113 protein-coding genes, 2 tRNA genes and 1 pseudogene (2 of these 116 only partly in view) are annotated in these 109,636 nt (G+C 69.2%); 68 read left to right on the top strand and 48 right to left on the bottom strand.

Going from position 1 to position 109,636, the window contains the following annotated elements; all coding sequences use genetic code 11:
• The 4 genes from ABD235_RS30945 to ABD235_RS30930 all read left to right on the top strand — a co-directional run.
• Positions 1–704: the 3' portion of an MBL fold metallo-hydrolase gene (locus ABD235_RS30945; protein WP_344180591.1), read on the top strand. 28 nt of this gene lie to the left of the window's left edge; 704 of the gene's 732 nt are visible here — the last part of the coding sequence; the start codon falls outside the window, past its left edge; it ends in the stop codon at positions 702–704.
• 45 nt (positions 705–749) lie between these two features.
• Complete coding sequence (locus ABD235_RS30940; protein ID WP_344180589.1) at positions 750–1,166, top strand: hypothetical protein; 417 nt, start codon at positions 750–752, stop codon at positions 1,164–1,166.
• A gap of 52 nt (positions 1,167–1,218) precedes the next feature.
• On the top strand, positions 1,219–1,632 hold the full coding sequence (locus ABD235_RS30935; protein ID WP_344180587.1) for a cytidine deaminase family protein: 414 nt from the start codon (positions 1,219–1,221) through the stop codon (positions 1,630–1,632).
• Between the two features lie 184 nt (positions 1,633–1,816).
• A complete protein-coding gene (locus tag ABD235_RS30930; RefSeq protein WP_344180585.1) occupies positions 1,817–2,227 on the top strand; it encodes a hypothetical protein in 411 nt (136 codons plus the stop codon).
• 308 nt (positions 2,228–2,535) lie between these two features.
• Here the strand turns inward: ABD235_RS30930 and ABD235_RS30925 are convergent, their stop codons facing one another.
• Both ABD235_RS30925 and ABD235_RS30920 read right to left on the bottom strand, forming a co-directional pair.
• Positions 2,536–2,961, bottom strand: coding sequence for an ATP-binding protein (locus ABD235_RS30925; protein ID WP_344180583.1), 426 nt, complete (start codon positions 2,959–2,961; stop codon positions 2,536–2,538).
• 439 nt (positions 2,962–3,400) lie between these two features.
• Positions 3,401–3,472, bottom strand: a tRNA-Gln gene (locus ABD235_RS30920).
• A gap of 123 nt (positions 3,473–3,595) precedes the next feature.
• On the opposite strand from ABD235_RS30920, the gene ABD235_RS30915 reads away from it, so the two are divergent.
• From ABD235_RS30915 to ABD235_RS30885, 7 genes are all read left to right on the top strand, one after another.
• A complete protein-coding gene (locus tag ABD235_RS30915; protein WP_344180581.1) occupies positions 3,596–4,633 on the top strand; it encodes an acyl-CoA desaturase in 1,038 nt (345 codons plus the stop codon).
• A gap of 189 nt (positions 4,634–4,822) precedes the next feature.
• A complete protein-coding gene (locus ABD235_RS30910) occupies positions 4,823–5,425 on the top strand; it encodes a TetR/AcrR family transcriptional regulator (protein WP_344180579.1) in 603 nt (200 codons plus the stop codon).
• Positions 5,426–5,602: 177 nt separating this feature from the next.
• Complete coding sequence (locus tag ABD235_RS30905; protein WP_344180577.1) at positions 5,603–6,781, top strand: sensor histidine kinase; 1,179 nt, start codon at positions 5,603–5,605, stop codon at positions 6,779–6,781.
• A 27-nt stretch (positions 6,782–6,808) separates the two neighbouring features.
• Complete coding sequence (locus ABD235_RS30900; protein ID WP_344180576.1) at positions 6,809–7,486, top strand: response regulator; 678 nt, start codon at positions 6,809–6,811, stop codon at positions 7,484–7,486.
• A 601-nt stretch (positions 7,487–8,087) separates the two neighbouring features.
• The gene (locus ABD235_RS30895) at positions 8,088–9,395 is read left to right on the top strand and encodes a hypothetical protein (RefSeq protein WP_344180574.1); all 1,308 of its coding nucleotides are present in this window, start codon (positions 8,088–8,090) and stop codon (positions 9,393–9,395) included.
• 86 nt (positions 9,396–9,481) lie between these two features.
• A complete protein-coding gene (gene glmU, locus ABD235_RS30890) occupies positions 9,482–11,038 on the top strand; it encodes a bifunctional UDP-N-acetylglucosamine diphosphorylase/glucosamine-1-phosphate N-acetyltransferase GlmU (protein WP_344180572.1) in 1,557 nt (518 codons plus the stop codon).
• A gap of 15 nt (positions 11,039–11,053) precedes the next feature.
• Entirely contained in the window at positions 11,054–12,034 is a 981-nt protein-coding gene (locus tag ABD235_RS30885) for a ribose-phosphate diphosphokinase (protein ID WP_344180570.1), read from the top strand.
• 57 nt (positions 12,035–12,091) lie between these two features.
• On the opposite strand, the gene ABD235_RS30880 is transcribed toward ABD235_RS30885, so the two are convergent.
• Entirely contained in the window at positions 12,092–12,766 is a 675-nt protein-coding gene (locus tag ABD235_RS30880) for a hypothetical protein (protein WP_344180568.1), read from the bottom strand.
• Positions 12,767–12,908: 142 nt separating this feature from the next.
• Between ABD235_RS30880 and ABD235_RS30875 the strand changes: the two genes are divergently transcribed.
• The 3 genes from ABD235_RS30875 to ABD235_RS30865 all read left to right on the top strand — a co-directional run bounded on the left by ABD235_RS30875 (position 12,909) and on the right by ABD235_RS30865 (position 16,381).
• Positions 12,909–14,855 (top strand): sensor histidine kinase, encoded by a 1,947-nt coding sequence (locus ABD235_RS30875; protein WP_344180566.1) that lies wholly within the window; start codon positions 12,909–12,911, stop codon positions 14,853–14,855.
• Positions 14,856–14,949: 94 nt separating this feature from the next.
• Entirely contained in the window at positions 14,950–15,591 is a 642-nt protein-coding gene (locus tag ABD235_RS30870) for a response regulator transcription factor (protein WP_344180564.1), read from the top strand.
• A gap of 25 nt (positions 15,592–15,616) precedes the next feature.
• A complete protein-coding gene (locus ABD235_RS30865; protein ID WP_344180563.1) occupies positions 15,617–16,381 on the top strand; it encodes an NAD(P)-binding domain-containing protein in 765 nt (254 codons plus the stop codon).
• On the opposite strand, the gene ABD235_RS30860 is transcribed toward ABD235_RS30865, so the two are convergent.
• Both ABD235_RS30860 and ABD235_RS30855 read right to left on the bottom strand, forming a co-directional pair.
• Positions 16,366–16,995 carry a hypothetical protein gene (locus ABD235_RS30860; RefSeq protein ID WP_344180561.1) on the bottom strand — a complete coding sequence of 210 codons (630 nt, stop codon included), beginning with the start codon at positions 16,993–16,995 and terminating at the stop codon, positions 16,366–16,368. The genes ABD235_RS30865 and ABD235_RS30860 overlap by 16 nt on opposite strands.
• A 10-nt stretch (positions 16,996–17,005) precedes the next feature.
• A complete protein-coding gene (locus ABD235_RS30855; RefSeq protein WP_344180559.1) occupies positions 17,006–18,094 on the bottom strand; it encodes a TroA family protein in 1,089 nt (362 codons plus the stop codon).
• Between the two features lie 351 nt (positions 18,095–18,445).
• On the opposite strand from ABD235_RS30855, the gene ABD235_RS30850 reads away from it, so the two are divergent.
• From ABD235_RS30850 to ABD235_RS30830, 5 genes are read left to right on the top strand one after another with little or no spacing between them, the layout of a single operon-like run.
• Entirely contained in the window at positions 18,446–19,090 is a 645-nt protein-coding gene (locus ABD235_RS30850) for a 50S ribosomal protein L25/general stress protein Ctc (RefSeq protein ID WP_344180557.1), read from the top strand.
• 45 nt (positions 19,091–19,135) lie between these two features.
• Positions 19,136–19,711 carry an aminoacyl-tRNA hydrolase gene (pth, locus tag ABD235_RS30845; protein ID WP_344180555.1) on the top strand — a complete coding sequence of 192 codons (576 nt, stop codon included), beginning with the start codon at positions 19,136–19,138 and terminating at the stop codon, positions 19,709–19,711.
• Positions 19,708–23,346 carry a transcription-repair coupling factor gene (mfd, locus tag ABD235_RS30840; RefSeq protein ID WP_344180553.1) on the top strand — a complete coding sequence of 1,213 codons (3,639 nt, stop codon included), beginning with the start codon at positions 19,708–19,710 and terminating at the stop codon, positions 23,344–23,346. Before pth ends, mfd begins: the two co-directional genes overlap by 4 nt.
• A 25-nt stretch (positions 23,347–23,371) precedes the next feature.
• Positions 23,372–24,007: a SurA N-terminal domain-containing protein gene (locus ABD235_RS30835; protein ID WP_344180551.1), complete on the top strand. Its 636-nt coding sequence runs from the start codon at positions 23,372–23,374 to the stop codon at positions 24,005–24,007.
• A gap of 4 nt (positions 24,008–24,011) precedes the next feature.
• Entirely contained in the window at positions 24,012–24,989 is a 978-nt protein-coding gene (locus ABD235_RS30830) for a nucleoside triphosphate pyrophosphohydrolase (RefSeq protein ID WP_344180549.1), read from the top strand.
• Positions 24,990–25,039: 50 nt separating this feature from the next.
• Here the strand turns inward: ABD235_RS30830 and ABD235_RS30825 are convergent, their stop codons facing one another.
• Complete coding sequence (locus ABD235_RS30825) at positions 25,040–25,645, bottom strand: dihydrofolate reductase family protein (RefSeq protein WP_344180548.1); 606 nt, start codon at positions 25,643–25,645, stop codon at positions 25,040–25,042.
• A gap of 116 nt (positions 25,646–25,761) precedes the next feature.
• On the opposite strand from ABD235_RS30825, the gene ABD235_RS30820 reads away from it, so the two are divergent.
• The 6 genes from ABD235_RS30820 to ABD235_RS30795 all read left to right on the top strand — a co-directional run bounded on the left by ABD235_RS30820 (position 25,762) and on the right by ABD235_RS30795 (position 30,570).
• Complete coding sequence (locus ABD235_RS30820) at positions 25,762–28,587, top strand: helix-turn-helix transcriptional regulator (RefSeq protein WP_344180546.1); 2,826 nt, start codon at positions 25,762–25,764, stop codon at positions 28,585–28,587.
• Positions 28,588–28,670: 83 nt separating this feature from the next.
• The gene (locus ABD235_RS30815; protein ID WP_344180545.1) at positions 28,671–29,087 is read left to right on the top strand and encodes an SRPBCC domain-containing protein; all 417 of its coding nucleotides are present in this window, start codon (positions 28,671–28,673) and stop codon (positions 29,085–29,087) included.
• Entirely contained in the window at positions 29,077–29,406 is a 330-nt protein-coding gene (locus ABD235_RS30810) for an ArsR/SmtB family transcription factor (protein ID WP_344180543.1), read from the top strand. The genes ABD235_RS30815 and ABD235_RS30810 overlap by 11 nt, the downstream gene beginning before the upstream one ends.
• A gap of 12 nt (positions 29,407–29,418) precedes the next feature.
• A complete protein-coding gene (locus ABD235_RS30805; RefSeq protein WP_344180541.1) occupies positions 29,419–29,607 on the top strand; it encodes a hypothetical protein in 189 nt (62 codons plus the stop codon).
• Between the two features lie 64 nt (positions 29,608–29,671).
• Positions 29,672–30,193, top strand: a complete 522-nt coding sequence (locus ABD235_RS30800) for an RNA 2'-phosphotransferase (RefSeq protein WP_344180539.1) — start codon at positions 29,672–29,674, stop codon at positions 30,191–30,193.
• Positions 30,194–30,291: 98 nt separating this feature from the next.
• On the top strand, positions 30,292–30,570 hold the full coding sequence (locus ABD235_RS30795) for a carbohydrate binding domain-containing protein (protein WP_344180537.1): 279 nt from the start codon (positions 30,292–30,294) through the stop codon (positions 30,568–30,570).
• A gap of 8 nt (positions 30,571–30,578) precedes the next feature.
• Here the strand turns inward: ABD235_RS30795 and ABD235_RS30790 are convergent, their stop codons facing one another.
• Positions 30,579–31,712 carry a phosphotransferase enzyme family protein gene (locus tag ABD235_RS30790; protein ID WP_344180535.1) on the bottom strand — a complete coding sequence of 378 codons (1,134 nt, stop codon included), beginning with the start codon at positions 31,710–31,712 and terminating at the stop codon, positions 30,579–30,581.
• A 275-nt stretch (positions 31,713–31,987) separates the two neighbouring features.
• Between ABD235_RS30790 and ABD235_RS30785 the strand changes: the two genes are divergently transcribed.
• On the top strand, positions 31,988–32,467 hold the full coding sequence (locus ABD235_RS30785) for a VOC family protein (RefSeq protein ID WP_344180533.1): 480 nt from the start codon (positions 31,988–31,990) through the stop codon (positions 32,465–32,467).
• A 19-nt stretch (positions 32,468–32,486) separates the two neighbouring features.
• Here ABD235_RS30785 and ABD235_RS30780 read toward each other — a convergent pair whose 3' ends face one another.
• Positions 32,487–32,927, bottom strand: a complete 441-nt coding sequence (locus tag ABD235_RS30780; RefSeq protein ID WP_344180530.1) for a hypothetical protein — start codon at positions 32,925–32,927, stop codon at positions 32,487–32,489.
• Between the two features lie 195 nt (positions 32,928–33,122).
• Between ABD235_RS30780 and ABD235_RS30775 the strand changes: the two genes are divergently transcribed.
• The gene (locus ABD235_RS30775) at positions 33,123–33,638 is read left to right on the top strand and encodes a copper resistance CopC family protein (RefSeq protein ID WP_344180528.1); all 516 of its coding nucleotides are present in this window, start codon (positions 33,123–33,125) and stop codon (positions 33,636–33,638) included.
• Positions 33,631–34,029: a cupin domain-containing protein gene (locus ABD235_RS30770; protein ID WP_344180526.1), complete on the top strand. Its 399-nt coding sequence runs from the start codon at positions 33,631–33,633 to the stop codon at positions 34,027–34,029. The genes ABD235_RS30775 and ABD235_RS30770 overlap by 8 nt, the downstream gene beginning before the upstream one ends.
• Positions 34,030–34,074: 45 nt before the next feature.
• On the opposite strand, the gene ABD235_RS30765 is transcribed toward ABD235_RS30770, so the two are convergent.
• Both ABD235_RS30765 and ABD235_RS30760 read right to left on the bottom strand, forming a co-directional pair.
• The gene (locus ABD235_RS30765; protein WP_344180524.1) at positions 34,075–34,896 is read right to left on the bottom strand and encodes an NAD-dependent epimerase/dehydratase family protein; all 822 of its coding nucleotides are present in this window, start codon (positions 34,894–34,896) and stop codon (positions 34,075–34,077) included.
• 61 nt (positions 34,897–34,957) lie between these two features.
• Positions 34,958–35,704, bottom strand: coding sequence for an SDR family oxidoreductase (locus tag ABD235_RS30760; RefSeq protein ID WP_344180522.1), 747 nt, complete (start codon positions 35,702–35,704; stop codon positions 34,958–34,960).
• A gap of 90 nt (positions 35,705–35,794) precedes the next feature.
• On the opposite strand from ABD235_RS30760, the gene sigJ reads away from it, so the two are divergent.
• The 3 genes from sigJ (at position 35,795) to ABD235_RS30745 (ending at position 39,084) form a co-directional block, all read left to right on the top strand.
• On the top strand, positions 35,795–36,697 hold the full coding sequence (sigJ, locus tag ABD235_RS30755) for an RNA polymerase sigma factor SigJ (protein WP_344180520.1): 903 nt from the start codon (positions 35,795–35,797) through the stop codon (positions 36,695–36,697).
• Between the two features lie 75 nt (positions 36,698–36,772).
• Positions 36,773–37,870 (top strand): hypothetical protein, encoded by a 1,098-nt coding sequence (locus ABD235_RS30750; RefSeq protein ID WP_344180518.1) that lies wholly within the window; start codon positions 36,773–36,775, stop codon positions 37,868–37,870.
• Positions 37,867–39,084 (top strand): alpha/beta hydrolase family protein, encoded by a 1,218-nt coding sequence (locus tag ABD235_RS30745; protein ID WP_344180516.1) that lies wholly within the window; start codon positions 37,867–37,869, stop codon positions 39,082–39,084. The genes ABD235_RS30750 and ABD235_RS30745 overlap by 4 nt, the downstream gene beginning before the upstream one ends.
• 282 nt (positions 39,085–39,366) lie before the next feature.
• Here the strand turns inward: ABD235_RS30745 and ABD235_RS30740 are convergent, their stop codons facing one another.
• Entirely contained in the window at positions 39,367–40,008 is a 642-nt protein-coding gene (locus tag ABD235_RS30740; RefSeq protein WP_344180514.1) for a hypothetical protein, read from the bottom strand.
• 188 nt (positions 40,009–40,196) lie between these two features.
• On the opposite strand from ABD235_RS30740, the gene ABD235_RS30735 reads away from it, so the two are divergent.
• Positions 40,197–40,952 carry a class I SAM-dependent methyltransferase gene (locus ABD235_RS30735; RefSeq protein WP_344180512.1) on the top strand — a complete coding sequence of 252 codons (756 nt, stop codon included), beginning with the start codon at positions 40,197–40,199 and terminating at the stop codon, positions 40,950–40,952.
• Between the two features lie 15 nt (positions 40,953–40,967).
• Here ABD235_RS30735 and ABD235_RS30730 read toward each other — a convergent pair whose 3' ends face one another.
• From ABD235_RS30730 to ABD235_RS30705, 6 genes are all read right to left on the bottom strand, one after another.
• On the bottom strand, positions 40,968–41,672 hold the full coding sequence (locus ABD235_RS30730; RefSeq protein ID WP_344181344.1) for an alpha/beta fold hydrolase: 705 nt from the start codon (positions 41,670–41,672) through the stop codon (positions 40,968–40,970).
• A 135-nt stretch (positions 41,673–41,807) separates the two neighbouring features.
• On the bottom strand, positions 41,808–42,638 hold the full coding sequence (locus ABD235_RS30725) for an alpha/beta fold hydrolase (protein ID WP_344180510.1): 831 nt from the start codon (positions 42,636–42,638) through the stop codon (positions 41,808–41,810).
• Between the two features lie 70 nt (positions 42,639–42,708).
• Positions 42,709–43,578, bottom strand: a complete 870-nt coding sequence (locus ABD235_RS30720; RefSeq protein ID WP_344180508.1) for an alpha/beta fold hydrolase — start codon at positions 43,576–43,578, stop codon at positions 42,709–42,711.
• 225 nt (positions 43,579–43,803) lie between these two features.
• Positions 43,804–46,590 (bottom strand): helix-turn-helix transcriptional regulator, encoded by a 2,787-nt coding sequence (locus tag ABD235_RS30715; protein ID WP_344180506.1) that lies wholly within the window; start codon positions 46,588–46,590, stop codon positions 43,804–43,806.
• 280 nt (positions 46,591–46,870) lie between these two features.
• Positions 46,871–47,443 (bottom strand): TetR/AcrR family transcriptional regulator, encoded by a 573-nt coding sequence (locus ABD235_RS30710; protein ID WP_344180504.1) that lies wholly within the window; start codon positions 47,441–47,443, stop codon positions 46,871–46,873.
• A 41-nt stretch (positions 47,444–47,484) separates the two neighbouring features.
• Positions 47,485–47,712 carry a hypothetical protein gene (locus ABD235_RS30705; RefSeq protein ID WP_344180502.1) on the bottom strand — a complete coding sequence of 76 codons (228 nt, stop codon included), beginning with the start codon at positions 47,710–47,712 and terminating at the stop codon, positions 47,485–47,487.
• A 271-nt stretch (positions 47,713–47,983) separates the two neighbouring features.
• On the opposite strand from ABD235_RS30705, the gene eno reads away from it, so the two are divergent.
• The 5 genes from eno to ABD235_RS30680 are packed head-to-tail and all read left to right on the top strand — an operon-like array spanning position 47,984 to position 52,360.
• Positions 47,984–49,264, top strand: a complete 1,281-nt coding sequence (gene eno, locus ABD235_RS30700; protein WP_344180500.1) for a phosphopyruvate hydratase — start codon at positions 47,984–47,986, stop codon at positions 49,262–49,264.
• A gap of 4 nt (positions 49,265–49,268) precedes the next feature.
• Positions 49,269–49,871 carry an FtsB family cell division protein gene (locus ABD235_RS30695; protein ID WP_344180498.1) on the top strand — a complete coding sequence of 201 codons (603 nt, stop codon included), beginning with the start codon at positions 49,269–49,271 and terminating at the stop codon, positions 49,869–49,871.
• Complete coding sequence (locus tag ABD235_RS30690) at positions 49,868–50,350, top strand: DUF501 domain-containing protein (RefSeq protein ID WP_344180496.1); 483 nt, start codon at positions 49,868–49,870, stop codon at positions 50,348–50,350. Before ABD235_RS30695 ends, ABD235_RS30690 begins: the two co-directional genes overlap by 4 nt.
• Entirely contained in the window at positions 50,343–51,485 is a 1,143-nt protein-coding gene (locus ABD235_RS30685) for a Ppx/GppA phosphatase family protein (protein ID WP_425553200.1), read from the top strand. Before ABD235_RS30690 ends, ABD235_RS30685 begins: the two co-directional genes overlap by 8 nt.
• Positions 51,482–52,360: an NAD(P)-dependent oxidoreductase gene (locus tag ABD235_RS30680; RefSeq protein ID WP_344180494.1), complete on the top strand. Its 879-nt coding sequence runs from the start codon at positions 51,482–51,484 to the stop codon at positions 52,358–52,360. The genes ABD235_RS30685 and ABD235_RS30680 overlap by 4 nt, the downstream gene beginning before the upstream one ends.
• Here ABD235_RS30680 and ABD235_RS30675 read toward each other — a convergent pair whose 3' ends face one another.
• Positions 52,361–53,116, bottom strand: coding sequence for a class I SAM-dependent methyltransferase (locus tag ABD235_RS30675; RefSeq protein WP_344180492.1), 756 nt, complete (start codon positions 53,114–53,116; stop codon positions 52,361–52,363).
• Between the two features lie 65 nt (positions 53,117–53,181).
• Here ABD235_RS30675 and ABD235_RS30670 point away from each other — a divergent pair, with 65 nt between their 5' ends.
• Positions 53,182–53,457: a DUF167 domain-containing protein gene (locus tag ABD235_RS30670; RefSeq protein WP_344180490.1), complete on the top strand. Its 276-nt coding sequence runs from the start codon at positions 53,182–53,184 to the stop codon at positions 53,455–53,457.
• Between the two features lie 7 nt (positions 53,458–53,464).
• On the opposite strand, the gene ABD235_RS30665 is transcribed toward ABD235_RS30670, so the two are convergent.
• Positions 53,465–54,034 carry a TetR/AcrR family transcriptional regulator gene (locus ABD235_RS30665; RefSeq protein WP_344180488.1) on the bottom strand — a complete coding sequence of 190 codons (570 nt, stop codon included), beginning with the start codon at positions 54,032–54,034 and terminating at the stop codon, positions 53,465–53,467.
• Positions 54,035–54,088: 54 nt separating this feature from the next.
• Here ABD235_RS30665 and ABD235_RS30660 point away from each other — a divergent pair, with 54 nt between their 5' ends.
• From ABD235_RS30660 to ABD235_RS30650, 3 genes are all read left to right on the top strand, one after another.
• Entirely contained in the window at positions 54,089–55,522 is a 1,434-nt protein-coding gene (locus ABD235_RS30660; protein WP_344180487.1) for an MFS transporter, read from the top strand.
• 417 nt (positions 55,523–55,939) lie between these two features.
• Positions 55,940–56,770 (top strand): uracil-DNA glycosylase, encoded by an 831-nt coding sequence (locus ABD235_RS30655; protein WP_344180485.1) that lies wholly within the window; start codon positions 55,940–55,942, stop codon positions 56,768–56,770.
• A gap of 188 nt (positions 56,771–56,958) precedes the next feature.
• Positions 56,959–58,266, top strand: a complete 1,308-nt coding sequence (locus ABD235_RS30650) for an NAD(P)/FAD-dependent oxidoreductase (RefSeq protein ID WP_344180483.1) — start codon at positions 56,959–56,961, stop codon at positions 58,264–58,266.
• On the opposite strand, the gene ABD235_RS30645 is transcribed toward ABD235_RS30650, so the two are convergent.
• From ABD235_RS30645 to ABD235_RS30635, 3 genes are all read right to left on the bottom strand, one after another.
• Positions 58,263–60,641, bottom strand: a complete 2,379-nt coding sequence (locus ABD235_RS30645) for a GH92 family glycosyl hydrolase (RefSeq protein ID WP_344180481.1) — start codon at positions 60,639–60,641, stop codon at positions 58,263–58,265. The genes ABD235_RS30650 and ABD235_RS30645 overlap by 4 nt on opposite strands.
• Before the next feature lie 64 nt (positions 60,642–60,705).
• Complete coding sequence (locus tag ABD235_RS30640) at positions 60,706–61,371, bottom strand: response regulator transcription factor (RefSeq protein WP_344180479.1); 666 nt, start codon at positions 61,369–61,371, stop codon at positions 60,706–60,708.
• Complete coding sequence (locus ABD235_RS30635; RefSeq protein ID WP_344180477.1) at positions 61,368–62,495, bottom strand: sensor histidine kinase; 1,128 nt, start codon at positions 62,493–62,495, stop codon at positions 61,368–61,370. The genes ABD235_RS30640 and ABD235_RS30635 overlap by 4 nt, the downstream gene beginning before the upstream one ends.
• Before the next feature lie 103 nt (positions 62,496–62,598).
• Between ABD235_RS30635 and ABD235_RS30630 the strand changes: the two genes are divergently transcribed.
• The 3 genes from ABD235_RS30630 to ABD235_RS30620 are packed head-to-tail and all read left to right on the top strand — an operon-like array spanning position 62,599 to position 64,432.
• On the top strand, positions 62,599–63,105 hold the full coding sequence (locus ABD235_RS30630) for a glycine cleavage system transcriptional repressor (RefSeq protein ID WP_344180475.1): 507 nt from the start codon (positions 62,599–62,601) through the stop codon (positions 63,103–63,105).
• Positions 63,102–63,665, top strand: a complete 564-nt coding sequence (locus ABD235_RS30625) for a peptide deformylase (protein WP_344180473.1) — start codon at positions 63,102–63,104, stop codon at positions 63,663–63,665. The genes ABD235_RS30630 and ABD235_RS30625 overlap by 4 nt, the downstream gene beginning before the upstream one ends.
• A 26-nt stretch (positions 63,666–63,691) precedes the next feature.
• Positions 63,692–64,432, top strand: coding sequence for a DinB family protein (locus ABD235_RS30620; protein ID WP_344180471.1), 741 nt, complete (start codon positions 63,692–63,694; stop codon positions 64,430–64,432).
• A gap of 10 nt (positions 64,433–64,442) precedes the next feature.
• On the opposite strand, the gene ABD235_RS30615 is transcribed toward ABD235_RS30620, so the two are convergent.
• On the bottom strand, positions 64,443–64,676 hold the full coding sequence (locus ABD235_RS30615; protein ID WP_344180469.1) for a hypothetical protein: 234 nt from the start codon (positions 64,674–64,676) through the stop codon (positions 64,443–64,445).
• Between the two features lie 194 nt (positions 64,677–64,870).
• Here ABD235_RS30615 and ABD235_RS30610 point away from each other — a divergent pair, with 194 nt between their 5' ends.
• The 4 genes and pseudogenes from ABD235_RS30610 to ABD235_RS30600 all read left to right on the top strand — a co-directional run bounded on the left by ABD235_RS30610 (position 64,871) and on the right by ABD235_RS30600 (position 69,059).
• The gene (locus ABD235_RS30610; RefSeq protein ID WP_344180467.1) at positions 64,871–65,341 is read left to right on the top strand and encodes an SRPBCC family protein; all 471 of its coding nucleotides are present in this window, start codon (positions 64,871–64,873) and stop codon (positions 65,339–65,341) included.
• Positions 65,342–65,581: 240 nt separating this feature from the next.
• Positions 65,582–65,767 (top strand): annotated as a pseudogene (locus ABD235_RS39955) (AAA family ATPase); the annotation flags it as partial.
• A 303-nt stretch (positions 65,768–66,070) separates the two neighbouring features.
• On the top strand, positions 66,071–67,306 hold the full coding sequence (locus ABD235_RS30605; protein ID WP_344180465.1) for an ATP-dependent nuclease: 1,236 nt from the start codon (positions 66,071–66,073) through the stop codon (positions 67,304–67,306).
• Entirely contained in the window at positions 67,290–69,059 is a 1,770-nt protein-coding gene (locus tag ABD235_RS30600) for a UvrD-helicase domain-containing protein (protein ID WP_344180463.1), read from the top strand. The genes ABD235_RS30605 and ABD235_RS30600 overlap by 17 nt, the downstream gene beginning before the upstream one ends.
• 796 nt (positions 69,060–69,855) lie before the next feature.
• On the opposite strand, the gene ABD235_RS30595 is transcribed toward ABD235_RS30600, so the two are convergent.
• Positions 69,856–69,938: transfer RNA gene (locus ABD235_RS30595), tRNA-Leu, on the bottom strand.
• 62 nt (positions 69,939–70,000) lie between these two features.
• Here ABD235_RS30595 and ABD235_RS30590 point away from each other — a divergent pair.
• The 7 genes from ABD235_RS30590 (at position 70,001) to ABD235_RS30560 (ending at position 74,156) form a co-directional block, all read left to right on the top strand.
• The gene (locus ABD235_RS30590) at positions 70,001–70,261 is read left to right on the top strand and encodes a hypothetical protein (RefSeq protein WP_344180461.1); all 261 of its coding nucleotides are present in this window, start codon (positions 70,001–70,003) and stop codon (positions 70,259–70,261) included.
• Positions 70,262–70,729, top strand: coding sequence for an AAA family ATPase (locus ABD235_RS30585; RefSeq protein ID WP_344180459.1), 468 nt, complete (start codon positions 70,262–70,264; stop codon positions 70,727–70,729).
• A gap of 65 nt (positions 70,730–70,794) precedes the next feature.
• Positions 70,795–71,355 (top strand): dienelactone hydrolase family protein, encoded by a 561-nt coding sequence (locus ABD235_RS30580; RefSeq protein WP_344180457.1) that lies wholly within the window; start codon positions 70,795–70,797, stop codon positions 71,353–71,355.
• Between the two features lie 74 nt (positions 71,356–71,429).
• Complete coding sequence (locus ABD235_RS30575) at positions 71,430–72,230, top strand: SDR family oxidoreductase (RefSeq protein ID WP_344180455.1); 801 nt, start codon at positions 71,430–71,432, stop codon at positions 72,228–72,230.
• A 69-nt stretch (positions 72,231–72,299) separates the two neighbouring features.
• Entirely contained in the window at positions 72,300–72,653 is a 354-nt protein-coding gene (locus ABD235_RS30570; RefSeq protein WP_344180453.1) for a cupin domain-containing protein, read from the top strand.
• A 159-nt stretch (positions 72,654–72,812) separates the two neighbouring features.
• Positions 72,813–73,652 carry a Bax inhibitor-1/YccA family protein gene (locus ABD235_RS30565; RefSeq protein WP_344180451.1) on the top strand — a complete coding sequence of 280 codons (840 nt, stop codon included), beginning with the start codon at positions 72,813–72,815 and terminating at the stop codon, positions 73,650–73,652.
• A gap of 120 nt (positions 73,653–73,772) precedes the next feature.
• Positions 73,773–74,156: an ester cyclase gene (locus tag ABD235_RS30560; RefSeq protein WP_344180450.1), complete on the top strand. Its 384-nt coding sequence runs from the start codon at positions 73,773–73,775 to the stop codon at positions 74,154–74,156.
• Positions 74,157–74,236: 80 nt separating this feature from the next.
• Here ABD235_RS30560 and ABD235_RS30555 read toward each other — a convergent pair whose 3' ends face one another.
• Both ABD235_RS30555 and ABD235_RS30550 read right to left on the bottom strand, forming a co-directional pair.
• The gene (locus ABD235_RS30555; protein WP_184797718.1) at positions 74,237–74,467 is read right to left on the bottom strand and encodes a DUF4287 domain-containing protein; all 231 of its coding nucleotides are present in this window, start codon (positions 74,465–74,467) and stop codon (positions 74,237–74,239) included.
• Positions 74,468–74,645: 178 nt separating this feature from the next.
• On the bottom strand, positions 74,646–75,689 hold the full coding sequence (locus ABD235_RS30550; RefSeq protein WP_344180446.1) for an SGNH/GDSL hydrolase family protein: 1,044 nt from the start codon (positions 75,687–75,689) through the stop codon (positions 74,646–74,648).
• 78 nt (positions 75,690–75,767) lie between these two features.
• On the opposite strand from ABD235_RS30550, the gene ABD235_RS30545 reads away from it, so the two are divergent.
• Entirely contained in the window at positions 75,768–77,138 is a 1,371-nt protein-coding gene (locus ABD235_RS30545) for a cystathionine beta-synthase (RefSeq protein ID WP_344180445.1), read from the top strand.
• Between the two features lie 232 nt (positions 77,139–77,370).
• On the opposite strand, the gene ABD235_RS30540 is transcribed toward ABD235_RS30545, so the two are convergent.
• Entirely contained in the window at positions 77,371–78,825 is a 1,455-nt protein-coding gene (locus tag ABD235_RS30540; protein WP_344180443.1) for a flavin-containing monooxygenase, read from the bottom strand.
• A 255-nt stretch (positions 78,826–79,080) separates the two neighbouring features.
• On the opposite strand from ABD235_RS30540, the gene ABD235_RS30535 reads away from it, so the two are divergent.
• A complete protein-coding gene (locus tag ABD235_RS30535) occupies positions 79,081–79,992 on the top strand; it encodes a GTP-binding protein LepA (RefSeq protein WP_344180441.1) in 912 nt (303 codons plus the stop codon).
• Here the strand turns inward: ABD235_RS30535 and ABD235_RS30530 are convergent.
• Positions 79,989–81,215 (bottom strand): lactate racemase domain-containing protein, encoded by a 1,227-nt coding sequence (locus ABD235_RS30530; RefSeq protein ID WP_344180439.1) that lies wholly within the window; start codon positions 81,213–81,215, stop codon positions 79,989–79,991. The genes ABD235_RS30535 and ABD235_RS30530 overlap by 4 nt on opposite strands.
• 236 nt (positions 81,216–81,451) lie before the next feature.
• Between ABD235_RS30530 and ABD235_RS30525 the strand changes: the two genes are divergently transcribed.
• Positions 81,452–82,819, top strand: coding sequence for an FAD-binding oxidoreductase (locus ABD235_RS30525; protein WP_344180437.1), 1,368 nt, complete (start codon positions 81,452–81,454; stop codon positions 82,817–82,819).
• Here ABD235_RS30525 and ABD235_RS30520 read toward each other — a convergent pair.
• Positions 82,816–83,808, bottom strand: a complete 993-nt coding sequence (locus ABD235_RS30520) for a glycoside hydrolase family protein (protein ID WP_344180435.1) — start codon at positions 83,806–83,808, stop codon at positions 82,816–82,818. The two genes, ABD235_RS30525 and ABD235_RS30520, sit on opposite strands and share 4 nt — an antisense overlap.
• Positions 83,809–83,883: 75 nt before the next feature.
• Positions 83,884–84,627: a hypothetical protein gene (locus ABD235_RS30515; RefSeq protein WP_344180433.1), complete on the bottom strand. Its 744-nt coding sequence runs from the start codon at positions 84,625–84,627 to the stop codon at positions 83,884–83,886.
• 47 nt (positions 84,628–84,674) lie between these two features.
• On the opposite strand from ABD235_RS30515, the gene ABD235_RS30510 reads away from it, so the two are divergent.
• Positions 84,675–86,186 carry a phospholipase D-like domain-containing protein gene (locus tag ABD235_RS30510; RefSeq protein ID WP_344180431.1) on the top strand — a complete coding sequence of 504 codons (1,512 nt, stop codon included), beginning with the start codon at positions 84,675–84,677 and terminating at the stop codon, positions 86,184–86,186.
• Here ABD235_RS30510 and ABD235_RS30505 read toward each other — a convergent pair.
• Positions 86,180–86,758, bottom strand: coding sequence for a chloramphenicol phosphotransferase CPT family protein (locus ABD235_RS30505; protein ID WP_344180429.1), 579 nt, complete (start codon positions 86,756–86,758; stop codon positions 86,180–86,182). The genes ABD235_RS30510 and ABD235_RS30505 overlap by 7 nt on opposite strands.
• A 7-nt stretch (positions 86,759–86,765) precedes the next feature.
• Positions 86,766–87,044: an HIT family protein gene (locus ABD235_RS30500; protein ID WP_344180427.1), complete on the bottom strand. Its 279-nt coding sequence runs from the start codon at positions 87,042–87,044 to the stop codon at positions 86,766–86,768.
• A gap of 54 nt (positions 87,045–87,098) precedes the next feature.
• Between ABD235_RS30500 and ABD235_RS30495 the strand changes: the two genes are divergently transcribed.
• Complete coding sequence (locus tag ABD235_RS30495; protein ID WP_344180425.1) at positions 87,099–88,118, top strand: GNAT family N-acetyltransferase; 1,020 nt, start codon at positions 87,099–87,101, stop codon at positions 88,116–88,118.
• Between the two features lie 172 nt (positions 88,119–88,290).
• On the opposite strand, the gene ABD235_RS30490 is transcribed toward ABD235_RS30495, so the two are convergent.
• The gene (locus ABD235_RS30490; protein WP_344180423.1) at positions 88,291–88,692 is read right to left on the bottom strand and encodes a VOC family protein; all 402 of its coding nucleotides are present in this window, start codon (positions 88,690–88,692) and stop codon (positions 88,291–88,293) included.
• Positions 88,693–88,753: 61 nt separating this feature from the next.
• On the opposite strand from ABD235_RS30490, the gene ABD235_RS30485 reads away from it, so the two are divergent.
• Positions 88,754–89,077 carry a hypothetical protein gene (locus tag ABD235_RS30485; RefSeq protein WP_344180421.1) on the top strand — a complete coding sequence of 108 codons (324 nt, stop codon included), beginning with the start codon at positions 88,754–88,756 and terminating at the stop codon, positions 89,075–89,077.
• A gap of 294 nt (positions 89,078–89,371) precedes the next feature.
• Here ABD235_RS30485 and ABD235_RS30480 read toward each other — a convergent pair whose 3' ends face one another.
• Both ABD235_RS30480 and ABD235_RS30475 read right to left on the bottom strand, forming a co-directional pair.
• On the bottom strand, positions 89,372–89,794 hold the full coding sequence (locus tag ABD235_RS30480; protein WP_344180419.1) for a hypothetical protein: 423 nt from the start codon (positions 89,792–89,794) through the stop codon (positions 89,372–89,374).
• Between the two features lie 474 nt (positions 89,795–90,268).
• Positions 90,269–90,760, bottom strand: a complete 492-nt coding sequence (locus tag ABD235_RS30475; protein WP_344180417.1) for a DinB family protein — start codon at positions 90,758–90,760, stop codon at positions 90,269–90,271.
• Positions 90,761–90,831: 71 nt separating this feature from the next.
• On the opposite strand from ABD235_RS30475, the gene ABD235_RS30470 reads away from it, so the two are divergent.
• The gene (locus ABD235_RS30470) at positions 90,832–91,311 is read left to right on the top strand and encodes a hypothetical protein (protein ID WP_344180415.1); all 480 of its coding nucleotides are present in this window, start codon (positions 90,832–90,834) and stop codon (positions 91,309–91,311) included.
• A gap of 7 nt (positions 91,312–91,318) precedes the next feature.
• Positions 91,319–91,498: a hypothetical protein gene (locus ABD235_RS30465; RefSeq protein ID WP_344180414.1), complete on the top strand. Its 180-nt coding sequence runs from the start codon at positions 91,319–91,321 to the stop codon at positions 91,496–91,498.
• A 64-nt stretch (positions 91,499–91,562) separates the two neighbouring features.
• Here ABD235_RS30465 and ABD235_RS30460 read toward each other — a convergent pair whose 3' ends face one another.
• The 5 genes from ABD235_RS30460 to ABD235_RS30440 form a co-directional block, all read right to left on the bottom strand.
• Entirely contained in the window at positions 91,563–91,877 is a 315-nt protein-coding gene (locus ABD235_RS30460) for a nucleoside triphosphate pyrophosphohydrolase (RefSeq protein ID WP_344180412.1), read from the bottom strand.
• Positions 91,878–91,974: 97 nt separating this feature from the next.
• A complete protein-coding gene (locus ABD235_RS30455; protein WP_344180410.1) occupies positions 91,975–93,144 on the bottom strand; it encodes an amidohydrolase family protein in 1,170 nt (389 codons plus the stop codon).
• Between the two features lie 409 nt (positions 93,145–93,553).
• Complete coding sequence (locus ABD235_RS30450) at positions 93,554–94,729, bottom strand: sensor histidine kinase (protein WP_344180408.1); 1,176 nt, start codon at positions 94,727–94,729, stop codon at positions 93,554–93,556.
• A 3-nt stretch (positions 94,730–94,732) separates the two neighbouring features.
• Positions 94,733–96,778 carry an MMPL family transporter gene (locus ABD235_RS30445; protein ID WP_344180406.1) on the bottom strand — a complete coding sequence of 682 codons (2,046 nt, stop codon included), beginning with the start codon at positions 96,776–96,778 and terminating at the stop codon, positions 94,733–94,735.
• Between the two features lie 205 nt (positions 96,779–96,983).
• Positions 96,984–97,559, bottom strand: coding sequence for a hypothetical protein (locus tag ABD235_RS30440; RefSeq protein WP_344180405.1), 576 nt, complete (start codon positions 97,557–97,559; stop codon positions 96,984–96,986).
• A 73-nt stretch (positions 97,560–97,632) separates the two neighbouring features.
• On the opposite strand from ABD235_RS30440, the gene ABD235_RS30435 reads away from it, so the two are divergent.
• A complete protein-coding gene (locus tag ABD235_RS30435) occupies positions 97,633–98,160 on the top strand; it encodes a DinB family protein (protein ID WP_344180403.1) in 528 nt (175 codons plus the stop codon).
• A 78-nt stretch (positions 98,161–98,238) separates the two neighbouring features.
• Positions 98,239–98,871 (top strand): histidine phosphatase family protein, encoded by a 633-nt coding sequence (locus tag ABD235_RS30430; protein ID WP_344180401.1) that lies wholly within the window; start codon positions 98,239–98,241, stop codon positions 98,869–98,871.
• A 63-nt stretch (positions 98,872–98,934) separates the two neighbouring features.
• Here the strand turns inward: ABD235_RS30430 and ABD235_RS30425 are convergent, their stop codons facing one another.
• From ABD235_RS30425 to ABD235_RS30410, 4 genes are all read right to left on the bottom strand, one after another.
• Positions 98,935–99,570, bottom strand: a complete 636-nt coding sequence (locus tag ABD235_RS30425) for an SMI1/KNR4 family protein (protein ID WP_344180399.1) — start codon at positions 99,568–99,570, stop codon at positions 98,935–98,937.
• A 61-nt stretch (positions 99,571–99,631) separates the two neighbouring features.
• Positions 99,632–99,988 (bottom strand): YciI family protein, encoded by a 357-nt coding sequence (locus ABD235_RS30420; RefSeq protein WP_344180397.1) that lies wholly within the window; start codon positions 99,986–99,988, stop codon positions 99,632–99,634.
• A gap of 1 nt (position 99,989) precedes the next feature.
• Entirely contained in the window at positions 99,990–100,331 is a 342-nt protein-coding gene (locus tag ABD235_RS30415) for a YciI family protein (protein ID WP_344180395.1), read from the bottom strand.
• Positions 100,332–100,529: 198 nt separating this feature from the next.
• The gene (locus ABD235_RS30410) at positions 100,530–101,108 is read right to left on the bottom strand and encodes a hypothetical protein (protein WP_344180393.1); all 579 of its coding nucleotides are present in this window, start codon (positions 101,106–101,108) and stop codon (positions 100,530–100,532) included.
• A gap of 58 nt (positions 101,109–101,166) precedes the next feature.
• Between ABD235_RS30410 and ABD235_RS30405 the strand changes: the two genes are divergently transcribed.
• Both ABD235_RS30405 and ABD235_RS30400 read left to right on the top strand, forming a co-directional pair.
• Positions 101,167–102,729, top strand: coding sequence for an amidase (locus tag ABD235_RS30405; protein WP_344180391.1), 1,563 nt, complete (start codon positions 101,167–101,169; stop codon positions 102,727–102,729).
• A 37-nt stretch (positions 102,730–102,766) separates the two neighbouring features.
• Positions 102,767–103,528, top strand: a complete 762-nt coding sequence (locus tag ABD235_RS30400) for a class I SAM-dependent methyltransferase (RefSeq protein ID WP_344180390.1) — start codon at positions 102,767–102,769, stop codon at positions 103,526–103,528.
• 45 nt (positions 103,529–103,573) lie between these two features.
• Here the strand turns inward: ABD235_RS30400 and msrA are convergent, their stop codons facing one another.
• Both msrA and yczR read right to left on the bottom strand, forming a co-directional pair.
• Positions 103,574–104,218 carry a peptide-methionine (S)-S-oxide reductase MsrA gene (msrA, locus tag ABD235_RS30395; RefSeq protein ID WP_344180388.1) on the bottom strand — a complete coding sequence of 215 codons (645 nt, stop codon included), beginning with the start codon at positions 104,216–104,218 and terminating at the stop codon, positions 103,574–103,576.
• Between the two features lie 87 nt (positions 104,219–104,305).
• A complete protein-coding gene (yczR, locus tag ABD235_RS30390) occupies positions 104,306–105,748 on the bottom strand; it encodes a MocR-like transcription factor YczR (RefSeq protein WP_344180387.1) in 1,443 nt (480 codons plus the stop codon).
• A gap of 62 nt (positions 105,749–105,810) precedes the next feature.
• Here yczR and yczE point away from each other — a divergent pair, with 62 nt between their 5' ends.
• Positions 105,811–106,488: a membrane protein YczE gene (yczE, locus tag ABD235_RS30385; RefSeq protein ID WP_344180385.1), complete on the top strand. Its 678-nt coding sequence runs from the start codon at positions 105,811–105,813 to the stop codon at positions 106,486–106,488.
• Positions 106,489–106,598: 110 nt separating this feature from the next.
• Here the strand turns inward: yczE and ABD235_RS30380 are convergent, their stop codons facing one another.
• Entirely contained in the window at positions 106,599–107,684 is a 1,086-nt protein-coding gene (locus ABD235_RS30380) for an NAD(P)/FAD-dependent oxidoreductase (protein WP_344180383.1), read from the bottom strand.
• 159 nt (positions 107,685–107,843) lie between these two features.
• Positions 107,844–109,636, bottom strand: the 3' portion of a protein-coding gene (locus tag ABD235_RS30375) for an MMPL family transporter (protein WP_344180381.1). 367 nt of this gene lie beyond the right edge of the window; 1,793 of the gene's 2,160 nt are visible here — the last part of the coding sequence; its start codon lies off the right edge, out of view; it ends in the stop codon at positions 107,844–107,846.

Raw genomic sequence — 109,636 nt, 5'->3', positions numbered from 1 at the left:
GGGTCCGTCAGAGCGAGTGGGTGTGGAGCAACGCCGTCGTCGTACGCGGTGACGCTGGGCTGATCCTGGTCGATCCCGGCATCTCCGGCGCCGACCTGACCGAGCTTGCCGATGACATCGACCAGCTCGGCATTCCGGTGATCGCCGGGTTCTCCACGCATCCGCACTGGGACCACCTGCTGTGGCATTCCCGGTACGGCGAGGTGCCGCGCTACGCGACACCCGGCTGCGCCCAGCTTGCCGAGCAAGCCCGCGAGCGCGCGCAGGCGATGGCGGCGGAGAGCGCGCCCGACATCCCGCTCGACCTGATCGCGCTCCTCACGCCGCTGCCCGCTGACGGCGGACCCATCCCCGGCGAACTCATCGAGCACGACGCCCACGCCATCGGCCACGCCGCGATCCTCCTCGCCGACCGCCGCGTCCTGATCGCCGGCGACATGCTGTCCGACGTACTCATCCCACTCCTGGACCCACGCCGCCCCGGCCAGGTCGACGCGTACGAGACGTCGCTCGACCGATTCGCCGAGGCCGTCCAGTACGCCGACGTCCTGATCCCCGGGCACGGTGCCGTTGCCAAAGGCACCGAAATAGCAGCCCGCCTGACCGCCGACCGCGCGTACGTCGAAGCCCTCCGCCAAGGCGAGCCCTCGTCCGACCCGCGCCTCTCCCAGGACTGGCTGGCCGGCCCCACCAGTCGAACCTGAACCAGGTCGGATGAACGTCCGACTACTCGCCGCCTAGCGATGCCAATGACCCAATGGCTCTGGCCCGCCAATCAGGCCGGCATCCTCGTCACCGCCGCGGTGGCGATCGCCCAGCCGATCCTCATCGAGTCCGTCCCAGCCGGTCCCGACGACGACCCCCACGGCTACATCCTGATCTTCAGCCTCGTGTCGACCGTCGGCGTACTGGCGATCGCGGTCGTCGCCCACGCCCTCCTCCTCGAACGCATGAAGGCCGGAATGGCCACCGCCCTCGGCGCCGCAGCCTGCTGCGCGGCGGTCGCGTACCTGGGAGAAGGCCTTCTGCCCGGCTCGTCCCACCTCATCCTCATCGCGATCGAGCTACTCCCCGCCGCGCTCGCCATCCTCGGCCTGTACGTCGCCCAGCCCCCTCCGCCGAAGCCGGCACTCGCCGATCCGCAGTACCCGACCGAATCTCCGTGAGTCACCTGAATCCCGATAGCTCCGAACTGGCCGCCCTGCTACGTTCCCGAGCGTGATCGCTCGAAGTAGTGACGACCTGATCGAATCGGCCGCAGCCGTGCTGCATCCTCACCATGTCGACGGCCGGGTCTTCGGCGACGTGGCGGCGGCTCTCGTCACCGACGCCGGCACCGTGTACGTCGGCGTGTGCATCGACACCCCGTGCGGTACGGGATTCTGTGCCGAGCATTCCGCCATCGCGGCGATGGTGACCGCTCAGGAGTACAAGATCGCGAAGATCGTGGCCGTCTGCGCGGCCGACGACCGCGGCGCCGTGAACGTCGTGCCGCCCTGCGGCCGCTGCCGAGAGTTCATCCGGCAGATCGACCCCGCGAATCTCGACACCGAAGTCATTCTGGCGCGGGACCGAACGTCCAGCCTCCGCGAACTCCTACCGGCCAACGAGTGGCCGGCGCCGCCGAACTGACCGTTGCCGGATCATGTCGACCAGGTGGTCGTAGGTCTCATTGACCCTGGACGGCACCGGCTGCGCGCTCGCGAACCCGCGTACAGCTCGACCGACGCCGGCGATCGCTGATCCGCCGTACCCGGGATAGGTCATTCCGCGACGCTCACACCGTTTGGTCGTTGCGCGCGGGACAATTCGCGGCATGACCCTGTGGATCGTTCTCTTCGCCGCGACGTGGGTGGTGTACGTCGTTCTCGCGGTGCTGAGCGGGCGGGGCAGTGGACGGGAAGCCGGTGAGGTACTCGTCGCCGTGGTGGGGGCGAGCAGCGCCTTCTTCGTGCGGAGCGCTATCCAGGGAACATCCGTCGTCGGTGCTCTTCGCGGTGCGACGCTGGTTTCGCTGTTGATGGTCGTCATCACCGGTGGCCGGCCGGCGCTGGTGTTCGACCCGCCAGGAATGAAGGCTCGCACCTACCGGCGCCTGTCCCGGGAGGACCGTGAGGCCGTCGACCGCCGGGGACGAGCATCCTGCTTGTCGCAGCTCGCGCTGATGGTTTGCATCATCGGGGGAGTTACCGCGTACGTCGTCGCGGGTTGGACGTTCCTGGACTAGCTCCCGACCGCGCAGGCGCGGTTCGCCTGACATCCTCTCGCGCCGTCACCTGTGCTTGTTCCGCGCCCGATCCCACCGTGATCCTCGAGATTCGGAGTCACCGCTGGTATTTAGCCAACCTTCGGACAGTGAAAGGTGCCCTGCTTGGTGGGCGTTGCGCTGCTCGACGATCCAGTGCTCGAGGTCGTCGACGGAATGCTCGACGGATCGGCCCGTGGTGTCGACGATGTGGGTAGCCCAGCGAGGGTCGTCCTTGGTCCACCTCGACCATCGATCCCACGCCATCTCCTGCCAGCTCTCCGCGAGGATCACGTCGGGCCGGTGACGAGGTCCGCTGCGTGGCCGCGATGCCAGGAGCTCCAGCCGACGAAGGCATCGAGAACCGCCGGCGACCACCGGCCGTCGTCGCGCCGTTCGAGGCGGCGGCGTCGCTCGTCGTCGGCGACGTGGATCAGGCACACCGCGATCCCCTTGAGGAGTGGCGCGGATGGTGCGGCCAGAATCTCGCCGAGTGGTGATTGGCCGGTCAGGAGAAGATCCAATCCTCGATCCTGGTAGTCCAGGGCTCGGCCGATCCAGTCTTCCGTGGTCCGGTGTCGCCAGCGCGCATCCGCGTCGTCGGGGACGCCGATCTCGTCGTGGTCGTGGACGGCGAGCCCGTCGAGGCGGTCGCCCAGCGCGTGGGCCAGCGTGGTCTTGCCTGAACCACTCGAACCGGTGAGCACCAGCAACATCCGTCCACAGTGGCACCCCGGGCTGGGCTGGAGCGACCGAATTACACCGCCGGTCTACGTGGGCATGTCGCCTCGGCTTGACGCCAACATCGGTCCGTCGCTGACCGTGCCAGACCAGGACGAGGTTCGGTTGAGCGAAGTCACGCTCGGCACGGCTGGCAACTGGCCACAGCGCGTTCGGCGCCAGGAGGCGCACGGCGGCGCGACGAGTGCAGTCGCGCGGAAGCGGGGACCCGCGCGATAAGCGCGCACCGAGCGCGCCAGCGCCGCACTCGCGCGCCAGCGCGTACTGGAGCGCGGCAGCGCGCACAGGAAGCGGGCGTCAGCACGCGCACCCACACCCAGGGCGGGCGGGAGCGGCGCGTAGCACGCGACGTAGGAGCGGGCGTAGCACCGCGTGGGATGAAACATCCCACCCCACAAGAGCAACAAGTACTTGCTCCCCCGCCAGGTTTCGATCCTGGTCTTCGAGATTCAAAGTCTCGCGGGCTGCCGATTACCCCACGGGGGACCGCTGGTGCGTGCGGACAGTTTGCCATGGGTGGGGCCCACGACACGCGTAGGGGTTCCTTACCTACGGCTCCGTAGGTTACGGTTGCGTAGGTAAGCCGTCCTCCACCTGAGGGAACACGACATGACTCCACCCGCCGTGGCAGCACCGGAGGCGCCCACCCGCGCCGTGCAAGACGACGAGCTCGACGTCGACACCGGAACTCTCGGGGGTGAGCAGAAGCAGGTCTGGGAACAGGTCGCGCTCGCGCTGTTCATCGGGATCCCGTTCCTGGCCGTCCTGGCCGCCGTACCGATCGCGTGGGGCGGGTTCCTGGGGTGGCGTGACATCGTCATCGCGGTCGTGTTCTACACGATCGCGGGGCACGGCATCTCGATCGGTTTCCACCGGCTGTTCACCCACAAGTCGTTCAAGCCGAACCGGCCGATGAAGTACGCCCTGGCGATCGCCGGTTCGCTGGCGATCGAGGGGCCCGTCGTGCGCTGGGTGGCCGACCACCGCAAGCACCACAAGTTCTCCGACCGCGACGGTGACCCGCACAGCCCGTGGAAGTACGGCAACACCCTCGGCGCGCTGACCAAGGGGTTCCTGCACGCGCACATCGGCTGGCTGTTCGACACCGAGCAGACCCCGCAGCGGCAGTACGCGCCGGATCTGCTGAAGGACAAGGACATCGTCAAGGTGTCGCGGCTGTTCCCGTTCCTTGTGCTCGTCTCGCTGCTGCTGCCGGCTGTCATCGGTGGGCTGTGGTCGTGGTCGATCGAGGGTGCGCTGACGGCGTTCTTCTGGGGCAGCCTGGTCCGGATCGCGCTGCTGCACCACGTGACCTGGTCGATCAACTCGATCTGTCACACGATCGGCGACCGGCCGTTCAAGAGCCGCGACAAGTCGGGCAACGTCTGGTGGCTGGCGATCCTCAGCCAGGGCGAGTCGTGGCACAACCTGCACCACTCCGACCCGACCTGCGCGCGGCACGGCGTACTGAAGGGTCAGCTCGACACCTCGGCGCGGTGCATCTGGTTCTTCGAGCAGCGCGGCTGGGTCAGCGACGTGCGCTGGCCGGTGCCGGAGCGGCTCGAGGCGCGCCGGGTGAGCGCGGAGGAGCAGGCGGCCGACAAGGCTGCCGAGAAGGCGGCGCGCCGCACCAAGGTCGCGGCCTGAGCTGGTCCGCAACGCACGCACGGCCGGCGTCCCGTACGCCGGCCGCGAGGCCGGCCGGTACGACGCTCACCCGGTCACAATCCGGTGCGCGCCCGGAAATCTCCGGGCGCGCGGCACCGGCGTACGGCATGATGCAGACGTGATCTCGACGTGACGGAACCCAAACCGCGACGATCCACCCGGGTCCGGATGACGAGTGCGGAACGTCGCGAACAACTCATCACCATCGCCCGGACGCTGTTCGCCCAGAAGGGCTACGAAGGCTCGTCGGTCGAGGAGATCGCGGCGCGGGCCGAGGTCTCCAAGCCGGTCGTGTACGAACACTTCGGCGGCAAGGAAGGCCTGTACGCCGTGGTGGTGGACCGCGAGGTCCGCAGCCTGCTCGACACCGTGACCGCGTCGCTGACCGCGGGCCGGGCGCACGAGCTGGTGGAGCAGGCGGCGCTGGCGCTGCTGGACTACATCGAGGGCTCGTCGGACGGTTTCCGGATCCTGGTCCGGGACTCGCCGGTCGGGTCGTCGAGCGGGTCGTTCGTCTCGATCCTGAGCGACGTCGGGACGCGGGTCGAGCACATCCTGGCCGAGGAGTTCAAGCGGCGCGGGCTCGATCCGAAGAACGCGCCGATGTACGCGCAGATGCTGGTCGGCATGGTCGCGCTGACCGGCCAGTGGTGGCTCGACGCCCGCCGCCCGAAGAAGCAGGACGTCGCCGCGCACCTGGTCAACCTGGCCTGGAACGGCCTGGCCGGCCTCGAGGCCAAGCCGACGCTGTCGACCCGCCCGCACAAGTAGGCGGACCTCCACCACTCACCAACCTCCGCGTCGACCGCCTGTTCGCGTTCGGTTGAGCGTGGACGGCGGAGGGAACGCGAGGTTGGTGAGTGGTGGGCGTCCGTGCTACGCCGGTAGGACGCGACATCCGCCTGTGGCATGACCTTTCCGGTCGCGGGCCGCCGTACCCTGGCCCGCATGACGGGGTTTCTCACGGCTCGGCGGGTCTCGCCGCAGTCCAAGGCGTTCGACCTGCTGCTGGCGGGTGGGCTGACGCTGTTCTTCGGGTTCTTGTCGCTGGCGCAGGCCCAGTTCGCCGGCGTGGTCGGCCTCGCGTTGCTGGTGCCGCTGATCTGGCGGCGCAGCTATCCCGAGCTGGTCTTCTTCGGCGTCTCGGCGATCGCCGTGCTGCAGTGGCTGGCCGGGATCGAGCTGCAGGCCGGCAACGTGGGACTCCTGGTCGCGCTCTACACGATCAGCGTGTACGGCGAAGTGAAGTACAGCCGGATCGCGCTCGGCATCGGCGGCCTCGGCGTCCTGATGGCCACCGCCCGGTACTACGCGAACTCCGACTGGCGCCAGCAGATCACCATGATGGTGGCCTTCGGCGCGGTCGTGTTCGGCGTCTGGGCCTTCGGCGAACGCCGCCGGACCAGAGGCCTGTACGTCGCGCAACTGGAGGAACGCGCGATCCAGGCCGAGCGCGACCGCGATCGCGAGGCCACGCTCGCGGTCACCAACGAGCGGACCCGGATCGCCCGCGAGATCCACGACGTCGTCGCGCACGGGTTGTCGATCATGATCGTCCAGGCCGACGGAGGCCTGTACGCCGCCGACGCGTCGCCCGAGCAGGCGAAGAAGGCGCTGGCCACGATCGGCGACACCGGCCGGGCCTCGCTGACCGAGATGCGCAAGATGCTCGGGCTGCTCAAGCAGGACGAGCAGAACGAGCTCGACCCGAACCAGCCGCGCCCGCAGCCCGGCGTCTCGTCGCTGCCCGAGCTGGTCGAGAACGTCCGCGAGGCGGGGCTGACGGTGGACTACGAGGTCACCGGGACGCCGCGCGACCTGCCCGCGCTGCTCGGCCTGACGGCGTACCGGATCGTGCAGGAAGGCCTGACCAACACGTTGAAACACGCCGGGCCGGGGGCGCGAACGTCCGTCACTCTGGACTTCGGGCGCGAGATGCTGACCGTGGTGGTCACCGACGACGGCCGCGGCGGCGGGGTCGCGCCGACCAGCGACCCGGGGCACGGGCTGGTCGGGATGCGGCAACGCGCCTCGATCTCCGGCGGTACGGTGAACGCCGGGCCCAAGGCGGGTGGCGGGTACGAGGTGGTCGCGAAGCTCCCGTACGCCGGACCGCCTGACCAGTAAGCGATTCCTAGCTGGAGGAACAGCAGCGTGAGCGAGACCGACGACGGCGTGATCCGGGTCTTCCTGGTGGACGATCAGGAGCTGGTCCGGGCCGGGTTCACCATGCTGGTGGACTCGCAGCCCGACATGCGCGTGGTGGGGCAGGCGGGTGACGGCGGTGAGGCGCTGGAGAAGCTGCGCGTCACGGCGTGCGACGTCGTACTGATGGACGTGCGGATGCCGCGGCTGGACGGGGTGGAGGCGACGCGGCAGGTGCAGTCGTTGCCTGCGGCCCCGAGGGTGATCGTGCTGACGACGTTCGACTTGGACGAGTACGCGTTCGCGGCGATCAAGGCGGGGGCGGCGGGGTTCCTGCTGAAGAACACGCCGCCGGCTGATCTGCTGTCGGCGATCCGGCAGGTGCACTCCGGTGATGCTGTTGTGTCGCCGAGTACTACGCGGCGGTTGCTGGAGCATTTTGCTGGGGCGCTGCCGGACGAGGATCGTGAGGTGCCGGATCTGGCGGAGCTGACGGCGCGCGAGCGTGAGGTGCTGGTGGAGGTCGCGCGGGGGTTGTCGAACCAGGAGATCGCTCGGCTGTTCACGTTGTCGGAGGCGACGGTGAAGACGCACATCGGGCGGATCCTGGCGAAGACCGGTCTGCGGGATCGGGTCGCTCTGGTGGTGCTGGGCTACGAGACCGGGTTGGTCAAGGCGCACGGCTGAGTTGTACGGCGCTGAGCTCGGCGGGTATGCGGCCGGTGAGATTGCTGTGGGCTGAGGTCGCGGCGGCCGGAAAAGAGTAGTGGTCGGGAGCGGCATCACCCCGGCCAGCCGGAGCGCGGCGCCCGGCGCCCGCCGCTGCTCCTGCCGTTGCCGGTTGCCGGGCCGGTTGCCGCTGCCAGCAGCCGCGGCCCGCTGCCCGGTGCCGGTGCCGCTGTCGCGGCCCGCGGCCCGCTGCCCGGTGCCGGTGCCGCTGTCGCGGCCCGCGGCCCGCTGCCCGCTGTCGCTGCCTGCTGTCCCTGCCCGCTGCCGCTGTCGCTGCCCGTTGCGGCTGCCCGCTGCCCGCTGCCAGCAGCCGCTGCCAGCAGCCGCTGCCCGCAGCCGTTGCCGCTGCCCGTGCCCCTGCCCCTGCCCGTGCCCCTGCCCCTGCCCCTGCCCTCTGCACCAGTCGCCGGTGGGGAGTTGGTGGGGCGCCGTTGTGCCCGGTGCCCGGTGGGGAGTTGGTGGGGTGCTCCTGCACCCGATCTCAGCTGGGGAGTTGGTGGGTGGCCTTGGGGTGGGTGACCATGGGGGCGCGCGGGGTTGAGGCTGGGAGAGGGTTGGGATGCCGGGGTTGTGGGCGGCGGTGCGGCGGTGGGTCGTGGCCGAGGGGCCTGCGGTGTGGCCGGTGGTGGTGGCGATGGTCGTGGTCGGGGGCGGGCTGTGGGTGGGCGTGCCTTCGGCGGGGCGGGGGGTTTCGCTGACTGCCGAGGCGATGGGTGGGACGACGCTGCAGCAGGTGCGGCCGAGCGCGACGGGGGACGTGGATCCGCGGCTGGGGGCCGCGGTGGACGCGATCCTGGCTCGGCGGGGGATCGCGGTGAAGCAGAACGACCTGCAGCTGTTCCTGCGCGACGTCGCGCCCGAGATCAGGCCCGAGCAGCGGCAGGTGTTCGAGAACATGCGCAGGCTCGGGATGTCGGTGACCTACCGCCGGGCCGAGGTCTGGACCAACTACGAGGCCGTACGACGGTACGGCCTGGCGACCGGCACCTTCCGGGTCAGCATGCGCTACCAGATCTCCGGGAGCCGGCTGGCTCAGGCGGCGACAGACGTGGGCTACACCTACACGGTCCGCGACGGCCGGCTGTTCCTGGTAGACGACAACGACCTGGACCGCGCGATCGGGTCGGGCCGGCAGCCGTGGGACTACGGGCCGATCGACGTCGTGAAGCGGCGCAACGTACTGGTCGTGGTCGACCAGGGCCGCCTGGCGTACGCCGACCGGCAGGCCGACGAGACCGTCGCGATGGCCCGCAAGATCCGCAACCTGTGGAAGGGCCACCTGCAGATCGTCCCGATGGTCGTCGCGATGCGCGAGCCCGGCGTCCTGACCGACCTGCCCCCGACCATCAGGGGCAACGAGCCGGCCAGGGTCCAGCCGATCCCGAGTCCGGCGAAGGACGGCCGCCCGGTCGGCGGCTGGATCGTCGTACGGCCGGAGGCCCAGGCCGGTTTCGACTCGGCCCAGCTGAGCCACGCGCTGATGCACCTGCTCCCGGTCCGGCTCGGCGAGGAGGCCCCGCGCTGGCTCGCCGAGGGCATGGCCCAGTACGCCGAGAGCCTGCAGTTGATCGCGACCGGGCGGGGCAAGCAGGTCTCGGCGGCCCGCGACGACATCCGCCGGCGCGCGCTCGGGGACCTGGTCCGGCTCCCGGCCGACGACGAGTACGACGCTACGGACAGTGACGACATCAGCTGGCTGGCGGTCGAGCAGCTGATCAAGCAGGTCGGCCTCCGGGCGGTCACCGACTTCTACCTCCAGGTCGCCCGACGCGGCTACAACGTCCAGGCGCAGCAGCGGCTGATGCTGGAGTACACCGGCTTCAGCGAGCAGAAGCTTGTGGATGCGCTGCGAAGCCTCGCACAGTGAGGAAGTAGGCTTGCGCGGGCGCTCGGTTCAGGGCGCTCACGCACGAACTCGCCCAGAACTCGTAGGGAACCCGAGGAGAAGACCGCGTGACTTCCCACCGTCCTGCGGCGGTCATCGTGATGGCCGCCGGTCAGGGGACCCGGATGAAATCCGCGACCCCCAAGGTCCTGCACGAGATCGGCGGGCGCAGCCTCGTCGGGCACGCGGTCGTCACCGCGCGTGCACTCGCGCCGGAGCACCTCGTCGTCGTGGTCGGCACCGGCCGTGAGCTGGTCGAGGCGCACCTGGCCGAGGTCGACGCGGAGGTCCGGACCGCCGTCCAGGAGCAGCAGCTCGGGACCGGCGACGCCGTCCGTGCGGGGCTGAGCGCCGTACCGGCCGACTTCGAGGGGACCGTCGTGGTCACCTCCGGGGACGTCCCGCTGCTGGCTGCCGAGACGCTCCTGGAGCTGATCGGGGACCACGACAAGCAGGGCAACGCTGTGACGGTGCTCACCGCGCGCGTCCCGGACCCGACCGGGTACGGGCGGATCCTGCCGGGTCCCGACGGCACGGTCGCGGGCATCGTCGAGCACAAGGACGCCACCCCCGAGCAGCGCCAGATCGACGAGATCAACGCCGGGATCTACGCCTTCGACGCGGCCACGCTGCGCGACGGGCTGAGCCGGCTGACCACGGACAACGCGCAGGGCGAGCTGTACCTGACCGACGTCCTGGCGATCGCCCGCGGCGACGGCAAGCGGGTCGGCGCGTACGTGATCGAGGACGCCATGCAGACCGAGGGCGTGAACGACCGCGTCCAGCTCGCCACGCTGCGCGCCGAGCTGAACCGGCGCACCCTCGACGCGCTGATGCGCTCCGGTGTCACGATCGTCGACCCCAGTACGACGTGGGTCGATCAGACCGTCGCGCTGGAGCAGGACGTCACCCTCCTGCCGAACACGCAGCTCCACGGCGCGACCACCGTCGCGACGGGCGCCGTGATCGGCCCGGACACCACGCTGACCGACGTCCAGGTCGGTGAAGGCGCCTCGATCATCCGGACGCACGGCTCCGGCGCGGTGATCGGCGCGGGCGCCTCGGTCGGCCCGTTCGCGTACCTGCGGCCCGGGACCTCGCTCGGCGTGAAGGGCAAGATCGGCACCTTCGTCGAGACCAAGAACGCGGCGATCGCCGACGGCGCCAAGGTCCCGCACCTGTCGTACGCCGGGGACGCGACGATCGGCGAGGGCGCGAACATCGGCGCCGGCACGATCTTCGCCAACTACGACGGGGTGCACAAGCACCCCACCACCGTCGGGCGCTACTCCTTCATCGGCAGCAACTCGGTCCTGGTCGCGCCGGTCGACATCGCCGACGGGGCGTACATCGCGGCCGGGTCGGCGATCGACCAGCCGGTGCACGCCGGCGAGATCGCGGTCGCCCGCGGGCGGCAGCGCAACATCAAGGGCTGGGTCGCGCGCAAGCGCGCCGGCACGAAGACCGCGAAGGCGGCGCAAGACGCGCTGGCCGGGGCTGCGGCGGCGGACACGCCGGCCGCCGGCCGGCCGGGCGAATCGGCGGGACCGGGCGAACCGGTCGTCGGCACCGCCGAGGCACAGCCGAAGCCGGGCGCAGCGGGCGTCCCCGGCGAGAAGGCGTAACGGGAGGCAGTGGCGATGAGCGGGATGAAGCGAACCACCGAGAAGAACCTGATGGTTTTCTCCGGCCGGGCCCATCCCGGTCTGGCCGAGGAGGTGGCCGAGCAGCTCGGCTCCGGCCTGGTGCCCACCTCGGCGTACGACTTCGCCAACGGCGAGATCTACGTCCGGTTCGAGGAGTCGGTCCGGGGCAGCGACGCGTTCGTGATCCAGAGCCACACCTCGCCGATCAACGAGTGGATCATGGAGCAGCTGATCATGGTCGACGCGCTGAAGCGGGCGTCGGCCAAGCGGATCACCGTGGTGCTGCCGTTCTACGGCTACGCCCGGCAGGACAAGAAGCACCGCGGCCGGGAGCCGATCTCGGCCCGGCTGATGGCCGACCTGTTCAAGACCGCCGGCGCGAACCGGCTGATCTGCGTCGACCTGCACACCTCGCAGATCCAGGGCTTCTTCGACGGGCCGGTCGACCACCTGATGGCGCTGCCGATCCTGTCCGACTACGTCCGGGAGAAGTACGGCGACCAGCAGCTCGCCGTGGTCTCCCCGGACGCCGGCCGGATCAAGGTCGCCGAGCAGTGGTCGGCCCGGCTGAACAACGCGCCGCTGGCCTTCATCCACAAGACCCGCGACATCGACCGGCCGAACGAGACCGTCGCCAACCGGGTCGTCGGTGAGGTGGCCGGCCGGGTCTGCATCCTGGTCGACGACATGATCGACACCGCCGGCACGATCACCAAGGCCGCCGACGCCCTGTACGCCGACGGCGCCGCCGGGGTGGTGATCGCGGCCACCCACGCGATCCTGTCCGGTCCGGCGGTCGACCGGCTGAAGAACTGCCAGGCCAGCGAGGTGATCGTCACCAACACGCTGCCGATCTCGGAGGACCGCAAGTTCGACAAGCTCACCGAGCTGTCGATCGCTCCGCTGATCAGCCGCGCGATCCGCGAGGTGTTCGAGGACGGATCGGTGACCAGCCTGTTCGAGGGCAGGGCCTGACCGAGCTGCCGTGGTCCCAGTGCGCCGGCCAGAACAGGAACGGCCACGGGGCCCACATCATCGGACGGCTCGCCAGGCGTAGTACGCGATGCCGATGGCCGCTGCGGTCATCGGTAGCGCGGTGATCAGGCCGACCACGCCGTTGCCGGGGATCATGAACGTGAGCACGATCGTCGCGGCGCCGAGTGGGATCCAGCGCGGTACGGCGTGCGAGCGCCACAGCCCGACCGTCTGGACGATCGTGCCGATCGCGACCAGTCCCGCGCCGGCGATCATCGGCGCGAACAGGTGCAGCGAATCCTCGGCCATCCGGTCGATGACCGACGCCCCGGCCGCTGGGTCGACTCCCGGCGCGGTCGCGAAGTAGTACGCCGCGGCCCAGCCGGCGCCGCCCACGGCGTACAGGGCTGTGCCGATCCACATCAGTACGCCGCCGGTCGTGGCCCAGGCGGCGCCGCGACGCCGTACGAGCAGGCAGGTGGCGAACGCCTGGGCCGGCACGTTGAGCACGAGCGCGGCGCTGAGGAACACCAGCAGTCCCCACCAGCGGTCGCGCAGGGGCTGGATGTCGGCGTACGTGTAGGTCTCGCCGCCGCCCGAAGGCTCCGGCCACAGCAGGCCGCCCGGTACGGCGGTCAGCGAGGTCACGGTCAGCGCGAGCGCGACGATGCCGACGCGACGCCGGGTGACCGGATCGCCGGCGAGCTCTGTCCTGAGGGTCGTGGTGGACATCGTTGGCCTCCCAAAGCCACGGAAGAATCTGACCCCTTCAGCGAAGCCGTTGCGCCGGGGTCGACGGATCCGGGCTGGTACGGGAACAGATCTCCGTGCTGACTCGGAGCCGCCGGCGGCCTTCGCGACTTACAGTGACGTCATGCGGTGGCCGTGGGCGCTTGCAGTCGGCACCTGCCTGCTCGTGGTGACGATGCTGGTGGGCGGTGGGTGGCTGCTGCTCGTCGCTGATGCGCCGGTGGGGATGGTCGTGCCGCTCGGCGTACTGGCGGCCGGACTCGCTGTGCTGGGTCTGCTGGTCGCTCGACGTGAGCCCGTGGTTGGGGTGCTGCTCTGCGTGATCGGCGGGCTGGTCGCGTTCCTGGGCGTGCGGTCGGCGTACTACGACGTCGTGGTGGCCGAGCCGGGACGGTTGCCGCTGGACAGCCGGGTCGTTGCCTGGCTGGACGAGAGCGGTTGGTGGCTGGCCGTCGCAGTGGCGCTGCTGCTGCTCTACTTCCCGGACGGGCGGCTGATCAGTCCGCGCTGGCGGGTCGTGCCGATCGGGTTGGTGCTGCTCGGTGCTGCGCAGCAGGTGTTCGGGGCGTTCGCGACCTCGCCGTTCTTGGCGCCTTTGGAGGGGTGGGCGCGGCCGTACGCGCCGTTGCCTCGGGTGGTGCGGGTGCTCAGCGAGGTCCTGTTCGTGGTCTTCTTGGCGCTGGTGCTGGTCGCGGCGGCGTCCGTGGTGGTGCGGTTCCGGCGGTCGAGCGGGCGGGCGCGGGCGCAGGTGAAGTGGCTGGCGATCGCGGGGGTCGTCGCGGTCTGCTACCCGTTCGTGTGCCTGGCGGAGATCGCGGTGACGGGGGAGTCGGGCGTGGTCGCGACGGTGACCGGCGTAATGGCGTTGGTGAGTCTGCCGGCGGCGGTCGCGGTGGCGGTGCTGCGGCATGATCTGTACGACGTGGATCGGGCGGTCGCGGACGCGGTCACGTACGCGATCGTGCTGGTGGCGTTGCTGACGACGTACGCCGTGTCGGCGCTCGCGCTCGGCCTGGTGGTTGGGCGCGGATCGGCGGTGGCCGCGGCGACGGCGACGGCTGTCTGCGCGTTGCTACTGGCGCCGCTGCGGTCGTGGTTGCGGCGGGTTGTCGACCGGCGGTTGTATCCGCCGCGGCGAGCCGCGCTGACGGCGATCGAGGAGTTGCAGCATCGGATTCACGCGGGCGAGGGGAGTCCGGAGGAGCTGGAAGCCGTGCTGCGGCAGGCGTTGCGGGATCCGGGGCTGCGGGTGGGGTGTCTGCTGCCGGGGGCTGCTGGGTTTGTCGATGCGGCAGGGGAGCCGGTGGGTGGGGAGGTCGTGCCAGTGATGCTGGGCGGGCTGCAGGTCGGGGTGCTTTCGGGGAGCAGTCCGGCCGTACTGCGGGTAGTCGCGGCCGCGGCGGCGAGTTTGGTGGAGGTCACGCGGTTGCGGGCCGAGCTGGCGGGGGCCTTGCGGGAGGTCGAGGCCAGCCGGGCGCGGCTCGTGCAGGCGGGCGATGCCGAGCGGCGGCGGCTCGAGCGGGATCTGCACGACGGGGCTCAGCAGCGGTTGGTCGCGCTGGGGATGAGTTTGCGGTTGGCCCAGCGGCATCTGGCTGATGGGACGGTCGATGTGGACGGTGTGCTCGACCAGGGGGTTGCTGAGCTGGCGACGGCGGTGGCTGAGCTGCGGCAGATCGCGCATGGGTTGCGGCCGACGAGTTTGGACGACGGCTTGCCCGCTGCGCTGGCGGCGATCACGCGCAACCTGCCGATCCCGGTGCGACTGCAGGTGGTGGGGGACGAGTTGCCGGAGCAGTTGATCACTACGGCGTACTTCGTGGCGGCCGAGGCGGTGGTCAACGCGGCGAAGTACGCCCGGGCGACGCGGATCGGCGTCCAGGTCACGCGGTCGCCGGAGGACGTACGCATCCGCGTCGAGGACGACGGCTGCGGCGGAGCGCGAGCGCGCCCGGGCTCAGGCCTGAGCGGCCTGACCGACCGAGTGGTCGCGCTGGGCGGCTCCCTCACCATGCACAGCCCCGCCGGCGTCGGCACAGCAATAGAGGTGGTGCTGCCATGCGGCAGCTGATCGTCCGGCGGCGAAGCCAGCCGGGGCGGGCGTCCTCTCCTCTTCTTCCTTCCCCGCCGATGCTCGCGGCGCAGCCGCGGGCGAGGAGGTCGTCGTGCGGATCGTGATCGGGGAGGACTCGGCCTTGTTTCGGGCGGGGTTGGCTCGGTTGTTGGTGGATGCGGGGCACGAGATCGTGGGGCTGGCCGGGGATGCGGCGGCGTTGGTGACGACCGTGGCGGAGGCCTCGCCGGAGTTGGTGATCATCGACGTACGGATGCCGCCGGATCTGACCGACGACGGGGCGCGGGCGGCTCGGCGGTTGCGGGTGTTGTACCCGGAGCTGGCGATCGTGCTGCTGTCGCAGCATGTGGAGACGCGGCACTCGACCGAGTTGGTGACCGGTGGGCGGTTCGGGTATCTGCTGAAGGACCGGGTGCTCGCGGTCGACGAGTTCCTCGACGCGCTCGAGCGAGTGGCCGCTGGTGGGTCCGCGCTGGACCCGGAGGTGGTGGAGAGCCTGATCGGGCGGTCGCGGTCCGAGGATCGGCTGGCGGCGTTGACGGCGCGCGAGCGGGAGGTGCTCGCGCTGATGGCCGAGGGCTGTACGAACGTCGGGATCAGCCGGCGGCTGTGGCTGACCGAGCGGACCGTGGAGACCCACATCGGCAGCATCCTCGGCAAGCTCGGGCTGATGGTCAACGACGAGCAGCACCGCCGCGTCCTCGCCGTACTCGCCTATCTTGGGGAGCACTGACCACTCGAGAGAGAGGACGCCGCGGATGCGGGTCGCCGTTTTCCATCCGGGAGCCATGGGGTCGCAGCTCGCCGCGCAGTTGGTCGCGGCGGGGCACGAGGTGCACTGGGTGCCGGAAGGACGCAGTACGGCGTCGGTCGCGCGGGCCGAGGCGGCGGGGCTGATCGGTTCCTCGTACGACGAAGCGGTGGGCGGGGCCGAGGTGGTGCTGTGCTCGTGCGCACCGCAGGGCGCGGTGGAGGTCGCCGAACAGGTCGGTCGGTCGGGGTTCGCGGGCATCTACGTCGAGGCGAACCCGCTGTCGCCGAAATCCCTGCAACGGGCCCGCGAAGCGTTGCCTCAAGCAACCTTTGTCGACGGCGGCGTGATCGGCCCGCCGCCGACCGGTGGCCCGAGCCCGACGCACCTGATGCTGTCCGGAGCGGCGGCCGAGCAGGCGGCGCAGTTGTGGGCGGGGACTCTGGTCACGCCGATGGTCGTCGGCGCCGAGCCAGGCGCCGCGAGCGCGGCGAAGTCGTCGTACGCGCTGTACAACAAGGGGAAAGCGGCGTTGGCCGTGCTGGCGTTCCAGCTGGCGGCGCAGCACGGGGTGACCGAGGCGTTGACGGCGCAGCACACGCGGGCCGACGGCGGGTCGCTGAAGGACCCCGAGTTGCCGGAGCGGTTGCGGGCGGTGGCCTGGCGGTGGGGGCCGGAGTTCGACGAGCTCGCGGAGACGCTGGACGCGGCGGGGCTGGAAGGCGACGCGGCGCGGGCGTTGCGCGAGGTGTGGACTCAGCTGAGCCGGTAGTCGGCCAGCACGAACGGCGGGATCTGCTGGGCGACGGCGGTGAGGTCGTCGAGGGCGGCGCGCACGCTCTCGACGGTCCACCAGTTGAGGCCCCAGGTGACGAGGTACGGCCCGTCGATCCACCACTGCAGGTGGGGGCGCTGGAGCATCCACTCCATGAGCTGCGGGTGGACGACGGCGGAGGCGTAGCGCTGGTTGGGCGACTCGATGGCGAACGTCTCGTTGAAGTCGCCGGACTCGAGTTGCTGGTCGGGGACGCGGAGGGTGCGGGCGACCGGGTTGTCGGTGGTGACGGCGATCGACGGGAGGACGACGGGGAGCAGTACGGCGACGACGTGCAGCTTGGTCGCCGTACTGGTTCTGCTGGTCGCGTGTGAGTGGTCGAAGGCGCGGAAGTCGTACCCGGCGTACTGGCCGGCGATCATCCGGGTGTTGGCGCCGGGGGAGAGGATGCGGTTGGCGACGCCTTCGAGGGCTGGGTCCATCGGTGCTGAGGTCCAGCCGGCTTGCTGAGCTGCCAGGCCGCGTGCCGTGAAGAACCGCTGACGCTTGGTCCGCGCCCAGACGGCGAGCGCGGCCAGGGCGGCGGCAAGAACCAGCAGGGTGATCAGCACGCAGACGAAGCTAACGGATCTGCCGGGCCACCTCGGGGTCAACGGCAGTGCCGCGAAGGATGCCGGCGAGTGCCTCGACCCCGTCCACCAGCCGCGGGCCGGGGCGCGCGAAGTAGCCGTTCGCGTCGGCAGCCCACACCGGTACGTCGGGCAGCAGGCCTTGGTCGATCAGGTCCTTCCCCAGGCGGGCCGAGTCGTCCAGCCCGAAGCCGCACGGCGCCACCACCACGACTTCAGGCCGAGCCGCCGCAACAGCCGGCCAGGTCGTCCGCCCCGACCGCAGCCCGGCCGACCCCAGCACGCTCACGCCGCCGGCCACCTCGACCATTTCCGGAATCCAGTGCCCAGGAGCAAAAGGCGGATCGGTCCACTCCAGAACCAGCACCCGCGGCAGCCCATCGGAGGCGGGCGAAGTGACGGGCGCCGAGCCGGACTGATCGGAGGCGGGCGCAGCGACGGGCGCCGAGCCGGACTGATCGGAGGCGGACGCAGTGACGGGCGTCGAGCCGGACTGATCGGAGGCGGGCGAAGCCACGCCGTGCGGCGCCGCTCCTTCTTCCCCCGCTCCTTCTTCCCCCGCTCCGCCGCGCCCCGCGGAGCGGGGTGCGGCGGAACTCGCTGGTGGGAGGGCGCGGAGGGCGTCAAGCCGTCGGTGCAGGCTTCCGACCAGCGGCTCGGAAGGCCGTCCGACTGCCTGGGCGATCTGCTCGATGGACTCCAGGACCTCGGTGAGGTCGTGCGGATCGGTGGTGACGACCTCGGCCCGGCAGCCGAGGTAGGACAGCGCCTCCTCCACGCCGTCGACGTCGACGGCGCAGACGGCGCACAGGTCCTGGGTGATCACCAGGTCCGGGTCGATCGCGCGGAGGGCGTCGCGGTCGAGCTTGTAGAGGTCCTCGCCGGCGGCCACTCGCGCGCGGACGGCGGCGTCGATCTCGGCGGGCGTGAGGCCCGCGGGGAGATTGGTCGCGGAGACGATCCGGCGCTCGCGCGCCGCCGCGGGGTGGTCGCACTCGAAGGTGACGCCGTGGACCTGGTCCCCGGCGCCGAGCGCGAAGCAGATCTCGGTCGCCGACGGGAGCAGCGAGACGATCTTCATGCCCCGACCTTAAGAGGTCCGGCCCGACGCGTCCTCGAGCACGGCTCAGCCGTTTTCGACGGCTTCTGGTGCCTGACCGGTGCTCAAAGTAGGGGGAGGGGTGGATTTCTCGTCTGGGGGGAGTCGTGGGTAGACTGTTTTGGTTGCCTCGGCGAGGGACGCCCCCCGACTGCGCTTGATGTCGAAGTGCTCGACTCGGTGAGAAGTGCTAGGCGGGCGCGGCTCCGTGATCGACGCGGTGGTTCGTTGCCTGACGCCTTTTCCGGAGTCAAGACGTGCCCGCTGAGGCTCTGCAACCGGTTCCACCACCAGTCAACAGATCACCGCAACAAGCTTGAGGGAGTTCATCTCGTGGCCGAGGTCAAGATCCAAGCCGAGTCGCGCACGGAGTTCGGCAAGGGTGCTGCCCGCCGAATCCGCCGGGACAGCAAGGTCCCCGCCGTTCTGTACGGCCATGGCACGGACCCGGTGCACATCACGCTGCCCGGTCACGACACCATGCTGGCCCTGAAGACCGCCAACGCCCTGCTGCTGATCGAGGTCGAGGGCAGCGAGAGCCTGCTGGCGCTGCCGAAGCAGGTCCAGCGCGACCCGATCAAGGGCTTCATCGAGCACGTCGACCTGGTCATCGTCAAGCGCGGTGAGAAGGTCCAGGTCGACATCGCCGTGCACCTCGAGGGCGAGGCCGTCAGCGAGACCCTGGTCGTGCTGGAGAACGCCAGCATCCTGGTCGAGGCCGAAGCGACCCACATCCCGGACGGCGTCACCGTCTCGATCGAGGGCCTCGACGCCGGCGCCCAGATCCACGCCTCCGACCTGAAGCTGCCCGCGGGCACCACGCTGGCCGTCGAGCCGGACACGCTGATCGTCAACGTGACCGCCGCCGCGACCGCCGAGCAGCTGGACGCGGAGCTGGCCGAGGCCGAGGCCGAGGCGGGCATCGAGAAGGACGAGCCGGAGGCCGCCGAGGCGCCGGTCGCCGCCGCCGCGGAGTAAGCAGTACCCCGTACTGGCAACGAACAGGAGAGGGCCGGGAGATCCGTGGCGGACGACGTGTGGTTGGTCGTCGGGCTGGGGAATCCCGGCCCTTCCTATGCCAAGACGCGGCACAACGTCGGCCAGATGGTGGTCGACGAGCTGGCCGGCCGTGTGGGCGGCGGCTGGAAGCAGCACAAGCAGGCCAAGGCCGAGGTGATCGAGACCCGGCTCAGCGGCTACCGGACGATCCTGGCCAAGCCGCGGTCGTTCATGAACGAGTCCGGTGGGCCGGTGGCCGGCCTGCTCAAGTTCTTCAAGGTCGAGCCGGCCCAGCTGGTGGCTGTGCACGACGAGCTGGACATCGACTTCGCCGCGCTGCGGCTCAAGTTCGGTGGCGGCGACAACGGGCACAACGGGCTGAAGTCGATCCGCAAGTCGGTTGGCACCGGTGACTACCATCGAGTGCGGTTCGGAGTCGGGCGCCCGCCCGGCCGGCAGAGCCCGGCGGACTTCGTGCTGAACGAGTTCTCCAGCACCGAACGCAAGGACCTGCCGTTCGAGCTCGACCGCACGGCCGACGCGATCGAGTCTTTGCTCGCCGACGGCCTCGAAGTCTCTCAAGGGAAGTACAACTCGTGAAGTTAGCCGGTCTGGTCGACACCCTCGTCACCGATCCGGTGGTCGCCGCAGCGATCGGCGACGCCCGCAAGGACATCCGCGCCGACGGCGTCGCCACGCTCGACCTGAGCGCACCGGGCCCGATTCGTCCTGTCCTGCTGGCCGCGCTGGCCTCCGAGCGGCTCGGCGCCGACCGCCCGATCCTCGCGGTCACCGCGACGTTCCGCGAGGCCGAGGAGCTGACCGAGGCGCTGCAGTGCCTGGTCGAGCCCGGCTCGGTCGCCTACTACCCGGCCTGGGAGACGCTGCCGCACGAGCGGCTGTCGCCCCGGTCCGACACAGTCGGCCGTCGTCTCGCCGTACTGCGGCGCCTGGTGCACCCGGACCCCTCCGACGAGACGACCGGACCGATCAAGATCCTGGTCGCGCCGGTCCGGTCCGTGCTGCAGCCGCAGGTCGCCGGTCTGGCCGACCTGCGCCCGGTCCAGCTGCACGTCGGCGACAGCATGGAGCTGGAGGACGTCGTCAGCCGGCTCGCCGGCGCGGCGTACAGCCGGGTCGACCTGGTCGAGCGGCGCGGTGAGTTCGCGGTCCGCGGCGGCATCATCGACGTCTTCCCGCCGACCGAGGAGCACCCGCTGCGGGTCGACTTCTTCGGCGACGACGTCGAGGAGATCCGGTACTTCGCGGTCGCCGACCAGCGGTCGCTGGAGATCGCCGAGCACGGTCTGTGGGCCCCGCCGTGCCGCGAGCTGCTGCTGACCGACGAGGTGCGCTCGCGCGCCGCCGTACTGGCCAAGGAACATCCCGAACTGGCCGAGCTGTTCGAGAAGCTGGCCGAGGGCCACGCGGTCGAGGGGATGGAGTCGCTCGCGCCCGTCCTGGTCGACCACATGGAGCTGCTGGTCGACCTGATGCCGGAAGGCACCCACGTCGTCGTCAGCGACCCCGAGCGGGTCCGCGCCCGGGCGCACGACCTGGTCGCGACCAGCCAGGAGTTCCTGGAGGCGTCCTGGGCGGCCGCCGCCGGGGGCGGCGAGGCGCCGATCGACCTGGGCGCCGCGGCGTACATGTCGCTGGCCGACGTACGGACGCATGCGCTGGACCGCGGGCTGGCCTGGTGGAGCCTGTCGCCGTTCGCGGCCGCGCCGACCGACGAGCCCGAGCTGCGCGACTCGATGGGCGCGCGGGTCTCGTTCGACATCGACACCGACTCCGGCGCGGTCCGCAGCCGCCAGATCGCGGCGCACGAGGTCGACGCGTACCGCGGTGAGACCGCGGCCGCCGTCGAGGACGTGCGCGGCTGGCTGCGCGACGGCTGGCGGGTCGTCTGCGTCACCGAGGGCCACGGCCCGGCCCAGCGGCTGGCCGAGGTGTTCTCCGAGGCGGAGCTGCCGGCCCGGACCGTCGACTCGATCGACGGCATCCCCGAGCCTGGCGTCGTCCTGATCTCGCAGGGCGCGCTCGACCACGGCTTCATTGCCGAGGGCATCAAGTTCGCGGTGCTCACCGAGAACGACCTGGCCGGGCAGCGCTCGGCGGCCGAACGCCGTTCCCAGCAACGGATGCCGAGCCGCCGGAAGAAGACCGTCGACCCGCTGGAGCTCGCGCCCGGCGACTTCGTCGTGCACGAGCAGCACGGCGTCGGCCGGTACGTCGAGATGATGCAGCGCACGGTCGGTACCGGCACCCAGCGGACCACCCGCGAGTACGTCGTGATCGAGTTCGCGCCGAGCAAGCGGGGTCAACCCGGCGACCGGCTGTTCGTGCCGACCGACCAGCTCGACCAGGTCACCCGGTACGTCGGTGGCGAGCAGCCCACGCTGGACAAGATGGGCGGCGGCGACTGGGCCAAGCGCAAGGGCCGCGCCCGCAAGGCGGTCCGCCAGATCGCCGGCGAGCTGATCAAGCTGTACGCCGCGCGCCAGGCGACCAAGGGGCACGCGTTCGCCAAGGACACGCCGTGGCAGCGCGAGCTCGAGGACGCGTTCCCGTTCGTCGAGACGCCGGACCAGCTGGCCACCATCGACGACGTCAAGCACGACATGGAACGCATCACCCCGATGGACCGGATCGTCTGCGGCGACGTCGGCTACGGCAAGACCGAGATCGCGGTCCGGGCCGCGTTCAAGGCAGTCCAGGACGGCAAGCAGGTCGCCGTACTGGTCCCGACCACGCTGCTGGTGCAGCAGCACTACGCGACCTTCGCCGAGCGGTACGCCGCGTTCCCGGTGAACGTCGCGCCGCTGTCGCGCTTCCAGACCGACAAGGAGGCCAAGGCGACGCTGGACGGGCTGGCCGACGGGTCGGTCGACGTGGTGATCGGGACGCACCGGCTGCTGTCGGGCGAGGTGCAGTTCAAGGACCTCGGGCTCGTCATCGTCGACGAGGAGCAGCGGTTCGGGGTCGAGGCCAAGGAGCAGCTGAAGCGGCTGCGGACGGCGGTCGACGTCCTGACGATGTCGGCGACGCCGATCCCGCGGACGCTGGAGATGTCGATCACCGGCATCCGGGAGATGTCGACGATCGCCACCCCGCCCGAGGAACGGCATCCGGTGCTGACCTTCGTCGGCGCGTACGAGGAAGGCCAGGTGACCGCCGCGATCCGGCGCGAGCTGCTGCGCGAGGGCCAGGTCTTCGTGGTGCACAACCGGGTGAACACGATCGAGAAGGCGGCCGCGCGGATCCGCCAGCTCGTGCCCGAAGCGCGGGTCTCGGTGGCGCACGGCCAGATGAACGAGCACACCCTGGAGCAGGTCATCCAGGGCTTCTGGGAGAAGCAGTCCGACGTCATCGTCTGTACGACGATCGTCGAGTCCGGCATCGACATCTCGAACGCGAACACGATGATCGTCGAGCGCGCCGACCTGCTCGGCCTGTCGCAGCTCCACCAGCTGCGCGGTCGCGTCGGCCGTGGTCGCGAGCGGGCGTACGCATACTTCTTCTTCCCCCCTGAGAAGCCGCTGACCGAGACCGCGCACGACCGGCTGGCGACCATCGCCCAGCACGCCGATCTCGGCGGCGGCATGGCGGTGGCGATGAAGGACCTGGAGATCCGCGGCGCCGGCAACCTGCTCGGCGGCGAGCAGTCCGGGCACATCGCCGACGTCGGCTTCGACCTGTACGTCCGGCTGGTCGGCGAGGCCGTCGCGGAGTACCGCGGCGACACCCAGGCCGAGGAGCCCGAGGTCAAGATCGAGCTTCCGATCGACGCCCACCTGCCGCACGACTACGTGCCCTCGCAGCGGCTGCGGCTGGAGATGTACCAGCGGCTGGCCGCCGTCCGGGACGAGGCCGGGATCGCGGAGCTGGTCGAGGAGCTGCACGACCGGTACGGCGACATCCCGCAGCCGGTGCTGAACCTGATCGAGGTGGCGAAGTTCCGCAACCACGCCCGAGTCGCGGGGCTGCACGACGTCACCCTGCAGGGCAATCTGATCCGGTTCGGGCCGGTCGAACTGCCCGACTCCAAGATCATGCGGCTGAACAGGCTGTACCCGAAGAGTCTGGTCAAGCCGCAACTGCGTACGATCCTGGTGCCGAGACCTGCCACCCGGCCGGTCGCCGGTGAGCCGCTGCGCGACCAGGAGTTGCTGCAGTGGTGCGCGAGACTGATCGACGATGTGATCGCCGAGCCCGTGGGGGCGAAGGCCTGATGAGTTCCAGCTGGAGGAGAGTCCGTTGAGCAGAAAACTCGCACATGTGGCGGGTGCCGCGCTGGCTTCGGTGCTGCTGCTGGGTGGTTGTGCCGCGGGGACGCACCCGGGCGCGGCGGCCGTGGTGGGCGGGACCGAGATCACGGTCGGCGACGTCGACGAGACCTCCCGCTCCGTCACCACCGCGCTCGGCCAGCCGTTCACCGCGTCGCTGGCGCTCAGCGAGCTGGTGAACAGCGCGCTGGTCCAGCAGATCGCCGACCAGCGCTCAGTCACGGTCACCGACGCCGAGCTCGCGCCGGCCATGAAGGCCGTCGTCGGCGACCAGGCGGCGTACGACAAGTTCGTCGCCGACCCGGTGGCCGAGGCGTTCCTGCGCGACGTCGCGAAGGCGGCCGTCGGCACGATCAAGCTCGGCGGCGGCACCGGCATCACCGACCCGAACGTCCAGCAGGCCCAGCAGGCCGGCCTGGTCGTGGTGAAGGACGCCGCGAAGAACATCGACGTCGACGTCTCGCCGCGGTTCGGCAAGTGGACCGACGGCGCCATCGACGGCAAGGTGTCCGGCTCGCTGTCGGAGGAGTCCGCGCAGGCCAAGGCCAAGCGCGAGCAGGCCGAGCAGCAGCAACAGCAGCAGCAGCAGCCCCAGCCGCAGGGCTGACGCTTTGATCAAGGTCGTCCTGACCAGCCCGCGGGTCGCGCCGGGTCTGCTGACCCGCGCGGCCTGGCAGGCGTTCGAGCAGGCTGATGTGATCGGCGCCGCGGCCGGGGTCGAGAGCCCTTCGGTGCAGGCGGTGGTCGGCTCAGGGCTCGTGGTGACCTCGGTCGAGGGTGGCGCCGAGGCACAGTGGGCGTGGCTGGTCTCCGCCGCTGCCTCCGGCCGGGCCGTCGCCTGGCTCGTCGGTGAGGACGGCGAGCCGGCGTTGCTGCGGCTGGTCGCGGACCAGCTCGCGCGTGAGCCGCGCCCGGCGTACGAGGTGGAGATCCTGCACGGCTCGTACGACGTACCGGGGGCCCGGCTGATCGACCTCGTCCAGGTGATGGACCGGCTGCGCCGCAACTGCCCGTGGGACCAGGAGCAGACGCACGAGTCGCTGGCGAAGTACCTGCTCGAGGAGACGTACGAGACCCTCGAGGCGATCGACACCGGGGACTCGACGCATCTGCGGGAGGAACTGGGCGATCTGCTGCTCCAGGTCGCCTTCCACTCCCGGATCGCCGAGGAGGCCGAGGAGGATCCCGACGGCGACGCCGGGCCGTGGTCGATCGACGACGTCGCGGCCGGCATCGTCGAGAAGCTGATCCGCCGGCACCCGCACGTGTTCGGCTCGGTCGACGCGACCGACGTCGCCACGGTCGAGGCCAACTGGGAAACCATCAAGGCGGCCGAGAAGCAGCGCTCGTCGGTGCTGGAGGGCATTCCGACCGCGCTGCCCGCGCTGGCGCTGGCGGACAAGGTCCTCGGCCGCTCCGCCAAGGTGATGGCGTCGGACGAGGCGGGTGCCGCGTCCGGGGACTCGATCGGCGAGCGCCTGCTGGCGTTGGTCCGAGAGGCTCGCGAGGCCGGCGTCGATGCCGAGCAGGAACTGCGGAACGCGACCCGCCGCCTCGCCGACCGCGTCCGCTCCACCGAAGCCTCCTGACCTGCGGCACCTGAGGGCCGTCCTGCAGGGGCCCTCAGGTGCCGCAGCGGTCAGGCCGTGCGGGTGCGGTCGTAGAGGAGGCAGAGGGCGCCGCTGTCCGTCGGGGTGGAGTCGGTGAGGGTCCACGACGTTGCGGGGACGGTTTCGTCGAAGAGCTGCATGCCGCCGCCGACCAGCTCCGGGCAGAGGGTGATGGACAGCCGGTCGAGCTCATCGGCCGCGAGCAGGGCCCGGATGACGCTCGAGCTCGCGAGGACGACGATGTCGCCGCCGTCCTGCAGGCGAAGCTCCTTGACCGTGGTCACCGGGTCGGTCCGGGCGATCCGGCTGTTCTGCCAGGCCGCAGCGGGCGCCGTCGACGAGAACACGACCTTCTCCACCTCGTTCAGCCAGCGCGAGAACGCGCGGCTCTCCTCCGGCGCGGTCGGGTCGTCGGCCACCGTCGGCCAGTAGCCGCCGAAGCCTTCGTAGTTCTTCCGCCCCAGCAGGGCCGTGGTCGCCGGCGAGGTCACCCGGATCATGTGCGCCAACGAGCCGGCGGTGACGGCGTGCGGCGCGATCCAGCCCATGTCGTAGTCGCCGCCCGGCCCGTTCACCCGTCCGTCGAGGGACAGCGAGATGTTGCCGACCACGGTGCGGTTGGTGTTGCTGGTCATCATTGGCTCCTTGGGTGGGTTCGATGTGCCTCAACTCTCGCCGTCGACGCAGCACCCGGTCGTCACCACATCTGATGACATCCGGCCCGGAACCCGGGGGATGCGAGGATGACCGCATGGGCGCCGCTGTCAGTCCGGTCCTGATCGGTCGACGGGCCGAACGCGCCGCCCTGCGCGAGGCCTACGAACGGGCCCGGACCGCGGAGGCGGTCACGGTGCTGGTCTCGGGGGAGGCGGGGATCGGCAAGTCGCGCCTGGTCTCGACCACGATCGGCGAGTTCGGCGCCGAGCCGATGGTGCTGGCCGGTGGCTGTCTCGAGCTCGGCGCGGACGGTACGCCGTGGGTGCCGTTCGTGGCGATCCTGCGCAACCTGCTGCGTGAGTGGGGTCCGGACCGGCTCGCCGCGGCCCTGCCGTCCGGCGGTACCGCGCTCGCCGGATGGCTGCCGGAGTTGTCCCTGCCGGAAGGGCCTGAGGGGCATGTCCGGTTGTTCGGTGAGGTCCTCGGCCTGCTCACGCGGGTGGCGCAGGAGCGCCCACTCGTCCTGGTGGTGGAGGATCTGCACTGGGCGGACGCATCCAGCCGGGAGCTCTTCGTCTACCTGGTCCGCAATCTCGGCGCCTCCGCCGTACTGCTGATCGCCACTGTGCGGACCGGTGAGCTGCCCTCCGGTCACCCGACCCGGCAGTTGCTCTCCGAGCTCGGCCGACGGGCCGAGGTCGTTCGGCTCGACCTGGGTCCGATGAGCCGGCAGGACGTCGGAGAACTGCTCGCAGCCCTCGACGGCCGCGCCCCGCATGCGGTTGCGAGCAGCGAGATCCACCGCCGCAGCAGCGGGAATCCGTTGTTCGTGGAAGCCTTGTACGCATCCGGTACGGCGTCCTCCGAAGGGCTGACCAGTTTGCTGCTGGACCGGGTCGCCGATCTCTCGCCGGCCGCGCGGGAGCTGCTCACGACCATTGCCGTGGCCGGCGGGGCGGTGTCGGACGACCTGCTGTCCGAGGTCTCCGCCGAGCCGGTCGAGGACGCCGTCCGCGAGCTGATCGAGCGGAATCAGGTCGCTGTGCTCGACCCGGGGTACGTGATCCGGCACGACCTGATTCGCGAGGCCGTCTACGGTGCGCTCCTGCCCGGTCAACGGCGGCGATTGCACACCCGGTACGCCGAGGCGATCGAGGCAGGTCCTGGATCGCTCGCGGCCCTGGCCGAGCACTGGGCCGTGGCCGGGCAACCGGGCAAGGCGCTGGTTGCGGCGTGGAGAGCGGCGGCGACGGCCGAGCGGCAGTACGCGTACGACGAGCAACTGAACATGCTCGAACGCGTGGTGGCGCTGTGGCCGGCGGTCGCCGAGGCTGCTGAGCTGATCGGGGTGAGCTGCGCGACTGTGCGGGAGGTCGCGGCCGCCGCGTCGTACACCACCGGACGCTCACGAACCGGCGTGGAGCACGCAACCGCGGCGCTGGCGGTCATCGATCCGGAGACCGAGCCACTCCGAGTGGCCGGTCTCCTTCGGCTCCGCGGCTTGCTGCGGTGCCGGATCGACGGCACCGGAAGCGACGACCTGGCTCGCGCGGTGGGGCTGGTACCGGAAGGAACCGACGACGTGTTGCGCGGCAGGCTGCTGTCCGGACTGGCCTTCACCGAGCTCGTCGGCAGGCCGGGACCTGAGATGAGCCTGCATGCGACGCGGGCACTGGAGCTGGCAGAGCGCGTTGGCGACGATCAGGTGCTTGCCGAGGCGCGGCTGGTCGCCGGCGGCATCGCGCTGCACACCGATGGTGGACCAGAGATCGTGCAACGGCTGCTGCAGGACGCGCGGCGAGCGGCTGAAGCGTGCGGCGACCAGCACACCTACCTGACGTCGCTGCAGTGGGAAGGGCGAGCCATCGCCGACGCCGGGCGTCCGGACGAGGCAGTGGTTCTGCTCGAGCAGGCCGAGCAGCAGGCGCAGCGGTGGGGCCGGATGCGCGCCAGGGGCTCGATGCTGGTGCAGATCCGGGCGGAGGCGCTGATCTCGCTGGGTCGCTGGGACGAGGCCCTGGAGCAGGTGGACAACGCGCTCACGGACGGTCCGCCGCCGTGGTACGACGCGGCCTTGCGGCTGGAGATCGCCCAGATCGCCGTACGGCGGGGCCGGTACGACGAGGCGGCCCACCAGTTCGCGCAGATGACGATGCCGCCGGCCGGGACGGTCAGCGAAATCGAACTGCAGCGCCTGCCGGTCCGCATCGGGCTCGCGGTGGGCAAGGGCGACGTACCGGCCGCCGACCGGTTGCTGGCTGACGCGCTCGCTGTCCTGCCTGACTGGCCGGCAGCCGATGTCGTCGTCACGGCGCGGCTCTACCTCGCGGCGCTCAGGCTCGAACGGACCCCGACCGGGCGACGGCGGCAGGTGCCCGCGCGGTCGGAGGCGTTGCGGCAGGGGCTGCCGGACTCCGGCCGCTGGCCGATCGTCGATGCGGTGGTGCGGACCGGGGACGCCTTCGCCGCCGGCACCGTAGCGGCCTGGGACGCGGCCGCCGACGCTTGGCGCGTGGTCCACGACGTGCACGAGCTGGCCCTGGTACTCGTCGGAGGCGCAGCCGCGGCGATCCGGACGAACAACAAGCCCGGCGGCCGCCGCCGTCTCGGCGAAGCCCGCGAGATCGCGACTCGCCTCGCGGCAGCGCCCTTGCTGGCCGAGATCGACGACCTGACCCAACGCGCCGGCCTCGCCACCACCGCACCCCGCCCGGAGCCGTCGGCCCTCGGTCTCACCGACCGCGAACTGGTGGTCCTCCGCGTCCTCGCGCGCGGCCTGTCCAACGCCGAGATCGCGCGGGAACTCTTCGTCTCGCCCAACACCGTCGCCACCCACGTCGCCCGGATCCTCCGCAAGCTCTCCGCGAGCACGCGCACCGAAGCCACCGCGAAGGCACACGGAGCCGGCCTCCTCGACTGAGCGGATGCCTTCGGTGCGCTGGTCAGGGTTGACGCAACCGAATGGTTGCCATACTGTGGATAGCAACTGAAAGGTTGCTATCCATGATTCCTGATCGCATCGAACGTGTCCTCGACCTCGCCCACCCGCCGTCGAAGGTGTGGGCGGCCATCACCACCGCCGAGGGTCTCGGGACCTGGTTCGGCAAGCAGGCCTCGATCGACCTGCGGCCGGGCGGAGCGGCCCGGCTGTGGTGGCCGGACAACAGCGTCGACCTGCGCGTGGAGCGCGTCGACGAGCCGTCGGTCTTCGCCTTCACCTGGCCGATCGACGGACTGCCGGCCGACGACCCGCGGCGCACCTACGTCGAGTTCACCCTCGAGCCGGCCGGCGCCGGGACGCGGCTGACCGTGGTCGAGACCGGGTTCGCCCAGGCGCCGGACGGTACGGCGTACCGCGGCAACTCCGACGGCTGGGGACGCGAGCTCGCCGAACTGGTCGAGTACCTCGATGCCGCCTGACGCCGAAGCGGCCGCCGAACGGGTCTTCGCCGCGCTCGCCGACCCGAGCCGCCGCGGCATCCTCGCCGAACTGGCCGCCCGCGGCCCCGCGACGGCGACCGACCTGGCCGACCGGCTGCCGATCACGCGGCAGGCGATCGCCAAACACCTCACCCTACTGACCGAAGCGGGCCTGCTGATCGCCGAACCGGGCGAACGCCGCAGGATCCGCTACCGCCTCGACTCCGACCCGATCCGGGTCGCCCAGCAGTTCCTCGCCGCGCTGGCGAACGACTGGGACGGCCGAATGGATGCCTTGCGCAAGTACCTCGACAGCTAAGGAGTGATCGTCATGTTCATGCCCACCTCACCGGTGATCGATGCCGCCCGCAACCAGTCCCGGTCCGCGCTGCCGGATGCTCCGGTGGTTGTCGAGACGTCGCGTCGGCACTTCGTCGTACGCCACGCCGCCGCCCGCCTCCTGGCTGCCGCTGCGGTTCGCATCGATCCGGCGGTGCGGCCGGTCCTGCTCGAGTCCTGAGCCTGATCACCCGGCCGGAACGGGCCGACGACAAGCGGCTCGACGTACTGCGGAGAATGCTCTTGTGAGCGACGTCGTACGTGTCAGCAAGAAGCTCTCCTGGTTGCTGCGCCACGGGGCGGGGGAGAAGGGCCTGGCGATGAGCGCGGACGGGTGGGCCGCGATCGACGACGTGCTGGCGTTGCTGGAGATCGACCGGCCGGCCCTGGATCGCGCGGTCGAGCGGAACGACAAGAACCGTCTGCAGGTGGAGGGCTCGTTGATCCGCGCCTGCCAAGGCCATTCCCTCGCGGGTATGCCGGTCACGGTCGAAGCCCTGGAAGCCAGTTGGAGACGCGTACATCCCACAGGCTCTCTCTGGCACGGCACAACACCTGCCGCGGTCCCCGCCATCCGCCGCGACGGCCTGCGCCCTGGCCGCCGCACCCACGTCCACCTCGCCCCGAGCCCAGACAGCCATGTAGGCAAACGCTTCACCGCCGCCGTGCTGCTACGGATCGATCCGACTGACCTCGTGGTGTTCGAGGCCCCCAACGGCGTGCTGCTCACCCGGCACGTGCCGCCTGCTGCGATCAAGTGGGGATGACTCGGCCAGGGCGCGCCGCTGCGATCAACTGGTAGCAGTGAGTGACCGTAGGCTGATGGGCAGGACCCGCCCGTCCTTCTGCCTGGGGGAGGCCTGCTGTGACCGAAGGCCCGCCGGACACCAAGACCGGCAGGGCCACCGTCAACGGCCAAGAGGTCGACACCATCGCCGTCAGCACCGCCGGCAAGAGCAACCAGAACATGGGCTGGACGTACCGCACGTTCTACTTCACCAACCTGCTGTCGAGCTCCTCGACGCTGGCCTTCGCCGGAACCTCCGGAACGATCTGGGGCGCGGTGATCGACGACGTCAAGGTGGAAAGCTGCCTACTCATCCTCTGCCCGGCCTCAGCCGCCACCACGAACCGAATCAGCTGAGACAGGGCTCACCGGCTCAAGGCTGCAACAGCGCGCGCCGCCAGGCGTTCGGCGTACTCGATGCTTGCCGGGTGCAACCAACCCTCGTTGAGAGTTGGCGTGTCGCCGTTGTTTGTCGCCATCTGATAGTCGAGGCAGGCCAACCAGAGGGCTCGCATGTTCAGGATTCGCGGGAGCCTTTGGAGTTCGTCGTCGCTGAGCTGGACGTGTTGCCGGTAGCCGCGCAGTACGGCGTCGATGTTGTCCGCGTTGCCTTCGGCAGTGGTCCTCAGGAGCCAGGCGAGTGCGGGTAATCGCGGTCCGCGCCCGGATCCTGCCCAGCCGACGATCGTGAGCTTTCCGGGTACGCCGACGGCGGCCCAGAGGTGGTAGTTGCCGTGCGTGAGCGCTTCCGGCAGCCCTTCGGCGTCGTCGGCGTTCTCGACCTGGTCGCGCAACCAGTCGAACTTCTCCCGGCCGCCGGAGGTCACCTTGTCTTCGACACGGGCCAGAAAGCTCATGGCCGCGGCCAGATCCTGCTTCGGTCGGCCGGTGTAGAAGCCGCCGTCGGCTTCCTCCGCACCGCCGTCCCGGGCGACCGCGCCGTCTGCCGCGGGGAGCGCGTGCAACCTCCCCAGCAGGCTGCCCAGTTCCTGCGCGATGTCGACGGACTCGCTACGGCCGTGCTCGTCGGACGGGCGCCCGCCCTCGACGAACCGGGTCACGATCACGCCGCTGTCGTCGAACACCGACACCGGGTCGTCGTGCGCGATCCGTTCGGCGGGAAAGTCGTTCGCCGCCAGGAACCGCAGGATCTCCGCGTCGCCTTCGACGCGCGCGACCTGGTCCGCCGGCGACGAGAACACACGGGCGATCCACGGCGGACCGTCCTCCAGCCGTACGAGCAAGGTCGACGGGTAGTGACCCGGCCACGAACCACGGGGCCGCGTCGCCGGGTCGTCGTCGATCGGTGCCAGCGAGCTGATCCGAATCCCGTACCGCGTCTCGAGGTGGTCCTTGAGATCGGACCGCTCGAAGGGACGGGTGCGCGCGAACGGCGACCTGTTGATCTGTTCCAGATCGGCGAGTGCCTGGGTGTACCGCTGCCCGGTCTCCCGGGCCCGTTGGCGAACGGCGCGCTTGAAACTGCCCTGCTTGGTCATGACAAGCCTCCTCGACATGTCTCCGTCCCCCAGCGACGCGACACTCGATACAGGCCTGGACACGAACAGCGGGCCTTGGGGGAGGATTCCCCTTCACCGTCTGCAAGGACCCGGCTGGGGCAGGTCCTCAGAGGCTGGGCGTCGGCCGACGCCAAGTCCCATCGTGCTGACGGTCACGCAGCATGTCAACGGCCGGCTCTCCGTGGTGGCACGGTGGACCGGTCGGCTGGGTTGCGGTCATGCTCGGGGCAGGCCGACTTCGAGGGGAATGCGTCATGGACCTGGGGTTCGAGTGCATCTTGCAGGTGAAGATCCCGGTGACGGATCTCCGGCGCAGCGTCAACTGGTACCGGCGGGTGTTCGGGCTGCGCCTGGCGTGGGAGTTTGGCGAGCACGGCGTCGTCACCGGGGCGGTCCTGACCGATGACGCCGAGCGGTTCCTCGTCGGCCTGCGGCGGCTCGACACGGTGGCCGGCGAGCCGTCCCTGTCGGGCTTCGACGTCGTCAGCCTCGGCGTACCGTCCGTCGACGTGTTGCGGGCCTTGGCCGAGCGTTTCGATGAACTCGACGTGGACCACGGCCCGCTGCTCGACCGCGGCCCGGGCGGCGGCGTGCAACTCGACGTACCGGACCCCGACGGCACGGTGATCCGGATCCTCTCCCCGTTCGGCGAGCACGAACCGTTCACCGGTGTTGAGTTCGGGCCTGACGGGGCGCCCAGCTTCTACACGACACCGCGCCTGGAGCTGGACTGAAGGGCCCGAAGATCGAACCTCATTGAGCCGACTGTGCCGAAGTGGTGTTGGTCTGCCGCTGCTGGAGGCCGCGGTCGCGTGCGGTCGTGGCGAGGATGATCGCGATGCCGAGCAGGGCCACGGTGGCGTTTGCGGCGGTGAGGGCGATCGCTTCACCGACCGTCGCGCCTTCGAGGTGGGCGACGTGGTACGCGAAGTGCGGCACCGAGAAGATCGAGAAGGCGAGTACGGCGGGGATCACCGCCTGCGCCCTCGGCTTGACGACGGCGATGCCTAGGAGCAGCGCGATGCCAAGGGTCGCGCCGCCGAAGTCCCGGGCGTAGTGCTCGCTGAACGGTGGGGTCAGGTCGACGGTCGGGAAGTGGCGGTAGAACGTCTCGGGACTGATCGCGTTCCACGCGCCGACCACGAGTTCGTCGAGGAACAGGATGGCGAGCCCGATCCTGATGAAGACGGTCATGAGGTTTCTCCTTCGGTCTGTACCGCGCTGCTGGACATGACCGTGCAGGGCCTCGATTCGTGAGGACGCACGTCAGCGCGACCTCACATCCGGGCCGACTACGCGGTCATGACCGGTGACAGCGCGACGAGTCAGCGTGAGGGGGACCAGATGTACGCAGCGAGCCTGATCCACAGACGCCTCAGGTGGGGGCCGGTGGCCACCATCATCTTCGCCGTACTGCTCCCCGCCCCAGGTGCGTGGGCGCACAGCCCGCTGGAGTCCAGCACGCCCCGCGCCGGCGAGCACCTTGCGACGATGCCGGCTCGGATCGAGTTGGCGTTCGTGGCACCGGTCGAAGACGTCGACGCAAGCGTCGTCCTGGCCGACGACCAAGGCACCGATTGGACTGCCGGGCCGGCGGCCGTGGAGGACATGTACGTCTCGTCCCCGGTGAGGCCCGGTCTTCCCGACGGCCGGTACGAGATTCGTTGGAGCGTCGTCTCCTTCGACGGAGCTCCGATGTCCGGCGTCGTCAGCTTCACCGTCGGCGCCGCGGAAGACACCAACCCCCTGAACGCGGTGCTGACTGCCGACGCAGCGTTCTGGGTCCGCGTGAGCGTCTTCACGGTTCTCGGTGGGCTTCTCGCCTTCATGGCGTACGGACTCGTCACTGTCTACGGGCGGCGGTCCCGCCGCACTCAACCAGAACGGAGTATCGGAAATGGCTGAATCTGCTGCCACCATCCGCCTGTTGGATCAGGCCGACCTCGAACGGGGCTTCGGCCCGTCGCACGTCATGACGGTCACCATCGAGCTGGAACCCGGTTCGGCGGGTTCACCACCGCACCGGCATTCCGGCCCGGTCTTCGGCTATCTCCTCGTGGGTGAGCTGATCTTCGAGCTCGAAGGCGAGCCGGAACGGGTGATCCGCGCCGGGGAGGCGTTCTGGGAGCCGGGCGGCGATGTCGTCCACTACCAGGCGGCGAACAACCTTGCCGACGGCCGAACCGTCTTCGTTGCCGTCATGGTCTGCGCGCCGGGCCAGGAGATGCTCACCTACGTGAGCGCCGAAGAACTGGAGGAGCGAGCGCATCTGCGGCATCCGCGCCCCGAGGCGTGACAGACGGCGGGAGCACGGCAGTACGCCGTACTCCCGCCTTCGTCGTCAGTGCGGGAAACCCTCGCGCCAGGTGGGGTAGCTGGGGTTCCAGCCCGCGGCGCGGGCTTTGGCGTTGGAGGCGCCTCGACCCCGCGAGGCGCCTTCCGGCACATCGGCGACCGTCGGCCGGGGAGCACCGAGCCCGGCGGCGAACACGGGGAGCCACTGCGTGGCCGCGGCCGGCTCGTCGTCGACGATGTTGTACGCACCGTCGGGCCAGTCGACGGCCTGCACGGTCGCGGCAATCACGTCCTCGACGTGGACGAACGAGGTGATCGCCGCGGTGGCCGGGACGAGGCCGGCTGTCACGGCGTTCGCCATGCGGGCCCCCGGTGCGTACCAGGTTCCGGGGCCGTAGAGCATGCCGTACCGCAGCATGGTCGCATGAGGCATGCCGCCGACGAGGGCTTCCATCGTCGCGATGGGTGAGCCGGGTTGGACGGGGTCGTCCTCGACGGCCGGTGCGCTGCCGTCCTCGTACGCCCAGGCGACGCTCTGGACCATCATGCGCTCGACGCCGGCGGCTTGCGCCGCGGCGACCAGGTTCGCGGTTCCCGCTCGCCGGAGACGCGCATTGGCTTCGGTGTCGAAGTCGCTCAGGTCGGTCAGCTCGTGCAGTACGAGATCGGGTGCGGCCTCGGCGACGACAGCCGTCAGGTGTGGGGCGTCGTACACGTCGACCACGACGCCCTCCGCGCCCAGGTCGCCGAGATAGTCGAGGTTCTCGGCGCGACGGGTCGTCGCGCGGACCTCGTGACCCGCGGCGGCGAGCTTCGGTATCAGTCGGCTTCCGATCAGGCCGGAGCCGCCGGCCAGGAAGATGCGCATCGGTGATTCCTTGTCAGGTGAGATTCAGCGAACGGTTGGGCGGTGAAGTGGAGTTGCGAGGTCAGCTGGTCCGCGCGGAGAGCCATTCGTCGAAGGTCTGACGTCCCAGACGGGTCCCTGCCTTCGGGAGCAGGGAGCCGTCCCGCATCCCGCGGCCCCAGGCCCCGGGGATCGAGAGTTCGACGACCGGCCGGCGCCGGGCGGTGGCGGCGAGGTAGCGCCGTACGAGGTCGCCCATCCGCTCCTCCTGTGGACCGGCGAGCTCGGGTGTCAGCCCTTGAGGTTCGCCGGAGGCGATCGCGACGAGTTCGGCGGCGACCTCGGCCGCCGCGATCGGCTGCGAACGCATCCTCGGAACGGCCTGGAACGGGCCGACCTTGCCATGAGCAACGAGTTGCTCGACGAACTCGTGGAACTGCGTCGTCCGCAGCAGCGACCAGCCACCGGACGTGGCGTGCAGGATCGCTTCCTGGGCGGCCTTGCCCGCGTAGTAGTTCGCGTTGAGCTTCGCCGCGCCGATGACGGAGATCGCGACGTGATGAGGCACCCCGGCCTCGCGTTCGGCGGCCAGCAGGTTCCGGGTGACCGTGGTGAAGAAGCCGATCGATCTCTTCGCGGACGTGCTGCTGGTCGCGGACGCGTCGATGACCGCGGACGCACCGCGCAGCGCTGTCACCAACCCGGAGCCGCTGATCAGGTCGGCGGCCGAGTCACGGCTGATCGGGACGGATTCGTGGCCGGCGGCGCGCACCGCGTCGACGACCTCGGTTCCCAGCGAGCCGGTCGCACCGGCGATTACGATCTTCATGTCCTCCAGGACCGCGCAGGAGGTTCGGATGTGAGGTTCGGCCTCACACATCGGCCCGCCGCCTGGTCAGATGGGGAAAAGGAGGACGAGATGACCCCCGAAGAGCGCGACGCCCTGCACGCCGAGATGCTGAGCGAGCGGCGCCACCTGGTGTCCTTGGCGTTCCGGATGCTCGGCACGGTCGCCGAGGCCGAGGACGCGGTGCAGGAGACCTACATCAGGTGGTACCGGCTCAGCGAGCAGGAGCGCGACGCGATCGAGGTGCCGAGGGCGTGGCTGACTCGCGTCGCGAGCCGGGTGTGCTTGAACGTCCTCGCCTCCGCCCGGCGACGTCATGAACGGTACGTCGGCCCGTGGCTTCCGGAACCTGTGCCGGCGTACGCGTTCCCGGCCGCGACGGACACGGCCGAGGACCCGCTCGAGCGCGTCACTCTCGACGACACGATCAGCACCGCCCTGCTCGTCGTACTGGAATCCATGACACCGGCCGAACGGGTTTCGTTCGTCCTGCACGACGTGTTCGCCGTGCCCTTCGCCGAGATCGCCGAGGTCGTCGGCCGTACGCCGGCAGCGTGCCGCCAGCTCGCCACCTCGGCCCGGCGACGCGTGCAGGAGAGCCGTAGCCGTCGCGTGTCGCGGGCAGAGCACGACGAGGTGGTCCGAGCGTTCGCGGCCGCGGCGCGGACGGGCGACCTCGCCGGGCTGGTCTCGTTCCTCGACCCCGAGGTGGTGCTGCGCTCCGACGGAGGCGGCTTCGTCAGCGCGGCGCGGCATCCGGTCCTCGGTGCCGACAAGGTGGCACGGTTCCTGTTCGGTGCGCTGACGAAGAACCCGAACGCCACGGTCCTGGACCAGCAGACCCCCGACGGTCTCGGGTTCGCGCTGTGGGACGACGGGCGCATCATCGGCGTCGTCACGCTCGACGTCGTGGCGGGGTTCGTGACCGACGTACGGCTGATGATGAACCCGTACAAGCTCACCTTGTGGAACTGAACCTCACATTCCGCCGCGGTGTCCGGTCCTCTTCCTCGACGGCGCTTCACAGTGCGCCGCGATTGGAGGAAGCCCGTGGCCCACCCAGCAACCATTGCGCGTCAGGACGACGACTACCGGCGGATCGGCATCAGCCGAGACGAGATCGCCCTGTGGGAAGACGCTGCCCGCACCGATGGCCGCAGCGGCACCTACGAGTGGTGGTACTTCGACGCGCATCTCGACAACGGCGCCAAGCTCGTCGTGATCTTCATGACCAAGGACCTCTCCGCGCCCAGGAAGCCGCTGAGTCCGATGATCCGGATGAACCTCGATCTCCCGGACGGCCGCAGTCTGAACTTCATCCGTGACTACCCGGTCGGCTCCTTCTCCGCCGCCGCGGACCACGCGGACGTGCGGATCGGCCGGAATCGCCTGGCCGGCGACCTGGCCCACTACGAGATCGACGTGGAGATCGACAACGTCAAGGTGAACGTGATCCTGGACGCGCAGATCCGCCCGTGGCGGCCGGCGACCGGCTACCTGGTGTTCGGCGAGAAGCGCGATCGGGAGTTCTCCTGGCTTCCTGCCGTGCCGCAGGGCGTGGTCAACGGTTCCTACGCGGTTGACGGTGTCCGCACGGAGGTGACGGGCATCGGCTACCACGACCACAACTGGGGCAACGTCGCGATGACGTCGATCATCAACGACTGGTACTGGGCGCGAGGCCAGGCAGGCCCCTATTCGGTGATCGCGTCCTACATTACCTCGCACGAGAAGTACGGGTACGAGCCGATCCCGATCTTCATGCTCGCCCGGGACGGGCAGATCGTCGCCGACGACGCGAAGCTCGTGCACTTCCGCGCGACGGAGGTCCACACCGATCCGAAGACCGGCAAGCCGGTCGCGAACGTCACGTCGTACGAGTACATCGACGGCGCTGATCGGTACGTCGTGACCTTCACCCGGCAGCGCGATCTCGTGGCGAACACCTTCGTCGAGCAGATGAAGGGCGTCCGGAAGCTCGCTGCACGACTCGTCCGGTTCGACGGGGCCTACCTGCGCTTCGTCGGCGAGCTCACGGTCGAACGATGGTCGGGACCGACCCTCGTGGAGTCGTTCAGCGACGAAGCGATCTGGGAGCTCATGTACTTCGGGCACGCGCGAACGAACGTTCAGGAGGCACAACGATGAAGCGCAGTACGGCAACGCGTCGCGTAGCGATCGGGGTTTCGATCGTCGCAGTACTGGCCGGGGCGGTGCCGCTCACGGTCCACCACGACGCCGAGGCCACCGTCGCGATCGAAGAACGGCAGCCGGTCGACCAAGTCCAGACTTCAGGAAGGCTGTTGTCCGCACAGCGGATCGGCAATCTCGACCCGGTGCTGGCGGCGGCGTCCGCTCGGGCGGACCGGATCACGTACCACTCCCGATCCCTGAACGGTCGTGAGGTCGTGGTCAGCGGCGCGTTGTTCACACCGAAGGGCCGGGCGCCGAAACACGGCTGGCCGGTCGTTTCCTGGGCCCACGGGTCGAGTGGCATCATCGACCGCTGCGCTCCGTCGACCGCGCCGAACAAGGACGGCAAGGTCGACCTGTTCGGGTACGGCGGCTTCGTCGCGCAGCTGCTCGAGGCCGGCTACGCGGTGACCGCGACCGACTACGAGGGCCTCGGCACCGAGGGCGAGCACCCGTACATCGTGGCCGACAGCGAAGCGCGCGGCGTGATCGACGCGGTCCGCGCCGCCGTACAGGCCGAACCGTCGTTGTCGACGTCGTACTTCGACGTCGGGCACTCGCAAGGCGGGCACGCCGCCATCGCGGCCGGTGAACTCGCCGGAACCTACGGCAGAGGCCTGGACTTCCGGGGAACCGTCGGGCTGGCCCCGGTGACGAACGTCGGGCAGGCCTACGGGTACGGATCGCCGAGCATCGTCGATCGAGGGTTCTACCTGCTGGCGCTGCACGGCCTGAAGACGGTGCACCCCGAGCTGCGGTACGACGACTACCTGGGCCGGCAGGCGCTGAAGATGTTGCCGAAGGCCACCGAGGAGTGCACCGACCAGATCTGGAACGACTTCAACAAGGACCTGGGCACGGAGCTGAACGACTACCAGTTCGACCCGCAGAACTCGGCCGCTGCCCTCCGGCTGCAGGGCTGGCTGGACGAGCAGAGCGTTCCCAGGGGCAACACCCCGGCGCCCATGCTGCTGGTCCAGGGGTCCGACGACCCGTCGATCAAGAAGGCGATCACCCAGCAGGCGGTCCGCAACGCACGAGCTGCCGGAACCGTTGCCGACTTCAAGCTCTACCCCGGCGAAGACCACTACTCGGTCCTCGCTCCCCGCAGCGAAGGCGGGGCCGCCGACGACGTCATCGCCTGGCTCGACCGCCACCGGCGCAGGTAGTTCAGGCGACCCCATGCGTTCTCGCTCACCCGTGAGCAGGTACGCCATCCGAAACAACTGCGTCCCGCGGTACGCCACGAACTCGACGTAACCGTCCGGCTCACCCATGCTCCTCCTTCCGCCGCTAACCGCTGTCGGAGAAGTAAGAGCCGGCCAGGCCGGGTCTTGTTTCAGGGCATCGTCAGGAACCTTCTGGAGTCGTCCCGATTCCACACCGCCGACTCGGGGTCGGCTAGATCTGGACGGCCGACGATCTGCTGGAGTACGCCGGGGCGTCGTGGCTCAGAGTTCGCGCAACGCAGCCAGGGCTCGGTCGCGGCCGCTGCGGACGCGGGCGAGGTCCGGGTCGCCGTACCGGGCGCTGATCCGTGTCAGTCGTTCGTAGATGGTGACGGCCAGCTCGGCGTGCTCGCGAACCCAGGCCCGCTCCTGGACATCGGCCGGGCTCAGTGGCTGGCCGCCGATCTCCTGGTAGTGGCCGGAGGATTGGCTGTACTCCTCGGCCAGCTGCCGCGATTGCACCAGCCGCATCGCCCTGAGCCGGGCGAGCCGCGCCAGCGCGTCCGCCGCATGCGCAACGGCCTGCTCGTCCTCGGCTCCGAGGTTGCGCACCTTCGCCGGATCACCACCCGCCCGGTCGAGCCGGTGGTAGAGCTGCCAGGCCTTCTCCGCCTGCTCCACCGCGGCGTACAGGTGACCGCCGACGCTGTGGATCTCGGTCAGGTCGTAGTGCAACGACGCCAGCACCTGCTCGTCCTTCGACGTCAGCTCCGACGCCGCGGCCGCACGTTCGATCGCCACCTGCGCCCGCTGGTTGGCGACCGTGGCGACCCGCCAGTTCCGCGTCGCGACGGCGGCCTGACTACGCCGCAACTGCTTCTGCGCCACACGCCGCCAGGTATCGGCCGACCGCCAGATCGTCATGAACCGACGCTAACGGCTCCTTGGGTCGCGCGGAATTCCATGTCGCACGGCCGAAGCCGGCGCAGCAGTGCGGGTCTCCTCACAGTTTTCTGCATCGGCGGCGTTCGTCAATCTGAGAAAACTGAGTAGTCGTGGCGCGGCGCGGGTGTTTCACTCGTTGACACCAACACCTATGAGCAGAGGTCGTGATGGCTGGCTACAGGGCACTCACCGACGTGTACGAATGGCTGATTCCGGACCAGAAGTTGACGCCGGACGGCGCAGTCAGCGCCGTCGGTGACCTCGTCAGGTCCCTGCCGCCCGGGGCGCGCGTCCTCGACTGCGCATGCGGAACCGGCCAGCTCGCAGTCGGCCTCGCTGCCCTTGACCTCGACGTCGTTGCGTCGGACGCCAGCCCTGGAATGGTCCGCCGAACCCAAGAACTGGCTGATCAGGAGGGCGTTTCGCTCAACGCGTTCGAGGCTCCGTGGGACGAACTGCCCGACCACCTCGATGCCTCGACGTTCGACGCTGTGTTCTGCGTGGGCAACTCACTAGGACATGCCGAAGGAGCATCCGGTCGGCAGTCCGCGCTGGCCTCCATGGCACGGCTGCTCAAACCCGGCGGCCGACTGGTGCTCACCTCACGCACGTGGGAAAGCATCCGAGACGCCGGCACACGAACCGACGTGTGGGACCGACTCGTACGACGCAACGGCCGCGATGCCGTCGTCATGTACCAGTGGGAGATCGCAGCGACCTGGGAACAGGAACACCACCTGCAGATCGTCGTCGCACAGATCGAGCCGGACGGGACCGTCATCAGCGGCTCCGAGCGCCTGTCCATCTGGCCATTCCGGTACGACGAACTGACCAAGCAACTCCAGGCCGTCGGGCTGACGACCCATGACCTCACCTTCGACCCCGACGGAAGCGGATACAAGGTGGTCGCAGTGCGCGAATGAGCATCGGCCACGTCGTCAGTCGCGTCCTGCGATCACCAGGGCGCGGGCGACCTCTTCGGGATGAGTCAGCATGGCCTCGTGCGGGCCGTCGCATTCCACGATGCGGGGCTCTCGCAGGCGGGCCGCCATCTGGTGGTAGAGCTCGCGTGGCACGGCGTTGTCGTCGCGCAGGAAGACGTAGCTGGACGGGAGGCCGGCGCTCCAGAAGCGCGGAAGGCGGACCGGCTCGGAGAGCCAGCCGAACGGAGTGGGGACCAGTCGGTCGACAACCGCCGCGAGTTCTTCCGGCGTCGCGCCGTTCATCAGGCGCTCGGTCCACACGTTCGGGTCCATCGTCAGGGTACGGTCCGCGCTGTGCCTGACGGCCTCTCGGTCGTGTTCGACCAGGGGCTTCGGCAGCACGTCGTGGATGGCTTCCCCGTCATGCAGGACCCAGGCGTCGACGAAGACGACCCGCCGCGTCTTCTCGGCGAGCCGGTCTGCCGCGTACTGGACCACCGGGCCGCCCCCGCTGTGGCCGACCAGCACCATGTCTTCCAGGTCCTGCTGCTTGATGGCGTCGATCAGGCCCTCCCCGATCGCGGTGAGGTCCACGCCGGACCGGGAGACGTCCCCCTCTTCCAAGCCGCGCAGCGTGGGGGCGAACACGTGGTGAGCCCCGGCGCGCAGGTGCTCGGCCACGCCGTCCCAGCACCATCCGCCTTGCCATCCGCCGTGCACCAACACGAAATCCACAGAGAGCTCCTTCAATCGGAAGCGCCATCCTCGACACCTCGGCTGGTCCGAGGTGTCGAGGATGTGCAGGATGTACGCCGGGTCGGCAGGTGCGACCGACCCGGCGTACGGAGAGGGGCCTCAGGCCAGGAAGTCGAGCACCTGCCGTACGAACAGCGTGTGGTACTGGAAGATGCCGCCGTGGCCGGCGTCCGGGTAGATGGCCAGCTGGGACCCGGGCAGACGTCGGGCGAGCTGGAACGAGCTGCTGGTCGGGGCCATGATGTCGTCGTCGCCGTTGACGACCAGCACCGGCTTGTCCACCTGGGACAGCCCGTCCGCCGAGGTGCCCTGCTGCCACTTCGCGGCCGCGGTCAGCTGGGCACCGATCGTCTCGTTGGTGACGGGGGTGTCGCGGTCCTCGGTCCGTTCGTCCAGGCGGGCGAGGAAAGCGTCTCCGGCGGCCTGGCTGGCCGGCGTCGGCGAGAAGAACAGGAACTGCTTGGGGTGCTTGCCCTGGGCATCTGCCTTGGCGAAGGCGTCCTGCAGCACGGAGCCCCAGACGGCAGGACCTTCGTCGCCGGCGGGAGTGGTTCCGGCAAGGATGATCCGGCGGACCAGATCGGGCCGTTGCTGGACGACCACCTGGGCGACCATGCCGCCCAGCGAGAAGCCCAGCAGGTCAACGGTCTCCAGCCCGAGCGACGCCGCGAAGGCGACCGTGTCGGCGGCCATCGCCTCGAAGTTGTCGGGCGTGACGCCGCCGGAGCCGCCGACTCCCCGCAGATCGACCAGGATCACGCGTCGTTCGGCCGCGAGGCCGTCGACCACCGCGGGGTCCCAGTCGTCCAGTACGGCGGTGATGTGGTTGAGGAACACCAGCGGGACGCCGGTCGTCGGGCCCAGCTCGCGATAGGCGAACGGGGTCCCGTCGACGTCCACGGTCCTGGTCGGCACGTTGCGATAACTCATTGCCATGTCTGCTTTTCTTTTCTGCGCGGCGGATTCCGCGCTTCTCGGGTCCGCGGCGGGGAGAGCGGCCTCAACGCGAGGATGCGGCCCGCTCGATCAGCGTGGTGACGACGCCGGGGTCGGTCACCTGCGCCGCGTGGGGAGTGTCCGCCTCCACGGTGTGACCGCCGGCGCGGGCGGCCATGAAGCGCTGGGTGGCCGGCGGGATCAGGTGGTCGTCCTTGGAGATCAGGAACCAGGACGGGACGGATTTCCACGCCGGCGGCCCGGACGCCTCGAACAGGCCGGTCGTGGCGATGGGGCTCTGGGTGGCGGCGAGCGTGGCGGCGGTCTCGCTGCTGACCCGGTTGCTCAGGAAGACGTCCGAGTACTGAGCGGCCTTCGCGTAGAGGTCGATGCCCGTGCTGCCGTTGGCCAGTGTGTACGGGACCGGCGTGAGGGCAGTGGGAACTTGCGCGGCGGGATCGGTGGTGATGTGGGTGCCGGGGAACTTCGCGGTCAGGTCGGCGGCGCTTTCGCCGGCGTCCGGTGCGAAGGCGGAGATGTAGACCAGCGCCTTGACGCTGCTGTTGCCCGTCGCGGCGTTGGTGATGACCGACCCGCCGTAGGACTGACCGGCCAGAACGACCGGACCCTGGATGGTCTTGAGGAACGAGGCCAGGTAGGCCGAGTCGTCGGACAGGCTGCGCAGGCCGGTCGGCGGTGCCACGACGGGGTAGCCGTCCGCGCGCAGGCGCTTGATGACGCCGCTCCAGCTGGCCGCGTCGGACCAGGCGCCGTTGACGAGGACGACGGTGGGCTTCGGGGTCGGGTCCCAAGAGGGCTTCGGGCTCTTGTCCGAAGACGGTGCGCCCTCGGCGAAGCTGCCGAAGGTGGCGGCGGCCAGCGCGGTCCCGATGGTGAGGACAACGGCGGCTTTCAAGGTGCGGCGTCGTGACATTGGTGCCTCTTTCCGGTGGTACAGGGGAAGCGGGGAAGTCAGACCTCCTCCGCGGATAGTCAAAGCCTCAACCTGATCGGTCGGCGCCGGCATCTGTCGGATGTCCATCGCTGGTGGCGAGCCGCGACGACGGGAAGCGCAGTCATTCGACTTACGCACCCGGAACGGATGTCGGCGAGACTGATCCGACAGGTACGACGCCGACAGGCGCCGCGCCGGCCAGTCTCAGTGCTTCATGGCCGCGAGCGCGTCGCGAAGAGCCGCCCTCGTCGTGACGCCGAGCTTGGGGAAGATCTGGTACAGATGCGCGCCGACGGTCCTGTGAGAGAGGTACAGCCGCTCCGCGATCTGCTTGTTGGTCAAGCCGGACGCCGCGAGATCGGCGACCTCCCACTCCTGGGCCGTCAGCACTCCACCGGCCGGAGTCGATGCGGCTTCGGTCCATCCGCCGGCCCGAAGCTCCTTCGTGGCCCGTGCCTCCCACGCGTGCGCGCCGAGTCCGGCGAACGCCTTCTGCGCCAAGCCGAGCGGCTCCCGGCACTCGCTGTTCGCGCGGGCTCGTCGAAGCCGTTCCCCGTGGGCCAGGCGCACCCGGGCCAGATCGAACGGCCACCGATCGAGCCCCGGCGCCGCCAGCGACGCCTCGAACATCTTCACCGCGTCCTCGTCGTCGGCGGCGCAGATCGCCGCCGCGCCGCCGGCGAGCAGGCCGAGCCGCGGGGACAGCGACGCGAGGTCGGCCTCGGCCATGGCACGGACATGGGCTGCCGCCTCGGTGTGGCGGTCGGTTCGCACCGCGGCCTCGACCACGTCGAAGGCCACCCACAACGCGTGCGGGGCGTGGGAGGCGAACGTGCCCGCCGCGCTGATCGCCGTCGCCTGGCGGTAGGCACGCTCGAAATCACCGCGTCCGACCGCGGCGACCGTACGCGCGTGTCGCGCGAAGTGCACAGCTGCGCCGACTCCGCGGGGTGTGGCCCACCGGACGATGTCGTCGGTGAGGCTGTCGGCGAGCTCGTCGTCGCCACGGGCCGCCGCGACCGCGGCGCGGCAGTACGAGAAGTACCAGGTGAAGAAGTGGTAGCCCGAGTCCTGGCACAGCTGGGTGCCCTCGTCGGCCAGATCGATGCACTCGTCCCACCGGCCGGTGAGGTAGTCGTCCAGGCACAGGTGCACCATCGCGCTGATGTGCCGGCGCGCCGGACCACCGTCGCGCCCCTGCCGCACGACCCGCCACGACGGCTCCCGCAGGTCAGCCATCCGATCGGCGTACAGCGCCGCTGGACCGGCCCGGACGATCCGACCCGGGTCCGTCTCCTCCTGGACGCCGCGGAGTACCGACTCCAACTGGGGCAGGGCCGCGGTACCTGAACGGGCCGGATCGGAGAAAGTCATCGCCGCCACCGAGAGCAACGCGGGCGGCTCCGGACGGAGGCGTTTCAGGGCCGCGTAGAAGGGCGCCCAGAGCTCCGCCCGCCCACCGAAGAAGCACAGCAGCAACAGCAGGTGGAGCGCGTCGACGAGAGCGGGATCCTTGGCGTCGTAGCGATGTGCGCCGGATTCGATGCAACCGGTCAGGAGCCGGTGGGCGGTGTCGATGTCCCCGTCGCCGTTGATGATCAGGTACACGGTCGCGGCGGTGGCGTGCGGAGACTGCCGCAGGCCGGGATCGGCGCGGCGGGCGCTCGCGAGCAGTTCCGAGGCGCCGCTGAGCTCCCCGGTCGCGTCGGCGCCTATGTAGGCGGCTTCGGCGAGCCGGCGAGCGCGGTCCGCGTCCCGAGGGCTCAGGTCAGCCGCCCGGACCAGTGCCGCCACTGCCCCTACCGCGTCCCCCCGGGCCGCGACGCACCGCGCGGCCTGCTCCAGCAGCGCGGCCACCTCCTCGTCCGGCCCGACCGCGGCCTCGCCGAGATGCCAGGCCCGGCGCTCGGACTCGCCGGCCAGCACCTCGGCCAGAGCGCGATGGGCCGCCCGGCGGTCCGCGCTCGTGCAGGCCTCCACCACGGCCGAGCGGATCAGAGGATGCCGGAAGACGAGCCGCCGGGTCCCGTCGTCGAACGCCACCAGACCGTCCTGCTCGGCCGGAGCGAGATCATCGAGGTCGGTGAGGTAGCCGGCCTGCCGGGCCGAGGCCCTCAGGATCCCGAGATCGCCGGTTCCTTCCAGCGTCGCGAGCAGCAACAGCCGCCGTACGTCGAGCGGCAGGGCGGACACCCGGGACACGAACAGCACTTGGAGACGTTGGGTGAGCGGGAGCACGGCGGGAAGGCCCTCCAGTGCCAGGCGCTGCTGGCCGGTCAATGCCGCAGGCAGTTCGAGCAGGGCCAGCGGATTGCCCTCGGCCACCGACAGCAGTCGTCGGCGTACCGACGGGGCCAAGGTCGGGAACCGGGTGCCGAGCAAGGCCAGCGCGGACGCCGTGTCCAACGGCGGCACCTCGTACTCCGGCAGGCCGCCGCGGTGGAAGAACGTCTCGCTGCCCGAGCGCATCGCACCGAGAAAGGTGACCCGGGTGCCGTTGAGCCGTCGGGCCACGAAGCCCAGTACGGCGGCGCTGGCTCGATCGAGCCAGGGCAGATCGTCGACCACCAGCAGCAGCGGGTCCGTCTGAGCCGCGTGGCGGAGCACCATCAGGGTCGCGCTGGACACGACCAGCCGCTCCGGCGCTGGGCCGCTGCCGAAGCCCAGGGCGATCCGCAGGGCGTCGGCGTGCGCACGGTCGAGCTCGTCGAACGTCTCGTAGAGGGGCAGCAGAATCTGGTTGAGGCCGGAGTAGCTCACGTCGGCCTCGAACTCCACGCCGGCCGCCCGCAGAACTCGTGATCCGGTGGAGCGCACGGCATCGGCCACAGCATTGAGCAGCACCGTCTTGCCCACGCCCGCGTGGCCGGACAGCAGCAGAGCTCCACCGCGCTCCGGGTCGGCAAGGAAACCGCGGATGCGATCGAGCTCGGCGTCGCGCCCGACCAGCGAGTCGCCGGCGCCGGGTGCGAAAAGACCACTGTCGTCCACCGAGTCGAACTCCCGTCAGCCGGCTACGCCGAGCAAGGCATCGCGCCGGCCCTGCCTCATGCGATGCATGATATGACCGTCCGACTTGGATTGGTCAACAGCGTACGGATAGCGGTATTTCCAGGTTTCGCGCTCGAATCACTCGTTTCACGCTGGTCACAAGGTCGTCGATGAGTACGACCGTTTGACTTGGTTGGCGAGATTTTGCCGTGCCGTGGGCGCGCGATGTCATCGGTCGGCTCACCTCTGACCGCCCCGGATCCGCTGTTTCGAGGAGTGGTTACGGGCGCAGGGCGTCGAGCGCGATCTCCAGGTGCCGGACCAGTGCCGTCGCGTCACCCGTCACCTTGGTTCGCAACGCGCCGCCCTCGAACGAGTCGATCAGGAAGGCCGCCAGGTCGGCCGCGGGACGCCGGGTTGTCACCTCGCCCGCTGCCTGGCCCTCGGAGATCGCTGCCGTGACGGCACTCGTCCACTTCGCCAGCGACTGTTCGACCGCCTTGCGGAGGTAGTCGCCGCCCGCCGGCGACTCCGCCGCGAGCGTCGCCAGCAGGCAGCCGAACTCCAGGCCGGTCGCCATCGTCCGCCACGCCTGGCCGGCGAAATGATTGCGCAAGCGGTCGATCACCGGCAGACCCTGCTGACCGAGCATTGTCACGTCGGTGGCGTTCACGTAGCGGTCGATGATCTCCGCGGCCAGCTCGGCCTTGGTCTGGAAGTGGTTGTAGAAGGACCCCTTGGGCACGTCGGCGGCATCGGTGAGGTCCTGGATGCTGGCCGCGCTGAAGCCCTGACGCCGGAACACGTCCTCGGCGTGATCGACGATCCGACTCCGCACATTCCCGCGCGTCACGCCGCCAACATACCGGCAACCGCCGATCGGTGCCCTGTTCGTCAGTTCTGGTCAGTCGGTGCTGAGCCCCGACGGCCGCGACGCGCCCCGGCGGTCAAGGTGGCGATGAAGACGCCGAAGATGACACTGCTGATCACAGCTTGAGGGAACGCAGCCGGGAAGAACGAGGGAGCCAGCGCTCTGCCGATCAGAGTGACGGCGAAGAACAAGCCGCCGTTGATCAGCACGAGAAGCCACCATGGAGCCTTTGTCGTCAGGTAGTTGCGCATACCGGAGTTGTAGCTGGAGCGGGGGTCGGACCATCCCAGGTCCGGCCGATCAACCAGGAGCATCCGACGCTGTGCTCGTACGCCAGCGGCCGTCTGGAGGAGCGCAGCGACGGAAGGCTGCGGAGCGCGCGTGGGAAGGAGGTAAAGGTGTGTTGCTGACGGGGCAGCAGTCGAGGGGGTGGGATCGTAAGAGGTGACGCGGTCCACCCTGTCTGCTGGTCTGACCGTTAGGCTCGGCGGTGATCCGTCATCTGAAGACTTGGGAGTAGATGTGGCCACCATTGAGGCCGTCGGCGCCCGCGAGATCCTCGACTCGCGCGGGAACCCCACTGTCGAGGTCGAGGTACTGCTCGACGACGACACCGTCGCCCGGGCCGCAGTGCCGTCCGGCGCGTCCACCGGTCAGTTCGAGGCCGTCGAGCTTCGCGACGGCGACAAGTCCCGGTACGGCGGTAAGGGCGTCCTCAAGGCCGTCACCGCCATCCTGGAGGACATCGACAAGGAGATCGTCGGGTACGACGTGCACGAGCAGCGCCTGATCGACCAGGCCCTGCTCGACCTGGACGGCACCCCGAACAAGGCCAAGCTCGGCGCGAACGCCATCCTCGGCGTCAGCCTGGCGGTCGCCAAGGCCGCCGCCGACTCGGCCGGCCTGCCGCTGTTCCGGTACGTCGGCGGCCCGAACGCGCACGTCCTGCCGGTCCCGATGATGAACATCCTGAACGGCGGTGCGCACGCCGACAGCAACGTCGACGTGCAGGAGTTCATGATCGCCCCGATCGGCGCGGCGACGTACGCCGAGGCGCTGATGCAGGGCGCGGGCGTCTACCACGCGCTGAAGGCGGTCCTGAAGGAGCGCGGGCTGTCTACCGGCCTCGGCGACGAGGGCGGTTTCGCGCCGAACCTGGGCAGCAACCGTGAGGCGCTCGACCTGATCGCCGTCGCGGTCGAGAAGACCGGCCTGAAGCTCGGCACCGACATCGCGCTGGCGATGGACGTCGCGGCGAGCGAGTTCCACACCGATGGCGTGTACGCCTTCGAGGGCGGCAAGAAGTCGGCCGACGAGATGATCGCGTACTACGCCGACCTGGTGGCGTCGTACCCGATCGTGTCGATCGAGGACCCGCTGAACGAGGACGACTGGGAGGGCTGGAAGAGCCTCAGCGCCCAGCTCGGCGACAAGATCCAGATCGTCGGCGACGACCTGTTCGTCACCAACGTCGAGCGGCTGCAGCGCGGCATCACCGAGAAGTCGGCGAACTCGCTGCTGGTCAAGGTCAACCAGATCGGCTCGCTCAGCGAGACCCTGGACGCCGTCGACCTGGCGCACCGCAACGGCTTCACCTGCATGATGTCGCACCGCTCCGGCGAGACCGAGGACACCACGATCGCCGACCTCGCCGTCGCGACCAACTGCGGCCAGATCAAGTCCGGCGCCCCGGCGCGCTCGGACCGGACCGCGAAGTACAACCAGCTGCTCCGGATCGAGGAGGAGCTGGACGACGCGGCCCGGTACGCCGGCCGCTCGGCCTTCCCGCGGTTCCAGGGCTGATCTGATGTCGTCCCGCCGGGATCCCGGTGCCCGGCCCGGCTCGCGTCCGTCGAGCCGGACCCAGTCGCGGCCACCGGTCCGGCGGGACGGCACCCAGCCCAAACGCCGTACGGCGGGAGCACCGCCCCCGCCGCCCAGGACGCGCGGTTCGCGCAACCTGACGGGCAGGGCCGCGGTGGTCCTGCTCGTGCTCGGCGCGCTGATCGTTTCGTACGCGCAGAGCCTGCGGGTCTGGTTCGACCAGCACCAGCAGATCACCGCGCTGCAGCAGGAGATCCGCGACCGCGAGAAGCGCGTCGACCAGCTGAACGACGAGATCGCCCGCTGGGACGACGACGCGTACGTCCGGGCGCAGGCCCGGCAGCGGCTCGGCTGGGTGATGCCGGGTGAGGTGGGGTACCGGGTGATCGGCGCGGACGGCAAACCGATCGGAGCCCCGCCGGAGCCCGTCGGTCCGGCCGACGCCGAGGCCGACGAGCAGAAGCCGACCTGGTACACCAAGCTCTGGGGGAGCGTCGAAGGCGCCGGCAAGCCCGCCGTACCGGCGAAGCCGCCGACCGTGAAGCCGACCCCGAAACCCATCCTCACCCCGAAGGCCAATCGTTGAGCGTCACCCCCGAAGACACCGCCGCCGTCAGCGCCCAGCTGGGGCGTGCGGCGCGTGGCATCCGTTCCATCGCGCACCGCTGCTCGTGTGGTCTGCCCGACGTGGTCGAGACCGAGCCGCGGCTGCCGGACGGTACGCCGTTCCCGACGACGTACTACGTGACGTGCCCGCGGCTCGCGTCCGCGATCGGCACGCTCGAGGCCGAGGGCATGATGAAGGAGATGACCGAGCGCCTCGGCACGGACGAGGAGCTGGCGGCGTCGTACCGGGCCGCGCACGAGTCGTACCTGGCGCACCGGGAGTCGATCGAGCACGTCGAGGAGATCGCCGGGATCACCGCGGGCGGCATGCCGACGCGGGTCAAGTGCCTGCACGTGCTGATCGGCCACTCGCTGGCCGCCGGGCCCGGTGTGAACCCGCTGGGCGACGAGGCGTTGAAGGCCCTGGAGGACTGGGGTCGTCGGGGGCCCTGTGTCTGACCAGCCGGGGGAGACGCCGGAGTCAGAGGATTCCCCGGAGCTCGCCGGCGGAGCCGCCATCACGTCGTCGGCCGCCCCACCGAGCGCCTCCGGTACGCCGACCTCGCCGGTCCTTCCGGAGGACCTGTCCGGCCAGCCCGACGTGATCGGCTCGGCCGAGGCCATGGGCCGGACCCCCGACGCCGACTTCCCGGCCCCGGCGGCCGGTGCCGTCCGCGTCGCGGCCGTTGACTGCGGCACCAATTCCCTGCGCCTGCTGATCGCGGACGTTGCCGACGGCAAGCTCACCGAGCTCGACCGCCGGATGACCGTCGTACGGCTCGGACAGGGCGTCGACTCCACCGGCGCCTTCGCCCCCGAAGCTCTCGAGCGGGCCTTCGCCGCCTCCGACGAGTACGCAGCGCTCGTACGCCGGGCAGGCGTCGAGCGGATCCGCTTCGTCGCGACGTCGGCTGCGCGCGACGTGAGCAATCGCGACGAGTTCTTCGCCGGCATCCGCGAACGCTTCGGCGTCGACCCCGACATCATCTCCGGCGACGAGGAGGCAGCGCTCAGCTTCCAGGGCGCGACCGCCGGGCTCGCCGACCTCGACGTACCGGGCCCGTACCTCGTCGCAGACATCGGGGGCGGCTCCACCGAGCTCGTCCTCGGCGACGAGTCCGGCGTGATCGCGGCCCAGTCGCTCGACATGGGCTCGGTCCGGATGACCGAGCGGCACCTTCCGTCCGACCCGTCGACGATCCCCGAGATGGCCGCGGCGACCAAGGACGTCGACGACCTGCTCGACGCCACCACGGTTCCGTTGCATCAGGCCCGCACTTTGATCGGCGTCGCGGGGACCGTCACGACGGTCGCGGCCGTGGCGCTGAAGCTCACCGAGTACGACCCCGCGGTCATCCACCACGCCCGGATCGAGGGCCCGCTGCTGCTCGACACCACGTCCTGGCTGATGGGCTCGACCCGCGTCCAGCGCATGGTCGAACCGGCCATCCACCCCGGCCGGGTCGACGTGATCGGCGCCGGCGCGCTGATCCTGCAACGCCTGTACGACCGGCTCACGCTGACCCGCGACGAGGTCGTCGTCTCCGAGCACGACATCCTCGACGGCGTCGCCCTGGCCCTCGGCCGCGGATGACGGTCGCGGTCGTCGGGGCCGGCCGGATCGGCATTCCGCTGATCGAGCGATTGGTTGCCGCAGGCTACGAAGTTGTCGGTACCGACATCCGCCCTGACCGCCGCCCAGCCGTCGAGGCGGCCGGCGCGCGCTGGTCCCCGGACCTCGCCGTAGCCGAGGTCGTCCTGACCGTCGTCTCCGGCACGCCTGAGTTGGAAGCCCTTGTCCAGGGCCCCTTTCTCACCCAGCTGCGTCCCGGCACGCTGTGGATCGACCTCACCAGCGCATCGCCCGAGCTCGGCAAGACCGCAGCCCAGGCCGCCGCGGCCGCAGGGATCTCGTACCTCGAATCCCCGCTCGGCGGAGGCATCGAAGGCATGCGCTCAGGCACCCTCACCCTGTACGCCGGCGGCGACCCCGACGTACTGGCCTCGGCCATGCCCATCCTCCGGACCTTCGCCACCACCATCCACCACACCGGCGACCACGGCACCGGTTACCTCACCAAGCTCCTGATCAACCTGCTGTGGTTCGGCCAAGCCACGCTCACCACCGAGGCCCTCCTGCTGGCCCAGCACCACGGCCAGTCCCCGGCCGCCTTCGCCGAAATCCTGAAGGGCAGCGCCGGTGACAGCGCGTTCGCCGAGCGCCACCTGCCCGCGCTCCTGGCCGGCAACTACCTGCCCGACTTCGGCCTCGACCGCTGCGTCGAGGAGCTCGACGCCGTCGAGCACGCCGCCCCGCCGGGCCTGCCGCACCCCATCACCACCGCTGTCGCCGAGGTCCACCGCGCCGCCCTCGACCACTTCGGCCCGATCAACGGCGAACTTCTCGGCCCTGCCTGGCTCGAAGAACAAGCCGGCACCCGCTTGTCCGACCCTCGCCGGCAGGCGTAGTCAGCCCTGCGTCTTCCTGGCCAGCAAGGCGAACGAGTTCGGCAGTCGGCCTCCCCAGACAGCCGCTTCCTGCCCGTCAGGCTTCCAGAACGGCTCCGGATACTCCTCGAGCACGCGCACCTCCAGCCCCGCCGCGACCACCGCCGTGACGATCTGCCCGAGCGTCCACTGCCACTCCTGCGCGCCGTTCGCCGGGAACGTGTCGTTGACGTGCGACTCCGCGAAGTAGCTGCGATCGGGCCGAATCCCGGCCTGCTCCTCGTCCCACACCCACAGCGGCACCGCCGGATGCGCCTCGTACACGAACAAGTGCCCACCAGGCTTCAACAGCGTCGCGACTCCCCGCGCCCACGCGTCGATGTCCCGCATCCAGATCAGCGCGCCCTTGCCCGTGTAGACAAGATCAGCCAGGCCCGGCGTCAAAGGCACGCCAGGCACTTCAGCCGCCACGTAGTACGCCGGTACGCCGAGCTCCCGCGCCCGCCGTTGCGCCGCCGTCGCCGCGGTGACGCTGTAATCGACCGCGACCACCCGACGCGCTCCCGCGGCGATCAGGTCGATGTCGTCCAGCCCGTGCCCGCTCTGCAGGTGCACGACGTCAGGCCGCGTCCGCAGTACCGGCTCGAGCAGTCTCAGCTCGTCGGCGTTCAGCGACTCGCGCCGCGCGGCCTGCGCGAGCAGTTCGTCGTACTCGCGGACGTGCTTCTGAGACGCCTGCTCCCAAACGGCTCTGTTCCGTGCGACCTCTTGATCCACGCGGCCGATCATCCCCTGCGGGCGGCGGGTGGGACCACCGGTTTGTCAGCGGCGACAATTGATCCATGCGGGTCCTGCTGCGGGTCAGGCCGGGGGCGTCGCGGACCCAGGTCGGCGGTCTGTACGACGGTCCCGCGGGTCCGGCGCTGGTCGTTGCCGTGGCGGCGCGCGCGGTAGAGGGCCAGGCGACGAAGGCTGTCCTGGGTGCCGTTGCGGCGGCGTTCGGCGTACGGCGGTCGGCCGTGACGCTGGTGCGTGGCGCGACCAGCCGGGACAAGGTGGTCGACATCGAGGGACCCGAGCCGGACCTTCGCTCCAGGCTCGACGAACTGCTCAGCTGACCGAGCTTTACGTGTGTACGCCGTCCAGCGCGATCTTCAGGACCCGTTGGCGCTGCGCGTCGTCGACGAACCCGGCGGCGGTCAGGCCGCTGACCATCCGGAGCAGGTCGTCGAAGGCGATGTCGGTCCGGGCTTCGCCGGCCGCCTGGGCGCGCTCGAACAACGGCGTACCGGCGGCGTACATCGCCTCGCGTGCCGTCGTGAACATCGCGGCGTCGCGGTTGAGCGCCTCGATGATCGCGCGCTTCGTCGCGGCGTACTGGACGAAGCGGGCGAGCCAGGTCGTCAGCGCCTCCCACGGCGGCAGGTCCGCGACGTCGTCGGCGGCCGCGCACAGCTCCTCGACCTCGCCGAAGTAGACGGCCTCGAACAGGTCTTGGCGAGTGGGGAAGTTGCGGTACAGCGTGCCGATGCCGACGCCGGCGCGGCGGGCGATCTCCTCCAGCGACGCGCCGGTGCCCTGCTCGGCGAAGGCGTCGCGGGCGGCGGTCAGCAGGGCGTCGAAGTTGCGGCGCGCGTCGGCCCGCTGCGGGCGCTTCACCGCGGCCTCCAGGCCGCTGCGCGGAGTCTGAGTCACCTCGATCACCTTAATCGACTAGAAGTGGAGGGGTACCTCCGCTATAGTGGAGGCATGCCTCAACTTTACCATCGGAAGACGACGTCCCCACGCCTGACGCTCGCGGTGCTGGCGACGGTCGTGGCCGCGTTCTCGATGCTGCAGTCGCTGGTGACCCCGGCGCTGCCGGTGATGCAACGTGACCTGCACACCTCGGCGAGCACGGTGACCTGGGTGTTCACGGCCCTCCTGCTCTCGGTCTCGGTGGCGACCCCGCTGCTCGGCCGGATCGGCGACATGGTCGGCAAGGAACGCACGCTGCTGATCGGTCTGGTCGCTCTCGCGGTCGGCTGCCTGCTCGCCGCGCTCGCGCCGAACATCGGCGTACTGATCGCCGCTCGCGTGATCCAAGGCCTCGGCGGGGCGGTGTTCCCGCTGTCGTTCGGCATCATCCGTGACGAGTTCCCCGCCGAGCGCGTCCCGTCCGTGGTCGGCATCGTGTCGGCCGTCATCGCCGCCGGCGGTGGGCTCGGCATCGTGCTCGCCGGCCCGATCGTCGAGACACTCGGCTGGCGCTGGCTGTTCTGGATCCCGATGATCGTCGTCACGATCGCGGCGGTGATGGTCCGGGTCTTCGTGCCCGAATCACCGAACCGCGTGCCCGGCCGGATCGACTGGCTGGCCGCCGCGCTGCTGTCCAGCTGGCTGATCGCGCTCCTCCTGCCGCTGAGCATGGGCCGCTCGTGGGGCTGGGCCTCGGTGCAGACCATCGGGCTTTTCGCTGCGGCCGTCGTACTGGCCGGTTCCTGGATCGCGGTCGAGCTGCGCTCAAAGAACCCGCTCATCGACATGCGCATGATGCGCATCCCCGCCGTGTGGACCACCAACCTGGTCGCATTGCTCTTCGGTGCCGCGATGTTCGCCGTCTACGCGTTCGTCCCGCAGTTCCTGCAGATCCCCAAAGCAGCAGGCTTCGGCTTCGGCTCGACGGTCACCCAGGCCGGCCTGCTGATGCTCCCCATGCTCGTCACCATGGCTCTGGCCGGCTCCTTCAGCGGCCCGATGGCTCCCCGCTTCAGCGTGAAAGCCCAGGTCATCTGGGGCTCCTTCCTCAGCCTGATCGCCTCGGTGATCTTCATTTCCTTCCACGACTCCCCGTGGCAGGTCGCCATCTCCACCGCCGTCTTCGGCCTGGGCCTGGGCCTCGCCTACGCGTCGATGACGAGCCTCATCGTCCAGAACGTCCCCCGAGAACAAACCGGCGCCGCCACCGGCATGAACGCCAACATCCGCACCATCGGCGGTTCTCTGGGTACGGCGATCGCCAGTTCCATCATCACCGCCCACATCCAGCCCTCGGGCCTGCCCGCGGAAGCAGGCTTCACCGACACGTTCATCCTGCTCGCGGCCTTCTCCGCGGTAGCGGTGGTGCTGGCCTTCGCCATCCCCGCCGCCCGCCGAGCCCAGCCCGCAGCCCCGGACCCGCTGCTCGAGGAACTGGTCCGCTAGGTCCGTTCCGGTTGACTGCCGCTGCCCTCGGACTTCCCGGCCCGGTCCAGCGGCGTCAACCGACCTCGACATCCCACGGCCCGCCGTACACCAGGATCGACTCTCCTGGCACCCCGTTTCGGTCAAGAAACATGAACCTCTGCAGGGCGTGCAGCTGATAGTGGCCGGGCGCCAGAACCGACTCGGTGCGACAGCCGATGAGGTTGACGGTCGCCGGGTGCTCGCGGGCCTCGCCCGGGGCGATCGTGTACGTCGTCCCCCTAGTCCCATCGAGCGCTACATGACCCGCAACGACAGGTACGACCTCGGCGGCACCCCGAACATCCTCTCCCCCGTCTGGATCCCGTGTCTGTCCTTTGCTCTTTGTGCTGTTGGTGTGTTGGTCCTGCTCTCTTGTCGGCCGTCTACGCTGAACAGATGAAGTTGCCGCACCCGTTGACTGGGGAGTTGTTCGAGAGTCCGGTGCCGCCTGGGTCGGGGTGGCCGGAGGATCCGGCGGAGGCTGGTACGCCGGTGGCGCACAACCCGGCGGAGGTTGTGGAGCTGGCTCGGGTGGATGGGCTGGCGGAGGTCGATGCTCGGGTGTCGGTTTGTGGTGCTTGTCCTCGGTTGGTGGCCTGGCGGGAGGACGTGGCTCGGGTCAAGCGGAAGTCGTTTGCTGATCAGCCGTACTGGGGGCGGCCGATTGCCGGGTGGGGAGACACCGCGCCACGGATTGTGATTGCTGGGCTGGCGCCGGCGGCCAACGGCGGCAACAGGACTGGGCGGGTGTTCACGGGGGACCGGTCGGGGGACTGGTTGTTTGCCTCGCTCTTCAGGGTGGGACTGGCGAACCAACCGACCAGCGAGCACGCGGGGGACGGGCTGCGGCTGCGTGGGGCTCGGATGATTGCGGCGGTGCGATGTGCGCCGCCCGCCAACAAGCCGACGCCCGGCGAGCGGGACACCTGCAACCCGTGGTTCCGGCGGGAGCTGGAGTTGGTGTTGCCGAGCACCAAGGTGATCGTCTGCCTGGGGAAGTTCGGGTTCGACGTGCTGCTCGGCGCGCTGGAGGGGCTGGGCGGAGTCGTGCCGAGGCCGCGGGCGAAGTTCGGGCACGGCGTTGAGTACGTCGTACCGGTCCAAGGCCGTGAGGTGACGGTGATGGGGAGTTTCCATCCGAGTCAGCAGAACACCTTCACCGGGAAGCTGACCGAGCAGATGCAGGACGCGGTGCTGACCAGGGCGAAGGTGCTCGGAGGGCTCTGATCTCAGGCCGTAAGCGAGATGAGCAGTCGACGGCGCACTCCGGGCCCCACAATAGGGCTCATGGGTCCCTCTCAGGGGTGAAGTTCCGGTGGGCGAGATCACCCACCAGAGGGTTTGTGAAAGTTTTCACGAGCGCGTAACCTGAAGGGGACATGAAGTCGAGTTCGCACTCAGGGAGAGTGAGCGACATGACAGCCCAGGTACCGCACATCCTTGTCGTCGGAGGCGGTTACGTCGGGATGTACACCGCGTACGGCCTGCGCAAGGCCGCCCGGCGGGGCAAGATCCGGGTCACCGTGGTCGACCCGCGGTCGGTGATGACCTACCAGCCGTTCCTGCCCGAGGCGGCGGCCGGCTCGGTGGAGCCGCGGCACGTCGTGGTGCCGCTGCGCAAGACGCTCAAGGGCTGCCGCGTGGTCACCGGGCGGGTGACGAGCATCGACCACGCCAACAAGGTCGCCAAGGTGATGCCCGAGGAGGGGCCGGACTACGAGCTGGCCTACGACCAGATCGTGGTCGCGCTCGGTTCGATCGCGCGCACGCTGCCGATCCCGGGGCTGGCCGAGGAGGCGACCGGGTTCAAGAACGTCGAAGAGGCGATCGCGCTGCGCAACAAGGTGCTGGACCGGCTCGACGTGGCCGCGTCCCAGCCTGACCCCGCGCTGCGCAAGGCGGCGCTGACCTTCGTCTTCGTCGGTGGCGGGTACGCCGGGGTCGAGGCGTTCGCGGAGCTCGAGGACATGGCCCGCTACGCCACCCGGTACTACGACAACATCCAGCCCGAGGACATGCGCTGGGTGCTGGTCGAGGCGACCAACCGGATCCTGCCCGAGGTCGGTCCCGAGCTCGGCCAGTACACGGTCGAGCAGCTGCGCAAGCGCAACATGGACATCAAGCTCGAGACCCGGCTGGAGTCCTGCGAGAAGGGCCACGTCATCCTCAGCGACGGCGAGGAGTTCGAGTCCGACACGATCGTGTGGACGGCCGGCGTGAAGGCCAACCCGCAGCTGGCCAGGACCGACTTCCCGCTGGACGAGCGCGGCCGGGTCAAGTGCCGCGCGGACCTGCGGATCGAGGGCCTGGACGACGCCTGGTCGGCCGGTGACAACGCCGCCGTACCGGACCTGACGTCGGAGACCGGCGCGTACTGCGCGCCGAACGCGCAGCACGCCGTACGGCAGGCCCACCGCCTCGCGGCGAACATCCTCCGCGTCGTCGACGGGCAGGAGCCGCAGGACTACAAGCACAAGTACGTCGGATCGGTCGCGAGCCTCGGCCTGCACAAGGGCGTTGCCCAGCTGTACGGCGTGAAGGTGAAGGGCTGGCCGGCCTGGTTCCTGCACCGGACCTACCACGTGTCCCGCGTCCCCACCTTCAACCGCAAGGCCCGCGTCATCCTCGACTGGACCCTCGCGCTGTTCTTCCGGCGCGAGGTGACCAGCCTCGGCAGTCTGCAGATGCCCAACGAGGAGTTCCGCCGGGCGACGAACAGCTAGTGGTCGACGGGAGCGGTTCCCCATCCAGTGGGAGCCGCTCCCATCCGTACGTCGATCCGGCCGCCGTGCGTGATGAACGACTCGGGCAGCCAGGACTCGGCGCGGCTGTGACCGTTCAGGGCCAGCGATTCGACGTACTGGTTGGTGTCTGAGGTCTGCGGCGCGTTCACAGTCAGCCGTACGCCGTTGCTGCGCTTGATCTCCACCTTCGGGAACAGCGGGCTCCCGACGAGCAGCTCGGCCCGGCCCGGCGTCTGTGGGAAGAGCCCGATCGCGGCGAACACGTACCAGGCCGACAGCGTGCCCAGGTCGTCGTTGCCGGGCAGCCCGGACGGGCCCACGCCGTACACGGTGTCGACGATCTCGCGCGTCGTCGCCTGCGTCTTCCACGCCTCGCCGAGCCCGTTGTAGAGCCAGGGCGCGTGCAGGCCGGGCTCGTTCGTCGGGTCGTAGCGCAACGCGCTGCCGCCCTTGACCGCCCAGTTGCCGGCCTCGTCGTGGAAGAACGCGTCCAGCCGGGGAACGGCCTGCCCGTTCATCGCCGCGGCCAGGCCGGAGACATCCTGCGGGACCATCCACGTGTACGTCGCGCTGGAGCCCTGCGCGAAGCCGACGTCCGTCGACGGGGTGAAGCCGGGCTGCCACGAGCCGTCAGCGAGGCGGGCGCGCTGGTAGCCGACGGCCGGGTCGAAGGTGTTCTTCCACCACGTGCCGCGATCGTTCAGCGCGGCGGAAGGCAGGCCCAGCCGCTGGGCCCACTGGCCCAGCGAGAAGTCGGCGAGCGAGTTCTCCAGCGTCTCGGCGGCGCCGCCCCAGCAGTGGCAGGCGTCCTGCGGCGCGTAGTGCTTGGCCAGGTACGTGTTCAGCGCCGGTCGTTGCCCGGTGCATTGCCCGGGGCAACCGCCGTCGTTCTCGGCCTCGGCGTTCTGCACAGTTGCCTGGTGCAACAACGAGTCATAGGCGCCGCGGGCATCGAAGTTGCGTACGCCCATCGCCGCGAAGGTCGCCAGCGTCGGCGCGGCCGGGTCGCCGGTCATCACGTGCGTGGCGCCGTTGTTGTGCAGCCAGCGGTCCCAGATGCCGTTGTTCTGCTGGGCGAACTGGTACATCGACTGCGCGAAGTCGCCCGCGATGTCCGGCTTCAGCAGCGCGAGGAGCTGGATGTGCGCGCGGTACTGGTCCCAGCCGGAGAAGGTGCCGTACTGCGCCTGCTGGCCGCGGGCGATCCGGTGGATCCGCAAGTCGGTGCCGAGGTAACGGCCGTCGACGTCGCTGAAGATGTTCGGCTGCAGGTACGCGTGGTACAGCGCGGTGTAGAAGGTGGTCCGCTGGGCGTCGGTGCCGCCGGTGATCTTGACGTCCCGGAGTTCCTTGCTCCAGGCCCGGTATCCGTCAGCGGCGACCCGGTCGACGGTGGCGTGCGGCTGGACCTCGGTCGAGAGGTTGCGCTCGGCACCGGCCAGGCTCACGTAAGAGATGCCGATCCGCGTCCGGACCTTCGCGCCGGGCTCGAAGGTGACGTACCCGCCGGAGCCCTTGCCTGCCCGGTCTGCGCCGGTCGCGTAACCCTCGCCGCCGGTGGTGTGGGTGCTGCCCGGCGTCAGGGCCGCGTCCTTCCAGGTGCCGTGGGCAACGATTGGCTGGTCGAAGGACGCGGTGAAGTACAGCCGGTAGTAGGTCTTGCGGTTGTTGATCCCGCCGTTCGCCCGACGGCCGCAGAACGCGCCGGTGAGCACCGAGCCGGTGACCTTGCGGTGCTCGGCGTCGATGGTGATCTCGGCGTCCTCGCTGCCGTTCAACGAGTTCGACGTCCGGAACAGCAGGTTCGCGGCCTGGTCGGCCGGGAAGGTGAAGTCGCCGACGCCGGCGCGCGTCGTCACGGCGAGATCGGTCTGTACGCCGTTGTCGAGCTTCACCGTGTAGCGGCCGGGGACGGCCTTCTCGTTGGCGTGGCTGAAGTTGCTCGCGTACTTGGCGTCCTTCGTGTCCGCCGTCGGCGACGAGTCGACCGCACCGGCGTACGGGAGGATCGGTACGTCGCCGGCCGCGCCCGGGTTGCAGCCGGCGCCGTTGACGTGGGTCAGGCTGAAACCGCGGACGCGCGTGGTGTCGTACTGGTAGCCGTTCGCGGCGCCGGTGCTGGTCTGGTCGCCGCGGGTGCTGGTCGGGCTCCACGAGATCATCCCGAACGGGCGGACCGCGCCCGGCCAGGTGTTGCCGTCGCGGGCCGAGCCGATCAGCGGGTCGACGGAGGCGGCGGGATCGGTCGGGCCGGAAACCGCCGACGGCTGAGCCTCCAGAGGCGGCCGAGCCTGGGCTGGGAGAGCGGGCAGGAGCAGGGCCAGACCGGTGACGGCGGCGACGACGCGGCGCATGGGGAACCTTCCGTGGGGCGGACGGACTCCTTCAGGCTAGACCGCGACAGTGACAGGCGGGTGATCAGCGGCTGTCGTCCAGGAAACCGGCGTCGTGCACGAGCAGCGCGATCTGCACCCGGTTGTTCAGGTCGAGCTTGGTCAGGATCCGGGACACGTGCGTCTTGACCGTCGGGACGCTCAGGTAGAGCGTCGCGCTGATCTCGGCGTTCGACTTGCCCTCGCCGACCGCGACGGCGATCTCCCGCTCGCGCTCGTTCAGCTCCTCCAAGCGAGTCGCGGCGCGGTTCTTGCGCAGGTCCTGGCCCGACGCCGCGACCCGGCTGATCAGCCGCTTGGTCACCGCCGGCGACAGCACCGGCTGGCCGTTCGCTACCCGGCGGACCGACTCGACGATCTCGGCCGGCGGCGTGTCCTTGAGGACGAACCCGGCCGCTCCCGCGCGGAGCGCGCGCAGTACGTGCTCGTCGGCGTCGAACGTGGTCAGGATGACGACCTCCGGCGCCCCCGGCCGGGACCGGACCGACTCGGTCGCGGTCAGGCCGTCGATGCCGGGCATCCGGATGTCCATCAGCACGACGTCCGGCGACTCGCGGTCGATCAGCGCCTGGACGCCGGCGCCGTCGTCGGCCTCGGCGACCACCCGGATGTCCGGCGCGCCGCCCAGCATCATCTTGAGGCCGGCACGCAGCAACGGATCGTCGTCGACGATCACCACCCGGATAGTCATGCGGGCCACGGTAGCCAGGCGGAGAGCCGGAAGTCGCCTTCCGGCGTCCGGCCGTGCTCGAGTCGTCCCTCGACGAGCGCCGCGCGTTCGCGCAGACCCTTGAGCCCCTGCCCCTGATCGCCGGGCCGGATCCTGGGCGCCGGGTTGCTGACGACAACGGTCAGGCCGTTGCCAGGGGCCCCTGTCACCTCGATGTGAACCGGTTCGTCGGGCGCGTGCTTCATCGCGTTCGTCAGCCCTTCCTGAACGATCCGGTACGCCGTACGCCCGACGTGCTCGGGCAACGAACCCGGCGCGTCCAGCTCCAGCTCCACCGGTACGCCGGCCCGCTGCGCGCCCTCGACCAGCACCGGCAGGTCGCCGAACGTCGGCTGCGGAAGTTCGCCGACCGGCGCGCGCAGTACGCCGATCACCTCGCGCAGGTCCTGCAACGCCTGGTGCGCGCTCGACCGGATGATCTCCGCGGCACCGGCGATCTCCTCGGTCGACGCGTCGGGCCGGTAGGCGAGCGCGCCGGCGTGCACGCTGAGCAGCGACAGGCGGTGCCCGAGGACGTCGTGCATCTCGCGGGCGATCTCCTCGCGGGCCCGGAGCTGGCCCTGCTCGGCCTCGAGCCGGGCGACGCTCTCGGCCCGCTCGGCGCGCTCGCGCAGGGTCTGGAGGAGCTGGCGGCGCGACCGGATGTAGGAGCCCCAGCCGACAGCCGCGATGTAGAGGGGGAGAGCGGTGGCGTACACCAGTACGGGAGGGTCGTTGGTCTCGCGGACGAGGGAGTAGAGGACCACGCTGACGACGTTCAGGGCGCCGATCAGCAGCGTCACCCGGAGCTGGAAGTAGACGGCGACGTTCATCGCGAAGATGAGCGCCGCGATCCCACCGGTCTCGGAGTAGATCGTCACCAGCGCAGACAGCACCGCCAGCTGGATCGGCCAGCGCCTCCGGAACCACAGCAGCAGGCAGAGCGCGATCCCGCTCACGAAGTCCGCGAGGAACATCCAGTCCGGGATCCGGTCGGCGGAGTTCTGGTCGTACAGGATCAGGCCGACCAGACTCGCGAGCAGGAACGCGACCGAGTCGACGACCCAGTCGCGGGCGCTGCGCCGGCGATTGAGCGACTGGTCCACGCTGTTGACGATAGCGAGCCTGCGGCCGTCGTACGGCGTGATCGCGCGGTCCGGATACCGAAGTCGGGGCAGGTCGAGACTTTCGGTTGGGTACGGTTCCGGCATGACTCAGCTCGCCGTCACCGTCATCGGACCCGATCGCCCGGGCATCATCGCCGACGTCACCGAGGCGCTCGCCCAGGTGGGGGTGAACCTCGAGGACTCCACGATGACGCTGCTGCGCGGGCACTTCGCGATGATGATCGTCTGCAGCGGGCCGTTCGCGCCGGTCAAGGAGGCGCTGGAGCCGCTGCGCGGCGAACTGGTGATCACGGTGCGGGAGATGGGGCCGGAGACCGCGCACGCGCCGCTCGGCGCGCCGTACCTGCTGAGCGTGCACGGGGCCGACCGGCCGGGGATCGTGTCCGCGGTGACACGGATGATCGCCACGGTCGGCGGGACGGTCACCGATCTGACGACGCGGTTGAGCGGCGAGTTGTACGTGCTCACCGCCGAGGTCGAGATCCCGCCGACGGCGGAACTGCCGATGCTGATGCGGGCGCTGGAGATCACCGCCGAGGAACTGGGCGTCGGGGTCACGCTGCATCCAGCCGAGAGCGACGATCTGTGATCGGTCACCTGAACCAGACCCTCGCGGCGTGGTCGCCGGCCCAGCTCGGGTTGGCGGGCGACGTACTGGAGGTCGTCCGGGCGCCACATCCGGTGCTGGCGCTGGAGGGGGCGGTGGTCGATCCGCTCGATCCGGTGATGGTTGCCCTGGCCGCCGATCTCGTGGCGACGATGCGGGTCTCGCCCGGCTGCGTGGGCCTTGCGGCGCCGCAGGTCGGGGTGGCGGCGCAGATGTTCGCGCTGGATGTCACCGGGCATGCGAAGACGCGCACGTGCCACGGGGTGTTCGTGCTGTGCAACGCGGTGGTCGTCGAGGCGAGCCGGCGAGAGAAGGCACGCGAGGGCTGCATGTCGGTTCCCGACCTGACGGGTGACGTCAAGCGGGCCACGCGGCTGACTGTTTCGGGGGTGCTGCCGGGGACCTCTGACGTCGTGACGCTATCGACCGACGCCTTCGAGGCGCGGGCTCTGCAGCACGAGATCGACCACTGCAACGGAGCGCTGTTCCTGGACCGGGTGGCGGGGGCGCATGCGATCTACCCGCGGAAGGTCTATCTCTAGGGTGGTGCTTCGAGTCAGCATTTGGCATGGCGACTTTTGACCGATCCGATGACGTGCGGGGCGCTCGGTTCGTAGGGGCGGATCTGCAGGGTGCTCGGTTCACCGAGACCGACCTGTCGGGCGTGGTGATGCGAGGCGTGGAGATCCGCGACGGCGACATCGACGCGCCGTGGCTGAGCTCGTTGAGGGTCAACGGTGTCGACGTCGCTCCGTACGTCGAGGCTGAGCTCGACCGGCGGTTTCCCGGTCGGGAGCTGCGACGGGCTTCGACGCCTGGCGGGCTGCGCGAGGCGTGGGCCGCGCTCGAACGCACCTGGTCGGCGACTCTGACCCGAGCCGCCGCGCTACCCGCTGGATCGGTCGACATCTCCGTCGACGGCGAATGGACCTTCGCCCAAACCCTGCGACACCTGATCCTCGCCACCAACACCTGGCTCGGCCGCGGCATCCTCGAGCAGGAGCAGCCCTTCCACCCCCTAGGCCTGGCCGACACCGGCGCCGCCGAGGAGGGCCTGGACCTCACCCTCTTCGCCACCGGCACCCCGCCGTACGAGGACATCCTGAAGGCCCGCGCGGACCATCAGACGATGGTCCGCGACTACATCGCTGCCGCGACTTTTGAGTCGCTGCAGGTCCCACGCAAGAACCCGCACGCCCCGCAGCACCCCGAAACCACCCTCTCCTGCCTCCACGTGATCCTCGAGGAGGAATGGGAACACCACCGCTACGCCGTCCGCGACCTCGACACCCTGGAAGCCCAGTCCTGACGGCGAGAGTTCAGAGCTCGACCGCCTCGACAAGACCGGACCTCAACAACTGGGCGACATCGACAGGGTTCACGTTGGGCGGCAGCAGCATCCCGGTGGTCAGACGGACCTCCCTGAGCAGCCACTCCGCCTCGGGAGGACAGGACCACGCCGGTCGAACCCCCGCGACCTCCTCAGGAGCAAGCATCTGCCGCGGGTGGAGCATGATGGACGCCGCCAGGACCCGGTAGCGGGTGTCAGCCATGTTCCTCAACTCCCTCGGGGCTTGCTGTCGAGTGCAACCAGCCGAGAGATTCCTGTCAAGGGCGCCCACGAGGACTGGTACCGAAACATCACCCGTACGGCGTCCGCGACCTCGACACCCTCGATCGTGGTCCAGCCGACGTCTGATCCACGCGACCCCTTGTGGTGGATGCGCAGCGTGACGATGCTGGCTGGATGAGGCCTATCGACTTCGAGCTCCAGCGGACGATCCGTGCACCGATCGACCAGGTGTTCGCGCGCATCGCCGACATTGAGGGCCACAACACGTGGATGGCCGGCACGGGAAGCATGCTCAAGCAGAGCCGTCAGACCTCTCCCGGAGCACCCGCCGTCGGCACGACGTTCGTCGACGAGACGAGCCAGGGCCCGATGCCCGGCGAGATCACCGAACTGGAGGCGCCGCACACGATCGTCTTCCACTGGTGGGAGAAGTCGAAGTCCGGCAAGCTCAAGTTCGAGGGTTGGCCGAGCTACCACCTCGAGCCCGCCGGCCCCGGCGAGACCCTCGTCCGCCACCGCGGCAAGCTGGTCCCGTACGGCGCCTGGCGTTTGGCCACGCCGGTCCTGCGCCGCTTCGCGATCAAGGAACGCACCATCACGGTCGACGCCCTGAAGGCATCCTTCGAACGGAATCGAGAAGCCTGAGTCAACATCCTCCGTGCGGTGACTACGCGTGCGCCGCGTGGCACTCGAACCCGGACGCGTTTCGGCTGCGAGGTATGAGTTTGACTCACCACCGGCAAGGTGGGTCCGTCCTGAAGGTGCAAGGACGTTGTCAGTTTGGTAGGCGATAGTAACCCTGGACCACATAGTCGATGAGAGGCTACGATCCGTGATCGGGGTGCCGCGAGGCAGTTTCACCATGGGGCGGATCTTTGGGGGGAAATGTACATCTCAGCCATCACGCTGGCAGGATTCCGAGGTCTAGATACTAGGGTCGCTCTGAGTGGGCCTCTCTCGATTATTGCTGGTGAAAACAACATCGGTAAGTCGACGATAGTCGACGCCTTGCGGATAGCTACGTCTCCATATCATGACTATCGAACACGCACGTCCGTCTCCGTCCAAGATTTCTCTCACGACGGTCGAGGAGATCGGGTTGCGACAGAGCTCTCGATAGCCTTGGAACTCCGCGGGCTTACCGGAACTGAACGAGGTCGACTGGCTACCTGTCTGACCCCATCAATCTCTCAGGACAGTGCGAAACTAACACTTACGGCTCGACTCGACGATAACGAGCGCATCACCACTGAGTGGTCCGGTGGTGATCTCGGAAATGATGTGGAGTCGTTCGCAAGAACAGCAATCCGGCACGTCTATCTGCATCCCTTGAGGGACGCGGCGCGGGACCTCAGACCCGGGGTGAATAACCGGTTGACTGGTCTAATCAGTGCATTTACAGATGCTGACGGCGTAGACAGGGCAGAGCTGGAGAAGATCGTTGATGCAGCGAACGCATCCCTCGCGAAGGTGAATGCTGTCGGCAACGCAAAGGCGGCAATTCTTGGAAGCCTCGCATCGCTAACGGGGCCGGGGCCCTACGCCCAACAGTCGGATTTGCGGTTCTCGCCGGCGAAGTATGACCGAATCATTTCAACTCTCCGAGCGCTTATGGGGCGACATGCCCCGCTCGATCTTGAAGAGAACGGTTTGGGATTCAATAATATTCTGTATATGGCTGTATTATTGGCTGTTTTGAAGAACGCTGACGAAGCTCCCCTGCAGCTCTTGTTAGTAGAAGAACCCGAGGCGCACTTACATCCACAGCTTCAGGACCTGCTGATGCGCTATCTCGAAGAGCAAGCTGCTGGTGATACGCAGGTCATCTTAACAACCCACTCGCCGCAGTTTGCCTCGTCCGCCAGAGTAGAGCGTATGACTGTGCTTGCGGAGACATCGACGAGTACCCGCGCTGCCTTCCATCTCGGCGGCATGGGCATCGAGGAAAAGGACCTCGCATTCCTCCGGCGCTTTCTAGATGTCACAAAGTCTTCTCTCCTATTCTCCAAGGGTGTAATTCTAGTCGAGGGTATCGCTGAGCAGTTGGTGGTTCCGCAGATAGCATTTAAGCTCGGAGCTCCATTGTCGCAGCATGGAATTACAGTCGTGAATGTTGGAGGCCTCAATTTCGCTGCGTTCAATTCCCTGTTTCGCGATGGTGGCCTGCCTTTCAATTGTGCGATCATCAGCGACAGTGATCCTACTTTTGAAGGTGAATTCGATCCTACGGACATTAATCCGTCGGCGATGGCGAAGAAGTTGGCAGAGCAACCTGAAGGTAGAGTCAAAGCGTTTCTCGCGAAGAGAACGTTTGAATGGGACCTCGCCTTCGCGGGAGATGGTGCTAATCGTCCTGCTCTCGTGAAGGCGTTGCGGTCTGTGCGCCCGATCAAGGCGAAGGAGTTAGAGAAGAGTGAAGCTCCGACCACAGGTTGGGCGGACGCGTTCTTAGATGCGGTGGGGAAACACAAGGGCACCTTTGCGCAATCCCTTGCGGCCGAACTAGCTACTTCAGAAATTCACCTTTCGAAAATCCCACTCTATCTCGCGGACGCCATTCGATGGGTGATCCCAGCCGTGACATTCGTAGACGATGATGTCGATGAATAGCGAAAAGCGACGACAGCAAGCTGCGGTTCTCTTATCTGAGATGCAGCAGCAGACAATGCTCGCCGGGGGCGGGAGGCTGGTAACGGCCTGTCCAGGAGCTGGTAAGACTAGGTCGGTCGGCGCTCGGGCGGCTGTTCTCGATGCCGACGGCCTGCGAGTGGCTCTAGTAACGTATACCAATGTGGCCGCCGACGAGATGCGCGGAACGCTGGCGCGGGACTATGGTGCGCGCCTTGCGGACCAACATTACGTCGGTACACTGCATAGTTTCTTGCTGAAATATGTTTTCCGTCCATTCTCGCATTTGGTTATGGGGTGCTCAGTCCCCCCTGCGGTCAGGGTGGAGTCAGGTGAAAGGTTTTTGCGCTTCAAAGAGCATCGCCTAGCGCTGGATGATTTTGAGTTCCATGTTGACTCCTCCTTGACTTTTGAGGGCCGGTACCCAAACGGACTTTTCCTCAAGCGTGCTGCGTTAAGCGAGGCAATGCGGGCGGAGGCGACCGCAGGTAAGGTCGAGGAAGCGCGATCAGGGGTGGTGCAAGTTGATGAGGCCATGTACTGGTGCATGCTCACCTTGGAGAAATTCCCTGACGTCCGTTCTGCAGTGGCAGCTCGGTTTGACGAAATTATTGTCGACGAGGCGCAAGATACCAGTGGGTTTCAAATAGAGTGCTTGAGATTGATCGCAGGTGCTGGGTTGTCGTCATTGTTCTTGGTTGGCGATTTCGATCAATCTATATATGAGTTCAAGGGTGCGAGCAGGAAGTCGTGCCTAGGATTGGCGTCCCAGATCGGGCTTGTAGAATATCGCTTGACCGAGAATCATCGTTCATCCCAACGCATTTGCAATGTTGCCGCGAACTTCCGCGGCCTCGAAACGCCCGATTCGGCAGTTGGGCCCGCTGCGAACGCAAACATCCAACCATCTGTAATGCTCTACGAGCCTGAGAGGCTCGCCTTAATTCCGGATGATTTCTCTTCCTACTTGAAGCAGTTCGAAATTTCACCTTCTCATGGTGCGGTGATTGCACGGAATAATCGGCTGCTAGATTCATTAAGTGGTAGACCGAGTCGCCCTGGTTTCACACCGTCGATACGGTTGTGCCTCGACGTTGCGCGTTTGGATCATCAGGCACCTGCGTTGCGACAACTGCGGAATCTAGAAGATCTTATCGTAAACGTCGCATTTGGCGAGGCCCAAGCATCCCGAACAGTGGAACGATCTGAGTCGCTGAGGGATGCTGCAATGTTCGTGGTTGATAATCTTCCTCCGTCGGAGGGCCTGTTAGGAGAGTGGGTCAACTCGGCAACAAGCATTATTGTGAGTGCGGCACAATTGGTCGGAGGGGATGCCGGGGTCCGCGATCGGATCTCTACTAGGCTCCGTATTAGCGCAACAAATGCGGAGCTGCCGTTGGAAGAGGCTGTCCAACCCGGCAGGTCCGACGGGCTTCGCCTCGACACCATCCACGGTGTCAAAGGTATGTCGATTGGTGGTGTTCTACTAGTAGTCGACCACGTGGAACGATATGACGGAGCGTTGCAGGCTGACGAGTGGGCGTCGGCGATTCGCCGGCAGACTGAATCGAAAGCTCAGCACGTCGCTGACGAGGAACTTCGGATCGTGTATGTCGCCCTCACCAGGGCTGAGCGTGTCTGTCGTCTAGCGATCCCGTCCGACACGTCTGTCGCAACGCTCGAGGCTTTCAGAAGTGTGGGATTCACCGTAGAAGGGCTAGACGTGTCGGCCTAGTCCGAGGGCTGGGCCGACCAGGTCCAGCCGGGCGATAAGTCGCGCGTTACCCCACAGCACAGGTGCGGGCGGTCGCAGGCCGGAGGAAGGTGCGGCGCCAAGCCGGAGTTGGTTGGGAGCGAGCGTAGTGCGTCCGGTGAGGGGCGCAGCGGCGAAGGAAGCGCGCGCAGAGCACGCGTTGGCTTGCCTGGTGTGGCGGCGGGATTTGAACCCGGAAGACCTTGCGGATGCGAGGTCTGGATTCGACTGCGGATGTCCGGAGCGGGCAGGCCAGGTGTTCGATCGCGCTAGCGCGTACTCCGTGCGGAAGCGCGGGCGATAGCCCGGAACTGCCGGCCCCAAGCCGCAGCTGATGGAGCGGGCATGGTGCGTGCGCTGAGGGAGGGCAGCGGCGAAGGAAGCGTGCGGGGAGCACGCGTGGGCTGGGCCGGGGTCCGCGACCGTTCGATCCCGTTCGCGTTTCGGTTGCGAGGTGGTCTCGGCCGACGATGCCCGGATCAGGTCAGGCTGAGTGGTCGATCGCGCGTGGGTGAGGCCTGTGCCCGGGACGGGGTTCGAACATGTGCGCCTTGCGGCTGCGAGGTGTGATCGCGGCCGGCGAGGTCCGAAAGGGAGCAGGCCGGGTGGTTGATCGCGCGCCAGCGCGCACGCGGGCGCCAGCCCGCAACTGCCGGCGCCAGCCGGCCAAAAGAAGCCACGGCGCCAAGCCGGGGGCGGGTGGGAGCGGGCGTAGTGCGCGCGCTGAGGAGCGAAGCGACGAAGAAAGCGCGCACGCAGCACGCGTGGGCGACGCCTGTGCCCGGGACGGGATTCGAACCCGTACAACCTTTCGGTCCGCGAGGTTTAAGCTCGCTGCGTCTGCCGTTCCGCCACCCGGGCTGGGGTGCGCAGGGAATGACGATACAAGCTGGTCCGGCGGTGTGGGGTGTTGAATCGGCGGTATGACGGATGCTGATCGGGAGACGCTGCGGGCGCTGGCCGACGAGGGGAACGAGAAGGCGATGGACCGGCTCGCGGAGCTGGCTGATGCGCGGGACGATCTCGACGAGTTGAGTGAGTTGCTGGACGAGGGGTCCGAGAAGGCGGGGGAGTTGCTGACTCGGCGGGCGGCGGCGCGGAAGGATCTGATCGAGCTGCAGCGGATCTCGGACGCTGGGTACGACGAGGCGGGCGACGTACTGAATCAACTGCTGGACCGCTGAGTGGCGCGGGTCTTGGTGACGGGGATGTCGGGCACCGGGAAGTCGACGGTGCTTCGGGTGTTGGCCGCGAAGGGGTACGCCACCGTGGACACCGACACCGACGAGTGGTGTGAGTGGGTGACCGACGACCGGGGCCACAGAGATTGGGTTTGGCGGCCTCAGGCGATCAACAAGCTTCTCGACGAGCACGAAGACCTGTTCGTTGCCGGGTGCAAGAGCAATCAAGGCGAGTTCTACCCACGGTTCGACAAGGTGGTGCTGCTGCGTGCGCGGGCTGAAGTGATGCTGCAGCGGATCGAGGAGCGCGGCGACAACCCGTACGGCAAGTCGGCCGAGGAGCGAGCGCTCGTGCTGGAGCATCTGCAAGTTGTGGAGCCGCTCCTGCGAGCTTCAGCCGACCATGAGATCGACACGTCCGGACCGCTGGACGACGTCGTGGACCGGCTGGAGCAACTCGCCGGGTATTGATCCAGATATATGGATCGTTCTAGGGTTGCGGATCATCAGACGCGACGACGAAGAAGAGGACGGTCATGGCTGAGGTTCTGCTGTTTCATCATTCGCAAGGGCTGACGGACGGCGTGCGGGCGTTCGCGGGGGAGCTCCGCGAGGCTGGGCACACGGTGCACACGCCGGATCTGTTCGAGGGCCGGACGTTCGGGTCGATCGAAGAGGGCATGGCCTACGTCAAGAGCGTCGGGTTCGCGGAGATCGCCGCGCGTGGCGTGAAAGCCGCAGAGACGCTGACAAACGAGTTGGTGTACGCCGGATTCTCGCTCGGCGTCGTACCGGCTCAGCAGCTCGCGCAGACGCGACCCGCAGCCAGAGGCGCGCTGTTCTTCGACTCGGCGCTGCCGGCGGAGGAGTTCGGGGCCTGGCCCACAGGACTCCCGCTGCAGATCCACGCGATGGAGAGGGACGAGTTCTACCTCGAGGACGCCGACGCGGCGAAGGCGCTGGTCGCCGAGGGCGGCGAGCTCTTCCTGTACGACGGCGACCAGCACCTGTTCGCCGACAGCTCGCTGCCGTCGTACGACGAGCAGGCCGCGAAGCTGCTCACCGAGCGCGTGCTGAAGTTCCTCGAAACTCGCTAGTCACACTTTCCCGGCGAGATCCGTCGCACTGATGAAACCCGGAAACACCGGGCCGATGCGATGGGAGTACGACGATGATTCTGGTGACTGGCGGAACCGGCACGCTGGGGCGCAAGGTCGTTCGCGGGCTGCTGGACGCGGGCCGCGACGTGCGGGTGCTGAGCCGCAGCGACAAGGCGCCGTACGATGGGGTGCAGGTCATGGTCGGCGATCTCGAGACCGGTGAGGGTGTCGACCAGGCCGTGCGCGGCGTCGACACGATCGTGCACTGCGCGGGATCCGCGAAGGGCGACGACGTGAAGGCCAAGAACCTGATCGCGGCGGCGGTCCCGGCCGGCGTCCGGCACGTCGTCAACATCTCCGTCGTCGGCGCCAACACGATCCCGGTGGTCAGCGGCCTCGACCAGAAGATGTTCGGGTACTTCGCCGGCAAGCGCGGCGCGGAGTTGATCATCGAGCGGTCCGGGATTCCGTGGACGAACCTGCGCGCGACCCAGTTCCACGAGCTGACCTTCACCGTGGCCGAGCAGCTGGCCAAGCTGCCGGTCGTGCCCGGGCCGAGCGGGTTCAAGATCCAGCCGGTCGACGCGGCGGCGGTGGCCGAGCGGCTGGTGGAGCTGGCCCTGACCGAGCCGCAGGGTCAGGTCGAGGACATCGCCGGGCCGCGGACGTACACGTTCAAGGAGATGATGAAGGTCTACCTGCAGGCGGTCGGCAAGCGGCGGATGATGCTGCCGATGCGCACGCCGGGCAAAGCGGCCGCGGCGTACCGGGCGGGCGCGAACCTGTCGCCCGGGCACGGGACCGGCCGGACCTGGGAGGACTTCGTGAACGCCGAGGTGAACGCCGACGTGAATGCCGGCGTGAAGGCCTGATCGAAAGGCTCTCCGGTGGTCCGGCCGCGCAGTACCGTGCCGGAAACGCCACCAGGAGGGGACGAACCGATGACCGACCTGAGCGAGCTCGTCGTCAACCGCGCGGACGGGCGCGACGACGGCGAGGACTGGACCGAGAACTACGAGGAGCTGCCCGGCGGCGCCGGCATCTCGATCATCCTCGAGGCGACCACGCAGGAAGGCGTCGGGCCGCGGCTGCACAAGCACCCGTACGCCGAGACGTTCATCATCCGGCGCGGCTCGGCGACCTTCACCGTCGACGGCACCGAGGTGGTCGGCCGGGCCGGGCAGATCCTGGTCGTGCCGGCCGACACACCCCACAAGTTCAAGACCGGGCCCGGGGGCTACGAGGCCGTGCACATCCACGCCAACGCGACGTTCGAGACCGAGTGGCTGGAGTAGCCCGCGGTACGACGTATTGGTGACTGATCTGTTGGCCTTCGCAACTGCTTCAGCCGCAGGGGTTTCGGTTGGGGAACACTGGGTTGTTCCTCAGCAGTTGTTAAGGGTGGGACCGTACTATTCCGGTACGACCCACAGTGGGTTCATCAGGAGGATGACATGCAGAGCAGTAACCCGGTTCTGAACCGGTCGAGTGCGTTCGCGCCTGGCCAGGGCCAGGCCTACCCCGGGGCCGCTCCGTACGGTCAGCCGGGTCCCTACGGCCAGCCTGGCCAGGGCTACGGCGGGCCGGGTATGCCGCCGCAGCAGCAGTACCAGTCCGCCGACAGCCGGCCGATGACGTTGGACGACGTGATCGTCAAGACGTCGATCACGCTCGGTGTGGTGGTCGTCTTCGCCGCGCTGGCGTGGTGGAAGGTCCCGACCAATCTGGTCACGCCGGCCTTCCTGGGTGGCGCGCTGGTCGCGTTCGCCCTGGCGATGGTGCTGTCGTTCTCGCGCAAGATCAACCCGGTCCTGGTGATGCTGTACGCCGCCGCCGAGGGTGTATTCCTGGGCATCGGCAGCAAGTTCATCGCCAACTGGGTGGGTGACTCGGGCATCGTCGTGCAGGCCGTGCTGGCCACGATGGTGACGGCCGGGATGACGCTGGCGACGTACAAGTACTTCGCGATCAAGGTCACGCCGCGGTTCACCAAGATGGTGATCATCGCGACGATGGGCTTCGCGGGCGTGATCCTGATCAACTTCATCGCCAGCCTGTTCGGCTTCAACTCCGGCATCGGCGGCTTCGGCCCGATGGGCCTGCTGTTCGCCGCGCTCGGCGCCGGCCTGGCGGTGTTCAACCTGATCCTCGACTTCGACATGATCGAGCAGGGCGTCAAGCACGGCGCCCCGCAGAACGAGGCCTGGCGGGCCGCGTTCGGCCTGACCGTCACCCTGGTCTGGCTGTACTGGAACCTGCTCCGGATCCTCGCGATCCTGCGCGGCGACAACTAGCGAACCAGCAGAAGGGCCGGTCCCCGGGTGGGGGATCGGCCCTTCTGTCGTTCCGGCCCGACGCGCGCCGCCGGGCCCGAGGACCGCGACTTCTGAACGCCCAGCGGTCACAATCGGAAGATGACCACGCGGGACGAGATCGTTCGTCGGTACCAGGACTACTTGGACGCGTGCAACCGGCGCGACTGGGACGAGCTCGGCTCGTACGTCGCGGACCAGGTGCTGGTCAACGGCGCCGAGCGGACCCGCGCGCAGTACGTCGCGGACGTCCGGCGGACGACGATGATCTTCCCCGACTACCGGTGGGAGCTGCGCCGCGCGATCCACGAGGGGGAGTGGCTGGCCGTCCACCTGTACGACACCGGTACGCGGCACTGGGAGTTCCTCGGCGCGGACGGGGACGGGTCACGCGTCGAGACCGACGAGTTCGACCTGTACCGCATCGTCGACGGACTGATCGTCGAGGTCGAGGGCACCGCCGACAACGCGCGGCTGCGGAACTGACGGGCCGGGACGCACAACGGGCCTGCCCCTCCACCTGAAAGGGCAGGCCCGCGGCAAAAAACTGGCTCCTGTTCGGCTCGTCAGCCCATTCGCCGGTGCGCTTTGACCAGGTCGTATTCGTGAACGATGGCTGTGGCGTGCCCGTGCGCGAGGGCGTACTCGCTGGAAAGCCATCTCACCCTGTCGTCGAAGCGTGAGAACGACGGTCCGTCGTTCATCAGGCCGAACCACTCGGTCATCTCGCGTCCGGTGCACTGGGGCACCTTCTCCACCAGACGTTTGTGGGTTTCCTCGGAGTGGTTCAGGCCCATCGTCGCCTCCCGTCGTCGGGGTCGTGCGGTTGTTATCGACTGTGCATCACGAAGCCCGTGCAGGCAAGGCCCTCTTGATGAAAGTCGCCGCTCAGCGGACGCACGATCGCGCGACAACCCTTCCAGTACGGCGATCCGGGCCGTCGGCACCGATCCGGACCACCGGCCGAAAGTCCGGTCAGGACGGCGAACCGACCATCGACTTGCCGGCTTCGGGCCCGCGCTCGTCGGCGGGGTCGTCGACGCGTTCGATGTCGGCCTTCGGGTGCCGGCGCCGGTGCCGGAGCTGCGCCCAACGGCCACGCGGTCCACGCTCGCGCCCGGCGACCTCGGTCGCGGCGACCTCAGTGCCCGCGGTCCGCACAGCCTGTACGGCGGCCTCCGCGATCGGGAGCACGGCCTCACCACGGAAGGCCTCGGGCTGGACGAACGACTCCGTCCCGACACCCATCGCCGCGGCGACCGACGGCAGCAGCGCCGCGGCGGCCGCGGCGTACCCGGTGACGGACGGGTGGAACCGGTCCGGCCCGAACATCTGCGGGTCGGTCCGGAACGCCTCGTTGAGCAGCGACCCCATCGAGACCGATCGCCCGCCGGCCTCGACCACGGCGATCGTCTGCGCGGCCGCGAGCCGCTGGCTCCAGGACCGGGCGACCTGCCGCAGCGGCGGCATGATCGGCCGGACCACGCCGAGATCGGGGCAGGTGCCTACGACCACCTCGCAGTTCGCCGCCCGCAGCCGCCGGACGGCGTGGTCGAGCAGCCGGACCGAGACCGACGGCGGCATCTGCGCCTTCACGTCGTTCACGCCGATCAGGATCGCGGCGACGTGCGGGCCGGACAGCAACGCGGTGTCGATCTGCGGCGCGAGGTCGGTGGACTTCGCCCCGACCTTCGACACGTCGACCAGCCGGACCGGGCGCTTGGCCAGCTCGGCCAGACCGCAGGCCAGCAGGACGCCGGGGGTCTCGTCGGGTGACGACGTTCCGTATCCGGCCGCGCTGGAGTCTCCGATCATCGCGAGCGTGATCGGATGACCTGGATACCGGCCGTACAGACCGTCGCCCTTGGCCGGGTGAGCCTTCATCGGGCCGATCACGCGCTTGGCGTACCGCGCCTCCGCGGTCAGTACGCCGTACAGCGTCGCCCCGATCAGTCCTAGTCCCCCACCACCGAAGGCTGCGGCCTGGGCCAGTCGCTTCGCGGCCCGGGCTGTGCTCATACCCCCAAGGATTACACGCAGTAGCGTTGAAGCAAGTGAAATAGGGGGAAACACGCGGCGTCCCATACAGTGAGATCCGTGCGCTACGCGAACTCACTCCTGGACCTGGTCGGCAACACCCCGCTGGTACGCCTGACGAAGACGACCGACGGCGCCAAGCCGCTCGTCCTCGCCAAGGTCGAGTACTTCAACCCCGGCGGCTCGGTGAAGGACCGGATCGCGGTCCGGATGGTCGAGGCCGCGGAGGCCTCCGGCGAGCTCAAGCCCGGCGGCACGATCGTCGAGCCGACGTCGGGCAACACCGGCGTCGGGCTGGCGATGGTGGCCCAGCAGAAGGGCTACAAGTGCGTCTTCGTCTGCCCTGACAAGGTCAGCGAGGACAAGCGCAACGTGCTCAAGGCGTACGGCGCGGAGGTCGTGGTCTGCCCGACCGCGGTCGCGCCGGAGCACCCGGACTCCTACTACAACGTCTCCGACCGGCTGGTCCGCGAGATCGAGGGCGCCTGGAAGCCGAACCAGTACGCCAACGTGAACAACCCGATCTCGCACTACGAGTCGACCGGCCCGGAGATCTGGGAGCAGACCGAGGGCAAGATCACGCACTTCGTCGCGGGCGTCGGCACCGGCGGCACGATCAGCGGCACCGGCAAGTACCTCAAGGAGGTCTCCGGCGGCAAGGTGCAGGTCATCGGCGCGGACCCGGAGGGCTCGGTCTACTCCGGCGGCTCCGGCCGGCCGTACCTGGTCGAGGGCGTCGGTGAGGACTTCTGGCCGGAGACCTACGACAAGACCATCGCCGACCGGATCATCGAGGTCTCGGACGCGGACTCGTTCGCGATCACCCGGCGGCTGGCCCGTGAAGAGGCGATGCTGGTCGGCGGCTCGGCCGGGATGGCGGCGGCCGCTGCGATCCGGCTGGCCCAGGAGATCGACGACCCCGACGCGGTGATCGTCGTGCTGCTGCCGGACGGCGGCCGGGGCTACCTGACCAAGGTGTTCAACGACGACTGGCTGGCGCAGTACGGCTTCCTCGCGCACAGCCGGCAGGGCACGACGCTCGGCGAGGTGCTGGCCGGCAAGGACGGCAGCATGCCGCCGCTGGTGCACACCCACCCGCACGAGACGATCGCCGAGGCGATCGAGATCCTGCGCGAGTACAGCGTCTCGCAGATGCCGGTGGTCCGGGCCGAGCCGCCGGTGATGGCGGCCGAGGTGGCCGGGTCGGTGTCGGCCAAGACGCTGATGGACGCGCTGTACACGGGCAAGGCCCGGCTGGCCGACATCGTCGAGCTGCACATGGACGAGGCACTGCCGTCGCTGGGGGCCGGCGAGGAGGTCGCGAAGGCGGTCGCGCTGCTGGAGGGCCGGGACGCGCTGATGGTGCTGGACGATGGCAAGCCGGTCGGCGTCCTGACCCGGCAGGACCTGCTGGCCCACCTGACCGTCTGATCCGCCAGGGCCGCAGCGGCGGCCCTAGCGGTCGACGAGCGTCGGGACGATGGCGATCAGGGCGGTGATCACGACACCGCCGACGATGACGACTGCGCTCAAGATCTGAATGATGTTCATAGCAACCATGGTGCTGCGCGGAAGCCGTCCGGACATCGGCCCTTGGACCCGTCTTCGGCTCATCCCTTGGTCGTACGGCGGACCCTGAGCGCTACGACCTCCGGCGTCCGGGTCATCCCCGGGTGAGCACGAAGTCCGTCGGGTTGAGGCGCCGGGTCCGGCGCCAGTAGCCGACCGTGAACTCGGGCCAGATCGTCGAGTTGCGGCCCTGGTCGTCCAGGTACCAGCTGTTGCAGCCGGACTCCCAGACGGTGTGGTCGAGCCGCTGCTGGACCTCGTCGACGAACCGCTCCTGCACGTCCTCGCGGACCTCGACCGCCGAAGCGCGGCCGAGCAGGCGCAGCGCCTGGACGACGTACCGGACCTGGGCCTCGATCATGAAGACCATCGAGGAGTGGCCGAGCCCGGTGTTCGGGCCGACCAGGAGGAAGAGGTTCGGGTAGCCGGCCACGGTGATGCCGAGGTGGGCTCCGATGCCGTGCTGCTTCCAGTGGTCGGCCAGGTCGGTGCCGTCGCGGCCGAGGATCCGCATCCGGGTCAGGTTGCCGGAGACCTCGAAACCGGTGCCGAGGACCAGTACGTCGGCCGGCCGTTCGGTGCCGTCGGCATCGATCACGCCGGTCTCGGTGATCCGGCTGATCGGGGTCGTGACCACGTCGACGTTGGGGCGGGTGAGCGCCGGGTAGTAGTCGTTGGAGAGCAGGATCCGCTTGCAGCCGATCTGGTAGTCCGGCGTCAGCTTGGCCCGCAGTACCGGGTCCTTCACCTGCTTGCGGAGGTGGCGACGGGCCTGCAGTTCCAGGCCCTTCATCAGTTTCGGGTTGCCCGCGAAGCCGAGACCTCGCGCTTCCAGACCCCAGAAGATCGCGTCGCGGATCACGCGCTGCCCGGCGGGGAAGCGGGCGTGCAGAGCCTGTTCGCGCGGGCCGATCGCGCGGTCGGGCTTACCGGTAACCCAGGGCGCGGTGCGCTGGTAGACATCCAGGTGCGCGACCTGCTCGGCGATCCGCGGCACGAACTGGATCGCGCTGGCGCCGGTCCCGACCACGGCGACCCGGCGGCCGGTCAGGTCCTGGCTGTGGTCCCACTGGGCGGAGTGGAAGGCCGGGCCGGCGAACGTGTCCAGGCCGGGCAGGTCGGGGAACTTCGGCTGGTGCAGGTTGCCGACCCCGGCGACCAGGGCGCGGGTCTCGAGCGTCTCGTCGCCGTTGATCGTCACCGTCCACCGGCTGGTCGCCTCGTCGAAGACGGCCTCGGTGACCTCCGCGCCGTACCGGATCTTGCCGGCGACGCCGTACTTGGTCGCGCAGTGCTCGAGGTAGGCGAGGATCTCGTCCCAGGGCGCGAACATCCGCCGCCAGCGCGGGTTCTGCTCGAACGAGAACGAGTAGAGGTACGACGGGACGTCGCACGCGCAGCCGGGGTAGGTGTTGTCCCGCCAGGTGCCGCCGAGGCGCTCGGCCTGCTCGAGCACGACGAAGTCCTCGATCCCCGCGGCGCGCAGTTTGATCGCCATGCACAGCCCGGCGAATCCCGACCCCACCACGACGACCTCGGTCTGATCCATGACCGGAAGGTTACCGGCGGGTTAGGGTGGGAGGTAAGGGTTAGCTTGGTCCGATCCGGTCCGGCTTCCGCTCCGAAGTACTCCCCGGCCGCACGACCACGTGCTCACTGCCCGCAGTGTGAACGGATTCACTGTTGCCGCGGCCGGTAAGTCGTTAGGTCAAAGAACAACCGTTCTTTATTCTGGTGACCCTGCCCAACTGTCTCGTGAGGAGGCGGACGTGAACGCTGCGACGACCCACGGCGGGCCGGTCGGATGAGCGGACGCGACAAGCTGGACGACCGGCTGAGCGAACACGTCGATCGGCTGGGCGAGGAGCACCCGCCGATCGACCTGGACAGTGTCGACTACTCGATGGCGCAGCCGGGGCTGATCGCGCGCCGGTTCGGCCCGGTGCTGAGCTACATGGCCCGCGTCGAGCTCGAGGTCGAGCGCAACGTGCTGGAACTGGCCGCGCTGCTGCCCAACCCGCCGGAGGTCGACCGGCACTTCTACGCCGACGTCTGGATGCCGCAGGAGACCCGCCACGGCGAGATCCTGGACAAGCTGCAGGCGATCATCGGGCTCGACCCGCTGAAGGCCGACCTGAACCAGGTGTCGATCCGGCTGCGGCTTCTCGGTGCGCTCGGCCGGTTCGGGCCGGTCCAGGATGTCAGCCGGATGCTGTACTACCTGACCGGTATGGCGACCGAGCGGTCCGCCGTGCTCGCGTACGGGCAGCTGCACAACGGGCTGCGGGAGATGGACGAGCGGGCGATCTCGGAGACCGTGATCGCGCCGATCCGGCGGCAGGAGCCCGGGCACTTCGCCTTCTACCAGATGTCGTCCCGCGGGTTGTGGGGGCAGCTGGGCGGCTGGCAGAAGTGGCTGGTCCGGTCGTTGCGGCGGTTGACGTTCACGCCGGTCGGCGTCGACCACAAGCGGCAGCGGGCCGACTTCGGGCGCGTGATGGAGGCGCTCGGGATGTCCGCGCAGGACTCGGACGTCGTGCATCACGCGCAGCAGATCGCCCGGGTCGAGCACGAGCTGCTGTGGGCCAGCCGCAAGGGCCTGCGGGTGCCGACGTACGTCGTCGACGCGCTGCGCCTGGCGGTCGAGGCGGCGAAGGCCGAGGCGGACGCGGTGGCGCGGAAGCTCCCGAGGCCGAGGCTGAGCCCGGAGAGCTAACGGAGCCGGTGGAGGATCTCGCCGGCGTTGGGGATGACCAGGGTCTCGGGGTCGTTCTCGTACGCCGTGAGGTCGAAGTCGGCCGGGGCCAGGTGGTTGAGGTTGGCCCGGCGTACGACGTCCTCTGCGATGCCGGTCGACAGCGTGACCTCGACGCGGAGGTGCTCGCCGGTGGCCGGGTCCCAGGTGCCGGCGCCGCGCAGGTGGGTGGAGTGCGCGAGCACGCCCCAGTGCAGGTCGCGGAACTTCTCCCACTGGCCGACGAAGTAGTCGCGGCAGTGGTACCCGATCTGCTCGATCTCCGGGTGCATCGCGGCCAGTTGCCGGACGTGCGGCGCGTACAGGATCACCTCACCGCCGTCCGCGACGACCGGCTCGACCTTGTAGAAGCCCTTGGCGGCCGTCCAGATGTCCTGGTAGCGCGAAGGCATCAACGAGACGATCCGGCGGACGGGGTGGTCGAGGTACCTGACGTGGGTCTGCGCCGAGATCTCGGCGGCCGCCTGCCACGACGACTGGGTGTCGCCGAACGCGACGGCGTGCAGGTTGTGCGTGCCGGACTCGACGACCAGTGACAGCGCGAGCTTCTCGGCCGGGATCAGCGCCGCGGCCTCGTCGATCAGCGCGCGGACCGGCGTCGTTCCCGTCGTACCGATGATGCTCGCGCTGGTGATCAGCGCGCCGAGCCAGTGCGACAGGTCGATCACCTCCTGGCCCGCGACGCCGGGGAAGAAGTACTTGTTGCCGCCGGAGAAGCCGACGACCTCGTGCGGGAAGACCGGGCCGACCACCAGGGCGACGTCGTGCTCCACGACGGCCCGGTTGAGCTTGACGGAGACCTCCTGGTGCAGGCGGCCGTCGGAGATCTCGCCGATCCGCTCCGCGCTGATCGTGCCGAGGTCGGCGAAGGTCTCGGGCTTCCACCACTCGTGGTTCAGTACGTCGTACTCGCCGCCGAGGTGCTCGCGCAGCGCGTCCGGCGACATCTCCGCGTGGGTGCCCAGGGCAACGAGCACGGTGAGCCTGCTGACCCGTCCGGCGACCGCGCTGTGGACGGCCCGCAGCAGCAGCGGCAGCGGGCAGCTACGGGTGGCGTCCGGCACGATCACGCAGAGGCTGCGTCCGTCGAGCCTGGCGGAGGCGAGCGAGTCCTGGACGAAGGTGGTGACCTCGTCCTCGGTGAGCGTCCGGGTGCTGTCGCCGATCACGGAAGAGTCGAGCATCCACCCAGCCTAGTCGGCAAGCGATTGCCACCGCCCCGAAGCCAGACTTTGAGCACCGGCCAGTCACCGAATCGCCCCTGCGGCGGCTGATCCGTGCACAAAGTCGGATTCTGGGTGCGGGGTGTGATCGGGCGGGAGCCGTTGGTGCACGAGGGTTTCGAGGCGTTGACCAGGAGGCTGGGCGGGCGCAGCATCGAGCGTGTCAGCTGGGGATTGGCGATCGAGGGGGAGTTCCCATGTCCGACACGATGATCACGCGCCCACTCGGGTTCGGGGGCCGGTTGCTGCGGGCGGGCGACCAGGACTACGAGCAGGCGCGCACGGTGTTCAACGCGATGATCGACAAACGCCCGGCGATGATCGCGCAGTGCGAGTCGGCGGCCGACGTCGGGGCAGCGGTCCGGTACGGCGTCGAGCAGGGACTCGAGATCGCGGTCCGCGGAGGCGGGCACGGCGTGGCGGGAACGGGGGTCAGCGACGGTGGACTCGTCGTCGACCTGCGCCGGCTGAACACGGTCCAGGTCGACGCCGACGCGCGGATCGCCCGAGTCGGCGGCGGGGCGACCTGGGGGGACTTCGACAGGATGTGCCAGCCGTACTGGCTCGGTACGACGGGCGGCCGGGTCTCGACGACCGGCGTCGCCGGGCTCACGCTCGGCGGCGGGTCCGGCTGGCTGGAGCGCAAGTGGGGTCTGGCCTGCGACAGCCTGGTGTCGGTCGAGCTGATCACGGCCGAAGGGGAACTGGTGATCGCCGACGAGACGCGCAACACCGAGCTGTTCTGGGCGCTGCACGGTGGCGGCGGGAACTTCGGCGCGGCGACGGCACTGACGTTCCGGCTGCAGGTGCTGCCGGCCGTGACGCTGGCGTTGCTGATGTGGCCCGCCGAGGCCGGGCCTGACGTCGTACAGGCCTATCGGGATCTGGTCGACGGCGGTGCGCCGGAGGAGCTCGGCGGAGGAGTGTTCTACCTGACCGGTCCGCCGGAGGAGTTCGTGCCGCTGCATCTCCAGGGCGAACCGCTGGTGGCCACGGCGGCGGTCTACATGGGTGACGAGGCGCAGACGCGGGACGTGTTCACACCGATGTTCGACCTGTCGCCGGAGGGCGTGATGGTCGCCGAGATGCCGTACGCCGCACTGCAGTCGGCGCTTGACGACCCACCGGGCTTCCGGCACTACTGGTCGGCCGAACATCTTCGAGAGCTGCCGGACGCGGCGATCGCGGCCTTCTGCGCGCGGGCGGCCGACATGCCGGCCCCGTCGCCCTCGCAGCAGATGATCGTGCCGTGGGGCGGCGCGGTCGCGCGGGAAGCGGACCGGTGGCCGTTGCCGCACCGGTCGGCGGCCTGGGTCGTGCATCCGTTCGGGGTGTGGTCGGACGCGGCGGACGACGCGCGCGGAGTCCAGTGGGCGCGGGACGTGTGCGCCGACGTCAAGGAGTGGTCGACGGGCGCGGTCTACCTGAACTTCATCGGGGACGAGGGGCAGGACCGGGTGGTCGCCGGGTACGGCGAGGAGAACTACCGGCGGCTGGCTCAGGTGAAACGGGAGTACGACCCGGACAACGTGTTCCACCTGAACCAGAACATCCGGCCGGCCTAGACAGCTTTCGCGATGGCGATCGAGCCTTCGAGGCGGGCGCCGGCCTCGTAGATCATGTACTCGACACCGTTGTCGGAGCCGAACGCCGGCGCGGCACAGCGGCCGTTGTCGGGCGCGCCGGCCAGCGGCGCGTGGAAGACGCCGAGGTGGTTGCGGCGGCTGAAGTCGTTGCCCACCTCGGTGATCCGCATCGAGCCGCCGGAGCCGATGTCGGTGTGGTAGACGACGTACGTCGAACCGTTGCGCGAGGCAACGGCCGGGGCGCCGACGTCGCGCGCGCCGACCTCCTGCGGGGTGATCAGCGGGGTCTGCGAGAAGGTCCAGCTCCGGCCGTCGGGGGACCAGCCCCAGCCGATCGAGCGCCGGTTCGCGGTGGTGTTGATCATGAAGACCATCACGTAGCGCGCGTTCCGGGCCGGCAGGTCATGGCGGAACACCCGCGCGTACGACGCTTCCGTCGTACCGGCCGGGAGCATCGACGTGGAGAGCACGACCTTGTCGTAGGTGAAGTGGATGCCGTCGGTGGAGCGGGCCAGGCGGGTGGTGGTGTTCTCGCCGTGGAAGTACAGCCAGAGCTCGTTGACGTCGTCGTTCCAGAGCGAGTGCGGGGACGAGACGTGCGAGACGTTGTAGTGCGGGGACCACGTGCGGCTGATGATCGGGTTGTTCGGGTACTCCGTGTACGGGCCGCCGAGGGAGTTCGAGTACGCCAGGCACAGGCCGCCGGGGGCGTCGTGCGGTGCGTAGTACAGGTAGAAGCGGCCGAGCGCGTTGCTGATCCGGCCGACGGTGCCGCGGACGCTGGGAAAGATCAGCTCGCCGGTGGGGTTGTAGCGCAGCTTCGACTTGTCGAAGGCGACGCGGGTGAACGCGTAGTCCGGGAATCCGCCCGGGGCGGCGTGGGCCTGGGTCCGGCCGGTGGTGGCGGCTGCGCCGAGGCCGAGGGCGGCGGTGCCGCGGAGCAGGGTGCGGCGGCTGAGGTTCGGCATCTCGAGGTCCTCTCACGGGGGCGGCGTGCTGGTTCGTGCCGAGTGTGTGAGGCTGGCTCGGGTGAGGTCAAGAAGCTAATCCGTATTAGCAAAGGTATTGTCTTGATTACCGGCGCGGGACCACTGGATCAGGACGGTGACCGCGAACAGTGCGGCGGCGAGGACGAGGATCCCGAACTGCGGGACAGGGAAGCGTGGGACGATCCCGATCGCGGTGCAGACGAGCAGGATCGCGGTGGCGAACGCGCCGCGGCGGCGCGACTGGGCCGCCGTACTCGGGAGTGGGCCGACGGAGCGATCCAGTGCCCCGGCTGCTGCGGCGAGGCCGACTGCGCCGCCCAGGACGGCGGTGAGGATGCCGGGCGGGCCACCAAAGACCAGGCCGACGACGACCAGGCAGAGCAGGGCGCCGGTGCCGAGGGCGCCGAGGACGAGCGCGCTGGTGAGGTGTGCGAATCTGCGCTGGCGAAGGTCGACGCTGTCTTGTGAGTGCGGTGCTTCGTCTTGCTGGAACAGGCTCTTCACCCAGAGCACGAGGCCGACTGCGAGCACCAACGCGATGAGAACGCCGGTCACGGTCAGCACGACGGTCCTGGCGGGGGAGACGAAGTCGTAGACCTGGCCGTCTCCGAAGTCGCAGGTGGCGCGAGGCGGGAACCAGGACTCGCGCACGGTCGCGCCGGCGCTGGACGCGCGGCCGAGCGTCAGCGCGCAGTCCTCACCGGGGTCGAACCAGCTCGGCATCGAGAAGTTCACGACGACGGACCAGGCCATCGACGCCGGGAGACCGAGGAGCAGGAGCCAGTTTCGGGTGCGCATCGTCGGCAGCCTCTCATGGTCTCGGACCGCCTGGGCACTGGAGAGGAATGAAGTATGACTGGTTCCTCACGGCCACCGAGCGTGGCAATCCCGCGACGGAGATCGATCGGGACGGGGCCTGGACCGAGGGGAACCTGGTCCGCCCGCTCGTCCACGGCGCGACGTACTTCGCACGTTTGTACGACGAACTGTGCGGGCTGTCGAAAGGCGACCGGGTCTACTTCACCGACTGGCGCGGGGACCAGGACGAGGCGCTGATCGACGACGGGACGACCGTCGGCGAGGTGCTGTGCGACCTCGCGCGGAACGGGGTCGAGGTGCGCGGGCTGCTGTGGCGGTCGCACTCGGACCACGTCAGCTTCAACGCGCAGGAGAACCAGCGGCTCGGCACCGAGCTCAACGAGGCGGGCGCGGAGGTGCTGCTCGATCAGCGCGTACGGCGGCTGGCGTCGCACCACCAGAAGCTGTTCGTGATCCGGCACCGGGACGATCCGGCCGCCGACGTCGCCTTTGTCGGCGGGATCGACCTGTCGCACCAGCGGCGCGACGACGCGTCGCACCGCGGGGATCCGCAGCAGGCGCCGATGGATCCGCGGTACGGATCGCACACGCCGTGGCACGACGTGGCGCTGGAGATCCGCGGGCCGGTCGTCGGCGATCTGTTGCGGTGCTTCATCGAGCGGTGGGACGATCCGCACCCGCTCGACCGGCGGACGCCGTACCGGCTGCTCGTGCAGCGGTGGTCGCGGATGCCGCGGCATCCCTCGCCGTTGCCGGAGTCGTTCCCTGATCCGCCGGAGGCGGGGCGGCACGCCGTACAGGTGTTGCGGACGTATGCGCACAAGCATCCGGGCTTTCCGTTTGCGCCGCACGGGGAGTACAGCGTTGCGCGGGGGTATTTGAAGGCGTTGCGGCGGGCGCGGTCGTTGATCTACATCGAGGATCAGTACTTCTGGTCGCGGGACGTGGCTGCTGCCCTGCAGGAGGCGTTGGAGCGGTCGCCTGAGTTGCGGGTGATTGTGGTCGTACCGCGGTTCCCTGATGCGGACGGGCGGTTCAGCGGGCCGCCGGCGTTGGATGGTCAGCGGCGGGCTTTGGCGTTGCTGCGGTCGGATCGTTGTGCTGTTTACGATCTGGAGAATGCTGACGGGGTGCCGATCTATGTGCACGCGAAGGTTTGCATTGTCGATGACGAGTGGTTTGCCTGTGGGTCGGACAACTTCAACCGGCGCTCTTGGACCAACGACAGTGAGTTGACGTGTGCGGTGATTGCGCCGGACGTTGCTCGTTCCTTGCGCTCGGAATTGTGGTCGGAGCATCTTGGAGCTTCCGCGGAGCTCGATCCGGCCGCGGGGTTCGATGCCTGGCGTCGTACGGCGGAAGCCTTGGATGCTTGGCATGCGGGCGGCGAGGTGGGCGAGCGTCCGCCGGGGCAGGTTCGTTGCCATCGGCCTGCAAGGGTGAGCCGGTGGCAACGGGTGTGGGCTCGGCCGATCTTCGATCACGTGTACGACCCGGACGGGCGGCCTCGGGCGATGCGGCGGCGCGGGGCTTACTGAATCTGTAGCTCGGCGAAGGCTGCGGGTGGGGTGGTCAGGCGGTGGGCGATCTGGGCCGCGCACTCGGCGGGCGTTTGCTGGTCGGTGTGGACCTCGACGTCGTACTGCAGTTGCTGGTGGACGAGGGGGAACTGCAGGGCGGCGCGGCCGATGGTTCGGTTGCCTCGGGCTTGTTCCCGGCGTTCGAGCTCGGGGAGGGCGCAGTGGATGCCGACGAGGTAGACCGGGAATCCGGCGAAGACCTGCAGGCAGTCGGTCAGGCGCCAGCGTTCGCCGAGGATGTGGTCGACGACGACGTCGTTGCCCGCCGAGGCCATGCCGGCGACCACCCGGTGGAAGCCGAGGACCGTGCGCTGGAAGATCGGCAGGAACTCCTCGTCGGTCCAGTCGTGCCGCGAGCGCGCACGGTGATAGTGGTCGACGGCCAGGTGGTACCAAGCGCCGTCGAGCGTGCGCAGGAGTTCCTCCGCGACGGTCGACTTGCCGGAGCTGGAGGTCCCGTTCAGGAACACGACCCGACCGAGGGGCGGGTTGGTTGCCTGAGGCAGCAGTTCGTGCGTCGCGGAGGTCATGGGGTCATCATTTCGCGAGGAAGGTCCGCAGCTTCTCGACGTACGGCGCACGTTCGGCGGCGGTAGCGGGCTCGGTGAGGTGACGGGTGTTGTTGAGCTCGTCACCGACGTACCGCGGGAAGACGTGCACGTGGCCTTGGTTGTTCGGCCACCAGCGGGAGGCTACGAAGGCGATAGCTGTCGAGGTGCGGCGTACGACGTCGTGCTGGGTGGTGAACTCGTCCTCGCCGCCGGCGGCGAGGCGGCAGAACGGGCAGGTGTAGCCGGGTGGGGTGTGGTTGAACATCGGGGCTCCTGGAAGTCGGTTGACCTGGGTGCTGCGGCGGGGTTGGGTGGTCGGGTGAGTGAGCTGCGGATGGTTGTGGTGGAGGCGGGGGACGACCGGCTGGTCGAGGACTGGCGGGAGGTGCACAACGCGATCATCCCGACGGCGCCGTTGTCCACCGACGACGTCCGGGAACGGGCCGGGCGCAACCATCTCGAGGTCTTGTACGCCGATGGCGTCGCGGTCGGGTGCTCGACGGTGCGGCCGCCGTCGGACTCGCCCGCCGCGACGGTGATCGCGCGCGTGCTTCCGGCGTACCGGCAGCGCGGGTACGGCGAGCAGCTGTACCGGCGCGGGCTGGCGACGGCCGAATCGTTGGGCGCGTCGGACGTCGAGACGATCGTGCTCGCGAGCAACTCCGAAGGGTTGCACTTCGCGCAGCGGCGCGGGTTCATCGAGATCGACCGTTATGTGCTTCCGGGGGACACGATCCCGTTCATCGATCTGCGGCTGAGCTCGCACAGCTGGCTGTCGGTCGCCGACACTGCGCACATCGACGCGATTCGAGCTGATCCGGGGCAGTACGGCGATCTGCTGCACCAGGCGTTGGAGGCGATCGCCTATCCGCTCGACGAGGGCGTCGAGGGCACGGCGACGCGGGCGCGCGTCGTACTGCACGAGGACGGCTCGATCGAGGTCTCCGACGACGGGCGCGGCACGTTCGTGCGGTTCGACGACGACGGCGTACCGATGGTGAAGCCGATCATGGCGACCCGCGACCTGCGCTTCTTCGGCAACCCTTCCACGCCGCTTCTGCCGGACGGGCGCCCGCGGCACGGCATGTCGGTCGTCGTCGCACTGAGCGCGTGGGCGATCCACACGAACCACCGCACCGAGGGCAGCTGGACGCGGCGCTACGAGTACGGCGTACCGCGCGGGCCGCTGGTGTCGCTGCCGGGGGCTGCATCCACTGGTACGACGGTGCACTTCCGTCCGGATCCGGAGCTGTTCGCGGGGAAGCTCACGGTGGATGAGCTCGCCAAGGCGTGCGAAGGCTTCGCGCCGTCGATCCCGATCGAGATCACGACCCGCTGATCGGCGGCCGGCCGCGCCTCGCGCCACGCACCCAGCAGTTTGCGCGACGCGCCCTGCGCTCTGCACCACGCATCCCGCGCCCGCGCTCTGCATCTCACGCCTAGTCGGGCGGTCCGGGCTGGCGCCCTGCAGGTTGCGCTGCCTGACGCTACGCCCGGCGTACTGGCTGACCTCAGCTGTCCCGGGAGCTGAGGACGCAGAACTCGTTGCCTTCGGGGTCGGCCAGCACGGTCCAGCTCGGGCCGTCGGGCTGGCCGACGTCGACGCGTCTGGCGCCGAGAGTTTCCAGCCGGGCAATCTCGGCGTCGCGGTCCTGGCTGGTGTGGGGCGCGAAGTCCAGGTGCAGCCGGTTCTTCACCGCCTTGCCCTCCGGCACCGGCACGAACACGATGCCCGGTCCGACCCGCTCCCACGGAATCTCACGCATCGCCTGCTCGTCCACCCACGACGGGATGATCACGCACTCGTCGTCGGTCGCGATGATCAGCCGCCAGTCCAGCGCCTCGGCCCACCAGGCCGCCTGCGCTTTCACGTCGGCACAGTCCACCACCACTGAGTACCACCGCAACGCCATCTCGCCCCTCCTCGACTCGGTGCGCCTGATCCTGCCAGGCGGCACCCCCAGAAGTACGGCGGTGGAGGCGGGACGTTCCCGAGCCGACGCCGGCGACCCGTTCGCTGCCAAGCGGCTGGCCGAGGACCTCGCCCAGCAGGGCCGCATCGACGACGCGATCCACGTCCTACGGCCCCTGGCAGACGTCGGCAACCGGTTCGAGGCCCAGGTGCTGATGAAGCTGCTCGCCCAGCGCGGATCCAGCCGGCAGGGCGAGCGCACCTTCCGGCGCGGCCGCCGCCACGCGGTCGAACGCACTCGCCGCCGGCAGCTCTTGGAGCTGGGCGTGGAGAAGCCGGCGGGGCCGGGGTTGCGGGAGCAGCGGACTCGGCTGAGCCGGGCGTGAGGAGGAGCGGACTCGGCGGGGCTTGGGGTTGCGGGAGCAGCGGGCTCGGCGGGGCCCGGGGTTGCGGGAGCAGCGGACTCGGCTGAGCCGGGCGTGAGGAGGAGCGGACTCGGCGGGGCTTGGGGTTGCGGGAGCAGCGGGCTCGGCGGGGCCCGGGGTGCGGGAGCAGCGGGCTCGGCTGAGCCGGGGTGAGGGAGCAGCGGACTCGGCGGGGCCCGGGGTGCGGGAGCAGCGGGCTCGGCTGAGCCGGGGTGAGGGAGCAGCGGACTCGGCTGAGTTCCAGGCGTGCCGGGCTCAGACCAGATCGAGCAGCTTGCGGGTCGGACGCGCGGCGATCCGCCAGTCGCCGTACAGGCCGAGTACGTCGTCCGTCGTGCAGCGCAGCGCGAGATACACCCAGCCGAGCTCCCCGTCGACACGTTCGGCGAACCCCGCCGCGACCTCGAACAGCTCACCGCCGCACGGGCAGACCGCCCGCTCGATCGCGGCCCACCCGCTCCCGCCGAGCATCACCCAGGGACTGTCGCAGCCGGCGCAGCGTCGTACGGCGTACCCGTGCTCGTCGTCGATCCCGACCACGAACACCGAGTCCCCGCACCCGTTGCACCGGGCCGGCACGATCTCGCTGACCTGCCCGTACGAGAACGCCACCAGGAACTCCGCGAGGTCCGAACTCACCGACCCCCGCCACCACGGACTGCGCCGCTCGATCACCATCCGCAGAGGATGCCAGCCCCGCCCTCCCGCTCCTCGGCGCCGGGCCGCAGCGCGCCCGTCTCAGTCCGTACAAGCTTCAACCGAGCGGCGTCAGCCGGCCCGGCATCGCCATGAGGCACCTCGGGCTCGACCACAACGGCTCGGTCTCGGCCCGCGTCCCGAGGCCGCACGCGATCGCCTCCACCGCCTCCTGCACCGAGGCAGCCGGTGGCATCTCGCACTCGATCTCGTTCGATGTCGCCGCTCAGGCCGGGCAGCGCCCGCGCATCGCCGATCAGGCTTCGCCGTCCGCGATCCCGGCGGATCGCCTCGGCCCGTACGGCGCTTACCCGGTCAGGCCGAGGGCCGAAGACGCCGTGGTCGCCGAAACCGCCGCCGACCACGTCGCGGTTCCGTCCACCCGCCGCACTCCGTCTCACCACTCGTCCTGCCCGCCGACCACTTGGCGGTTCCATGCAACCGCCGCACTCCGTCTCACCACTCGTCCTGCCCGAGCCCGACCGCGCCGTCGATCAGCTCCCGCGCCGCGTCCAGATGCCCGAGATGCCGCGCCGTCTCCTCGATCATGTGCAGCACGATCACCCGCAACTCAGCCGGCTCCGGCCCGACCCCGTGCCGCCCGATCGGTGCCGCCGACAACGAAGTCGAAGCCAGTACGTCGTTGGCCCGCGCGATCTCGTCCCGGTAGAACCCGAACACCACCTCCGTACTCCGCGTCGTCGACAACGGCCCACTGTCGTTGTCCTCGTCGTCCTCCCAAGGCACTGGCTCGGCCGCCCCCAGCATCACCTGCTGAAACCAGTGCCGCTCCGCATACCCCAGGTGCTCCACCAGCCCCAAAGGCGCCCACCCCGAAGGCAGCACGACCTGCCGCAACTGCCGCTCGTCCAACCCGGCAAGCACCTCGAACACCCGCCCCCGCTGAGCCTCCAGGAACCCCACCAACAGCTCGTCCACCGCATCCATGTCCAGACCCTCCCACCCGCCACCGACAAATCCACGCGCCCTGCCGGCCGCCGTACGGCGATGATCATGGGATGCAGACTCCGAGGTGGTCCGAGGTCGCCGACTTCTTCGGGCGCACGAACGGGCAGCCGCTGGGCGTCTACGTGTTCGGCGCTGGTGTGAAGGACTGGGAGAAGGCGATCGCTGCCGTCGTCTCGCAGGGCTGGCAGGTCGGCTTCACCTCGATCGGCCGGCCGGACCTGCCCGGCGTCCGCGAGATCTTCGCCGGGGCAGACGACCTCTCCGCCTCCCTCTCGGTGCAGCCGCTCGTCGGTCTCTTCATGACGACGAGGTTTTCGACCGCAGACGAGATCGAGTTCGGCCTCCACTCGGACGACGTCCGGGGGCAGACCGGGCTGGATGCCGTGTGCACCTTCCTGCGAGTCGTCGCGCAGGCGGTGGGGAAGCCCGCGGTACTCACCTCCGAGGAGCTTCGCCCCAGGCACCTGCTGGCCTACGACCCCGGCACGGACCACTTCGCCGTACGGCCGGAAACCCCGCGTACTGGATGATGTGGAGATGCGTGATCGGGTGACCAGGCCGCCGAACTGGTTGGCGGGCGTGTTCAGCGGACTGCTGTTCGGCGTTGCGTTCGGGGCATTCGTCAAGCACGACGGCGCGGGCTGGGGCGAGACGGTTGGAGTCGGTGTCGCGGCCGGTGTCTTCTTCGGCTTCGCGTTGTTGTACGGCGGCCAGTAGCGCCGCAGCGGAATCGGCAGCGGATTCGCCTGCTGTCACAGTCCACTGACTGACGCCAGGCGCCTCACCTGTCGGACCAGATGACCCGTTCCGCGAACGCGCCGCGCTCCGCGACCTTCGCCGAGCGGATTCGCTCGAGCTCCTCCGCGCTCGAGCCCAGCTCGACGGCCAGCGCGTGGACGACCTCGAGTACGTCGGCCAGCTCCTCCAGCGCCGCCTCGCGCTCGCCCTCGCCCTCGTCGAGGAACTCGCCGACCTCCTCGACCAGCTTGTCCCGCAGCCGTCGCCGGTACTCGTCGGGCTCGGCCTGGTACACGATCGGCACCTCGCCTTTCGCGCGGATGATCTCCGGCATCCGATCCCTCACGAGTTTTCGCATCGGGCCATTTCAGCAGGTCGAGTAGCGCGGCGGGGAAGTCGCGGCCGCCGGGAGCGTACGGGTGGACTTCGGGCACGGTCGGTCGGGCCCCGGTGCGTCAGACCGTGATGCCGAACAGATTCTCGGCGTTGCGGAAGGCGATCTTTTCCTTGTCCGCACGCGGAAGATCGACTGCTCGGAACCAGTCGGTCCCTTCTTTGATGCTGTCGATGAAGGGATAGTCGGTTGCGAACATCACTCGATCCACACTGATGTGTTTCAGCAACTGATGGAGCAGATCATCCTGGAAGAATGCACTGGTTGTGAACCAGAAGTTGTCCTGGAAGTACTGCTCGAACGGCTTCTCGAGCGAGTTCTCGGTCGGCTCGCCCATGTCGTTGGCGATCCGCTCGTAGTAGAACGGAAGGCCTTCACCCATGTGGCCCACGATGACCTTCAGTTTGGGGAATCTGTCGAAAACCCCGTACGCGATCATCCGGACGCATTGGATCAGCACCTCTTGGTGCCAGCCAAGTCCGGACCCACTGAAGATGTAGTCCTGGAACTCCTTCGTGTATCCCGACCGTGTCGTGCGGAAGTAGATGTCGTAGATCTCCTCGGCTGGATACCCGGGATGCAGGTAGATCGGCACGTCGAGAGCTTGGGCACGCGCCAGTACGGGCTCGAAATCGGCATGATCGAGGTACTTCTTGGTGATGTGTCCGTTGGTCAGTACACCCAGGAAGCCGTCTTCGCGGACCGATCGCTCCAGTTCGTCCGCCGCCGCCTCCGGGCTCTGCAAGGGCAAGGTGGCGAATGCCTGGAAGCGGCCCGGGTACTTGGCCATCGGTCCCTCGACAAGCATCCGATTGAGGCGGTAGGCGAAGTCGATCCCCCTTTTCCCAGGGACATTCTGTACGGACGGTGTGTGCGCGGAGAGGATTTGAACGTTGAGTCCCCCCTGGTCCATATCGCGAATGCGGCGTTCGCCCAGATCCGCAAGACCGAGTTCCGTGAGGAACGCGATGTGGTCCTTGTTGATGGAGTTCAGCCTCATCAGCTCGGGAGTCGAGAAGGTCTCTTCCGTGCCGATGAACTTCAGATCTTGGTCGCGAAGCGTGATGTCTTTCTCGGTGAGCGAGACTTGCGAATCCTTCGTGCCGCCGTCGCGTGTCGCGACTGCCGTTGCGGAGATTCCGACGCCGGCGCCGAGTGCGGCGGCCGCGCCGGCGACGAACCCGCGGCGCCCGAGCAACCGTCGCGGTGGGCCTTGCTCGATCGGTTCCATTCTGTAGGTGCTCCTTCGTCGGGTTGTGGGTGAGCGTCGGCGATCTCGTGGAACAGGCCGGGGAGTTCGTCCTCGAGGCTCCCGACTTCGCCGTGCGGATCACGCTCCCAGGTCCGCCCGCCCGAATCGTCCGCCCACGGAAGACATCTCCCGGTACTCCGCACGGAGTACGGAGGGCGAAGAGTGCTGCTCTGTGGCGAGCCCCGGTGAACGCCTCAACGGCAAGCCACCCGCTGCTTCGTCCGCACCGGCTCGCTGACAGCGCGAGGAGCACCCCAGGTCGCGCCTTTGTCGGGTTCGCGGGCGGGTGTCCTTGGCCAGGAATCCGCCTGCCCCATGTCGTCAGCGGAGTTGACCAGCACTGCGAATGCGCGCACCAGGGCCTGGTCGTCGGCGAGCAGGACCCGGATCACATGGGAACCCGCCAGGTCTCCGGCAGCGGCAGGCTGGCCCGCACCTCGAATCCTCCGGACTCGCCCGGGCCGGCGGACAGCTCGCCGCCGACGGCCTGTGCTCGTCCTGTCATCCCGGCGATACCGAACCCGGCCGGTGTCACCCTTGAGCTCGGTTGTGCGGGCCCGTGATCGACGACTGTGATCTGCAGTCGGTGGCCGTCCTGGTCGAGTCGGACGGTCGCGTGCCCGGCCGTCGAGTGCCGAATGACATTGGTGAGTGACTCCTGGACGATCCGGTAGGCCACGACGGACACCGTCGAAGGTAGGTGGTCCGGTAGCCCGGCGGTCTCCAGGTCGACCCGCACATCAGCAGCCTCGGCCATCTCGACCAGGCGCTGCAGCTCGCCGAGGTGGGGCGCCGGCTCGGCCGGCTCGATCTCGCCCCCGTGCAGGACGTCCAGAACGGCGCGCAGCTCCTGGAGCGTGGCCCGGCTCGTGTCCGACAGGTCGTGCAGCGTGCTGGACAGCTCCTGCAGCGACGGATGCCCGCGGTCCGGCAGCTGGTCGATCAGGTGCGCGGCGACGGACGCCTGGACGTTCGCGACGGCGAGGCCGTGCGCCAGGACGTCGTGCAGCTCGGCAGCGATCAGGACCCGCTCCTCGGCGACCCGTCGCTCGACCTCGTCGGCACGCTCCTGCTCCAGCCGCGCGGCGACGACGGCTTTCCAGTTTCCACGGAAGCGGACCGCCAGCCCGGCGAAGAAGGCCATGAAGAGCCAGCCGACGCCGAGGAGAGCATCGCTCAGTGCCCCTGACGTCTCGTCGGCCAGAACAGGCACGGTCACCGCGGCCACCGCTACCAGGACGGCGACGGGCCGCCGCTGCGGCTCGCTGTAGCGTGCCGCCGCGAACGCCGCCACGAGTGAGGCCGGCATCGTGGCCTCGTGGGGGTAGTCGAGGATGTGGTACGGCGTCGACACGGCGAGGACCGCGAGGACGACGAGGATCGGCCGGCGCCGGCGGGCCAACACCGGCGCCGCCATCGCGCCCAGCAGCGCGACCGCCCACACATCCACCCTGCGCTCGCCGTCGAAGTCGACCACCTCGAGCATGATCGCCGCGGCGACGCCGAGCACGAACGACCCCGCCGCCAGCAGCCTGTCGGCTACCGGCGGGCGGAGCGCCGTCATCGTTCACACGGTTTCATCGACCCGGTCCTCCTCGCGGTCCTCTCTTGTGCGCGAGAGCTTGCCGGGCCACCACATCCGCGAGCCCAGCGACATCGTCAGTGCGGGAACCACGACGGAGCGCACCAGCAAGGTGTCGATGAGCACACCGACGGCGACCAGGACCCCGATCTCGATGAGCATGACGAGCGGCAGCGAGGCGAGCACCGCGAACGTCGCCGCCAGCACGACGCCGGCCGAGGTGATCACGCCGCCTGTCACCGCGAGGCCGCGCTTGGTGCCCTCTACCGTCCCGTACCGGACGGCTTCCTCACGGACCCGGCTCATCAAGAAGATGTTGTAGTCGACACCGAGTGCGACCAGGAAGAGGAACCCGATCAGGGGCACCGACGACTCCCAGCCGCCGAATCCGAGCACCCGGTCGAACAACAGGTTGCACAGTCCAAGGGCTCCGAAGAACGACACCACGACGGTTGCCACCAGCACCAACGGAGCCACGACCGCCCGCAGCAGCAGCCCCAGGATCACGAGCACCACCAGCAGGATCAACGGCATCACCCGATTGCGGTCGCTCTTGTTCGTCTCGTCCGTGTCCAGCAGCTCGGCACTCGGCCCGCCGACCAGCGCGGCGTCACCGGCCACCTTCTGGACGGTGTCCCGCAGCCGCTTGATCGTCGCCGTCTCGCCCGCGCTCTCCGGCGAGTCGACCGGGATCGCCTCGATCTCCACCCAGTCCTTGCCGGCCCGACCGGTCTCGGCGCCGGCAACCCCGGACGTGCTCCGGACGGCAGCCAGGACCTCCCTGCTCTTGTCCGGCCGACTCATCACCGTGACCGGCTGACCGCCTTGACCAGGGAAGCGCTCGTCGATCAGCTTCGCACCCGTCACCGAGTCCGGAATGGAACGGGCGAACTGGTCCAGCTGCGGAAGCGCGCCGTTCGCACCCACCAAGCCCAGCGCGAGAGCGCCCAGGATCACCAGCGGCGCGGCCCAACTGACCACACGTCGACGATCGACCAGCTCACCGAGCCTGGCCCAACGCGATCCGGACCGGCGTGCCTCAGCCCCGAATCGCGGCATGAACGGCCAGAAGATCCTGCGTCCGAGCACCACCAGCAAGGCCGGGAAGAACGTCAGCATGACCAGCAACGAGGCCGCGATGCCCGCTGCACCCACCGGACCGAGACCGCTGGTGCTGTTGAGATCTGCGACCAACAGGCACAACAGACCTGCCGTTACCGTCGCTGCCGAAGCGGCGATGGCCGGGCCGGCCCCACGCAGCGCCGCCTTCATCGCGTCGATCGGGCGCTCGTGGTGGTGCAACTCCTCGCGGTAGCGAGACACCAGGAGCAAGGCGTAGTCGGTGCCTGCGCCGAAGACCAGCACGATCAGCAGCGCCGAGCTCATGCTCGTGATGGTGAAGTCGAAGACCTGGGTGAGCGCATACACGGCACCCATCGACGTGACCGCCGCGACCCCGACCGAGACGAGTGGTACCAGCCACAGCAGCGGACTGCGGTAGGTCAGGATCAGCAGGAGCGCCACCACCACCGCCGTGGCGAGCAGCAACCTCGCGTCCACGGCATCGAAGATCTCGTCCATGTCGGCCCCGATCGCTGACGGACCGGTGACATAGGCGTTCAGACCGGCCGGCCGGTCGGCGAGAAGGGCACGAGCATCCGCAACCGTGGTGGCCTCGGCCTCATCGGTGACCCAGTTGTCGTCCAGCGGTAGCCCGAGCATCAGCGCCGTGCCGTGGTTGGATTCGACGATCTCCGCAGGTGCGTCAGCGTCGTTGCCGAATCGCTTCGCCAGTTCGGTGTAGTCGCGTTCGGCCGCCGCCCGATCACCCGGTTGGATACCGGCGGCTCGTTCGTACACGACCACGAGCAGGCCATCCCCACCGTCGGGCAGGCCGGCCTCGGCCAGGAGCACCTTGGTCGATTGAGCGCCGGCCGGCAGATAGTCGGCCTGGTTGTCGCGAGTCACCGAGTCGAGCTTGCCGGCCAGTGAGAGGCCGCCCACGACCATCCCGATCCACACAGCCAGCATGAACCACGGCAGCGCGGTCTTGGCCCGTGATCTCTTTGGTCCGTTGTCGAATTTCGGGGGGCTAGGTGCCCGTAGCTGAGTCGTCATGGTGATCAGGCTCCCAATGCAGCCGGCGCTGAGCGTCCGGCCACGGCAGACACTTCCCAGTACTCCGTGGGGAGTACGAAGGACGGCTGGGCAGGCCGGCTAGCCGGAGCAACAGCTGTCAGTCCGGGTACGGCGACCACTCGATGTCGTGGCCGTACTGGTTCTGCAGTTCAGCGTGGCGGCTGACGACGTCCGGCCATGGGGCGAGGCCGAACTCTTCGGTCAGGGCTCTGAGGAGGAATGCCCGTGCGGATTCCTCGGGGATCTCCGGGCGATCGGGGAGTGCGTACGGGCCGTGGTACGCGAGGTCGTCGAGGTTGTAGCCGGTGAGGCAGCCCAGGGCGAGGAACTCCGGCAGGCTCGTGCCGACAACGTGGTTCGGCTCGTCGGCCAGGGGGACGCAGAGGACGACCGTGGTGGTCGGGGAATCGGCCGGGCCGAACAGGGCGCAGAAATGTACGCCGTCACCGCCGGTCGACGCGAAGGCGAACGCGTTCTGCGGGCCGTTGGGGTAGTCGCTGACCCGCCCGGGCTCGTACGGCGAGTCCAGGAACAAACCGGCGAAGCCGAAGATCGTCGACGGGTGCTCGGGCTCGCTGAATAAGCGGGAGCGGGGGTGCGCCGTGGTCAGCCGCTCGGCGAGGTTCCAGAGGCGGATCCAGTCCTGGCGGAAGCTCGCGGGTACGTCGGGCATGCCCGAATGATCTCAACCGAAGAGGCTAGAGAAGCGGACACAAGCTGGCCGCTACTCGTCCTAGAGTCGTTGTATGACGACAAACGAGCAGACCTTGACCGGTGAGCGGGCCGACCTTCTCGACTTCCTCGGCAAGCACCGGTACTTCCTGCGGCACACCGCGCAGGGGCTCACCGACGAGCAGGCCAACACGCGGAGCACGGTCAGTGCGTTGACGGTCGGCGGGCTGATCAAGCACGTCACGGCGGTCGAGCAGAACTGGGCCGACTTCGCCCGCAACGGCGGCGGCGAGGACGTGACCGAGGTCGAGTTCACGCCGGAGTTCGTGGCCGCGTGGGAGGACAAGTTCCGGCTCGTCGAGGGCGAGACGCTGGCCGGCGTACTGGCCGAGTACGAGAGGATCGCCGCGGAGACCGACGAGCTCGTGAAGACTCTCGACCTCGACGCGAGCTACGAGCTCCCGGCCGCGCCCTGGCAGCCGCCGGGCGTCTTCTGGACGGTACGCCGGGTGTTCATGCACATCACCGCCGAGACGGCCCAGCACGCCGGCCACGCCGACATCATCCGCGAGACCATCGACGGCCAGAAGTCGATGGGCTGACCCCAACCCCAACGCCAACGAAGCGGCGGCGGCGCGACGCCGGCGAACTCGCCCCGCGCCGCCGGCGTCAACCAGTGCATGCCAGGCGATCAGCGAGCAACCCGGTACCTGTACGTCGTCCGGCACGGCGAGGCCCTGCCGGACGACGGCGGCCTGACCGAGCAAGGCCGCCGGCAGGCCGCCCTGCTCGGCCGGCGGCTGCGGGACGTCCCCTTCTCGACCGTCCACCACAGCCCCCTCCGACGAGCAGCCGAGACCGCTCACCTGGTCAAGCAGCAGCTCACCGCGGACGTCCCGTTGGAGGTCTCGCAGGCGGCCGGGGACTACGTGCCGTACGTACCGACGAAGGACGAGCTACCACCGGACTCAGCCGATCAGCTGCTCGGCTTCCTGCAGCAGGCCACGCCCGAGGAACTCGAGCACGGGCCCGAGCTGGCACGCCTAGCGCTGAACAGCTTCACCGGCCCAGCCGCAGGCGAGAACGAGCAGCACGAACTAATTGTCACGCACAACTTCCTGATCGCCTGGCTCGTCACCCAAGCATTGGACGCACCGCGTTGGCGCTGGCTCAGCCTCTCCCACTGCAACGCCGCCCTCACCGTCCTCCGCTACACGCCGGACCGGCCTTCGTCGGTCCTGCTGTACAACGACATGCAGCACCTGCCCGCCGACCTGCGCTGGACGGGCTTCCCAGCAGGTCCGCGCGTCTAGCCCTCGTCAGCCGGATGCACCTCGATTCCAGAGTGGGCCGGGACCTGCATCTTGGCGATCGGCCTAGCTGAACGTCGGTGCCGCGGTGAGTGGCTTGCCGTGGAGGGTCTGGCAATCCGGGCCGTCGTCCCACCACAGCCGCCCGTCCGGGGTCAGGTAGGGATACCTACCCCGTACGCCGCCGCCGTGGGCGAGAGCTTCCGCCACCGTGTGCATATAGTCCGCCAGGCTCGGCCACGCGTCGGAGAAGTCGCCGCAGCCGTCGTGAACCGCCCAACCCAGCCGTCCGGCATCGGCGCCGGGGCGTAGGTCCAGCACGTGTGGGTCCCCGCCGGCCTCCTCCGCCCAGGGGACCCACAGCGGATGCCACCAGGGCTCGTCGTTCCCTTCGAGCGTCTCAAAGCCGTCGAAGTCCGGGGCCAGCTCCATCAGCATCTGCCAGCGCTCGGCGATCGCCTCGGCGCTGAGCAGCGACTGCTCCGGCAGCATGGTCGACCACTCGCGGGCGCCGTCGTGGCAGCGCAAGGACTCGGCCAGATCGTCGGGAACCGGTACGCCGAGCACGCGCTCGAGCGACTCCAGTCGATCCGGCTGCACCGGTGGGTTGAGCAACGCCAGATCCGTCGGCGAGTACGCCGCCAGCCAGGTGTCGATCCGGCGCCACGAGGCCGCCACTGACGGCCGAACATCCGTGTTCATGCGGACATCATCGTGCCGCGAAGGGGCGCGCCGCTGGTGAACGGCGGCCCCCATCGCGGTGTCAGGCGTTGTTCGGGCCGTCGATGAACTTGCGCACGTCCTGGGCGCACCGACAAGCGGCTGCGGTCTTGGCGGCCCACCGCAGCGCCTCCTCGCGCATGGGGACATCGACGATCAGTACGCCGCCGATCAGCTCCTTGCTCTCTGGGTACGGCCCGTCGGTGACCACGCCGTCGACGTCGACCACGGCGTGCTGCACGTCGCCGTCGTCGTACCTCAGCCCGTCGGCGAAGACGAACACCCCGGCGTCCTTGGCCTCGTCGCACACCGCCCGGGCGGCCTTGCCCACCTCGGGCCAGTCCGCCTCCGGAATGTGGTCCATCGCGCCCTTCTCGAACGAGATCAGGTACTTGGTCACCTCAGAACCTCCGGAACGGGAAGAACTCGCGCACGTCCTGCGGGCACCGGCACGCCGCCGCGGTCTTCGCGGCCCACTTCAGCGCGTCGTCGAAGGTCGGAACGTCGACGATCAGTACGCCGCCGAGCAGTTCCTTGCTCTCCGGGTAGGGCCCGTCGGTGACCACGCCGTCACGGCCCACGGTGGCGTGCTTCTGCCGGTAGTCCAGCCCACCGCTGAACACGAACACCCCCGCGTCCTTCGCCTCCTGGATCACCGCGTGCCCGGCCTCGGCCACCGCCGGCAGCTCCTCCTCCGTGGCGTCCATCGTCCCGTCGTCGAACGAGATCAGGTAGTGCGTCATCACATCGCTCCTTCGCCCGGCAGCCGCCTGCGGCCGCCTCTCACCCGTACCACGAACGACGGCCCTGGGATCCGACAGGCTATCGGGAGAAACACGCGAGGAGCTGAGAAATCCGGCCGATCCCGCCGGACGCGCTCGGCTGCTTCCGTTCGCGCTCGGGGCGGGCAACGTACTGGTCGGCAGCGGGCGGCGTACGCCTTACATGCCCTGACCGGTCGCCAGCTCGTGCCGCAACCGATCGGGGGTGCCCACGGCCATCGTCTCGTCGACGTACTGGAGGTTCGACCGCGTGAGGAACCGGAGATCGGCGTTCTCGACCTTCCGGTACGTCGCCGGCAGTTCGCCGAGGCGGTCGGGTGCGCCGCCGGCGCGGATCCAGTCGGCCACGAGCGTGCCCTGGTTCCGGACGGAGTCCCACCGCGCGCGGGTCAGCGGGCCCATGGCGGCCTCGATGGTCGCCACCGCCTCGGGCGGAGCCTCCGGCCAGGAGCACCAGTTGCTCACGGTCTCGATCAGGCTCAGCGTGAGCGCTTGGTCGAGCTCGCCGTCGAGATCGGCACTCGCCAAGGCCTCTTCGGCGATGCGGAGCGCCGTCACCACCGGCGCCGCGTCCCCCTGATCGATCGCCGGGCACAGCCGATGCTGGGCGAGGTGCTCGAGCTGCTGGGTCGGCGTCGACGCCTCGTCGAGGGACGGCCGGAACCACCGCAGGCTCCTGGACAACCGTCGGAGTACGACTTCAGCAGGGTCCACCGGGCGGCGACGAAAGATGCTCACCGGCCCCACGCTATCGCGGCCAGGTGCTGCGAAACGCCACGAGCGCAGCGCAGTTGCGATGCCTTGGAATTTGTGGCTCTGCCCGGCAACCAGGGAAGGCGATTCTGTTGCAGATAAAGGGGCTTTATGGCTTGACGATGGTCGGTTTAGCGTCGGGTTCATGTTCATGGCGAGGGACTTTCAGACGGCTGAAGAGATGGTTGCCGCGTTGCGGGCTGGTGACGTGAGTTCGGTGGAGTTGACCGAGGAGGCGATTGGCCGGATCGAGCGGGACGACGACGGGATCAACGCGGTTTGTGTGCGGGACTTCGAGCGGGCGCGGGGTGCTGCGCGTGAAGCCGACGCGGCGCGGGCGCGGGGTGAGGAGGGGGCGTTGCTGGGGATTCCGATGACGGTGAAGGAGTCCTACGACCTGGCTGGGTTGCCGACGAGTTGGGGGATGCCGGAGTACCGGGATCACCGGCCGGCAGAGGACGCCGTACAGGTGTCGCGGTTGAAGGCCGCGGGGGCTGTGGTGCTGGGGAAAACCAATGTGCCGTTGGGGTTGCAGGACATTCAGAGCTTCAACGAGATCTACGGGACGACCAACAATCCGTGGGATCACCAGCGGACTTCGGGCGGGTCTTCCGGTGGATCGGCGGCGGCGCTCGCGTCGGGGTTCGGCGCGTTGTCCATCGGGTCCGATCTCGCCGGCTCGCTGCGGACGCCGGCGCATTTCTGCGGGATCTACGCGCACAAGCCGACGATCGGACTGGTGGCGACCCGCGGCATGGTCGCGCCGCCGGCAGCGCCGTTGCCGGTCGAACTCGATCTCGCCGTCGCCGGTCCGATGGCGCGGACTGCCCGCGATCTCACGCTCCTGCTCGACGTCATGGTCGGACCGGATCCGCTGACGCACGGCATCGCGTACGACGTGACGCTGCCGCCCGCGCGTCACGAGCGGCTGTCGGACTTCGGGGTGCTGGTGCTCGAGGACCATCCGCTGATTCCGACCGGGTCCGCCGTACGGGCGGGGGTGAATCGGGTCGCCGATGCTCTGGTCGACGCTGGTGCCCGCGTCGAACGGCACAGCCCGTTGCTGCCCGACCTGACCGAGGCCGGGACGGCGTACATGCAGTTCTTGTTCTCGGGTTCCGTCGCGCGTTTCCCAGTCGACGCCTACGAGCAGCTGCAGATCCAGGCCGCCGGGCTGAGCGCGGACGACCAGAGTCTCGACGCGGCGCGGCTGCGGGCGATGGTGTTCAGTCACCGCGACTGGCTCGAGCTCGCCAATCGTCGCGAGCTTCACCGCCACGGCTGGAGGCAGCTCTTCGCCGAGTTCGATGCTGTGGTGTGCCCGATCACACCCACTCCCGCGTTCCCGCACGATCACAACCCCGACGTGCTGGAACGGCGGCTCGACATCGACGGCGTTGGACACCCGTACTTCGACCAGCTCGTCTGGGCCGGGCTGGCCACGATGCCCGGTCTGCCCGCGACCGCGATCCCCACAGGCCTGTCGCCCGAAGGTCTGCCGGTGGGAGTGCAGCTCATCGGCCCGATGTTCGAGGACCGTACGCCGTTGCGGCTGGCGGAGCTGCTCGAGCAGGAGCTCGGTGGGTTTCAGGCGCCTGGAAGATGACAGGCGACGGAGGCACCGGAGCTGCCAGGATGCCGGGATGGTTGAGCGCGCGTTGAGCTTCGGGACCGTGGCGGAGACGTACGAGCGGTTCCGGCCCGGGTACCCGGCGGAACTCCTCGAGCTGGTGTCGGCGTACGCCGGTCGGCCGATCCGGACGGCGCTGGAGATCGGCGCCGGGACGGGCAAAGCGACGCGGGTGTTCGCGCAGGGAGGGGTCGCGGTCACGGCGACTGAGCCCGACGGGGCCATGCTCGCGGAGTTGCGCAAGCAGCTGCCGGCGAGCGTCACGGCCGTGGAAGCGGCGTTCGAGGATCTGCCGCTGGATACGTCGTACGAGCTGGTGTACTCGGCGGCCGCGCTGCACTGGACCAAGCCGGAAGGCCGCTGGGCCCGGATGGCCGCGCTCGTCCAGGCAGGTGGGGTGTTCGCTTCGTTCGCCGTACCGATCCAGCTGGCCGACCCGGATCTCAAGGAGGCCGCGCGTGCGGCGCGTGCGCCGTACCTGGAGTACGACGGCGTCCCGTCACCTGACGACAGGCCGCCCGCGGATCGCCCGATGGATTGGCCCGGCACCGAGCTCCAGGAGTCGGAGTGGTTCACCGATGTCCGGCAGTTGGTCGTCGAACGGCGGCTGACGATGAGCGCCCACGAGTACGTCGGGCACCTGTCGACGGTCTCGGCGTACGTGCTGCTGGAGCCCGCGGACCGGGACGAGGTCTTCCGCCGGATCCTCGAGGTCCTGCCCGAGACGGTGGAAATCAACGCCGAGGTCACCGCCCACCTCGCCCGCCGGCGCTAGAACGCACTTCGGGCGGGCGCGATGCGCCCGCCCGAAGGTTCAGTCCTAGGCCTCAGCCGGGAACGGAACTCCCGTGTTGCTGTGGCAGCGGTAGCCGTTGGGGTTCTTGGCCAGGTACTGCTGGTGGTAGCCCTCGGCGTAGTAGAACGAGTCCAGCGGGGCGATCTCGGTGGTGATGTCGCCGTAGCCGCGGGGCTTGATGACCGGGGCGTACAGGTCGCGGGTGCGCTCGGCCTCCGCGCGCTGCTCCTCGGTCGTGTAGTAGATCGCGGAGCGGTACTGGGAGCCCAGGTCGTTGCCCTGGCGCATGCCCTGTGTCGGGTCGTGCGTCTCCCAGAAGACCTTCAGCAGGTCGGTGAAGGTGGTCTTGGTCGGGTCGTAGACGACGCGGACGGCCTCGGTGTGGCCGGTTCCGCCGGTGCAGACCTCCTCGTACGTCGGGTTGGGGCTGTACCCACCCGCGTAGCCGACGGCGGTGGTGTAAACGCCGGGCTGCTGCCAGAAGATCTCCTCGGTGCCCCAGAAGCACCCGGTGCCGAACCAGACTTCCTCGAAGCCGTCGGGCACCGGCGCCGTCTGCGGCGTACCGAGCACGATGTTGTCCGCCGGGACGGCGTAGCCGGGCTCCGGGCGGCCGGGCAGTGCGGCCGACGGCTCGACCAGAGCGGTGTTGCGCTTGAAGAACGACATCTCACGCCTCTCGCAGAATGACTTTCATAGTGTCTCAACACGACCCCAGGAGTGAACCTTCCCAGCGGGGATTACGTGGCGATGACGTCAGGCGATGAGAGCGGCCGCCGTACGGCGAGCCGGCCCGCGCTCGGTCAGTTGCCCGTACGACGCCGCCAGCAGCTCCACGGCGTGACGCAGCGTGTCCGGGTCCTGCGTGTACGGCAACCGCATGAACGTCTCCAGCCCACCTTCGGGCGAGAACCGCGACCCGGCCACCAGCAGTACGCCGTTGCGCTGCGCGACCCCCACCAGCGAAGACCCGACCGCCGCCGGCAGCTCGCACCACATCGACAGCCCGCCGCCGGGCAGCGTGAACTTCCAGTCCGGCAGCACCGACCGCAACGCGTCAGCGAGTGCGTCCCGTCGCTCCCGCAACCCGGCCCGCCGCTCGGGCAGGATCGACGCGCGCTCCCGCAGCAGCCGCGTCACAACGAGCTGCTCCAGCACCGGCGCCCCGAGATCCATCGACGCCCGCGCGTCCAGGATCCGCGCGACCAGCGTCTCCGGCACCCGCAGCCAGCCGATCCGCAGCCCGCCCCAGAACGACTTGCTCACCGAGCCGATCGTGATCACGCCCGTCGGGTCGAAGGACGCGAACGGCGGCGGCATCTCCTGCCCGTCCAGCGGAAGCTCGTACAGGGTCTCGTCGATGATCGCCGTCGTCCGGCTGCGCGCGAACGCGATCGCCAGCCGCTGCCGGTCGGCGGCGGACATCAGCCGGCCGGTCGGGTTCTGGAAGTCGACCACCAGCCAGGCGGCCCGCGGCGCGGTCTGCCTGATCGTTGCCTCCAGCAACGGGAGGTCCCAGCCGCCGGGACTCATCGGCGCCGCGACCACGCGGGCGCCGCTGCGCCGGATCGCGTCGACCGAGTTCGGGTGGGTCGGGCTCTCGGTCAGCACCCGGTCGCCGATCTGCGTCATCGCCCGGATCGCGATCGACGTCGCCGCCAGCGCGCCGGCCGTGACGATGATCTGGTCCGCCGACGTCGGCAGCCCGCGGGCCTCGTACGACGCCGCGATCTCCTCACGCAGCTCCGGCAGGCCTTGCGGGTGGTAGCCCGGCGTGGCCAGGTGGTGCGGCAGGTCCTCCATCGCCGCGGCGACCGCCGTACTGATTCCGGGTACGGCGGGCGACGCCGCGCAGGTGAAGTCGTACAGCCCGTCCGTGTCGATCCCCGGCGCGTGGTGCCGGCCGAGCTCGGGCTCGATCCGCGACGGCAGCGCGGTCACGCTGCCCGAACCGCGCCGGCTGGTCAGGTACCCGCGGTCGCGCAGCTCCCGGTACGCCGAGGCGACCGTCGTACGGCTGACTCCGAGCGCGTCGGTCAGCTCGCGCTCGCTCGGCAGCCGCGAGCCCGGCATGATCCGCCCGTCCGCGATCAGCAGGCGCAGGCGTTCGGCGAGGGCCCGGTACGCCGGTCCGTTGGTGTCGGACCACGCTCCGAGCAGGCCGCTCAGGGTGCTCGCGGGGAGTTGTTGGCCAGTCATGCAGTCCACTATTCCTCAATTGGCTATCGATCACCAGGCCACTGGCGTCGAAACTGGATCCTGTGACCGCCACCGTTGAACCCACCACGCCGCCGCGCACGCTCGCCGCCCTGAACCCGATCGAGCAGCTGAAGGCCGGCCGGCTCCCGCGCCGCCTGGTCCAGCTGTACGTCGGACTGGTCCTCTACGGCGCCTCGATGGGCCTGATGATCGAGAGCCACCTCGGCCTGGACCCGTGGGACGTGCTGCACTCCGGCATCACCGCGCACCTGCCGCTCAGCTTCGGCACGGTGGTGATCGCGATGAGCTTCGTCGTGCTGCTGCTCTGGATCCCCCTGCGGCAGTGGCCGGGACTCGGCACGATCAGCAACGCGATCGTGATCGGCCTGGTCACCGACCTGTCGCTGGCGCTGCTGCCGACGCCGGACGCGCTGTGGGTGCGGATCCTGTTCCTCACCGTCGGCGGCATCGTGCTGAACGCGCTGGCCGGTGCGCTTTACATCGGCGCCCAGTTCGGCCCGGGTCCGCGCGACGGGATGATGACGGGCCTCGTACGGCGTACCGGTTTGAGCGTGCGCCTCGTCCGGACGAGCATCGAGGTCACCGTCCTCGCCGTCGGGTGGCTGCTCGGCGGCGTGGTCGGCCTCGGCACCGTCGCCTACGCACTGGCGATCGGCCCGCTGGTCCACATCCTGCTCCCGATCTTCACCGTGCGCCTCCCGGAACGCGCGAAGGCCTAAACCCGCCGCATCCGCTCGACTTTGTGCACGGTTCAGCCAGATCTCGCGCCGAAATGTGGCCGAACCGTGCACAAAGTCGAAGGGGCGAGGGGGAGGCGAGGTCGGGACAGCTAGCTGAACCGGGTTGGCCGGCAGCCTTCGAGCTCGGGTGCCGGTTGGCCGGTGATGATCTCGGCAGCGGCGAGGCGGCCGACGGCGGCGGCCAGGGTGATGCCCGAGTGCATGACGGCGACGTACAGGCCCTCGGTGCCGGCCGGTGTGCCGATGATCGGCTCGTCGTCGACGGGCATGGGCCGCCAGCCGATCTCGGCGGAGAGGACCTTGGCGTCGCCGGCCCCGCGGAAGGCGGCGGCGAACCGGTCGCGCACGCGCCCGGCGGTCGCGAGCAGCGCGGCCTGATCGGTCTCGCCGCTGTAGATCGTCGGAGCCAGGACGGTGCCGTCGTCCAGTTGCCGGGCCTCCAGCGCCGGTGTCGCCACGATCGCCCGCACGAGGCCGGGCGTCGCGCGCAACCGGACGAGGATCGCAGGCGACGGCTCGACGGGGAGAGTGACGCCGACGCCGGCGCAGAGGCCGACGCTGCCGGTGCCGGCGGCCAGTACGACGGTCTCGGCGGGAATCGTCCCGTTGGTCGTCCGGACGCCGATCACCTTGCCTGCTTGGTGTTCCTCGCCGGTCACCGCGTCTCCCGGGCGTTCCCCGCTGATTGCCGCGCCTGCGTGGTGTTCGAGCGCCGTCGCCGTCGTACCGACCAGCAATCGCGCACCTCGCTCACGCGCGGTGGCGACCAGGAGCTCGGTCGCGGCGACCGGATCGAACGCCGCGTCCCCGGCATGGTGAGTGGCCTCGGCTGGGGGATCGACGAGCCGCGGCTCCAACCGACCAACATCATCCGCGAAAGGTCCCGGATTGTCGTCAAAGCCGTCCCAGACCAGTGAACCCGTCCAGCGGATCGCCAACCCGGGAAGCTCCGCCTCCAGGCGCCGGTACTCGTCGAGCGCGAGGTAACGCAAGGCCGCCGAGGGTCGATCGCTGCTGACCGGTCGCCCGATCCAGGCGAACGAAGCCCGGGTGACGCCCGAACCAGGAAGGCCCGCGTCGATCAGCGTGACCGGTCGGCCTTGCCCGCTCAGGTGGTACGCGAGCGACGCGCCGACGATGCCGGCACCGACCACGACAATGCTGCGCTCCGCCATCCCGCTGTTCTAACAGGGGAGGGTCTCACCACGACACCGAATATCGCCCTCCAGCAAGCGCCGGGGCCGGGCGGTGGAGAGCTCACCACGCAACGAGGCCCGGACCTTCGACGGTCCGGGCCTCGCTGTGCAGGACCCCTCAGCCTGCAGCTCCGACGGTCAGCCGACCGGCTCCAGCTCACGGTCGTCGGCGGTCGGCTGCTTAATCCTCAGCTTGCGTGGCCGCCAGGCCTTCGGGCCGAGCAGCGCGGTGACGCTGGGGACCAGGAAGATCGACATCACGAACGCGGAGATCGCGATCCCGACGGCGACCGAGAAGCCCATCTCGGTGAGCAGCGCCATCCCGGCCAGCATCAGCGAGGAGAACGTACCGGCCAGGATCAGGCCTGCCGCCGCGACGGACGGCCCGCCGTGCTCGATCGCGAGATCGGCCGCGGTGCGTGGATCGGTGCCTTCCTCGGCCTCCTCACGCAGCCGGGCGATCATCAGGATGTTGTAGTCGGTGCCGATGGCAACGACGAACAGGTAGAGCATGATCGGCAGCGAGAACGACACCCCGGCGTGCCCCGCAGCGCCCTGGAAGACCAATACTGTGGCACCCGTTGTGCTGAAGAAGCTGAGCACCACCGCGATCATCAGCACCAGCGGCGCCAGCAGGCTGCGCAGCAGCAGCGCGAGGATGATCGCGATCAGGCCGCCGGCGACCGGGAAGATCACCGACAGGTCGCGGCTGTTCGCGTCCCGGATGTCCGTGTACGACGAGGTCACGCCGCCGAGCAAGGTCGTCGTACCGGCGGGTGCGTCGGCGTGCGCGGCGTCCTTCAGGGCGCCGTCGACCAGGTCGAGCGATTCCGACGCGTACGGCGCTCCGTCCAGTACGACGTTGATCTGGGCAACGGTCTTGTCATCGTTCAGCAGAGCAGGCGAGCCGTCGGCCGAGGCGGGCAGGACCGCGCCGACGCCGTCGACCTGCGCGAGCTTGCCGGCGTACTGCTTCAGCTCGGCCGGGTCGAGCGGGCTGCCGTCGGTGCTCTTCACGTAGACGGTCGTCGGGTTCAGCGCGCCGGCCGGGAAGCCGGTCTGCAGGTCCTTGATCGCGCGAGCCGACTCGGTGTCGGCCGGCAGTTGGGCGAACGCGTCGTAGTCGATCTTCATCCCGAGCGTGCCGAGCGCAAGCGCGACCATGATGCCGCCGGAGATCGTCGCGACCACGGCCGGCCGCTTGGCGGTGAACTTGCCGAGCCGCTTGAACGTCGCGCCCTTCGGCGTGCGCTGCCACGACTTCGACGGCCAGAACACCTTCGGGCCGAGCAGCGACACGACCGCCGGGATCAGCGTGATCGCGGCGAACGCCATCACCGCGACGGCGATCGCGAGCCCCGGGCCGAGGCTCTTGAACCCGCCGAACACGGCCAGCAGCAGCGCGCTGAAGGAGACGACGATCGCGCCCGCCGCGGAGACGATCACCTCGGCGACCCGCCCGGCCGCGGTGATCAGGGCCTGCTTCGGCTCCTCGCCGGCGCGCAGGCGTTCGCGGTACCGGAAGAGCAGGAACAGGATGTAGTCGGTGCCGACGCCGTACAGCACGACGGTCAGGATGGTCTGCAGGTCCTGGGTGACCTGCAGGTCGAACGCCTTGGCGGCCAGGGCGATCAGGCCGGGCGCGATCGCGCTGACCAGGCCGACGGTGAGGATCGGGAGCAGGGCCGCGACCGGGCTGCGGTAGATGAACAGGAGCAGGCCGACGATCAGGACGAGGGTCGCGATCCCGACCACGACGAACGCGTTCTCGAAGGCGTCCTGGTTGTCCAGGTAGAGCGCGGCGTCGCCGGTCACGCCGTACTGCAGTCCGCTGTCGGCGAGCGCGGGACCGGCGACGTCGCGGACCTTCTGGACGGCGTCGAGCACGGCCTGGTCGTCGGCGAGCCCCTTGAGGCCGACGCTGACGAGCT

This window comes from Kribbella lupini, from assembly GCF_039529595.1.
In the GTDB taxonomy this organism is placed as follows: Bacteria; Actinomycetota; Actinomycetes; order Propionibacteriales; family Kribbellaceae; genus Kribbella; species Kribbella lupini.
This window is presented reverse-complemented; position numbering and strand designations above follow the sequence as displayed.

What these genes read in the sequence shown, in the direction of transcription:
- ABD235_RS30620 (WP_344180471.1), top strand. Translation starts at nt 63,692, where the DNA reads ATGGCGACTTTTGACCGATCCGATGACGTGCGGGGCGCTCGGTTCGTA.
- ABD235_RS30930 (WP_344180585.1), top strand. Translation starts at nt 1,817, where the DNA reads ATGACCCTGTGGATCGTTCTCTTCGCCGCGACGTGGGTGGTGTACGTC.
- ABD235_RS30915 (WP_344180581.1), top strand. Translation starts at nt 3,596, where the DNA reads ATGACTCCACCCGCCGTGGCAGCACCGGAGGCGCCCACCCGCGCCGTG.
- ABD235_RS30380 (WP_344180383.1), bottom strand. Translation starts at nt 107,684, where the DNA reads ATGGCGGAGCGCAGCATTGTCGTGGTCGGTGCCGGCATCGTCGGCGCG.
- ABD235_RS30725 (WP_344180510.1), bottom strand. Translation starts at nt 42,638, where the DNA reads ATGAGTTATCGCAACGTGCCGACCAGGACCGTGGACGTCGACGGGACC.
- ABD235_RS30905 (WP_344180577.1), top strand. Translation starts at nt 5,603, where the DNA reads ATGACGGGGTTTCTCACGGCTCGGCGGGTCTCGCCGCAGTCCAAGGCG.
- ABD235_RS30525 (WP_344180437.1), top strand. Translation starts at nt 81,452, where the DNA reads ATGTCCGACACGATGATCACGCGCCCACTCGGGTTCGGGGGCCGGTTG.
- ABD235_RS30550 (WP_344180446.1), bottom strand. Translation starts at nt 75,689, where the DNA reads ATGAGCACAGCCCGGGCCGCGAAGCGACTGGCCCAGGCCGCAGCCTTC.
- ABD235_RS30455 (WP_344180410.1), bottom strand. Translation starts at nt 93,144, where the DNA reads ATGGAACCGATCGAGCAAGGCCCACCGCGACGGTTGCTCGGGCGCCGC.
- ABD235_RS30885 (WP_344180570.1), top strand. Translation starts at nt 11,054, where the DNA reads ATGAGCGGGATGAAGCGAACCACCGAGAAGAACCTGATGGTTTTCTCC.
- ABD235_RS30640 (WP_344180479.1), bottom strand. Translation starts at nt 61,371, where the DNA reads ATGACTATCCGGGTGGTGATCGTCGACGACGATCCGTTGCTGCGTGCC.
- ABD235_RS30560 (WP_344180450.1), top strand. Translation starts at nt 73,773, where the DNA reads ATGACCACGCGGGACGAGATCGTTCGTCGGTACCAGGACTACTTGGAC.
- ABD235_RS30510 (WP_344180431.1), top strand. Translation starts at nt 84,675, where the DNA reads ATGAAGTATGACTGGTTCCTCACGGCCACCGAGCGTGGCAATCCCGCG.
- ABD235_RS30825 (WP_344180548.1), bottom strand. Translation starts at nt 25,645, where the DNA reads ATGACCAGCAACACCAACCGCACCGTGGTCGGCAACATCTCGCTGTCC.
- ABD235_RS30520 (WP_344180435.1), bottom strand. Translation starts at nt 83,808, where the DNA reads ATGCCGAACCTCAGCCGCCGCACCCTGCTCCGCGGCACCGCCGCCCTC.
- ABD235_RS30650 (WP_344180483.1), top strand. Translation starts at nt 56,959, where the DNA reads ATGACAGCCCAGGTACCGCACATCCTTGTCGTCGGAGGCGGTTACGTC.
- ABD235_RS30600 (WP_344180463.1), top strand. Translation starts at nt 67,290, where the DNA reads ATGATGTCGATGAATAGCGAAAAGCGACGACAGCAAGCTGCGGTTCTC.
- ABD235_RS30425 (WP_344180399.1), bottom strand. Translation starts at nt 99,570, where the DNA reads ATGAACACGGATGTTCGGCCGTCAGTGGCGGCCTCGTGGCGCCGGATC.
- ABD235_RS30480 (WP_344180419.1), bottom strand. Translation starts at nt 89,794, where the DNA reads ATGGTGATCGAGCGGCGCAGTCCGTGGTGGCGGGGGTCGGTGAGTTCG.
- ABD235_RS30855 (WP_344180559.1), bottom strand. Translation starts at nt 18,094, where the DNA reads ATGAAGATCGTCTCGCTGCTCCCGTCGGCGACCGAGATCTGCTTCGCG.
- ABD235_RS30400 (WP_344180390.1), top strand. Translation starts at nt 102,767, where the DNA reads ATGGTTGAGCGCGCGTTGAGCTTCGGGACCGTGGCGGAGACGTACGAG.
- ABD235_RS30440 (WP_344180405.1), bottom strand. Translation starts at nt 97,559, where the DNA reads ATGCCCGACGTACCCGCGAGCTTCCGCCAGGACTGGATCCGCCTCTGG.
- ABD235_RS30760 (WP_344180522.1), bottom strand. Translation starts at nt 35,704, where the DNA reads ATGAAGATCGTAATCGCCGGTGCGACCGGCTCGCTGGGAACCGAGGTC.
- ABD235_RS30765 (WP_344180524.1), bottom strand. Translation starts at nt 34,896, where the DNA reads ATGCGCATCTTCCTGGCCGGCGGCTCCGGCCTGATCGGAAGCCGACTG.
- ABD235_RS30695 (WP_344180498.1), top strand. Translation starts at nt 49,269, where the DNA reads ATGTCGTCCCGCCGGGATCCCGGTGCCCGGCCCGGCTCGCGTCCGTCG.
- ABD235_RS30670 (WP_344180490.1), top strand. Translation starts at nt 53,182, where the DNA reads ATGCGGGTCCTGCTGCGGGTCAGGCCGGGGGCGTCGCGGACCCAGGTC.
- ABD235_RS30645 (WP_344180481.1), bottom strand. Translation starts at nt 60,641, where the DNA reads ATGCGCCGCGTCGTCGCCGCCGTCACCGGTCTGGCCCTGCTCCTGCCC.
- ABD235_RS30610 (WP_344180467.1), top strand. Translation starts at nt 64,871, where the DNA reads ATGAGGCCTATCGACTTCGAGCTCCAGCGGACGATCCGTGCACCGATC.
- ABD235_RS30475 (WP_344180417.1), bottom strand. Translation starts at nt 90,760, where the DNA reads ATGGATGCGGTGGACGAGCTGTTGGTGGGGTTCCTGGAGGCTCAGCGG.
- ABD235_RS30790 (WP_344180535.1), bottom strand. Translation starts at nt 31,712, where the DNA reads ATGACCAAGCAGGGCAGTTTCAAGCGCGCCGTTCGCCAACGGGCCCGG.
- ABD235_RS30500 (WP_344180427.1), bottom strand. Translation starts at nt 87,044, where the DNA reads ATGTTCAACCACACCCCACCCGGCTACACCTGCCCGTTCTGCCGCCTC.
- sigJ (WP_344180520.1), top strand. Translation starts at nt 35,795, where the DNA reads ATGACCCCCGAAGAGCGCGACGCCCTGCACGCCGAGATGCTGAGCGAG.
- ABD235_RS30820 (WP_344180546.1), top strand. Translation starts at nt 25,762, where the DNA reads ATGGGCGCCGCTGTCAGTCCGGTCCTGATCGGTCGACGGGCCGAACGC.
- ABD235_RS30465 (WP_344180414.1), top strand. Translation starts at nt 91,319, where the DNA reads ATGCGTGATCGGGTGACCAGGCCGCCGAACTGGTTGGCGGGCGTGTTC.
- ABD235_RS30865 (WP_344180563.1), top strand. Translation starts at nt 15,617, where the DNA reads ATGCGGGTCGCCGTTTTCCATCCGGGAGCCATGGGGTCGCAGCTCGCC.
- ABD235_RS30515 (WP_344180433.1), bottom strand. Translation starts at nt 84,627, where the DNA reads ATGCGCACCCGAAACTGGCTCCTGCTCCTCGGTCTCCCGGCGTCGATG.
- ABD235_RS30780 (WP_344180530.1), bottom strand. Translation starts at nt 32,927, where the DNA reads ATGACCGTCTTCATCAGGATCGGGCTCGCCATCCTGTTCCTCGACGAA.
- ABD235_RS30925 (WP_344180583.1), bottom strand. Translation starts at nt 2,961, where the DNA reads ATGTTGCTGGTGCTCACCGGTTCGAGTGGTTCAGGCAAGACCACGCTG.
- ABD235_RS30570 (WP_344180453.1), top strand. Translation starts at nt 72,300, where the DNA reads ATGACCGACCTGAGCGAGCTCGTCGTCAACCGCGCGGACGGGCGCGAC.
- ABD235_RS30490 (WP_344180423.1), bottom strand. Translation starts at nt 88,692, where the DNA reads ATGGCGTTGCGGTGGTACTCAGTGGTGGTGGACTGTGCCGACGTGAAA.
- ABD235_RS30435 (WP_344180403.1), top strand. Translation starts at nt 97,633, where the DNA reads ATGACGACAAACGAGCAGACCTTGACCGGTGAGCGGGCCGACCTTCTC.
- ABD235_RS30505 (WP_344180429.1), bottom strand. Translation starts at nt 86,758, where the DNA reads ATGACCTCCGCGACGCACGAACTGCTGCCTCAGGCAACCAACCCGCCC.
- ABD235_RS30940 (WP_344180589.1), top strand. Translation starts at nt 750, where the DNA reads ATGACCCAATGGCTCTGGCCCGCCAATCAGGCCGGCATCCTCGTCACC.
- ABD235_RS30880 (WP_344180568.1), bottom strand. Translation starts at nt 12,766, where the DNA reads ATGTCCACCACGACCCTCAGGACAGAGCTCGCCGGCGATCCGGTCACC.
- ABD235_RS30785 (WP_344180533.1), top strand. Translation starts at nt 31,988, where the DNA reads ATGGACCTGGGGTTCGAGTGCATCTTGCAGGTGAAGATCCCGGTGACG.
- ABD235_RS30405 (WP_344180391.1), top strand. Translation starts at nt 101,167, where the DNA reads ATGCCTTGGAATTTGTGGCTCTGCCCGGCAACCAGGGAAGGCGATTCT.
- ABD235_RS30630 (WP_344180475.1), top strand. Translation starts at nt 62,599, where the DNA reads ATGACTCAGCTCGCCGTCACCGTCATCGGACCCGATCGCCCGGGCATC.
- ABD235_RS30565 (WP_344180451.1), top strand. Translation starts at nt 72,813, where the DNA reads ATGCAGAGCAGTAACCCGGTTCTGAACCGGTCGAGTGCGTTCGCGCCT.
- ABD235_RS30910 (WP_344180579.1), top strand. Translation starts at nt 4,823, where the DNA reads ATGACGAGTGCGGAACGTCGCGAACAACTCATCACCATCGCCCGGACG.
- ABD235_RS30680 (WP_344180494.1), top strand. Translation starts at nt 51,482, where the DNA reads ATGACGGTCGCGGTCGTCGGGGCCGGCCGGATCGGCATTCCGCTGATC.
- ABD235_RS30540 (WP_344180443.1), bottom strand. Translation starts at nt 78,825, where the DNA reads ATGGATCAGACCGAGGTCGTCGTGGTGGGGTCGGGATTCGCCGGGCTG.
- ABD235_RS30415 (WP_344180395.1), bottom strand. Translation starts at nt 100,331, where the DNA reads ATGACGCACTACCTGATCTCGTTCGACGACGGGACGATGGACGCCACG.
- ABD235_RS30745 (WP_344180516.1), top strand. Translation starts at nt 37,867, where the DNA reads ATGAAGCGCAGTACGGCAACGCGTCGCGTAGCGATCGGGGTTTCGATC.
- ABD235_RS30445 (WP_344180406.1), bottom strand. Translation starts at nt 96,778, where the DNA reads ATGCTGGCTGTGTGGATCGGGATGGTCGTGGGCGGCCTCTCACTGGCC.
- ABD235_RS30770 (WP_344180526.1), top strand. Translation starts at nt 33,631, where the DNA reads ATGGCTGAATCTGCTGCCACCATCCGCCTGTTGGATCAGGCCGACCTC.
- ABD235_RS30460 (WP_344180412.1), bottom strand. Translation starts at nt 91,877, where the DNA reads ATGCGAAAACTCGTGAGGGATCGGATGCCGGAGATCATCCGCGCGAAA.
- ABD235_RS30470 (WP_344180415.1), top strand. Translation starts at nt 90,832, where the DNA reads ATGCAGACTCCGAGGTGGTCCGAGGTCGCCGACTTCTTCGGGCGCACG.
- ABD235_RS30660 (WP_344180487.1), top strand. Translation starts at nt 54,089, where the DNA reads ATGCCTCAACTTTACCATCGGAAGACGACGTCCCCACGCCTGACGCTC.
- ABD235_RS30740 (WP_344180514.1), bottom strand. Translation starts at nt 40,008, where the DNA reads ATGACGATCTGGCGGTCGGCCGATACCTGGCGGCGTGTGGCGCAGAAG.
- msrA (WP_344180388.1), bottom strand. Translation starts at nt 104,218, where the DNA reads ATGTCGTTCTTCAAGCGCAACACCGCTCTGGTCGAGCCGTCGGCCGCA.
- ABD235_RS30810 (WP_344180543.1), top strand. Translation starts at nt 29,077, where the DNA reads ATGCCGCCTGACGCCGAAGCGGCCGCCGAACGGGTCTTCGCCGCGCTC.
- ABD235_RS30450 (WP_344180408.1), bottom strand. Translation starts at nt 94,729, where the DNA reads ATGACGGCGCTCCGCCCGCCGGTAGCCGACAGGCTGCTGGCGGCGGGG.
- ABD235_RS30575 (WP_344180455.1), top strand. Translation starts at nt 71,430, where the DNA reads ATGATTCTGGTGACTGGCGGAACCGGCACGCTGGGGCGCAAGGTCGTT.
- ABD235_RS30430 (WP_344180401.1), top strand. Translation starts at nt 98,239, where the DNA reads ATGCCAGGCGATCAGCGAGCAACCCGGTACCTGTACGTCGTCCGGCAC.
- ABD235_RS30580 (WP_344180457.1), top strand. Translation starts at nt 70,795, where the DNA reads ATGGCTGAGGTTCTGCTGTTTCATCATTCGCAAGGGCTGACGGACGGC.
- ABD235_RS30655 (WP_344180485.1), top strand. Translation starts at nt 55,940, where the DNA reads ATGAAGTTGCCGCACCCGTTGACTGGGGAGTTGTTCGAGAGTCCGGTG.
- ABD235_RS30535 (WP_344180441.1), top strand. Translation starts at nt 79,081, where the DNA reads ATGAGCGGACGCGACAAGCTGGACGACCGGCTGAGCGAACACGTCGAT.
- ABD235_RS30895 (WP_344180574.1), top strand. Translation starts at nt 8,088, where the DNA reads ATGCCGGGGTTGTGGGCGGCGGTGCGGCGGTGGGTCGTGGCCGAGGGG.
- ABD235_RS30735 (WP_344180512.1), top strand. Translation starts at nt 40,197, where the DNA reads ATGGCTGGCTACAGGGCACTCACCGACGTGTACGAATGGCTGATTCCG.
- ABD235_RS30805 (WP_344180541.1), top strand. Translation starts at nt 29,419, where the DNA reads ATGTTCATGCCCACCTCACCGGTGATCGATGCCGCCCGCAACCAGTCC.
- yczR (WP_344180387.1), bottom strand. Translation starts at nt 105,748, where the DNA reads ATGACTGGCCAACAACTCCCCGCGAGCACCCTGAGCGGCCTGCTCGGA.
- ABD235_RS30815 (WP_344180545.1), top strand. Translation starts at nt 28,671, where the DNA reads ATGATTCCTGATCGCATCGAACGTGTCCTCGACCTCGCCCACCCGCCG.
- ABD235_RS30615 (WP_344180469.1), bottom strand. Translation starts at nt 64,676, where the DNA reads ATGGCTGACACCCGCTACCGGGTCCTGGCGGCGTCCATCATGCTCCAC.
- ABD235_RS30590 (WP_344180461.1), top strand. Translation starts at nt 70,001, where the DNA reads ATGACGGATGCTGATCGGGAGACGCTGCGGGCGCTGGCCGACGAGGGG.
- ABD235_RS30705 (WP_344180502.1), bottom strand. Translation starts at nt 47,712, where the DNA reads ATGCGCAACTACCTGACGACAAAGGCTCCATGGTGGCTTCTCGTGCTG.
- ABD235_RS30530 (WP_344180439.1), bottom strand. Translation starts at nt 81,215, where the DNA reads ATGCTCGACTCTTCCGTGATCGGCGACAGCACCCGGACGCTCACCGAG.
- ABD235_RS30875 (WP_344180566.1), top strand. Translation starts at nt 12,909, where the DNA reads ATGCGGTGGCCGTGGGCGCTTGCAGTCGGCACCTGCCTGCTCGTGGTG.
- ABD235_RS30720 (WP_344180508.1), bottom strand. Translation starts at nt 43,578, where the DNA reads ATGTCACGACGCCGCACCTTGAAAGCCGCCGTTGTCCTCACCATCGGG.
- ABD235_RS30555 (WP_184797718.1), bottom strand. Translation starts at nt 74,467, where the DNA reads ATGGGCCTGAACCACTCCGAGGAAACCCACAAACGTCTGGTGGAGAAG.